This window comes from Leadbetterella sp. DM7, assembly GCF_040829825.2.
Taxonomy (GTDB): Bacteria; Bacteroidota; Bacteroidia; order Cytophagales; family Spirosomataceae; genus Leadbetterella.
The window spans coordinates 1-95369 of the sequence record NZ_JBFOLH020000017.1; the positions used below are offsets into that span (position 1 = coordinate 1).

Annotated in this window: 81 protein-coding genes, 1 tRNA gene and 1 pseudogene; 44 read left to right on the forward strand and 39 right to left on the reverse strand. The window is 48.6% G+C overall.

The window, feature by feature from the left end; translation table 11 throughout:
- The first annotated feature begins 313 nt into the window (after positions 1 to 313).
- The 7 genes from AB2U10_RS16175 to AB2U10_RS16205 all read left to right on the forward strand — a co-directional run bounded on the left by AB2U10_RS16175 (position 314) and on the right by AB2U10_RS16205 (position 7709).
- Positions 314 to 589: a co-chaperone GroES gene (locus AB2U10_RS16175; RefSeq protein ID WP_367915964.1), complete on the forward strand. Its 276-nt coding sequence runs from the start codon at positions 314 to 316 to the stop codon at positions 587 to 589.
- 41 nt (positions 590 to 630) lie between these two features.
- Positions 631 to 2259, forward strand: a complete 1629-nt coding sequence (gene groL, locus AB2U10_RS16180) for a chaperonin GroEL (protein ID WP_367915963.1) — start codon at positions 631 to 633, stop codon at positions 2257 to 2259.
- Positions 2260 to 2486: 227 nt separating this feature from the next.
- Positions 2487 to 2966, forward strand: coding sequence for a hypothetical protein (locus AB2U10_RS16185; RefSeq protein ID WP_367915962.1), 480 nt, complete (start codon positions 2487 to 2489; stop codon positions 2964 to 2966).
- 134 nt (positions 2967 to 3100) lie between these two features.
- The gene (locus AB2U10_RS16190; RefSeq protein ID WP_367915961.1) at positions 3101 to 3718 is read left to right on the forward strand and encodes a TetR/AcrR family transcriptional regulator; all 618 of its coding nucleotides are present in this window, start codon (positions 3101 to 3103) and stop codon (positions 3716 to 3718) included.
- Positions 3702 to 5006: a TolC family protein gene (locus AB2U10_RS16195; protein WP_367915960.1), complete on the forward strand. Its 1305-nt coding sequence runs from the start codon at positions 3702 to 3704 to the stop codon at positions 5004 to 5006. Before AB2U10_RS16190 ends, AB2U10_RS16195 begins: the two co-directional genes overlap by 17 nt.
- A gap of 15 nt (positions 5007 to 5021) precedes the next feature.
- Positions 5022 to 6107 carry an HlyD family secretion protein gene (locus tag AB2U10_RS16200; protein ID WP_367915959.1) on the forward strand — a complete coding sequence of 362 codons (1086 nt, stop codon included), beginning with the start codon at positions 5022 to 5024 and terminating at the stop codon, positions 6105 to 6107.
- 21 nt (positions 6108 to 6128) lie between these two features.
- Entirely contained in the window at positions 6129 to 7709 is a 1581-nt protein-coding gene (locus tag AB2U10_RS16205) for a DHA2 family efflux MFS transporter permease subunit (protein ID WP_367915958.1), read from the forward strand.
- Positions 7710 to 7799: 90 nt separating this feature from the next.
- Here the strand turns inward: AB2U10_RS16205 and AB2U10_RS16210 are convergent, their stop codons facing one another.
- Positions 7800 to 8372, reverse strand: coding sequence for a hypothetical protein (locus AB2U10_RS16210; protein WP_367915957.1), 573 nt, complete (start codon positions 8370 to 8372; stop codon positions 7800 to 7802).
- Between the two features lie 155 nt (positions 8373 to 8527).
- Between AB2U10_RS16210 and AB2U10_RS16215 the strand changes: the two genes are divergently transcribed.
- The 14 genes from AB2U10_RS16215 (at position 8528) to AB2U10_RS16280 (ending at position 24008) form a co-directional block, all read left to right on the forward strand.
- On the forward strand, positions 8528 to 10171 hold the full coding sequence (locus tag AB2U10_RS16215; protein ID WP_367915956.1) for a M1 family metallopeptidase: 1644 nt from the start codon (positions 8528 to 8530) through the stop codon (positions 10169 to 10171).
- A 46-nt stretch (positions 10172 to 10217) separates the two neighbouring features.
- Positions 10218 to 12122: a S9 family peptidase gene (locus AB2U10_RS16220; RefSeq protein WP_367915955.1), complete on the forward strand. Its 1905-nt coding sequence runs from the start codon at positions 10218 to 10220 to the stop codon at positions 12120 to 12122.
- A 26-nt stretch (positions 12123 to 12148) separates the two neighbouring features.
- The gene (locus AB2U10_RS16225) at positions 12149 to 12910 is read left to right on the forward strand and encodes a hypothetical protein (protein WP_367915954.1); all 762 of its coding nucleotides are present in this window, start codon (positions 12149 to 12151) and stop codon (positions 12908 to 12910) included.
- Positions 12911 to 12921: 11 nt separating this feature from the next.
- Positions 12922 to 13737, forward strand: a complete 816-nt coding sequence (locus AB2U10_RS16230; RefSeq protein ID WP_367915953.1) for a hypothetical protein — start codon at positions 12922 to 12924, stop codon at positions 13735 to 13737.
- A gap of 96 nt (positions 13738 to 13833) precedes the next feature.
- Positions 13834 to 16737, forward strand: a complete 2904-nt coding sequence (locus tag AB2U10_RS16235; protein ID WP_367915952.1) for an ATP-binding protein — start codon at positions 13834 to 13836, stop codon at positions 16735 to 16737.
- Between the two features lie 185 nt (positions 16738 to 16922).
- Entirely contained in the window at positions 16923 to 17306 is a 384-nt protein-coding gene (locus AB2U10_RS16240) for a hypothetical protein (RefSeq protein ID WP_367915951.1), read from the forward strand.
- A gap of 5 nt (positions 17307 to 17311) precedes the next feature.
- Positions 17312 to 17686: a hypothetical protein gene (locus tag AB2U10_RS16245; protein WP_367915950.1), complete on the forward strand. Its 375-nt coding sequence runs from the start codon at positions 17312 to 17314 to the stop codon at positions 17684 to 17686.
- Positions 17683 to 18633: a cytochrome-c peroxidase gene (locus tag AB2U10_RS16250; RefSeq protein ID WP_367915949.1), complete on the forward strand. Its 951-nt coding sequence runs from the start codon at positions 17683 to 17685 to the stop codon at positions 18631 to 18633. The genes AB2U10_RS16245 and AB2U10_RS16250 overlap by 4 nt, the downstream gene beginning before the upstream one ends.
- Before the next feature lie 195 nt (positions 18634 to 18828).
- A complete protein-coding gene (locus AB2U10_RS16255; protein ID WP_367915948.1) occupies positions 18829 to 19416 on the forward strand; it encodes a LemA family protein in 588 nt (195 codons plus the stop codon).
- 76 nt (positions 19417 to 19492) lie between these two features.
- Positions 19493 to 19921 (forward strand): TPM domain-containing protein, encoded by a 429-nt coding sequence (locus AB2U10_RS16260; protein ID WP_367915947.1) that lies wholly within the window; start codon positions 19493 to 19495, stop codon positions 19919 to 19921.
- The gene (locus AB2U10_RS16265; protein WP_367915946.1) at positions 19921 to 20697 is read left to right on the forward strand and encodes a TPM domain-containing protein; all 777 of its coding nucleotides are present in this window, start codon (positions 19921 to 19923) and stop codon (positions 20695 to 20697) included. Before AB2U10_RS16260 ends, AB2U10_RS16265 begins: the two co-directional genes overlap by 1 nt.
- 180 nt (positions 20698 to 20877) lie before the next feature.
- Positions 20878 to 21072, forward strand: a complete 195-nt coding sequence (rpsU, locus tag AB2U10_RS16270) for a 30S ribosomal protein S21 (RefSeq protein WP_367915945.1) — start codon at positions 20878 to 20880, stop codon at positions 21070 to 21072.
- Positions 21073 to 21131: 59 nt separating this feature from the next.
- Positions 21132 to 21983: a tyrosine-type recombinase/integrase gene (locus tag AB2U10_RS16275; protein ID WP_367915944.1), complete on the forward strand. Its 852-nt coding sequence runs from the start codon at positions 21132 to 21134 to the stop codon at positions 21981 to 21983.
- A gap of 63 nt (positions 21984 to 22046) precedes the next feature.
- Positions 22047 to 24008 carry a M1 family metallopeptidase gene (locus tag AB2U10_RS16280; RefSeq protein WP_367915943.1) on the forward strand — a complete coding sequence of 654 codons (1962 nt, stop codon included), beginning with the start codon at positions 22047 to 22049 and terminating at the stop codon, positions 24006 to 24008.
- Positions 24009 to 24028: 20 nt separating this feature from the next.
- Here AB2U10_RS16280 and AB2U10_RS16285 read toward each other — a convergent pair whose 3' ends face one another.
- Positions 24029 to 24868 carry a transglutaminase-like domain-containing protein gene (locus AB2U10_RS16285; RefSeq protein ID WP_367915942.1) on the reverse strand — a complete coding sequence of 280 codons (840 nt, stop codon included), beginning with the start codon at positions 24866 to 24868 and terminating at the stop codon, positions 24029 to 24031.
- 105 nt (positions 24869 to 24973) lie between these two features.
- Here AB2U10_RS16285 and galE point away from each other — a divergent pair, with 105 nt between their 5' ends.
- From galE to rfbA, 3 genes are all read left to right on the forward strand, one after another.
- Entirely contained in the window at positions 24974 to 25990 is a 1017-nt protein-coding gene (gene galE / locus AB2U10_RS16290) for a UDP-glucose 4-epimerase GalE (RefSeq protein WP_367915941.1), read from the forward strand.
- Complete coding sequence (gene rfbB / locus AB2U10_RS16295) at positions 25987 to 27042, forward strand: dTDP-glucose 4,6-dehydratase (RefSeq protein WP_367915940.1); 1056 nt, start codon at positions 25987 to 25989, stop codon at positions 27040 to 27042. Before galE ends, rfbB begins: the two co-directional genes overlap by 4 nt.
- A 76-nt stretch (positions 27043 to 27118) precedes the next feature.
- Positions 27119 to 27979: a glucose-1-phosphate thymidylyltransferase RfbA gene (gene rfbA / locus AB2U10_RS16300; protein WP_367915939.1), complete on the forward strand. Its 861-nt coding sequence runs from the start codon at positions 27119 to 27121 to the stop codon at positions 27977 to 27979.
- Between the two features lie 70 nt (positions 27980 to 28049).
- On the opposite strand, the gene AB2U10_RS16305 is transcribed toward rfbA, so the two are convergent.
- A complete protein-coding gene (locus AB2U10_RS16305; protein ID WP_367915938.1) occupies positions 28050 to 28571 on the reverse strand; it encodes a nuclear transport factor 2 family protein in 522 nt (173 codons plus the stop codon).
- A gap of 169 nt (positions 28572 to 28740) precedes the next feature.
- Here AB2U10_RS16305 and AB2U10_RS16310 point away from each other — a divergent pair, with 169 nt between their 5' ends.
- The 3 genes from AB2U10_RS16310 to hemN all read left to right on the forward strand — a co-directional run bounded on the left by AB2U10_RS16310 (position 28741) and on the right by hemN (position 32343).
- Complete coding sequence (locus AB2U10_RS16310; RefSeq protein ID WP_367915937.1) at positions 28741 to 30105, forward strand: aminopeptidase P family protein; 1365 nt, start codon at positions 28741 to 28743, stop codon at positions 30103 to 30105.
- Positions 30102 to 30938 (forward strand): O-fucosyltransferase family protein, encoded by an 837-nt coding sequence (locus tag AB2U10_RS16315; protein ID WP_367915936.1) that lies wholly within the window; start codon positions 30102 to 30104, stop codon positions 30936 to 30938. The genes AB2U10_RS16310 and AB2U10_RS16315 overlap by 4 nt, the downstream gene beginning before the upstream one ends.
- A 70-nt stretch (positions 30939 to 31008) precedes the next feature.
- Entirely contained in the window at positions 31009 to 32343 is a 1335-nt protein-coding gene (gene hemN / locus AB2U10_RS16320; RefSeq protein ID WP_367915935.1) for an oxygen-independent coproporphyrinogen III oxidase, read from the forward strand.
- Between the two features lie 446 nt (positions 32344 to 32789).
- Here hemN and AB2U10_RS16325 read toward each other — a convergent pair whose 3' ends face one another.
- From AB2U10_RS16325 to AB2U10_RS16355, 7 genes are all read right to left on the reverse strand, one after another.
- Entirely contained in the window at positions 32790 to 33107 is a 318-nt protein-coding gene (locus AB2U10_RS16325) for a GIY-YIG nuclease family protein (protein ID WP_367915934.1), read from the reverse strand.
- 321 nt (positions 33108 to 33428) lie between these two features.
- Positions 33429 to 33938 (reverse strand): NADH-quinone oxidoreductase subunit B, encoded by a 510-nt coding sequence (locus AB2U10_RS16330; protein WP_367915933.1) that lies wholly within the window; start codon positions 33936 to 33938, stop codon positions 33429 to 33431.
- A gap of 69 nt (positions 33939 to 34007) precedes the next feature.
- Complete coding sequence (locus AB2U10_RS16335) at positions 34008 to 34472, reverse strand: NADH-quinone oxidoreductase subunit A (RefSeq protein WP_367915932.1); 465 nt, start codon at positions 34470 to 34472, stop codon at positions 34008 to 34010.
- An 85-nt stretch (positions 34473 to 34557) separates the two neighbouring features.
- On the reverse strand, positions 34558 to 35613 hold the full coding sequence (locus tag AB2U10_RS16340; protein WP_367915931.1) for a GNAT family N-acetyltransferase: 1056 nt from the start codon (positions 35611 to 35613) through the stop codon (positions 34558 to 34560).
- Between the two features lie 34 nt (positions 35614 to 35647).
- Positions 35648 to 37909: a helix-turn-helix domain-containing protein gene (locus AB2U10_RS16345; protein WP_367915930.1), complete on the reverse strand. Its 2262-nt coding sequence runs from the start codon at positions 37907 to 37909 to the stop codon at positions 35648 to 35650.
- Between the two features lie 46 nt (positions 37910 to 37955).
- Positions 37956 to 39008 carry a magnesium/cobalt transporter CorA gene (gene corA / locus AB2U10_RS16350; protein ID WP_367915929.1) on the reverse strand — a complete coding sequence of 351 codons (1053 nt, stop codon included), beginning with the start codon at positions 39006 to 39008 and terminating at the stop codon, positions 37956 to 37958.
- A gap of 52 nt (positions 39009 to 39060) precedes the next feature.
- Positions 39061 to 39942: a 1-aminocyclopropane-1-carboxylate deaminase/D-cysteine desulfhydrase gene (locus tag AB2U10_RS16355; protein ID WP_367915928.1), complete on the reverse strand. Its 882-nt coding sequence runs from the start codon at positions 39940 to 39942 to the stop codon at positions 39061 to 39063.
- Between the two features lie 22 nt (positions 39943 to 39964).
- On the opposite strand from AB2U10_RS16355, the gene AB2U10_RS16360 reads away from it, so the two are divergent.
- Both AB2U10_RS16360 and AB2U10_RS16365 read left to right on the forward strand, forming a co-directional pair.
- Positions 39965 to 41008 (forward strand): RluA family pseudouridine synthase, encoded by a 1044-nt coding sequence (locus AB2U10_RS16360; protein WP_367915927.1) that lies wholly within the window; start codon positions 39965 to 39967, stop codon positions 41006 to 41008.
- A gap of 92 nt (positions 41009 to 41100) precedes the next feature.
- A complete protein-coding gene (locus AB2U10_RS16365) occupies positions 41101 to 41547 on the forward strand; it encodes a GNAT family N-acetyltransferase (RefSeq protein ID WP_367915926.1) in 447 nt (148 codons plus the stop codon).
- A gap of 141 nt (positions 41548 to 41688) precedes the next feature.
- On the opposite strand, the gene AB2U10_RS16370 is transcribed toward AB2U10_RS16365, so the two are convergent.
- Positions 41689 to 42252, reverse strand: a complete 564-nt coding sequence (locus tag AB2U10_RS16370; RefSeq protein WP_367915925.1) for a plastocyanin/azurin family copper-binding protein — start codon at positions 42250 to 42252, stop codon at positions 41689 to 41691.
- Positions 42253 to 42505: 253 nt separating this feature from the next.
- Between AB2U10_RS16370 and AB2U10_RS16375 the strand changes: the two genes are divergently transcribed.
- Both AB2U10_RS16375 and AB2U10_RS16380 read left to right on the forward strand, forming a co-directional pair.
- Positions 42506 to 43534, forward strand: coding sequence for an AMP-binding protein (locus AB2U10_RS16375; protein WP_367915924.1), 1029 nt, complete (start codon positions 42506 to 42508; stop codon positions 43532 to 43534).
- A complete protein-coding gene (locus tag AB2U10_RS16380; protein ID WP_367915923.1) occupies positions 43531 to 44229 on the forward strand; it encodes a hypothetical protein in 699 nt (232 codons plus the stop codon). The genes AB2U10_RS16375 and AB2U10_RS16380 overlap by 4 nt, the downstream gene beginning before the upstream one ends.
- 52 nt (positions 44230 to 44281) lie before the next feature.
- On the opposite strand, the gene AB2U10_RS16385 is transcribed toward AB2U10_RS16380, so the two are convergent.
- The 6 genes from AB2U10_RS16385 to AB2U10_RS16410 form a co-directional block, all read right to left on the reverse strand.
- Positions 44282 to 45070 (reverse strand): helix-turn-helix transcriptional regulator, encoded by a 789-nt coding sequence (locus tag AB2U10_RS16385; protein WP_367915922.1) that lies wholly within the window; start codon positions 45068 to 45070, stop codon positions 44282 to 44284.
- On the reverse strand, positions 45071 to 45613 hold the full coding sequence (gene hslV, locus AB2U10_RS16390; protein ID WP_367915921.1) for an ATP-dependent protease subunit HslV: 543 nt from the start codon (positions 45611 to 45613) through the stop codon (positions 45071 to 45073). It lies immediately after the preceding gene.
- Between the two features lie 105 nt (positions 45614 to 45718).
- Positions 45719 to 47323 (reverse strand): dihydrolipoyl dehydrogenase family protein, encoded by a 1605-nt coding sequence (locus AB2U10_RS16395; RefSeq protein ID WP_367915920.1) that lies wholly within the window; start codon positions 47321 to 47323, stop codon positions 45719 to 45721.
- A 307-nt stretch (positions 47324 to 47630) separates the two neighbouring features.
- Complete coding sequence (gene lepA / locus AB2U10_RS16400) at positions 47631 to 49418, reverse strand: translation elongation factor 4 (protein ID WP_367915919.1); 1788 nt, start codon at positions 49416 to 49418, stop codon at positions 47631 to 47633.
- 209 nt (positions 49419 to 49627) lie between these two features.
- Positions 49628 to 51097 (reverse strand): capsule assembly Wzi family protein, encoded by a 1470-nt coding sequence (locus tag AB2U10_RS16405; RefSeq protein ID WP_367915918.1) that lies wholly within the window; start codon positions 51095 to 51097, stop codon positions 49628 to 49630.
- A gap of 114 nt (positions 51098 to 51211) precedes the next feature.
- Positions 51212 to 52474, reverse strand: a complete 1263-nt coding sequence (locus AB2U10_RS16410; RefSeq protein WP_367915917.1) for an asparagine synthetase B — start codon at positions 52472 to 52474, stop codon at positions 51212 to 51214.
- A gap of 112 nt (positions 52475 to 52586) precedes the next feature.
- On the opposite strand from AB2U10_RS16410, the gene AB2U10_RS16415 reads away from it, so the two are divergent.
- Both AB2U10_RS16415 and AB2U10_RS16420 read left to right on the forward strand, forming a co-directional pair.
- The gene (locus tag AB2U10_RS16415; protein ID WP_367915916.1) at positions 52587 to 53831 is read left to right on the forward strand and encodes an ABC transporter permease; all 1245 of its coding nucleotides are present in this window, start codon (positions 52587 to 52589) and stop codon (positions 53829 to 53831) included.
- A 216-nt stretch (positions 53832 to 54047) separates the two neighbouring features.
- A tRNA-Leu gene (locus AB2U10_RS16420) sits at positions 54048 to 54131 on the forward strand.
- A 98-nt stretch (positions 54132 to 54229) separates the two neighbouring features.
- Here the strand turns inward: AB2U10_RS16420 and AB2U10_RS16425 are convergent.
- Positions 54230 to 54850 (reverse strand): response regulator, encoded by a 621-nt coding sequence (locus AB2U10_RS16425; RefSeq protein ID WP_367915915.1) that lies wholly within the window; start codon positions 54848 to 54850, stop codon positions 54230 to 54232.
- The gene (locus AB2U10_RS16430) at positions 54847 to 56727 is read right to left on the reverse strand and encodes a tetratricopeptide repeat-containing sensor histidine kinase (protein ID WP_367915914.1); all 1881 of its coding nucleotides are present in this window, start codon (positions 56725 to 56727) and stop codon (positions 54847 to 54849) included. Before AB2U10_RS16430 ends, AB2U10_RS16425 begins: the two co-directional genes overlap by 4 nt.
- A gap of 332 nt (positions 56728 to 57059) precedes the next feature.
- Between AB2U10_RS16430 and AB2U10_RS16435 the strand changes: the two genes are divergently transcribed.
- Positions 57060 to 58352 (forward strand): hypothetical protein, encoded by a 1293-nt coding sequence (locus AB2U10_RS16435; protein ID WP_367915913.1) that lies wholly within the window; start codon positions 57060 to 57062, stop codon positions 58350 to 58352.
- A gap of 375 nt (positions 58353 to 58727) precedes the next feature.
- Positions 58728 to 59168 (forward strand): Fic family protein, encoded by a 441-nt coding sequence (locus AB2U10_RS16440; protein ID WP_367915912.1) that lies wholly within the window; start codon positions 58728 to 58730, stop codon positions 59166 to 59168.
- A gap of 295 nt (positions 59169 to 59463) precedes the next feature.
- Here AB2U10_RS16440 and AB2U10_RS16445 read toward each other — a convergent pair whose 3' ends face one another.
- The 6 genes from AB2U10_RS16445 to AB2U10_RS16470 form a co-directional block, all read right to left on the reverse strand.
- Complete coding sequence (locus tag AB2U10_RS16445; RefSeq protein ID WP_367915911.1) at positions 59464 to 60450, reverse strand: HNH endonuclease signature motif containing protein; 987 nt, start codon at positions 60448 to 60450, stop codon at positions 59464 to 59466.
- A gap of 138 nt (positions 60451 to 60588) precedes the next feature.
- Positions 60589 to 62427 carry a reverse transcriptase domain-containing protein gene (locus AB2U10_RS16450; RefSeq protein ID WP_367915910.1) on the reverse strand — a complete coding sequence of 613 codons (1839 nt, stop codon included), beginning with the start codon at positions 62425 to 62427 and terminating at the stop codon, positions 60589 to 60591.
- Positions 62428 to 62574: 147 nt separating this feature from the next.
- Positions 62575 to 63627, reverse strand: coding sequence for a BT4734/BF3469 family protein (locus AB2U10_RS16455; RefSeq protein ID WP_367915909.1), 1053 nt, complete (start codon positions 63625 to 63627; stop codon positions 62575 to 62577).
- Positions 63628 to 63684: 57 nt separating this feature from the next.
- Entirely contained in the window at positions 63685 to 64254 is a 570-nt protein-coding gene (locus AB2U10_RS16460) for a 3'-5' exonuclease (protein WP_367915908.1), read from the reverse strand.
- Between the two features lie 104 nt (positions 64255 to 64358).
- Positions 64359 to 65351, reverse strand: coding sequence for a hypothetical protein (locus AB2U10_RS16465; RefSeq protein WP_367915907.1), 993 nt, complete (start codon positions 65349 to 65351; stop codon positions 64359 to 64361).
- Between the two features lie 109 nt (positions 65352 to 65460).
- Positions 65461 to 66135 carry a hypothetical protein gene (locus AB2U10_RS16470; protein ID WP_367915906.1) on the reverse strand — a complete coding sequence of 225 codons (675 nt, stop codon included), beginning with the start codon at positions 66133 to 66135 and terminating at the stop codon, positions 65461 to 65463.
- Positions 66136 to 66677: 542 nt separating this feature from the next.
- On the opposite strand from AB2U10_RS16470, the pseudogene AB2U10_RS16475 reads away from it, so the two are divergent.
- From AB2U10_RS16475 to AB2U10_RS16490, 4 genes and pseudogenes are all read left to right on the forward strand, one after another.
- Positions 66678 to 66761 (forward strand): annotated as a pseudogene (locus AB2U10_RS16475) (XRE family transcriptional regulator); the annotation flags it as partial.
- A 390-nt stretch (positions 66762 to 67151) separates the two neighbouring features.
- Positions 67152 to 67559: a VOC family protein gene (locus tag AB2U10_RS16480; RefSeq protein ID WP_367915905.1), complete on the forward strand. Its 408-nt coding sequence runs from the start codon at positions 67152 to 67154 to the stop codon at positions 67557 to 67559.
- A 48-nt stretch (positions 67560 to 67607) separates the two neighbouring features.
- Entirely contained in the window at positions 67608 to 68099 is a 492-nt protein-coding gene (locus tag AB2U10_RS16485; protein WP_367915904.1) for an SRPBCC family protein, read from the forward strand.
- Positions 68100 to 68148: 49 nt separating this feature from the next.
- Positions 68149 to 68604 (forward strand): SRPBCC family protein, encoded by a 456-nt coding sequence (locus AB2U10_RS16490; protein WP_367915903.1) that lies wholly within the window; start codon positions 68149 to 68151, stop codon positions 68602 to 68604.
- Between the two features lie 4 nt (positions 68605 to 68608).
- Here the strand turns inward: AB2U10_RS16490 and AB2U10_RS16495 are convergent, their stop codons facing one another.
- Together AB2U10_RS16495 and AB2U10_RS16500 are read right to left on the reverse strand one after the other, a co-directional pair.
- Positions 68609 to 69082 carry a ribonuclease E inhibitor RraB gene (locus AB2U10_RS16495; RefSeq protein ID WP_367915902.1) on the reverse strand — a complete coding sequence of 158 codons (474 nt, stop codon included), beginning with the start codon at positions 69080 to 69082 and terminating at the stop codon, positions 68609 to 68611.
- Between the two features lie 33 nt (positions 69083 to 69115).
- A complete protein-coding gene (locus tag AB2U10_RS16500) occupies positions 69116 to 70360 on the reverse strand; it encodes an MFS transporter (RefSeq protein ID WP_367915901.1) in 1245 nt (414 codons plus the stop codon).
- Positions 70361 to 70501: 141 nt separating this feature from the next.
- Here AB2U10_RS16500 and AB2U10_RS16505 point away from each other — a divergent pair, with 141 nt between their 5' ends.
- A complete protein-coding gene (locus AB2U10_RS16505) occupies positions 70502 to 72874 on the forward strand; it encodes a right-handed parallel beta-helix repeat-containing protein (protein ID WP_367915900.1) in 2373 nt (790 codons plus the stop codon).
- Between the two features lie 46 nt (positions 72875 to 72920).
- Here AB2U10_RS16505 and AB2U10_RS16510 read toward each other — a convergent pair whose 3' ends face one another.
- Complete coding sequence (locus tag AB2U10_RS16510) at positions 72921 to 73388, reverse strand: hypothetical protein (protein WP_367915899.1); 468 nt, start codon at positions 73386 to 73388, stop codon at positions 72921 to 72923.
- 110 nt (positions 73389 to 73498) lie between these two features.
- On the opposite strand from AB2U10_RS16510, the gene AB2U10_RS16515 reads away from it, so the two are divergent.
- Positions 73499 to 73735 (forward strand): hypothetical protein, encoded by a 237-nt coding sequence (locus tag AB2U10_RS16515; RefSeq protein WP_367915898.1) that lies wholly within the window; start codon positions 73499 to 73501, stop codon positions 73733 to 73735.
- A 67-nt stretch (positions 73736 to 73802) separates the two neighbouring features.
- Here AB2U10_RS16515 and AB2U10_RS16520 read toward each other — a convergent pair whose 3' ends face one another.
- Both AB2U10_RS16520 and AB2U10_RS16525 read right to left on the reverse strand, forming a co-directional pair.
- Entirely contained in the window at positions 73803 to 74669 is an 867-nt protein-coding gene (locus AB2U10_RS16520) for an RNA polymerase sigma factor (protein WP_367915897.1), read from the reverse strand.
- Positions 74662 to 75006, reverse strand: coding sequence for a YciI family protein (locus tag AB2U10_RS16525; protein ID WP_367915896.1), 345 nt, complete (start codon positions 75004 to 75006; stop codon positions 74662 to 74664). The genes AB2U10_RS16520 and AB2U10_RS16525 overlap by 8 nt, the downstream gene beginning before the upstream one ends.
- A gap of 114 nt (positions 75007 to 75120) precedes the next feature.
- Between AB2U10_RS16525 and AB2U10_RS16530 the strand changes: the two genes are divergently transcribed.
- Complete coding sequence (locus AB2U10_RS16530; protein ID WP_367915895.1) at positions 75121 to 75588, forward strand: hypothetical protein; 468 nt, start codon at positions 75121 to 75123, stop codon at positions 75586 to 75588.
- 68 nt (positions 75589 to 75656) lie between these two features.
- Here AB2U10_RS16530 and AB2U10_RS16535 read toward each other — a convergent pair whose 3' ends face one another.
- The 9 genes from AB2U10_RS16535 to susR all read right to left on the reverse strand — a co-directional run bounded on the left by AB2U10_RS16535 (position 75657) and on the right by susR (position 92506).
- Entirely contained in the window at positions 75657 to 76739 is a 1083-nt protein-coding gene (locus AB2U10_RS16535) for an NAD(P)-binding domain-containing protein (RefSeq protein ID WP_367915894.1), read from the reverse strand.
- Between the two features lie 145 nt (positions 76740 to 76884).
- Positions 76885 to 77907 (reverse strand): LLM class flavin-dependent oxidoreductase, encoded by a 1023-nt coding sequence (locus AB2U10_RS16540; RefSeq protein ID WP_367915893.1) that lies wholly within the window; start codon positions 77905 to 77907, stop codon positions 76885 to 76887.
- A gap of 50 nt (positions 77908 to 77957) precedes the next feature.
- Positions 77958 to 80084: a glycoside hydrolase family 97 protein gene (locus tag AB2U10_RS16545; RefSeq protein ID WP_367915966.1), complete on the reverse strand. Its 2127-nt coding sequence runs from the start codon at positions 80082 to 80084 to the stop codon at positions 77958 to 77960.
- A gap of 123 nt (positions 80085 to 80207) precedes the next feature.
- Entirely contained in the window at positions 80208 to 82661 is a 2454-nt protein-coding gene (locus AB2U10_RS16550) for a glycoside hydrolase family 31 protein (protein ID WP_367915892.1), read from the reverse strand.
- 12 nt (positions 82662 to 82673) lie between these two features.
- Positions 82674 to 84578: an endo-dextranase gene (locus AB2U10_RS16555; RefSeq protein WP_367915965.1), complete on the reverse strand. Its 1905-nt coding sequence runs from the start codon at positions 84576 to 84578 to the stop codon at positions 82674 to 82676.
- 10 nt (positions 84579 to 84588) lie between these two features.
- The gene (locus tag AB2U10_RS16560) at positions 84589 to 86046 is read right to left on the reverse strand and encodes a SusE domain-containing protein (protein WP_367915891.1); all 1458 of its coding nucleotides are present in this window, start codon (positions 86044 to 86046) and stop codon (positions 84589 to 84591) included.
- 13 nt (positions 86047 to 86059) lie between these two features.
- Positions 86060 to 87547 (reverse strand): RagB/SusD family nutrient uptake outer membrane protein, encoded by a 1488-nt coding sequence (locus tag AB2U10_RS16565; protein ID WP_367915890.1) that lies wholly within the window; start codon positions 87545 to 87547, stop codon positions 86060 to 86062.
- A gap of 11 nt (positions 87548 to 87558) precedes the next feature.
- Entirely contained in the window at positions 87559 to 90561 is a 3003-nt protein-coding gene (locus AB2U10_RS16570) for a SusC/RagA family TonB-linked outer membrane protein (protein WP_367915889.1), read from the reverse strand.
- Positions 90562 to 90826: 265 nt separating this feature from the next.
- Positions 90827 to 92506 (reverse strand): SusR family glycan utilization regulator, encoded by a 1680-nt coding sequence (gene susR, locus AB2U10_RS16575; protein WP_367915888.1) that lies wholly within the window; start codon positions 92504 to 92506, stop codon positions 90827 to 90829.
- 383 nt (positions 92507 to 92889) lie between these two features.
- Here susR and AB2U10_RS16580 point away from each other — a divergent pair, with 383 nt between their 5' ends.
- Both AB2U10_RS16580 and AB2U10_RS16585 read left to right on the forward strand, forming a co-directional pair.
- On the forward strand, positions 92890 to 93159 hold the full coding sequence (locus AB2U10_RS16580) for a hypothetical protein (protein ID WP_367915887.1): 270 nt from the start codon (positions 92890 to 92892) through the stop codon (positions 93157 to 93159).
- A 314-nt stretch (positions 93160 to 93473) separates the two neighbouring features.
- The gene (locus tag AB2U10_RS16585) at positions 93474 to 95183 is read left to right on the forward strand and encodes a tetratricopeptide repeat protein (protein WP_367915886.1); all 1710 of its coding nucleotides are present in this window, start codon (positions 93474 to 93476) and stop codon (positions 95181 to 95183) included.
- The last annotated feature ends 186 nt before the right edge of the window (positions 95184 to 95369 follow it).

Here is a 95369-nt window from a genome sequence, read left to right on the forward strand (position 1 = left end):
CCGGCATATAGGCCTGCCTTGATGCACGTTTTTGACGCGCTTTTGCCATATTATTCGCTTTTGCCTCCGAAAAATAAGAAATAATCCCCTTTTAATAAAGAATTTAGCCTGTTAACAGCAAACCCTAGCTAATCCACGCGAAACTACAAAGAAACCGGCAATCTGTAAAAGAAGAGCTGTGCAAAAACCAGGATTGGCAGAAAATGACAGCATATACTGAAAAAATGGCAGTAAAAAACCGGCATTGCACATTTGGCAGCAGATTTGAGAATACTGTTTCAGAAATTTTCAATTAAAAATTAATTCAACGATTATGTCAGTAAACGTAAAACCTTTAGCAGACAGAGTTTTGATAGAGGCAGCTCCGGCTGAGGAGAAAACTGCTTTCGGAATTATTATTCCGGATACAGCCAAAGAAAAACCTCAAAAAGGTACTGTGGTAGCTGTAGGCCCCGGAAAAAAAGATGAACCTCTTACCGTAAAAACAGGCGACACCGTACTGTACGGAAAATATTCAGGTACCGAGCTCACCGTAGACGGGAAAGAATACCTGATCATGAGAGAATCAGACATTTACGCTATCATCTGATAGTCCTTAACTATTCTTGTTAAAAACTTAAAATTAGTAAAATGGCAAAGCAAATTCTTTTTGATACAGAGGCTAGAGATAAATTAAAAAAAGGCGTTGACACCCTGGCCAATGCCGTAAAAGTGACCCTGGGACCTAAGGGACGTAATGTTATTATTGATAAAAAATTCGGTTCTCCTTCTATTACCAAAGACGGTGTATCCGTAGCGAAAGAGATCGAGCTGGCTGATTCTATTGAGAATATGGGTGCTCAGCTGGTTAAAGAAGTGGCTTCCAAAACCGCTGATGCAGCCGGTGACGGTACCACTACAGCTACTGTTCTGGCCCAGGCGGTTTATACGATCGGTGCCAAGAACGTAGCGGCAGGGGCCAACCCGATGGACCTGAAAAGAGGTATTGACAAAGCCGTTTCTGCTATCGTTGCAGATCTCCGGTCACAATCCAAATCCATCAATTCTTCTAAAGAAATTACCCAGGTGGCTACCATATCGGCCAATAACGACCAGGAGATCGGCCAGATGATCGCTGATGCCATGGAGAAAGTGGGTAAAGAAGGTGTAATTACCGTAGAAGAGGCCCGTGGTACAGAAACCGAGGTGAAAACCGTAGAAGGTATGCAGTTTGACAGAGGTTACCTGTCGCCTTACTTCGTAACCAATACCGAGAAAATGGAAGCCGAACTGGAGCGTCCGTTCATCCTGATCTCCGAGAAGAAAGTTTCTTCCATGAAAGAGCTTCTTCCCGTGCTGGAAGCCGTAGCACAAACCGGCCGCCCGCTGCTGATCATTGCTGAAGATGTAGACGGTGAAGCCCTGGCTACCCTGGTGGTGAACAAGATCCGCGGAGCGCTGAAAATCTGTGCCGTGAAAGCACCGGGCTTCGGCGACAGGAGAAAAGCCATGCTGGAAGACATCGCTATCCTGACCGGCGGTACCGTTATTTCAGAAGAAAGAGGTTTCAAACTGGAAGGCGTTACCATTGACATGCTGGGTCAGAGCGAGAAAGTGTCTATCGATAAAGACAACACTACCGTAATCAACGGTGCCGGTGATGCCGATGCCATCAAAGGACGTGTTAACCAGATCAAAGCACAAATTGAAAGCACTACTTCTGACTATGACCGCGAGAAGCTCCAGGAGCGTCTTGCCAAATTGTCAGGCGGTGTGGCCATCATCTATATCGGTGCGGCTACAGAAGTAGAAATGAAAGAGAAAAAAGACCGCGTTGATGATGCCCTGCACGCTACACGCGCAGCAGTAGAAGAAGGTATCATTGCCGGTGGTGGTGTGGCCTTCATCCGGGCCCAGGCAGCGCTTGACTCCATTACTCCTGAAAACGCCGATGAGAAAACCGGTATTGCCATTATCCGCAATGCAGTGGAAGCTCCGCTGAGAACTATCGTATCTAACGCCGGTGGCGAAGGCTCGGTAGTGGTTCAGGAAGTAAAAGGCGGTAAAGGCGCTTACGGCTACAACGCCCGTGAAGATAAATACGAAGACATGATTGCTGCGGGTATCATTGACCCTACAAAAGTGACTCGTCTGGCGCTGGAAAACGCGGCTTCAATTGCCGGCCTGCTGCTGACCACTGAAGCGGTGATATCCGATATTCCTGAAGAAAAGCCTGAAGCCCCGCACATGCACGGCGGTGGAATGGGCGGAATGATGTAATAGTTCCGAGTGGATAGTTCCGAGTGGATAGTTCCCCGGATAGGCTGCCACTTGTCAGTTCGAGCGTAGACGAGAACCGAGCACTTCTCGACCACGTGTGCCTCTCGACTACACTCGAGGTGACAGATGGCAAACCCGGCCGGAACTCTTACGGAAGCTAAAAAAAAATACCCGCAGATTTTTTCTGCGGGTATTTTTTGTATATTGAATCCTGTAAATTACACAAAATGGCGCAGGGCAAATGGTATTCTTCCCGCAGCGATCTTCGCGGACAGATCATGTTCTCCATATTCCTCTTATTGATGGGGTCACTCCTGATTCTGTGGCGCTGGGAAAGCTCAAAAGTAAAAAAAGCAGTCCTGGCTGATCCCCGCTATTCAAATGCCGTTCTTACGCATATATATACCGCTACTACCCGGGCAGGAGGCCATAAAACTTATTTTACCTATTCTTTTCAAACGCCCGAAGGCCGGAAAAGCAGCACGAACGGCTACAGCACTTCCGGGAGGAAAATCAGGCTGCACCCTTCCTGCTACCCTGAGCTGGTGGGAAGAACCTTTCCTGTTATCTATTCTGACAAATACCCCGAAAAACCCCGCTTACTATTGCTCCGCAAGGATTTCCTGCGCTACGGCCTGCCCTTCCCGGACTCCCTGCGGTGGACCGAGCCTTTGATCTACGGCTATACCTCTCCCGCTCCCCTTTAACAACACATCATTTCACTTTGGAATTATAATTTTTCATTTTTTCAGGAAATTTTAAGTTTTCCGAAAAAATCAATCAATCGATTGATTAATGCATTTTTTTTCTCCGCTAAATTTGCAGCGTCAAACAGGTCATCATGTCAGAAAAGGAAGAAAACATATTGCTTCATGCGGAAAGGCTTTTTGCACAAAACGGATTTAACGGAACTTCCACCCGTGAGATAGCTGCCGCAGCAGAGGTCAACATTTCGATGTTATCCTACTACTTCGGCTCCAAGGAAAAGCTGCTGGAGAAAATCTTCGAGTTCAGGATGAAGCAGGGGCTGGATTATGCATATAAGGTGCTGGAAACGCCCGAGTACAACACTTTTGAAAAACTGATGCGCATAGTGGACCAGTACATTGAAAAAGTACAGAAAAACCGGAATTTCCACCAGATCTTCCAGCGGGAATTACTGAACCAGAAAAATGAGCATACCCTGGACTACCTCAGGCAAAACAAGAGGATGTTTCTCCAGATCTATGAAAAACTGATTGAAGAAGGGCACCAAAGCTGCATTTTCACCAAAAGGCCTCACCCGGCTTTTCTGCAGAGCACCGTGGCGGGCACGCTCTTCAATTCGATCAACTCCCTGCCCATTTACAAAGAATTCTACCGGGGCGATGACACCTTTGACACCGAATACATCCAGCAGCTCAAAGATCACATTAAAAACATTTTAACCTACTTACTTGGATATGAACAAGTTATTTAGCCTGGTTTTTATTTTACTGGCGTTCCCTTTTCTTACTTACGCCCAGGAGACACGCAGCCTTACGCTTGAAGAGGCCGTTTCTCTCGGACTGCAGGCTTCCAAAACACTCCGGTCAGACCAGGCCCGGATAGAAGCCGCCACCGCCGATTACGTGGCTGCACGAAACCGGCTGTATCCTGATTTCAAGCTTTCAGGCACCGGCATGGCCCTCACCAATGCCACCGTACACATGAAAATGGGAGGAGATCAGGCAGAAGGGGGAAATACTCCCAAAGTTAACTCGGCCTTACTGGCCAACGCGTCTGTCTCTTACCCGCTCTATACCGGCGGCAAAACGGGGTATGCCGTAGAATCGGCCCGCTACCTGGAGCAGGCCAGCCGCCTCAGCATGGAAAACAACAAAACCGCTGTGGCTTATACCATTGCAGCGGCCTACAACAACCTGTTCAAAGCCGGACAGGCGCTGATTGTACTCACCGAGAACCTGAAAGCGGCGCAACAACGCGACCGCCAGTTCCTGGATTTTGAGAACAATGCCATCCTGGCGCGAAACGACCGGCTGAAAGCCAGCCTGCAGACCTCCAATATCGAGCTGCAGCTGCTGGATGCACAGAACAGCTTTGAAATTGCCACCATCCACATGAATTTGTTGCTGGGCCTGCCTGAAAACACCCGGCTTACGCTTGACTCGGCCTATATCACCGCCACCCGGGAGCAGCTGCCCGCCACAGACTACTTCCTGAACCAGGCACTGGAAAACAGGAAAGACCTTCAGGCACTGAATTTCAACCGGAAAGCGGTACAGACCAACATTCGTTCGGCCCGGGCTGAAGCACTGCCTACCGTGGTGCTGACCGGGGGCTATATAGCCGCTGAAATACCCAACCTGGTGTCAGTAATCAACGCGGCCAATATAGGCCTGGGCATTCAGTATAACCTGGATAACCTCTGGAAGAAAAATTCAAGGCTTATGCAGACACAGGCCAAAGAAAAACAGCTGGCCAATGAAAACGATCTGCTGAATGACCAGATCAGGCTGGATATCAACCGCGATTACCTGACCGCCCAAACGGCACGGAAGCGCACCGAAGTGTTACAGAATATGGTAGACCAGGCCGATGAGAATTACCGGATCACCCATAACAAGTACAATAACGGACTGGCCACTATGACCGAGCTCCTGGATGCCGACGCGGCCCGTATAGCTGCCCAGATCAGTGTGCTTAACGCCCGGGCTGATGCCGCCCTGGCCTATAAAAAATTACTTCAGACTACAGGAATATTTTAAAATCGATAAAAATCAATGGAAAACCAACCCAAAAAGAGACGTTCCGTACTCTTTCCCATAATCCTTGTTGCCCTAGTATTGGGGGGAGCCGCTTACGGCTACCATATTCTCAGCTACCGGTTAAAGCACGAAGCCACTGATGATGCCCAGATCGCATCCAATATGGCACCCGTAGTTTCGCGCATTTCCGGTTACGTGGAATCGGTGAAAGTGAAAGACAACCAGCCCGTTCATAAGGGAGACACCCTGGTTATTCTTGACAGCAGAGACCAGGAGATCCTGGTTCAGCAGGCCCAGGCGGCCCTGGAAACGGCCCTCAGCAATGTGGCCTCATCGCAGGCGGCCACCGCTGCTACTTCTAAAAATGTGAATACGCACAAAGCAGCAGTAACCACGGCCAACGCCCAGATAGAGGCAGCGCGTGTGAATGTCTGGAAAACCACGGAAGACCTGAAAAGGTATGCCAACCTGATCAAAGACCGCTCTATCACCCAGCAGCAGTATGAGCAGGCGCTGGCCGCAAAAGAATCAGCCGAAAAGCAGCTGCAGGTGCTGATTGAGCAAAAAGGCCAGGTGGTTCAGCAAACCGGTGCCGCCGAGTCGCAAACGGTAGCCAGCTCAGCCCAGATCAATGTGGCCCGGGCTATCGTAAAGCAGCGTGAAGCCGACCTGGCCAATGCGCTCCTGAACCGCTCTTATACGGTTATTGTAGCCCCTGAAGACGGTTTTGTATCGAAAGTTCCCGTACAGGCCGGGCAGTTTGTTCAGGCCGGAGCCCAGCTTTTCAGCCTGGTAAGGAGCAATGAAAAATGGGTAGTGGCCAACTTCAAGGAGACCCAGCTTTCTAAAATGCTGGAAGGACAAAAAGCGGAAATTGAGATCGATGCGTTCCCTGGCCGGAAATTTGAGGCCCGGATCACCTCTTTCTCACCGGCTACGGGTTCTTCCTTCTCGCTGCTGCCTCCCGATAACGCCACCGGTAACTTTGTAAAAGTGGTTCAGCGGGTTCCCGTACGGCTCGATTTCGTTCACCCCGACCAGGAGATCATTGCGAAACTCAGGGCGGGCATGAACGTTCATGCGGAAGTTTCTTTACAGTAAAATCCCCTGCCGGGACAAAGTATGCAACAGGATTCTTTAATAGAATACGGCTCACGAAGGGTCATTATCACCATCACCACCATTCTGTGCGCTTTACTGGAAATAGTAGACTCTACTATTGTCAATGTGGCACTGAATGAAATGAAAGGTAACCTGGGCGCCACCCTTTCAGAGGTAGCCTGGGTAATTACCGCCTACGCTATCGGGAACGTGATCATTGTACCCATGACCAGCTGGCTCTCGCAGCAGTTCGGACGAAGAAATTATTACGCAGCTTCAGTAGTACTCTTTACGCTCTGCTCTTTTCTCTGCGGAAATGCGACCAATATCTGGGAGCTGGTTTTCTTCCGTTTCCTGCAGGGAATTGGCGGCGGGGCGCTCCTGGTGACTTCCCAAACCATTATTACGGAATCTTACCCGATCGAAAAGAGAAGCATGGCACAGGCCATTTACGGTCTCGGGGTTATCATCGGCCCTACCCTCGGACCGCCGCTGGGCGGGTATATTGTGGATAATTACAGCTGGCCGTATATTTTTTACATCAATATTCCCATCGGCATTGCGGCTACTTTAATGACCCTTCAGTTTGTGCGCAGTCCGAAATATGCGGAGAAAAGAAAGCCCCGCGATGTAGACTGGCCGGGGATTTTCCTGCTGTCGGTTTTTGTGGGGTCGCTCCAGTACATCCTGGAAAAAGGACATGAGGAAGACTGGTTTGAAAGCAAAACCATCGTGGTTTTAAGCATTATTTCAGTGGTGGGCCTGATCCTGTTTCTCTGGCGGGAGCTCACCTTTAAATACCCCATTGTGGAATTACGGGTATTGAAAAACGGCAACCTGAGAATCGGTACGGTGATGTCGTTCATCCTGGGCTTCGGCCTGTACGGCTCTACGTTTATCGTGCCTCTGTACACGCAGAGTATCCTGGGCTGGACCGCCCTGCAATCGGGGGCGCTGATGATCCCTGCCGCCCTGACCACCGCCGTCATGATGCCGTTCATAGCACGGCTGCTGTCGAAAGGCGCCCGGCAGCAGGTGCTGGTGGCCATCGGGCTGAGCCTGTTTTTTGTCTACAGCTTCTGGGGGTACAAGGTACTTACTCCTGACACGGGCAGGGATGATTTCTTCTGGCTGCTTATTGTCAGAGGAGCCGGTCTGGGCTTACTTTTTATCCCGATCACCTCGCTTTCATTAAGTACCCTGAAAGGGAAAGAGATCGGGGAAGGCGCCGCCTTTACCGGTATGATGCGCCAGCTGGGTGGTTCATTCGGCATTGCGGTGATCAGTACGTTTATCTCCAACCAGACCGTTAAGCACTCGGCCTACCTGTCAGAGCATATCAGCACGTTTGACCCCGATGTACAGCAACGTATCGCTGCCATAAAAGCCAGCTTTATGATCAAGGGAATGACCCCTGACATCGCCCTGAGCTCGGCCTACCAGTCGTTGCAATACTCGGTGATGAAGCAGGCCACGGTGCTCTCGTACATGGATGTGTTTCTGTACCTGGGGCTGCTCTTCCTGGCCTGCGTGCCGTTTGTGCTCTTCGTTAAGGAGCGTAAAAGCAAACAAAAGGTAGACCTCAATGAAATGATGCACTAAACGCTGCTTCAAAAGCTACAGCTCACAGCTGCGGCGGGTAAGCAGTTTGTATACATTCTCACCGGAAGATCTGCAGAAGACATCGCTCTTCTACAGATCTTCCAGTATTTTTTCCGGTATAATTTTCTTCATGACCGGCTTCAGGTTTTCTTCCACCCCGAGCACTTTCCAGGCAGTAAGGCCGGGTGTTTTCAGCACCAGCATCTTTTTGGCAGCGGTGATCCTGAACTTTGTCTCCTCCGGGATATACCGTACGTTCTCTTCCCCGTACATCTGCTTGAAAATCCCTTGTGTCAGCTCTATCGCCTCTGCATCCGGCAGCGGGTTATCGTCTGACTCCAGGTACTTCAGGGTCATGACCACCGAATAATCCGCCACTGCATAGGTGACCGTATCAACGGTTTTCAAAGGAGAAATATCCAGGATACGGGAGTCCATCAGCAGGATTTCAAACGCCGGATCATTAAATGACCTGTTCATGACCTCCACCATCAGGTGACGGGGATAGAGCGTGAAAAATCCGGGGTACATATAATCCATTATTTTTTCCGAATCTTTGGCTTCTGCCAGCCGGAGGTACTCTCCCAGGGTCTTTTTCATGTCCTCCTGGGCAGCAACCATGAGCGGGAAAATAAAAAGCAGCGGAAAAAGCAGTTTTTTCATGATTGGCATGTGTTTAAAACGATATGGGTTCAAAGATAAGGACTTCTTCTTTAAACCGAAGACCTGTAAGCCGTTAAAATACACCATTTTGGGTATAGGCTTATGGTTTTGATTTTTTTACTTTTACAGAAAAAAGCCTCCCGGAACAAAATCTGATGAAAAATTATCGCCCGTTTTCTGCCCTGGCTGCAGGCGTCTGCTGCGTTTTCCTGTTTTATACCTCTTCCGGGCAGAATATGCCCCTGAGCTCAGGCGGACGGCTCGGAGCGGTACAGGCCAATATGGATATCCGTCATTACACGCTGAACCTGGATGTGGATATCGCCCGGAAGTCCATTGACGGCTTTACGGAGATCCGGCTGAACCTGCTTCAGCCGTCTGACTCGCTGCTGTTTCAGCTGGTGCAGGCCTACCGGGTCAAAGACGTACAGGTAGACCAGAAGAATACCGTTTTTCAGCACTCCGCAGACTCCCTGAGAATTACAACCGGCGCACCGCTGGGCACAGGCAGCCATATCGTTAAAATCAGCTACAGCGGCGTTCCCCCGGTAGCGGTCAGGCCGCCCTGGCGGGGTGGCTTTACCTGGACCACCGACAGCACGGGTAACCCCTGGGTGGCCATTAACTGCCAGATGGAAGGCGGGAAAATTTATTTCCCCTGCAAAGATCACCCTTCTGATGAGCCCGATGAAGGCGCAGAAATGTTCATTACGGTTCCGGAAGGCCTGGTGGTAGCCGGACCCGGTTTGCTGCAATCGGTAAAAAAGCAGGGAAAGGGTGCCGTCTGGCACTGGAAAACCGGCTACACCATCAGCAACTACTGCCTGGTTTTTAACATCGGCAAATATGCGGTAGAAAAAGAGACCTATACCACCGTTCACGGTAACCGCGTGCCTGTTGAATTTTATGTACTGGAAGAGCATAGGCACAAAGGCCGTGAAATCGTGGAAATGCGGGCCCGCGACGCGCATATTCTCGAAAAATACTTTGGCGAATATCCCTGGGTGAAAGAAAAGATGGGTATTGTGGAAGTACCCAATTACGGCATGGAGCATCAGACCATGATCTCCTACGGAGGTGAAAACTTCCGGTACCACCACTACCCCGGCTTTAGCTTCTCCGATAACCTTTTTCACGAATTTACCCACGAATGGTTTGCCAACAAGGTGACCAACAAAGACTGGGCCCATTTCTGGATCCAGGAGGGCATCACCACCTATGCCGATGCGCTCTTCTTTCGCGAGATGCTGGGCGAAAAAGGCTATGACTCGGTAATGGTAGCCAAGAAAGCCGATATTGAAGGCCAGGTGCCGGTGGTTCAGGGTGAAGCGCTCTCTACTTTACAGGCCTATAACGGCGATGTGTACAACAAAGGAGCCTTCTTAATGCATACCCTGCGCCATTTGATGGGCGATTCCCTCTTCTTCCCGGCGCTGAAAGCCCTCAGTGAAAATGTAAAATACCCCTATACCACTTTCCTGGTAAGCGATGACGTGGAAAAACACTTTTCTTCTTATGCCGGGAAAAGCCTGAAGCCCGTTTTCGACTTCTACCTGTATACAAAAGAAACCCTGGATATTCGTATCCGGAAACTCAGCCCGGATACCTATGCGGTTTATGCGGAAAATTTTCCGCAACCCCTGGCCATTGATATCCGGACCTCCGCGGGCATCCAAACCCAAGTCATGGACAACCTGGACCCGGCCAACCTGCGTAAAAATATATGGACGATAAAAAGTACCACCCTGCCCGAGGCCGACCCAGGGAACTGGTATTTCAAACGCGTAATTTATGAATAATGACAATGTGGAAAATTTAAAGCAGAATAACCAAATTCAGAAAACGATGAAATATATACTGTTATCAGCCTGCGTGGCTTTCGCAGCCCTGTTCAGCTCTTGCAAAAAGGTGGAAAAAGAAGTTCCTGCCCCCCTTCTTCCGATGGAAACGTTTTTCAAAAACGGGGAAAAAAGTTCACTCCGGATATCGCCTGACGGCCGTTATTTCAGTTACAGGGCGGATTACAAAGGAAAGATGAACATTTTTGTTCAGAAAGTAGAAGAGACCTCCGCTACCCGGGTGACCCATGATACCCTGAGAAGCATCGGCGGGTATTTTTGGAAAGGCGACCGGATTGTATACGCCCAGGACATTGGGGGCGATGAAAACTTCCAGCTTTTTTCTGTCAAAGCCGACGGAACAGACCTGAAAGCATTAACCCCTTTTGCCGGGGTGAGAAGCGACATCCTTGACGCTTTGAATGACATCAGCGGGAAAGAAAAAGACATGATTGTGCAAATCAACAAAAGGGTAAAAGAATACTTTGACCCTTACCTTTTGAATATAGAAACCGGGGAACTTACCCTGCTTTACGACAACAAAGAAAACTACGACAGCTGGATGACGGATAACCACGGGGTCATACGGCTTGCTTCCAAAACAGACGGTGTAAACATTACCTGGAACTACCGGAATTCAGAAAAAGACAGTTTCACGCCTTTGATGACTACTTCGTTTAAAGAGACCTTTGCGCCATCGTCTTTCAACAAAGACAATACCCTGATCTATGCCATCAGCAATATCGGCAGAGATAAAAGCGCACTGGTAGAATACGACCCCATCGCAAAAAAGGAAATAAAAGAACTATTTGCCGACAAAGACTACGATATAGCCGGTATTGACTACGACCGGAAAAAACAAGCATTAGCCTCTGTTTACTGGGAAGCAGAAAAATCGGAACAGCATTTTTTTGATAAGGAATGGGGCGATATCCAAAAGGCGTTGGATAAGAAATTTGACGGTTATTATACATTTGTGGCCAACCACGACGACGCCCGCACCAAAGCCATCGTGGGTGTAAACAGTGACCGGCTGCCCATTGAATATTACCTGTACGATTTTAAAACCAAAGAATCGAAACAAATAGCCAACCCCTACCCCTGGATCAACGAAAATCAGATGTGCCGTATGACGCCGGTTTCTTATAAATCCAGAGATGGCCTGGAAATTCACGGCTACCTTACGCTACCCCTGGGTGTGGAGCCCAAAAACCTGCCGGTAGTCATTAACCCGCACGGCGGCCCCTGGGCCAGAGACGGCTGGGGATACAATAACGAGGTGCAGTTTTTAGCCAATCGCGGTTATGCCGTATTACAGATGAACTTCCGGGGAAGTACCGGTTACGGCCGGAAATTCTGGGAATCGAGCTTCAAACAATGGGGCAAAACCATGCAGGATGACATTACCGACGGCGTAGAATGGCTGATCAAAGAGGGCATTGCCGACAAAGACCGGGTTGCCATTTACGGCGGAAGCTATGGTGGTTACGCCACCCTGGCAGGGATTACATTTACACCCGATTTATATGCGGCGGCCGTGGATTATGTGGGAGTAAGTAACTTATTTACTTTGCTGAAGACCATACCGCCGTATTGGAAACCTTACCTGGACCAGTTTCACGAAATGATGGGTGACCCGCAAAAAGACAGCCTGCTACTGGTCGAAGCTTCCCCTGTATTTCATGCCGATAAAATTAAAACACCGCTTTTCATAGCCCAGGGAGCAAATGACCCCCGGGTCAACAAAGCCGAAAGCGACCAAATGGTGGAAGCCCTGAAAAAGCGGGGCATTGAGGTAGAGTATATGGTAAAAAATGATGAAGGGCACGGTTTCCATAACCAGGACAACCAATACGATTTTTACGGTGCCATGGAGAAGTTTTTAGACAAACACCTCAAAGCTCAAAAGTAGACACTAACCCAAAAAACCTTTAAACTATGAAATTTCTTCGTATCCCGGCAGTAATCGTATTAATGGTTCTGCCCTACCTGGCCATTACAGAACAGTTTTTCCCGCCGGGAACACCGGTGGATAACTCGACTTTTGGGAAGTATATCCTGATTTGTATGGGATCAATTGCCCTTGGAGTGCTTTTGATGCGGTTTTTAAAGCCTGAAAGTCATAATGCCGGCTGGCTGCTGTTCGCCATAGGCCTTATCGTGATCATCCCGCTGCACCTCGGCCCGCCCAGGATGGGGCCGGAACTACAGGCTGCAACGGGTATCGAAAGATTAAGGTTTACCCTACTGATCGCGGCCACCCTCCTGCTGTTCATGGCCGGGCTGAAGGTCATTGCTCCGCTCCGAAGTACCCTCTCAAAAATAACTTTGGCCGTACTATGCATCATGCTCCTGCTGAGTGTGTGGAATTCCGGTTCCCTGTTTTTGCTGAGCTTCGCCGGGCAGAATCCGGACACCGCTGCTTATATTAGCCCGTTTCCGGGGGCATTGCGGAGCCCTACCCGGATTTTGGTTTATGCTACCGCTGCCTTACTGGCTTTTCTGCTGAGTCAAAAAGGAGAAATCAAAAAATGGCAGTGGATCGGGCTGACCGTTATTTGCCTCATAGGCATTGTGATGTGTATCCTGTATGGCCAGGATCCCCGCATTCCCTTTATGGTTCCAGCCATCGCATTAGCGCCGGCGTACTGGCTGGGGATAGCATTACTGGCTAATAAAAGGCGGATTTATAACCACTAAAAAGCTAAACTATGAAATTTCTCCGTACAGTAGCAATACTCATTTTGATTCTATTGCCTTACTATCCCCTTACCGAAAACTTCTTCCCGCCTGAAGCACAGGTAAACCAGGAAACTTTCGCGGCTTACATCGTTATTTGTACCGGGATTTTCATTGCGGGGTTTCTTTTACTCCGTTTCTGTAAACCCGGTAGTCATACGGCAGGGTGGTTGCTCTTTGCCATGGGCCTGATCACCCTGGTTCCTCTGCACCTCGGGCCGCCAAGAGAAGATGCCGGCCTGCTGACAGCCGCCGGTATTGAACAGTTCAGGTACGGAGCGCTGATGATGGCTGTCCTGCTGTTACTCAGGGCCGGGCTGAAAGTTATCTCATCGCCTGACACCACTTTATCAAAAATAATCCTGGGGATGTTATGCCTCATGGCCTTACTGAATTTATGGGATAATTATAGTTCGTTCAGGTTCAGTTCCGGGTTAAAAGACTGGGTAACGGCCGGGAAAAATGCGGATGATTTCTTTCCGCAATTTGACTTTCACATGCCCTGGAGGGCATTGGCCCGGGCATCGTTATACGTAGCCGCCATTGCCCTGTCTTTTGCCCTGTTCCGCCAATCCGCCATCCGGAAATGGCAGTTCGCCGTCATCAGTATCTTTTGCTTAACAGGCATCGTATTTTGTGTGCTCTGCCTGCTATCCGCATTTCAGGAATACTATTTCCCGTTTATGGTGCCGGCCATTGCATTGGCGCCGGCGTACTGGCTGGGGATAGCATTGCTCACTAACAAGCAAAAATCCGGGTCAGCGTTTACTAATTCTGATTATTTTTGAAATAGGTTAATACAGTTCATGCACGGGAAAGAATCATTTATTACCAGGTGTTTTTTCCGCCATAACCAGCGAAAAAACACCTTCCTTTACGGCTGTTTGCTTATAGCCGCTGTGGGTTTGCTTCCGGTAAAAGCGTATGCCCAGGCAAGAGACCAGCCGGTGATTCTTTCGGACAGCTGCATTACCCAACCTCTTTGGTTAGACAATGCCGGCTGGCGGTTTCATCCCGGCGATGACATGCAGTGGGCTCTTCCCGGTACTCCTGACAGCAACTGGCAGGTAGTGAAATCCACTGGTTTTGGCGCTGACAAATACAGCCGGGCGCCTATGCCGGAAGGATGGACAGGGTTCGGATGGTTCCGGCTCTGGGTAAAAAAACAGGACAACACACTGACAGACACATGGGGTATTTATTTTAATTTGGATGCCGCCGCGGAATTTTATTTTGACGGGCGGAAAATCATGTCGCTGGGCGAGCTGGGTACGTCTAAGGAAACCATGAAAGCCGTAAGAAACCCCTTTCTCACCATTCCCATAGCCGTTACAGATACCCTGCCGCACCTGATTGCCGTACGCTTTTCCAATGAGTGGGGTTATTATCCCAATTTCTACGGGTTCAATATGCAGATCCAGGACCTGCATCGCATGAACAGCACCCAAAAAGCCAACCAGCGCCTCATGGACCTGCTACTCATCAGTGCCGGCGCGGCAGGGATTCTCATCCTGCTGCATCTATTACTCTTCCTGTTTTATCCCCGGCAGAAGATCCACCTCTACTACGTACTTTTTGTGGCCATAGTGGCCATAGGCCTGTTTGCCCGGTACCAGACCATAGTCACTACTGACCCCGCCCGGCAGGTTTTATACACCCGGGTTTTCCTGGGCTTTGTTAACCTGCACGTCACATTCGCCATGCTGCTGCTCTACTACCTGGGTTACGGGAAACTGCCCCGCATCCGGACACTGCTGGTGTTAGCCCTCACCGTACCCTGGACCCTGGCGGTTATCTGGAACATGCAGGATTTCTGGTATAACCGCTGGCTGAGTAATTTCAGTAACAACTATCAGCTGGCATTTACCCTTGTTTTTTATACCGACGCGTTCATTGTTATTTACCGGTCTATTAAAAAAGGGAATAAAAAACTGTGGTTGATTGTATTGGCCATGGTCCTGTTTATCCTGCTGGGCGCTTTTGTCGGCTCCAATCGCTTCGGGTGGTTTACCCTGAACCAGGTCATGGTGGGATTTGCCTGGGGGAACCTCATTCTCCCGGTTCTGTTTTCCATCTACCTGGCCATCGATATCGCCGATACGAACCGGACGCTGGCGGTTCAGCTAAAAGAAAATGATAGGCTGGCCGCAGAAAACATCCTGAAAGAACAGGAAAAAAACCGCCTGGTATCCGAACAGGCCGTGCAGCTGGAGAAAACCGTCATGGAACGCACGGCACAGGTACGCGAACAGGCCGAAAAACTGCAGGAAATGGATGCGGCAAAATCCCGGTTCTTCATTAACCTTACCCATGAATTTAAGACGCCGCTCACACTGATCATGAACCCGGCCAAAGAGCTGTTAAATAATCCTGACCCGGAAATTACCCGCTCGTATGCCCGTTATATTTTACAAAACAGCCAGCGCCTCCTGGAGCTGATTAACCAGCTGCTGGATTTAAGCCGGCTGGAAAACGGGCAGATCGAAGTAAAGCCGGTGCCGGTGGATATCGTCAGGTGGTTACGCGTGATGGTGGCGCAGTTTCACTCCCTGGCCGAGCAAAAAAACATTTCCCTCGATTTCCGGTCGTCCGTAGATCGCTTAATAATAGAAGCCGATGCGGATAAACTCGAAAAAATAGTCCAGAACTTAATATCCAATGCCCTGAAATTCAATATCCCCGGCGGAACCATAAACGTTCTTTTTGACCGGGAAGAAGACGCACAGTTTTCCATAACCATAGAAGATACCGGCATAGGCATTCCTGAAAAAAAACTGCCCTACATCTTTGACCGCTTCTACCAGGCCGATGCCGGTGATACCCGCTCCCGCGAGGGCGCCGGCGTGGGGCTGGCCCTGGTAAAAGAACTGGTGACCCTCCTGGGCGGCACCATCGGTGTCAGCAGCGCACCGGCTAAAGGCAGCTGTTTTACAGTAAACCTGCCCTATATCTTATCCCCGGAGCAGGAAACAGAACCCCGCATCACTTTCTCTGCTGAAGCCCCCGTGACAGAAGAAGCGGAGATTCATGAAAACCTGCCGGTGGTGCTGGTCATAGAAGACCACGCCCAGCTGAGAGATTTTATCCAAACCACCCTGGCCGGGAAATTTACCGTACTCACGGCCGAAGATGGCCGCGAGGGCATTGAAAAAGCCTTAAAAGAAATACCGGGACTGATCATTACTGACCTCATGATGCCGTTTAAAAACGGTTATGAAGTTTGCTACACCTTAAAAACGGACGAACGCACCAACCATATTCCCGTGATCATGCTCACGGCTAAAACCGATACCGACAGCCGCATACAGGGCCTGGAAACCGGCGCTGACGCCTACCTGGCCAAGCCCTTTGATAACCGTGAACTGCAGGCCGTTATGGATAACCTGATCCGCGTAAGGAAATCACTCCAGGAAAAATACAGAAGCAACTACCGCTGGCTTACCCATCCCGAAGAAATGCCCTCGCTGGACAAAGCCTTCCTGGACCGGCTCAGAACCGTCATTGAAGAAAATATAGACGATGAGCAGATGAGCACCGAAGGCCTGGGCAGGAAAATCGGGCTCAGCCGCACCCAGCTCCACCGTAAGCTGAAAGGGATCATAGACCAAAGCCCCGGCGACCTGGTGCGCACCATCCGGATGCAGAAAGCCCATGAGCTTTTAGAAAATCGTGCCGGCACCGTAGCCGAAATCTCCTATCGCATAGGTTACGGTAACCCGGCCAACTTCTCCACCGCCTTCTCCCGGCACTTCGGGTATGCGCCCAGCGAAGTGCCTAAGAACGCCTAGCACGCTGCCTGCTTAGGCCAAAGCGGCTGCAACAGATTCAAAACATTCCGCAACATTTTCAAACATACTGACAATCAATAACTTAAAAGAAAAATAATCAAAGGTATTTGCAACAGCCGCAAATGCCTTTTTTTATGTGCACCTGTAGTTTTGAAATACGATTTTGTAACCCAAAAATACATATCATGAAAAAACTACTGTATGGTATTTTAATGCTGCTGGCCGCAGCCTGTAACACTCCCTCTAACCAGGCGGCGGAACCTACCATCCTGGGCGAGTGGGACATCCACGACACGTATGAAGGTAAACCCTGGACCTTACTGGCCCGGTTTAAACCCGATGGAACCGTAGACGCCATGGCTAACGGTAAATTAGTGATCTCCCAGAAATTCGCCGTGAGCGGAGACACCATCTACTTCAGTGGCGATCCTAACTGTGGCCCTAACTCCGTAGGGGCCTATAAACTCACCTACTTCAGTGACTCTTTGAAAATTAATTTAATTGACGACACCTGCTCCGTGCGGATCATGAATACCGATAAAGTACGTTTCGGCAGGGTAAAAAAATAACGATCATGAAATCAATACTCATCCCTTTAGTAACCCTCTGCCTTCTTTCCTGCGCGCAAAAAGAAGAGAAGCATGAATTCCATGGCAAATGGAAAGGTAAATTTAAAAGCGGCCCCCTGGCCGAAGCCCGTTTCCGGGAAGACGGCACCCATGATTATTTTATGGACGGGAAACTATTCTCCAGCGGAAAATCCTCCTTTAAAAACGATACCCTGAGGACCTTTGATCCTATCTGCGACTCCGGTGACGAAGAATACTATGCCACCTATAAAATAGACTTTATAAACCGGGACTCCATTGTATTCAGAGCTATTGAAGACACCTGTAAGCCAAGGATCTACGACATGGACGGCACAGGTTTTTCCCGCTTAAAGCCATGAGATACCTGATCATCCTGTTACTGGTCTTCAGCGCGGTAGTGTTCCACTTTTTCTACCGTACCTCAGGCGTTCAAATGCCGGAAGATGAAATTGCCCTGGGTAAAACATTATTTTCTGACCCGCTGCTTTCGTCTGACAAAAAGATAAGCTGCGCCAGCTGCCACAAGCCGTCCTTTGCGTTTGCCGATACCAGCGCCGTAAGCCTGGGTGTGCTGAACAGGAAAGGCGTGCGTAATACACCCAGCGCCATGAATGTAAATAATGCCGCCTTCTTTTTCTGGGACGGAAGAGCTTCTACGTTAGAAGAACAGGCATTGATACCGATTGCCAATCCTGACGAAATGAATCTGCCGGTAGACAGCGCCGTTCATCGCCTGCAGCAAAGCGGGTTTTACCGGGAAGCTTTTCAGAAAATATACCAACAGCAACCCTCTGCCAAAACCTTGTCCCGGGCGCTGGCGGCTTTCGAACAATCGCTGGAAACCGGCGATACGCCTTTTGACAACTGGAAAACGAACGATAATGAAAAAGCCGTAAGCGAATCTGTAAAACGTGGTTTTGCCCTGTTTAACGGCAGCGCCAACTGCGTGCGCTGCCATTTCGGGCCGGACTTCAGCAATACCGAATTCCGGAATATCGGCTTATTCAATGGCAAAGACCTGAACGACAGCGGGCGGGCTGTCATTACCCGAAAGGCAAACGATTTAGGTAAATTCAAAATAGGCCCGCTCCGGAATGTGGCGCTAACGGCACCCTACATGCACAACGGTATGTTTAAAACCCTGCGCGAAGTGATCGATTATTATAACGATCCGGATAAAATAGTACCCGATGCCATCAACAGGGATTCACTGCTTTCAAAGCCGTTAAATTTATCAGAACCGGATAAGCAGGACCTGGAAAACTTCTTAAAATCGCTCACCAGCAAATCACTGGCCAGAAAGTAAGCCCCGGAAAACGGGAAAGAATGCTTTCGTATTCCTGCCCGCAAAATAGTATGACCACCAGTCGTTACCTTCTCACCGGTATAATCAAATTTTACCGTTCACCTGCCTTTGCGCTATGTTTATAATATAAAATTTCTCAAACCCGGATCTTTATTTAACTTTATGCCGGATTTAAACTTAAACTGCGTAATCAAAATGAAAAAAGGAACGTTACTGTTGATTGGTCTGATCGCTCTGTTCGGCGTTTATGCCTGTAGTTCGTATAACGGATTGGTGGGCAAAGACAATCTCGTTCAAAAAGCATGGGGTGAAGTGCAAAACCAATACCAGCGGAGAGCCGACCTGATCGGTAACCTCGTTAAAACGGTTCAGGGCGCGGCCGACTTCGAAAAAAGCACCCTTACCGACGTGATCAATGCCCGGGCGGCAGCCACCCAGATCAAGCTGGACGCCAACGACCTGACCCCGGAAAACATGGCAAAATTTGAGGCGGCACAAAGCCAGCTGAGCGGCTCACTCAGCCGTTTGCTCGTAGCCGTAGAGCAATATCCGGAGCTAAAAGCCAACCAGAACTTCCTGGAGCTGCAGGCGCAGCTGGAAGGCACTGAAAACCGCATCACCGTAGCCCGTAAAGACTTTAACGAAGCTACAGCCGATTATAACCTTGCGGTAAGAACCTTCCCCGCTAATCTTATGGCCGGCATCTTCGGGTTCTCACAAAAAGAGCTGTTCAAAGCTACCGATGCGGCACAGACAGCTCCTGACGTGAACTTTAAATTCTGATATAACCACATAGGTACATAGATTTATAGGAAATAAACTTATATATCTATGTATCTGTGTGGTTAAAAATAAAATCATGTTTATCCTATCCGAAATACAACAGAAAAACATTGTTAATGCCATCCATGAGGCAGAGGAGCTCACTTCAGGCGAGATCAAAGTGCACGTGGAAGAACATTGCCCTTCAGCAAACCCCATAGACCGGGCCGCTGAAGTATTCCGGTATCTGTCGCTGGATAAAACAGCCCTGAGAAACGGCGTTCTGTTCTACCTGGCCTATGAAGATCAAAAATTTGCGGTGATCGGCGATGAAGGGATCAACCGGAAAGTAGGCCAGGACTTCTGGAACAGCACCCAGGAAATTCTGCGGGAAAACTTCCGGATCGGTGACTTTGAAAACGGGTTTATCCGGGCCATAGAAGAAACTGGTAAAAAGCTCCAGGTTTATTTTCCCATCCAGGGCGTAAATGAAAATGAGCTTCCGAACGACATAAGTTTTGGATAATGAAGATACGATATTTCATCCTGTTATTTTTTAGCCTCCACGTTTTTGGCCAGGAGATCCCGGAGAGGCCTGATCCGCCCCGGCTGGTCAATGATTTTGTAGGCGGGTTACTGAGCGCTGACCAGATCAGCGCCCTCGAAAACAAGCTGGTGGCGTACAACGACTCAACCTCCACCCAGATTGCGGTGGTCATCGTTAAAACCACCGAACCGTATGATATCAGTGACTATGCCCTGCAGCTGGGCAGGAAATGGGGAGTAGGCCAGCAGGGGAAAAACAACGGTATTGTGCTGCTTTGGGCTCCCGGCGACAGGAAAGTGACCATACAGACCGGGTATGGAATGGAAGGTGCACTGCCCGATATCTATGCCAAAAGAATCATCAGCAATATCATAGCTCCCAATTTTAAAGACCTTCGGTACTACGAAGGCCTGGACCAGGCTACCACAGCCATCATTGATTATGCCAAAGGCGAGTACAAGGCGGATCCCAAAGAAGACGATTTCCCGGTAGGAGGCATATTCCTGTTCTTCCTGGTTATCGTTATTTTTATCATTATCAGCTCCCGCAACAAAGGCGGCGGCAACCGGGGCGGCGGCAGGAACATCCTGAACGACAGTGGCTGGCCTTATACCACCTATACCGGTTGGGGACGCCAGTCGGGTAGCTGGGGCGGCGGTTTCGGCGGTGGCTTTGGAGGCGGTAGCCGCGGTGGCGGTTTTGGAGGCTTCGGCGGCGGAAGCTTCGGGGGTGGCGGCGCGAGCGGAAGCTATTAGGAAGCTAAAAGTGAAAAGCTAAAAGTTAAAAGTTAAGGTACATTCTTTCCTAATTGATACTAAATGTTCCGAAACTTTTAGTTTTTAGTTTTTAACTTCTGATTTTTGGCCTTTCACTTTTAACTTCAATAAAACTTTCTTACCTTTGCACTCCATTTAGAAATGAAGGAGGTGTAAAGTATGCTGCATGTACAGGTAAAAGAAAACGAATCAATTGATAAAGCGCTTAAGCGTTTCAAGAAAAAATTTGAAAAAACGAAAGTTTTGAAAGAGCTGAGACGTCGTCAGGCATTTGAAAAAGGGTCTGTGTCGCGTAGATTCGAGATTCTCAGAGCATCTTACAAGCAAAAGACCTATGGACACATTGACGATTAATCGTCTTTGATTCTGCTTATATTTCGACTAATTTTGCCAGGGAATCATTCAAGGCAAAATTGGTCGATTTTTTTTTATCTTACCTCCAAAACGAAAGGCGCCTCAGTCCGCATACCGTATCGGGTTACCGGACCGACCTGCTCCAGCTTGCAGATTTCCTTTCCGGGAAATCGCCTGAGTCGGCACATGCCGATGACCTCCGGGCGTGGATTGTCTCGCTATCGGAAAGCGGCCTTGAAAACACCAGCATTAACCGCAAAATAGCCAGCCTGCGGGCTTTTTACAAGTTCCTGGTCAGGAGAAAAAAGATCAGCAACGACCCTACCGGCCTGCTGAAATCGCTGAAAACACCCAAAAGACTTCCCGTTTTCCTGGAAGAAAAAAACACGGTTAATCTTTTTGAGGCCATTGAATATGAACCGGGATTTACCGGTGTACGCGACAAGCTGATCCTGGAGCTGCTCTACGGCACAGGTATCCGTTTGTCAGAGCTGATCGGCATCAAAGAAAACGATGTAGATCATAACCGCATAAAAGTGCTGGGAAAGCGGGCCAAATACCGCATTATCCCTCTCCATGAAAACCTGGTTCAGCTGATAGAGCAATACCGCGGGCTAAAAAAAGAGCATGCCTCTGACTACCTGCTGGTGACTGACAAAGGGCAAGCCCTCTATCCCGTATTTGTGCAGCGAAAGGTGAAGCATTATATCCGGCAGGTAAGTACCCTGCAGAAAAAATCGCCGCACGTATTGCGGCATACCTTTGCCACCCACCTGCTCAACCGCGGCGCTGACCTTAATGCCATCAAAGAGCTGCTGGGCCACGCCAACCTCTCCGCTACCCAAATCTATACCCATAATTCCATCAGCCAGCTGAAAGAGGTCTTTAAGAAGGCGCACCCAAAAGCATGAGCTTATTTGGCAAAACTGTTTTTAAAGCGCTAAATTTGTTGCCAATTCTAACAAACTCAATATATGAAGAAAATCCTTTTGGTTTTGATCCTGCTGGTGAACCAGCTTCAGGCGCAGGAAATAAAATACAACTCATCTGATGTATTCAGTCCGCTGAACGGCTACCTCCCCGGAAACAAATACCGCAGCGCCTCAGGGCAGCCGGGACCGGAATACTGGCAGAACCGGGCTGATTATCACATCAAAGCTACCTTAGACACGGTTAAAAACGGGGTATCCGGCGAAGTGAGCATCACGTACACCAACAACTCTCCCGATGAGCTTACGTTTATCTGGCTGCAGCTGGATCAGAATAAATTCAGCCGCGAGTCACGCGGAAACAGCGTTACCCCGCTGAACGTGGGCCGCTACGGCGTAAAAGACTTTGACGGCGGCTATACCCTTTCAGGCATCAAAGCCGAAAAAGCCACCACCGGCGCAGCTCCCAAGGGCAATATAACCCGGGGCCGAAAATCTGTACTCGCCGATTCTTTCACAGACGACACCCGCCTGCAGGTATTTCTTACCGAGCCCCTGAAAAAAGGCGAGCAGGTGGTTATCTCCATGAATTTCGACTTCCTCATTCCCCAGAACGGAGCCGACCGCATGGGACTTTACAAAGCCCAAAACGGCACCATTTACCAGCTGGCCCAGTGGTTTCCGAGAGTGGCGGTATATGACGACATCAAAGGCTGGAACACCCTGCCCTACCTGGGTGCCGGCGAGTTCTACCTTGAATACGGCGATTATACCTTTGAGATCACCGTTCCCCGGAATCATATCGTAGTGGCTTCAGGTGAGCTTACCAACCCCAAAGAAGTGCTCACCGCAACGCAGATCCGGCGCCTGGCCCAGGCCGGCAATTCTGACAAGACCGTCTATATCATTGATAAGGACGAGGCCGGTAAACCTTCGGTGCGCCCTTCAGGAAACGGCAATATGACCTGGAAATTCAGCTGTAAAAATACCCGTGACGTAGCCTGGGCCAGCTCAAAAGCCTTTGTCTGGGATGCCGCCCGTATCAACCTTCCTTCCGGCAAAAAAGCACTGGCCCAATCGGTTTACCCCATTGAAATCAGCAATAACGAGGCCTGGGGCCGCTCTACCGAATACACCAAATCCAGTATCGAGTTTTACTCCGGCTGGCTTATGGAATACCCCTATCCCGCCGCTACCAACGTAGCCGGTATTGTAGGAGGAATGGAATATCCGGGTATTGTTTTCTGCAGCGCCTCTTCCAAAAAATCAGGTCTTTTTGAAGTAACCGATCACGAATTCGGCCATATCTGGTTCCCGATGATCGTGGGTACCGATGAGCGCCGCTATGCCTGGATGGACGAAGGCCTTAATACCTACATCAATTCACTGGCGCTGAAAGCGTTCAACAACGGTGAATACTATGCCCGCAGCTCTACCGCCCACCTTACCCGCTTCATGTCGGTTTCAAAATCAATCATGAATACGCCGGATGCTATCCCCGAACGCGAGCTGGGCGTGCTGGCCTATTTCAAGCCTTCTATGGGGCTCACCATGCTGGCAGATGCCATGGTGGGCGAAGACCGTGTAAAAATGGCGCTTCATGAATACACCCGCCGCTGGGCATTTAAGCACCCTACCCCCTTTGACTTTTTCAATACCATGGAAAATGTGCTGGGTGAAGACCTGAGCTGGTTCTGGAAAGGCTGGTTTATGAACAGCTATAAAATTGACCAGGCTGTAAAAAGCGTGAAATATGTCAGAGACAATGCCGCCAACGGGGCCATCATCGAGGTAGAAAACCTCAACCAGATGCCTATGCCGGTAGAAGTGGAAATAAAAGAAAAAGGGAAAGACCCGGTGATCGTTAAGCTCCCTGTAGAAATCTGGCAGAAAGGCAGCACCTGGTCATTCGGGTACCCCTCCACAGCCCAGCTGGAGTCTGTGAGACTGAACCCGAGAGGGATCTTGCCCGATGTAAACGACAAAAATAACGTCTGGAAGCCCTGAAATTCCAGGAGGAAAAGACACTAAGAAGTCTGGATAATGCTTAAAATCCGGCTGACCTGGCTCTCCCGATCCCGGTCGCCGGATTTTTGGTATGCAAAAGCCAGGTTGGTCAGTACCCGCATCACGATTTCAATATGCGAGCAGGCCTGGTAATACTCTTTTCTCGGCTCAAGATTCATGTGACTCAGGTAATCGTCAATGTCTTTCCGGTGAAATATCTGGCCTTTATTGAAGGCATTGACATAAAATGTGTGTCCCGGGTAATCAAAGATCATCACAAACAGGTTGGGCAGGTTAACCCCGTACAGGGGTATATCCAGCTTCTGGGCCAGGAGAATATATAAGCAACTGAGGCTCACCGGGTTTCCCCGCTTCATTTCCAGCACCTGGTTAAACAGTGAATTCTGCGGAGAGTGAAAATTCTTCACATTGGGCTCAAAGCCCATCTGGTCAAATATAACGTTATTCATCACCTGCAGCAGGTCAACCGGGTGCATATCTTTCTGGGTCAGCAGCCAGATATCCATGTAGATCCGGTTGATCTCCGTACGCATATTCTCGATCCGGTTTTCGGGATAAACAATGCGGGAAATCAGCCACAAGCCCCGGAGCAGGTCTTCACCACCGTGCGCCGCCCATTCTTTCATATCCAGCAAAAGGGAGTCGGTCTGCAGGTCCTGCAGAAGAAATTCGATCTTGCCCTGGATCACCGGGTTTTCTTCGTAGTGGTCCCATTCGCTTTCCAGCAGCGGAATGGCCTCCTTTCCCAGATCTTTTATCTTATCCCGGATCATACCCACTACTTCTCCGTCAGAATCATCCAACAAAGAAACCATCGCCTTAAAATCCCGGATATTCATAAGATATTCGTTTTACAGGTCAATAATAACATACACCCATTTAAAACCAAACAAATTTTTAAAACATTTATTTAGATGTTAGCTTTGCAGAAAAAACAACGTCGAATGAATATACTGGTTACGGGTGGCGCAGGCTTTATCGGGTCACATACCGTAGTTGAACTGATAGAAGCAGGTTATTCTCCGGTAATAGTAGATAACTTAAGCAATTCTGACCCCTCCGTACTTCAGGGTTTAAAGAACATTCTGGGCAAAGACATCCCCTTCTACCAGGAAGACTGCAATGATTATGTCAAAATGAACAAAGTGGTTCAACGGCATAACATTGAGGGTATTATTCATTTTGCCGCTTTCAAGGCGGTCGGCGAATCGGTAGCCGAACCCCTGAAGTATTACCAGAACAACATCGGCTCCCTGCTGAACGTGCTGAACGTGATGCAGGCCAACGGGATCAGGAACCTGGTCTTCAGCTCCTCCTGCACCGTTTACGGACAGGCCGACGTGATCCCGGTAACCGAAAATACACCCAAAAAGAAAGCAGAATCTCCTTACGGCAATACCAAAGCCATAGCAGAAGATATTCTTGAAGATACCGTAAAGGCCGGTCTCGGGTTCGGCATCATCTCCCTGCGTTATTTTAACCCGGTAGGTGCTCACCCCACGGCGGAGATCGGGGAACTGCCCATCGGGGTTCCCAATAACCTGGTTCCCTATATCACGCAAACCGCTGCCGGGGTACGCGAAAAGCTGACGGTTTTCGGCAACGATTACGATACCCCTGACGGCTCCAACATCCGCGACTTCATTCATGTGGTAGACCTGGCCAAAGCGCACGTATCGGCCCTTAACCTCCTGCAGAAACATACGGATGCCCCGTACTACAACGTTTTTAATATCGGTACCGGCACCGGGAACACCGTGCTGGAAGTGATTGATACCTTTGAGAAGGTCAATCACCTTAAGCTGAACTATGAAATAGGACCGAGAAGGCCCGGCGACGTGGTAAAGATTTACGGCGACGTGGAAAAAGCCGCTATGGAAATGAACTGGAGAGCCGCAAAAACGCTGGAAGAAAGCATGAAAGATGCCTGGAGATGGCAGAAAAAAATCAGTAACTTATGAGTAAACACATTCTGATCACAGGAGGTGCCGGGTTCATCGGCTCCCATGTAGTACGGCTTTTTGTTACCCGGTACCCGGATTACAAAATCATTAACCTGGATAAGCTTACCTATGCGGGCAACCTGGAAAACCTGAAAGATATTGAAAGCCGGCCCAATTATATTTTCGAACACGGAGATATCGTAGATGAAGCCTTTGTGAACGGCCTTTTTGAAAAATATCCTCTTGACGGGGTCATTCACCTTGCGGCAGAGTCACACGTAGACCGGTCTATCACTGACCCGATGGCTTTTGTACGTACCAATGTAATGGGGACCTGTAACCTGCTGAACGCAGCCAAAAATGCGTGGAAAGGCAATTATGAGGGGAAACGCTTCTATCATGTCTCTACTGATGAAGTGTACGGCGAGCTCCACAACCCCCAAGAATTCTTCGTGGAAACCACCTCTTACGACCCGCGCTCGCCTTACTCGGCCTCCAAGGCCTCTTCCGATCATTTTGTGCGGGCGTATCATAACACCTACGGACTGCCGGTAGTTATTTCCAACTGTTCCAATAACTACGGCCCCAACCATTTTCCCGAAAAGCTGATCCCATTAATGATCAATAACATACGGAACAAAAAACCGCTGCCGGTATACGGTAAGGGAGAGAACGTGCGCGACTGGCTCTTTGTAAAAGACCATGCCCGCGCCATTGATATCATCTTCCATGACGGTAAAAACGGGGATACCTATAACATTGGCGGTAACAACGAATGGAAAAACATTGACCTGGTGCACCTGCTGATTCGCCTGATGGATAAAAAGCTGGGCAACCCGGAAGGAGAAAGCACCCGGCTCATCACCTACGTCACAGACCGTGCAGGCCATGATCTCCGGTACGCCATTGATGCCACCAAGCTCATGACCGAGCTGGGCTGGAGCCCCTCGGTAACCTTTGAAGAAGGCCTGGCTCAGACCGTAGACTGGTATTTTGATAACTGGGACTGGATTGAAAACATCACGAGCGGCGAGTATCAGAAGTATTATGAATCAATGTATAAGCTATGAGTTATAAGCTTTGAGCTTTGAGTTTTAAGAACTCCCGGCTCGTAGCTCACAGCTCATGGCTCAAAACTAATTTAATATGAAAGGAATTATTCTGGCGGGTGGAAGCGGCACACGACTTCACCCATTGACCCTGGCAGTTAGTAAGCAGCTCATGCCGGTTTATGACAAACCCATGATCTACTACCCGCTTTCTATTCTTATGCTTTCGGGCATCCATGAAATTCTGATCATATCTACCCCGCATGACCTGCCCCATTTCAGGAAGCTGCTCGGCGACGGTTCGCAGGTAGGCTGCCGGTTTGAATATGCCGAACAGCCCAGTCCCGACGGACTGGCTCAGGCTTTTATTATCGGGGAAGAGTTTATCGGGAAAGATAAAGTAGCCCTGGTGCTGGGCGATAATATTTTCTACGGCGCCGGGCTCAGCCGGCTGCTTCAGTCTTGTGCAGACCCCGAAGGCGGAACCGTCTTTGCCTACCCCGTGCATGACCCTGAAAGGTACGGAGTGGTAGAATTTGACAAAGACTTCAATGCGCTCAGCATAGAAGAAAAGCCCGAGCACCCCAAAAGCAATTACGCGGTACCCGGACTTTATTTCTACGACAACAGCGTAGTGGATATCGCCAAAAACATCAAGCCCTCTCCACGGGGTGAGCTCGAAATTACCGATGTCAATAAGGTATACCTGGCACAAGGCAGGCTGAAGGTAGGGGTCATGAACCGGGGAACGGCCTGGCTCGATACCGGCACCTTCGCATCGCTGATGCAGGCCGGGCAGTTTGTGCAGGTGATTGAAGAAAGACAGGGCCTTAAAATAGGCTGCATCGAGGAAATTGCCTACCGCATGAACTTCATTGATGCCGGTCAGCTCAGAAAAATAGCCCAACCTCTGGTGAAATCGGGCTACGGACAATATCTGCTGAACCTGCTGAAGTAAGTTAAAAACTAAAAGTGAAAAGTGAAAAGTTAATGTACCTTAACTTTTAGTTTTTAACTTTTAACTTTCCTCACCATCCGTCATCCGACACCTTCTTCGCCGGTTTCGGTGCTACTTTAGGTTTCGCTGCAGGGATATCCTTGTTTTTGGCCACTACATTCCCTATCGTGTTCAGCTCTTCGTTAAGATCCACACGCGAATATACCCGGCTGATGATCTTCCATTCGTTGCCTACCTTTAACAGGTTAAGAAAATCAATGATCTTGTTGGTTGTATAGGCTGTTTCCGTAATGGCGGTGGCGGCATTGTTGGCATAGCTGACCGACAGCACACGGGTGGTTCTTTCCATTTTCTGGTTCGGCTTGATTTTCGAAGCCAGGCTTTCCACCGTCATCCCGGTTACCCCGTTATTTCCTATCGCTTTCTGAACCGCATCTTTCAGAAAAGCCCCTTTAAAGCGCTCCACCTCACCGTTGGTACCTCCTTCCAGGAAATCACTCAGGGTTTTGGCGATCAGCTCATCATCGGTCTGGGCTTTCAGGCTACCTATAGAGACGATCAGCAGCAGCACCGGCAAAACGTAATTTTTCATATCTTCTGGCATTTAATTCTATCACAAAATAAACGGAAATTTTCTATTCTTATTGAGATTGCATTTTTATTTAATTTTCTCTTTACCGTAAGCCGGTGCGAAGGAATTAAATTTAAATGAAGCATCCGGATAATGGCCTTTCTTTGGTAAATTTGCTAAAAAAACTCCAATGAGACTTTTCAGCAAAGAAACCTACCGGTTAAGGCGGGAACAACTCAAAAAGCAGGTAAAAGGAGGGCAGATTCTCATTTTCGGGAACAACGAAGCCCCCATGAATTATAAAGCCAACACCTACCGTTTTCGACAGGACAGTAATTTTCTCTATTATTTCGGGATCAATATGCCCGGGCTGGTCGGACTGATCGACCCCAACGGCGACAACGATATGATCTTCGGCCACGAGCTCACCCTCGATGATATCATCTGGGAAGGACCTGTTGAGCCCCTGTCTTCACTTGCCGAAAAAGTAGGGATACAAACCATATCACCGCTGGAAAAACTCGCTTCCTTCATTCACCCGTCTGAAGTACATTATCTTCCACCCTACCGCGGTGAACGGGAGATCTTCATTAAAGAAACGCTGGGAATAAAGATTCCGTATTCAACAGCGCTGGTAAAAGCGGTGGTGGCCCAACGTTCGGTGAAATCGGCCGAAGAGCTGGCTGAAATGGCCCTGGCCATCAACATTACCCGTGAAATGCACCTGGCGGCCATGAAAGCCGTACGTCCCGGTATGCGGGAATACGAGGTGGTAGCAGAAATCCTGAAAACCGTTAAAAGCCATAATGCCGAGCTGTCTTACCCCGTTATCTTTTCGGTAAACGGACAAACCCTGCACAATCACTACCATGGAAACCTCATGCAGGCCGGGCAGCTGGTGCTGAACGACTCAGGCGCGGAAACCGACATGGCGTATGCCGGTGATATTACCCGTACATTCCCCGTTTCGGGCCGGTTTACCTCGAAGCAAAAGGAAATCTATGAAATTGTACTGAAAATGGAGACGGAGTCGATTGCCTCTCTCCGGCCCGGAGTAGCTTACCGTGACGTTCACCTGAACGCCAACCGGATCCTGCTGGAGGGCCTGAGCGCCCTCGGGCTGGTCAGCGGCGACCCGGATACCCTGGTGCAGGAAGGCGTAGGCGGCCTGTTTATGCCGCACGGCCTCGGCCACTCACTGGGCCTCGACGTGCACGATATGGAAGACCTCGGCGAAGAATACGTGGGCTACCGGGAAGGCATGGAACGAAGCACGCAGCTCGGCCTGAAGTCGCTGCGCCTGGCCAAAGAGCTGGAAACCGGCAACGTGCTCACCGTAGAGCCCGGATGTTACTTTATTCCTGAACTTATCCATAAATACCGCTCGGAAGGCCGGTTTGCTTCCTATATCAATTACGCACGTCTTGAAGAGTACCTCGACTTCGGTGGGGTCAGGATTGAAGATAACGTGGCCATTACCGCCAACGGGTTTGAAATACTCGGAGAGCCGATCCCTAAAACAATAGAAGACGTGGAAAAAATTACGGGTCAATGATAGTATTCACCGATAAAACAGGCCAGTTGGCCAACCAGCTTTTCGAATTCAGTACTTTCATTGCCAACGCACGCGAAAATAACACCGGACTTGTCCATTTGTTCTTTAACGGTTACCTGCAATACTTTACCGGCCCTGTAGCAGAGAATACCCTTCCCGGCATTAAAACTTCGCTGGGCAGCCCCTTAGCTGATAAAGTGGCCAGGAAGCTTCTCACTTTACGGGCCACCCATACGCTTGCCTCCGCACTGAAGCTCCTGCTTCACGGCTCAGACAATCAGCCATACGATATACATGCCGTGAATTCAGGCGGCAGGATACTCCTGAAAAAAGGGGCCTGGTTCACTGACTTCGAAAGCTTCTACAAGCACCAGGAAGCCATTAAAGCCTATTTCAGCCCTGTAGCAGAGCACGCCAACCGGGTAGATGCCTTTATAAAGCAATGCCGGCAGAAGCACGATCTTCTCATTGGCGTTCATATCCGGAAGGGCGATTACAAAGATTTCCTGGGCGGGCAATTTTACTTCAGCCAGGAGGTGTATGCCGACAAGGTGCTTCAGGCCGCCCGTCTTTTTCCGGGCAGGAATGTCGGTATCGTGGTTTGTTCAAACGAAAATACGGATCCCGCCTGGTTCAGTCCGCTGACAGCCTACCCGGGCCCGGGGCATTTTATTGAAGACCTGTATACGCTGGCCGAATGCGACTACATCCTGGGGCCACCCAGCACCTACAGCATGTGGGCTTCTTTTTACGGGAACAAGCCTTTGTTAAAGATACGTACCGCTGACCAGGTGATCACCCGGGAAGAGTTCAAAATAGATTACGGGTATTAGCCCGTGATCTGACGCTCATCATATTTCTGCCCGGTTTAACCGGCTATCTTTGTGTTCAAAATCGGGCAGAATGAATCATCTCATCGAAAAGTATAACGTATCGGTTCCCCGGTATACCTCTTATCCTACCATGCCATTCTGGCAAACAGAAGGGTTTACTACGGATAAATGGTTGTTAAATGTCCGGAAAACCTTCCGGCAGGAGAACAAGCTGAGCCTGTACATTCACCTGCCGTATTGCGAAAGCCTCTGTACATTTTGTGCCTGTCATAAAAGAATCACCAAAAACCACGCCTACGAGGAGCCCTACATTGATGCCGTGCTCCGCGAGTGGCAAATGTACCTCGACTGTTTTGAAACGGTACCGGAAATAGAGGAAATCCACCTTGGCGGGGGCACACCCACTTTTTTCTCGCCTGAAAACCTCCACCGGCTGATCTCTTCCATTCTTGAAACGGCGCGGGTTACGCCCCACCATGAATTCAGCTTTGAAGGACACCCCAACAATACCACTTTTGCACACTTGCAAACGCTGTATGGCCTGGGTTTCCGCCGGGTGAGCTTCGGGGTGCAGGATTATAACCCCGAAGTACAACAGGCCATTCACCGCATACAGCCTTTTGAGAATGTGGAAAACGTGACCCGGTGGGCCAAAGCGCTGGGGTATACCTCGGTGAGCCACGATCTGGTGTTCGGACTCCCCTTCCAGACCCTCGAAGGGTTCACCGATACCGTTCACAAGACACTCTCTCTTTCACCCGACCGGCTGTCGCTCTACTCTTATGCCCACGTGCCCTGGATCAAGGGAATCGGTCAGCGGGGCTATAGCGAAGAAAACCTGCCGGCGGCAGAAGACAAACGGAAGCTCTACGAAACAGCACGGGGTATTTTTGAGCAAAACGGGTATTTTGAGGTGGGAATGGACCATTTCGCCAAAGCAGATGACGCCATGTTTATTGCCTACCGCGAAGGACATCTCAACCGGAATTTTATGGGATACACCACCACCCGCTCCCGGCTCCTGGTAGGATTGGGCGCTTCGGCCATCAGCGATGCCTGGGGAGCCATGGCCCAGAATGAAAAAAATGTGGACCGGTACCTGCAGGTAACCGGTACCCTCCCTGTAGTAAAGGGGCATATCCAGTCGGTAAAAGACCTGGAGCAGCGCAAGCTCATCCACGATATCATGTGCCGTTTTACCGCCGATATTTCCGGGCAGGAACCCGACATTCATACCCGTGAGCGCCTGGAAGAGCTTCAGCAGGACGGGATCATCGAAATTTCAGGCACGGAGCTCCGGGTCACCCCGCCCGGCCGGGCATTTATCCGGAATGTCTGCGTGGTTTTTGACGAATACCTGAAGGAGAGAGAATCGCCGGAGCAGACGTTTTCGAAGGCGATATGAGGGAGTTCGGAGTGGAGAATTTCGGGTGAAGAGTTCCGAGTAAAGAGTTCAGGGTGGAGAGTTCCGAGTGGAGAGTTCTGAGTGGAAGTGGTTCCGGTATGGGTGCCACCTGTCAGTTCGAGCGTAGTCGAGAACCGAGCGTAGTCGAGAACCAAGCGTAGTCGAGAACCGAGCGCCCCTCGTCAAGCCGAACCGCGTAGCTTCGAGGTGACAAGTAGCGGTCGCCCTTGTGTCAGTTCAAGCGTAGTCGAGAACCGGGCGCCCCTCAACAGCTTCGCTGGCAAACTTCGCACTTTCATGCTGGTTTGTGCTCGAGGTGACAAGTAGCAGTCGCCTTGTGTCAGTTCGAGCGTAGACGAGAACCAAGCGTAGACGAGAACCAAGCGAAGTCAAGAACCAAGCGCTCCTCAACAGCTTCGCTGGCAAGAACCACCGAACACTACCAATTACCTATCGTATAAATAATGTGTCAGATTCCTGCAAGCAGCAAGCACTTTCAATTTATCGATATTACCATCAATCAATGCTTTTTTCTTTTGTCCTGACCATTTTTTTATTCTTTTCTCCAATTCAATAGCATCCCAGACATTCGTAAATTCTGCAATAAATTGTAGGATTAAAGGCCTTCTCGTATAAGTATATGAATTTTGAAAAGCACCGACCTGATGTTGTAGAATACGCTGCTCCAGATTGCTGGTCATACCAGTATAATAGGTATTGTCTGAACATTTCAGAATATAGACACAGTAAATTTCGTAGCTCATTGCGTGAACCCGGTTGTGTTGATAAGCTAAGATAGAGGAAAAAATGTAATAAATGCAACTTCTTTGTGCATTGATAATATGATTTGTTCTCGTCTACCCTTGGTTTTCGACTACACTCGGTTCTCGACTTCGCTCGAACTGACACAAGGGCGACCGCTACTTGTCACCTCGAAGCTATGCGGTTCGGCTTGACGAGGGGCGCTCGGTTCTCGACTACGCTCGAACTGACAGGTGGCACCCATACCGGAACCACTTCCACCCTGAACTCTCCACCCGGAACTCCCTACTCGGAACTCCCTACTCGGAACTCTCTACTCACAACTACCTACTTATTTCCTTAAACTGCTGCTTCTTTATCTTTTCCTGCAGCTTGATAAGTCCGCCGATGAGAGCTTCGGGGCGGGGCGGGCAACCGGGCACGTAAACGTCTACCGGGATCACCTTGTCAACCCCTTTGAGCACATGGTAACCGTGCTCCCAGTAAGGCCCGCCGCAGTTGGAGCAGCTGCCCATGGAGATCACATAGCGGGGCTCGGCCATCTGTTCGTACAGGCGGCGCACGCGGTCTGCCATCTTGAACGTTACCGTGCCGCTCACAATCATGAGGTCAGATTGGCGCGGAGAGTTCCGCGGAAATATACCGAAACGCTCCAGGTCGTGGCTGGAAGCAAAAGTAGCCATCATTTCAATGGCACAACAGGCCAGCCCGAAACCCATGGGCCAGAGCGAGTTAGCCCGGGCCCAGTTGGTGAGCTCATCGAGGTTGGTCAGAATAATCTCACTTTCCCCTGTTTTTTCCCGGTGATTGACTTCTAAGTTATCGAATGTCATTGTTTTAGCTTTGAACTATCAGCTTTCAGCTATCAGCTCCCGGCTCATAGCTCACTGCTCATAGCTGATTCAACTGTATTTCTTATTGATCCCGTCGTACAATTCAGGGGGTACCGGCGACCGGAATTCTTCTGTTTTACTTTCGGGCAGGATCCAGTCGAGGTGCCCCTTCCGCCATACATACACCAGCCCGAGAACCAGCACACCTATAAAAATCAGCATTTCTATGCCGGCAAACCATAACCAGGCGCTTCCCTGCTTCTCCAGCAGGGCGGCATCGCCGAAAACCACAGACCAGGGAAAAAGCAGCACCAGCTCCACATCAAAAAGGAGAAAAACAATGGCCACGATATAGAAACGGATATTGAAAGAAAGGCGGGCGTTGCCAATGGGCAGCTCTCCCGATTCATACACCTCGTTCTTCTCCCCTCCGGGCCTGTCGGGGCGCATCAGCCGGGAAATTCCCAGCATAATCACCACCAGGAGAACCGACCCCAGGATAAACAGCAATATGTACCCGAATTCTGAAATCATACTGCAAGATACACTACACACCGCACAAATGGTAGGTTTGAAAGATATAAAATAGAGGCCGGCCGGCGAAGTTTCAGCGGATGCCTTACTTCACCGCATTCGTGCTTCGTTTCAGGAGCTCGTTCAGGCCGAATACAAAGTTAAACGGGTTTGGCTCGGCAAAGATCATCCTGGCTTCCCGGAGCAGGAATTCAGAAAAGTAATGCTCGTCAGGTGGCATGGTGATCTGGAACATCTTGTGGCAGATCACCAGCTTATAGGTACCGGCAAAGGTATCGTATACAATCACCACCTCTTCTAACGAAGAATTGGAAAAGCAATGCACAAAGTACGGATAGGTCATCAGGTCGTAGTCGGTGTAGGCATGATCCAGCACAATATCGTAAAACCGGTAGCGCTTCATCCTGAAATCTTCAAAACCGAAAGCATGCAGGACTCCCTCCAGGTGCACCAGCGCGCTCACCATCCGGGCCAGCGGCTGTTTTTTCACTTCCAGCTCCCGGATGTTCCGCCATTCTCCGTCGGTAAGGTCGTAATACTCCGAATGCTCCCGGGCAATATCCAGCTTGTAATCAAACCGCGGGTAGCCCGGTACCACGTAGCCGGGATAGAACCATTCCAACCCCCTCTCCTTACATAACACTATTTTATGCAGCATAAGTGCCTTTCCCGGGCTGTACCGCTTAAATTCAGGGTCAAAAAAGCTGATAATGCCTTCTGCCGCCTTCTCTCCCATGTCGAAAACACCGCAGGCAATCAGCCGGTAGCCGTCATAAATACAGATTTCCCGTGAATCAAACAGGGTGCTGCCCTCGGGTAAGACGCCTTCCAGGTGTTTCGCCGGCTCAAAGTTCAGGCTGTCCCGGTATTTCTGGAACAGCACCTCTTTTTCATCGGTAAGGGTAAATTTGCCTTCCTGTATACGAAAAGCCTTTGTCTTTTTCAGGATTTCTTTCTGGGAACGCGACAGCGCAAAGCCCGGCAGGCCGATCCGCAGCCAGAAGGCATCGAACAGCGTATCCCGGAACGTCAGGAAACTGGTGGTAAAGAGGCTTCTTCCCAGGCGGAACCAGCCCTTTTCCAGGTAGAGATCCAGCTCATGGGGCGTTAAGGTATCAGGTCTGACCAGTGATGCGTACATAGGCACGCAATTTACAGCCTTACAGCTTTTTTTCCTAATCCAGCCCTGCCCGGGCTATCCGCAGCTCTTCAAAAGAATATTTCCCGCCGGTAATTTCCCGGATGTCCGTATTCGTTTTACCGGGATGATCCACCAATACGCCGCAGATCTCGTTATTCCGTTCTTCTCCCAGCACATCTTCGGCACTTACTTTTCCAAGGATCACCAGCTTCAGCAAATGCCCGTATACGGTAGATTCGGTGAGCTTGCGGGCCTCTGCCACTCCGCTGACCGAACCGTGGGCCTTCCAGGCTTCAAAGGTTTCGTCGGTGGTGCTCTTTTTGGCCAGGGTTTTCTTCTTTCTTGATAACGGCGTGTAATAGCCGTTATCTTCATCATCCGGCACCAGCTGTTCGGAATTATAATTTTCTTTCACCCGGCTGACCAGGTCGCGTTTGTATCTTTTCACCTCTTCCGGCTCCAGGAATTCCCGCGATATCTCCGTGCCACTCACGATTGCCTCAAGCCACTTTTTGCTTCGGAACAATCCCAGAACGGCCTCTGTGGTCACGTCATCGAGCACGGTCAGCTCCTCGTAAAAAGCTTTCATCCGTTTGATCCGGCTCACTTCCTGCATTTTCACCAGCAGCTCATAATGCACGGCAAAAAGCACCTCTGAAAAATAGGTAAATGCCGTACCGCACCGTTCTTCCAGCCGGGCCGTTTCGGTGGGTTCCGTACCCAGTATTTTCCGGAGCAGGTTACCGAATTTCCGCGAAGGCTCCTGCAGCTCGCGGATCTTCGCGTACTGCCCTTCTATCCACGGGTGAAATGCCCGCTTCGGCGAGTTCGGCAGCTCTGCATCGTACGAAAACTTATGGTTGCGCCATTCCTGGCACATGACTTCCAGGTTAAAGCAGGCAAGCAGCCGCTCTGCCAGGTATTTTACGGTTTCGGTATCCAGCTCGTTCTGCAGGGTTTCTTCGGGTGTGCGGGTTTTGGAATATTCCTTTACATGATTATCCGATGGAATGACCGAAGCCGGGAAGGGCTTCAGCAGCACCAGTCCTTCGAGGCTTCTCAAGCGGCTCAGAGCCACATAGGCCTGGCCGGGGGCAAAGGCCCTGGATACATCCAAAACTGCTTTATCAAAGGTAAGGCCCTGGCTTTTGTGCACCGTAATGGCCCAGGCCAGCTTCAGCGGAAACTGCAGGTAGGTACCAAGCACCTCTTCTTCAATGTCTTTGGTCATGGCATTTACGGTATACCGGATGTTGCGCCACTCGTATTTTTCCACCTGCAGGGTCCTCCTTTCTTCCCGGAACTCCACAATGACCTGTCCTTCTTCAAGGCTCTTAACATGCCCGATCTTCCCGTTATAGTAGCGTTTCTCGGGCGAAATATCGTTCTTGATAAACATGACCTGGGCGCCCGTTTTTAAGCGCAGGTCGCCTTCCATGGGGTAAATACGTTCCGGAAAATCCCCCACCACTTCCGGTGAAAACACCGCCTCGCTGCCATCGAGGTCGGCCAGGGCTTCGGAGTTCCGTCGGTCGGCATCGGCATTGTGGGTGGTCAGCGTGATATAGCCTTCGGCATTCCGGATATCAAAGTCCGGGCGGTGATGGCTGTTCAGCACCCGGATGTCATCGTCGTTGATCCGGTTATGCCGCAGGTTATTCAGGATACGGATAAAATCTTCGTTCTGCTGGCGGTGCACTTTCTCCAGCTCCACGTGCACCGGCGGACTGTTCCTGATCACCTGCGCATCAAAAAAGAAGGGAGAGCTGTAGTATTTTTTCAGGATCTGCCACTCGTCGGGCTTCACAATGGGCGGCAGCTGGAGCAGGTCTCCGATAAACAGCACCTGTACCCCGCCAAAAGGCTGCTGGCTGCGGCGGATGCGCTGCAGCATAAAATCTACGGCATCCAGGAGGTCGGCCCGGAGCATGCTCACCTCATCGATCACCAGCAGCTCCATATTCCGGATCACCGACTGCCGGGTGCCGTTCATCCGGAAATGCCTGCCCAGCGAGCTGCGGCTTTCTACCTTCAGCTGGTCGCCGAAAAGCGGGCTGCCGTTCACATCGGGAATAAACGCCCCGAATGGCAGCTGAAACATGGAATGAATGGTTACTCCGCCGGCATTCAGCGCAGCAATACCCGTGGGGGCTACTACTACGGCTTTCTTGTGCGTACCTGCCAGGATCTCCTTCAGAAGAGTGGTTTTGCCCGTACCGGCCTTCCCGGTAAGAAAAACAGAGCGCTGTGTCTGGTTAATGTACCGGGTAACGTACTCAGTAAGTGTGGTATTCATTGTTTTATAAGGATTTGATACATCAAAATTAAAAAATATAACGGTTTTACATGTACTTTTTCCATTTAAAATACGCCCATAATACGATAGTGATCAGCAACATGCCCCCCAGGGTATAAAAATAACCGTTCTGGGTTCTGAGCTCCGGCATGTTCTGGAAGTTCATCCCGTAAATGCCGGCAATGAACGTCAAAGGCATAAAAATAGCGGTAAAGACGGTAAGCGTTTTCATCACCGAATTCATCTTATGGCTCAGGTTGTTGAGGTAGATATTCTGGATGTTCTCAATCATCTCCCGGTATGAATCGATGATCTCAAGCACCTGCAGCACATGGTCATAAATATCCCGGAAATAAACGTAGGTCGATCCGTGGATGAGCGGTGAATCATCGCGGGTAAGCGTAGAGAAGATCTCGCGCAGGGGAGAAACGGCCTTCCGGATCGTCAGCAGCTCGCGCCGGAGGGCATACAGCGATTTCTGGTCTACCCCGCCCGGGTTCTCGATCACTTTCAGCTCGGTCTCTTCGAGCTTTTCGCTGAAATCTTCCAGGAGGAGATAGTAGCTGTCTACCACTACATCGCATAACGTGTAGAAAAGGTAATCCGACTTGCCCCGCCGGGTTTTGCCTACCGAGCTCTTCAGGCGTTCTTCTATGGGTTTGAATACATCGTAAGCGCCGGCCTCCCGGAAGCTCACCACGTAGTTTTGTCCCAGCACCAGGGCCACGTGCTCAGCCTCTATCTCCCGGCTTTCGTCGTTGCCGTGCAGCAGCTTCAGGATCACAAAAATGTGCTTGTCAAAATGCTCCAGCCGGGGCTTATTGTAGGTATTCAACACGTCTTCAAGCAGCAGGGGGTGAAACTGGAAAGCCCTGCCCAGCTCTTCCACCAGCTTTACATTGTGCACCCCGCTCACATTCAGCCAGTGAATAAAGGGCGAGTCAGGCGGAGGTACCTGGAAAGACTTCAGCTCTTCTACCGTAGCCTCATTGAACCGTATTTCCCGGATTCCGGCTTTCTCTTTATTTTCTTTCCCGGCATAAATGAGCGAGCCCGGCGAGGTAAATGCTTTATCGAGATGCTTCTTACGTTTGGACATGTCTGCACGAAAGGTTAGAATGCGAAGTTAGGAATAAAAACTTGGTTTCCCCTCACAATTCCCCGCTCCTTCCCTGCAGCCCGCCCGTATGCAGCAATACTACTTTCGTCCCCCGCCGGAAGAAATCCTTGCGGAGCAGATCATAAAAGGCATAAACCATTTTACCGGTATACACCTGTTCCAGTAAAATCGTATGCTTTGCCTCAAAATCCCGGATAAAATCCAGCAGCTCCGTTGTATAACGGGCATACCCCCCGAAAGCATAACCGGTCAGCAGGGTGGCTTGCCCCGGAAAAGGCCGCAAAAGCAGCTTCGAGACTTCCTCTCTCAGAAAATCACCGTTTTTCAATGCCGAAACCCCGATAATTTTTACGCTCTCCGGCGCCCCTTCTATCAGGCCCGCCAGCGTACCGCCCGTGCCGCAGGCCGTGAGCAGGTAATCAAAAGGCCCTAGCTCGGGAATGAGCTCGGCCACGCCCGGCAGCGCCAGGGCATTGGAGCCGCCCTCGGGGATCACCAGGTAATTTCCGGCATATGCTGCCGAAAGGTTTTCCTTATCTCGGTAAGCCTCCCGGCTCACAAACTCCAGCGCTATCCCCTGTGCATGCGCAAATGCCAGCGTGGGGCTGCTGCTTTCGTTCAGCTCCTGCCCTCTTACCAGGGCTTTTCCTTCAAAACCAAACTCCCGGCAGGCAAAGGCAAAGGCCGACAGGTGGTTGGACCAGGCCCCGCCAAAGGTCAGGAGCCTGTTTTTCCCCTGCTTTTCCGCTTCCACCAGGTTGTATTTCAGCTTCCGGAACTTGTTGCCTGAAATAAACGGATGGGTCAGGTCGTCTCTTTTAACAAAGACTTCCACCCCTTTTTCCGCAAATAATTCCTCCTCTATTTTCTGTAGCGGAGTAGGAATTTGAATTATACTTTCAAAATCAAGCATCTTTACCGAAATTTGCACAAATATGAGTACATTCGACGAAACCAAGGCAGATTTTGAAGAGGAAGATGATGAATTCATCGAAAACCTTCAGATCAAAGTGGATCCCGGCCAGTCATTTATGCGGCTGGACAAGTATCTTTCGCATCACCTGAAGAACATCTCCAGGAACCGGATTCAGAACGCCATTGATTCGGAGTCGGTGAAGGTAAACGGCGCTTCGGTCAAATCGAGCTACAAAGTGAAACCGCTCGACGACATCCTGCTCTCCCTCGTGAAATCGGGCAAGATTCCCAAAGAGGTGATCCCGCAGGATCTCCCCCTGAATATCGTGTACGAGGACGACGACGTTCTGCTGGTCAACAAAGCCCAGGAAATGGTGGTGCACCCCGGGCACGGGAATCCTTCAGGCACCCTGGTGAACGCCCTGGTCTATCATTTCGGCCACCTGCCTTCTGCCCGCGACGGGGAGATCAGGCCGGGCCTGGTGCACCGCATTGACAAAGGCACGTCGGGCCTGCTGGTGATTGCCAAAAACGAGTTTGCCCTGCAGTTCCTGGCACGGCAATTTGCCGACCATACCACGGAAAGAACCTATTACGCCCTGATCTGGGGCGAACCCAAAGAGCCGAAAGGCACCATCAATGCCCATATAGGCCGCGGGTTCAAAGACCGGCGCGTATCGGACGTCTTTCCTGACGGAGAGCACGGAAAAGAAGCCATCACCCACTATGAGGTGCTCAAAACCATGCGGTATGTTTCCCTGATCAAATGCAACCTGGAAACGGGCCGCACGCACCAGATCAGGGCACACATGAAGTACCTGGGGCACCCGCTCTTTAACGATGCCGCCTACGGGGGCGACCGTATCCTGCGGGGAGAGATTTTTTCGAAATACAAGCAATTTGTGGAAAACTGCTTCAGTCTCATGCCCCGCCAGGCCCTTCATGCCAAATCGCTGGGTTTTATACATCCTACCACCCGCCAATGGATGCAGTTCGACTCCGAGCTGCCGGCCGATTTCCAGGCGGTGCTGGATAAATGGGAGCATTATTTACAATATAAGTGAGCTAGTTCCGAGTTGAGAGTTCCGAGTAGAGAGTTCCGAGTAGAGAGTCTCAACTCGGAACTCTCAATTCGGAACTAAGTACTATAATAAATATGGTTTTACGAAAAGCAGAAAAAGAAGACATTCCCGCTATCCTGCGGCTGGTGAAAGAGCTGGCCGAGTACGAGAAAGCGCCGGATGAGGTATCCAATACCGAAGAACGTATGCTGAAAGAAGGCTTCGGTGAGCACCCGGCTTTTGGCTGTATCCTGGCTGAAAAAGAAGGCGAAGTGATCGGCATGTCGCTGTATTACTACCGCTATTCCACCTGGAAAGGCCGCAGGTTATACCTCGAAGACATTATTGTAACCGAAAAAGCCCGTGGCCTGGGGGCCGGTAAGCTGCTCTTTGACCGTACCGTGGAAATAGCCAGGGAAGAAGACTGCACGGGCATGATGTGGCAGGTGCTCGACTGGAATACGCCTGCCATTGCGTTTTATAAGAAATACAATGCCCGCCTGGACGGGGAGTGGATCAATTGCCATCTGGATTTTGAGTGAATTGCTTTTGAGTAATTTCCGCAAATACGTTTTTCATAAAAATGCGTTTGAGCGCATCAGAAAAACAAAAACATGAATTCACCAGATACAAAAGCGGGCAGCACCCAAAGGTACTGCCCGCTTTTCTTTTCAGGATCCGCCTTACTGCACCAGCAGTTTTCCTTTCATCATAGCCGAGTGGCCGGGGAAAGTACAGATGTAGGTATAAGCACCTCTGGCCGGAGCGGTAAATTCAATTGTAGAGCTTTCGCCGCCGCCTACCAGGTCAGTATGCGCAATGATATCGCCCGCTGCAGATGCAGGAATATAATCGGTATCTTTTGCCGCCAGCGCTTTGGTAGCAAAGTCTGTTTCGTTTACACCGTTTTTCAGCAGGACAAAGTTATGGCCCATAGAAGCTTTAGGCAGCTTTCCTGAATGCACCAGGGTTAATTTTATGGTCTGACCGGCTGTAGCTTTCAGGGTGGTCTGGTCGTACTTCATATCGTCACCGCCTTTCAGGGTGATCTCCAATACGGTGTTGTCGGCAGAAGCCACGTTATCGGTTTCTTCGGTGGCAGTTGCGTCTTCTGAGGCAGCCGCGTCATCAGCAGACTCTTCAGTAGCGTTTGCTGTGGTAGTGGTATCGCTTGAATCGGATGATTTGCTGCAGGCGGTAAAAATCAACATGGAAGTGACTGCCGCAAGTGCTATGGTCTTTTTCATTTGTACAATATAAATTAAGTTAGTTTTTAATAAAATTTTATTTACAAAAATACAGGAATACTTCTAAATAAGACAGAAGAATTTAAATATATTCACAACACTTTATCTCTCTCTGAGAGACAAATACAATATTCTGAACTATTCATGACCTGCGTCATATTTTTTACTGATCTTCCTTAGGATATGCGGTCTGTTGCCCTGCAGGAATGGAACTGTCGGGGAAATCCCTTACCTTTGTCCTTTTTACCGGACTATGGTTTATATTTCCAGGGAGGGGGAAGTGATCCGTACCGATCAGACCCTCGACTCCGTCATTACCTTATACGATGCGTGGAGAAACGGCTTGCCTGAGATCACCCTGAGCACCTCGGGTTCTACCGGTGCACCCAAGGTGATTTCAATAAGCCGCCAGGCCCTGCTGGCCTCTGTCAGGCTCACCGCCGGGGCATTTGACCTGGTCAGCAGCGACTTTTTCCTGTGCAACCTGAACACCGACTACATCGGGGGAAAGATGATGGTGATCCGGGCCGCTGAAACGGGCTGCGACCTGATGGCCGTGCACCCTTCGGCCAACCCGTTTGACGAGCTGAAAAACCAGTCTGCCCTGTTTGCGCGCAACCGGGGATCCAATTTCTTTTCCTTTGTACCGCTGCAGCTGCAGAATATCCTGCAGAATGAGTCGCATGTGAGCCTGCTCCGGACCGCCAAAGCCATACTGGTGGGCGGTGCTCCCGTATCAGAAGAGATCAGGGCGGAAATACAATACCGCAACCTGCCCGTATTTGAAACCTACGGTATGACCGAAACCGTCAGCCACATTGCCCTGAAAGATCTGCGCACCAACGATGCCTTTTTTACGGCATTGCCGGGAGTTACGCTTGCTACCGATGAGCACGGCTGCCTGAAGATACAGTCGCCCTCCACGCTGGATCAATGGATAACCACCCATGATGTGGTAGAAATGGTTTCGCCGGAGAAGTTTATCCTGAAGGGCCGGCGCGACAATATCATTAACTCGGGCGGTGTGAAGATCCAGGCGGAAGAAGTGGAACGCGCCATAGCCGGGGCTTTCCCCGGCCTGGCAGGTTTCTTCTGCTACGGCCTGCCTGATGACACCCTGGGCCAACGGCTGGTGCTGGTACTGGAAGGTGACGCCCCCGAACCTGACCTCTCGCGTCTTGATCTTCCCCGCTACCACGTGCCCAAAGAGATCATCCGGGTAAAAGAGTTTGCCAGAACCCCATCCGGGAAAACCGATAAGATCAAAACCATTGCATCATGATCAATATAAAATTTCAGACTTCGGCCCTGCAGCCGGCTCCCTATGCCTATGCCCTTCAGCTTGACCTGAAAGAAGACAAGGGAAAAACGCTGGCCTACGACCTGGAAATTGAGTTCCTGGACCGCGACAGCCTCACCGAAGAGGAGATTCTGGAAGAAGGGTTTACGCTCTCTGACGACCTCAGGCTGAAGGGATCTCTCCCGCAAACCTGGCTGGAAGAGCTGAAAACGCTTATTTCACGCACCGAACAAACGGAGAAGGACGAACTGGAAGAAAACGAGGACCTCTGGCTCCTCGACACCGGTAAAGAGCCCTTTTACCCGAAAAACCCACGGCAATGGGCTGATTTTACCGAGCAGATCCGCCAGGCTATCCTGGAAGACAGCGGGCTCGAGAAGCCCCTGGAGATCACCCTGGCCGAAGTAAGCCCTGCCGGCAAAAAAACAACGGTGATCCGGGGGAGCTTTGCCCGGCAAACGCTGATCGTGGAAAAAGACGGAACCCGGAAAAGCCTGAGATGGAACCAGCTGAACGCCTTGTTGCGCGACCTGTATTCGGGCGACCTGAATTACGACCTCGCTGCCACCCGGCTCAAGAACGCCGAAGGTATTTACCTGAATTTCGGGGATGAATATTGGTTTGAGCTCGGGAAATCGTATATCAACAAACCGCAGAAAGTACGCGCCTGGCTGTAAGGCCCGGTTTCAAACGCTTTTCAGCGTGTCTGCAAAATGTACCCGGTTTGGATCACAAAAGCGCATCAAACTGCGTTTTCAGGGCATTGAACCTGGCCGCCAGGGCCGCCAGGTCAGGCCGGGCCCTGGGCAGGGTACGGGAGAAGAAGCCCACGGGCTTCCACACTTCGCGGATATCTTCCGGCCGAAGGGTAAAATCGCTTCCGTTACCCTCGTTTTTAACGGTAAACTCCCCGTTGGAGGCATTTTCCAGCTTTCCCAGGAAAATACCTTTTTTCAGGCTGACCACCAGCAGGCGGTCCGTTGCGGCCCGGTAATCGGTCAGCCGCTCACCGATAACGATACCTTCTTCCAGGGAGCTGTAGGCCGGCACGTCAAACGCCCGGTATTGCCGGCCCTCTTCCCCGAACGGAAAACTGAGAACGGGCAGCTCTGCCAGGCGGCTTTCAAAGTCGGCATCCAGGATATAGCGGTCAAAATATTTATGGCTGATATAGCGCACGGCATTCTCCTGCAACGCCTCAAATACCGGTGCCTGATGGCCGGTGCGTGAAAAAGGGCGCTTCTTTTCCGGCTGGATTACCGGCTCTTCGGGTGCCGGAATTTCCTCTGATGCTTCAAAAAGCGGGGTATCAACTGCAAAACGGTATTGCGTCAGCTGATCCAGGCTTATCCCGAACAGCGAGGCCATGCGGTTCAGCTTATCCAGCGGCGGGGTAGCCCTGTTTTCTTCGTAGGCGCCTATAGCCTTACGGTTAATGCCCATCAGTTCAGCGAACTTTTCCTGGGTCAGTCCCATCCGGTTCCGGAGGACCCTGATATTTTCATTAACGTAAGACATTTATTCTTCCGGCGAAGCAATGATAAAATTATGGTTTGTATAAATGCAGATGTCGGCTGCTATGGTGAGCCCTTCCCGTACCATCTCTTCAGCGCTCAGGTGAGGCGCATGCTTTTTTAATGCCAGCGCTGCAGCCTGGGCATACATGCTGCCCGAGCCGATAGCCGCCACCTCGTTATCGGGCTCCAGCACATCGCCACTGCCCGAAATAACCAGCATTTCTTCTTTATTGGCTACGATCATCATGGCCTCCAGCTTGCTCAGGTAGCGATCGGTACGCCACTCTTTCACCAGCTCTATGGCGGCCCTGCGCAGGTTGCCGTTAAAGGTGTTCAGCTTCTCTTCAAATTTCTCGATAAGGGTAAAAGCATCGGCGGTAGAGCCTGCAAAACCGGCCACTACTTTCCCGCCGGCCAGCTTCCTGATCTTTTTAACGTTCGACTTGGCAACGGTGTTCCCCATGGTGGCCTGTCCGTCAGCGCCGAGGGCCAGCTCACCGTTATGAAATACGCCGAGTACGGTTGTAGATTTTATTTTTTCCATTGATAGTCTGAAATATTATTTGTGTTGATTAAGTATTGAACGATATGGGTTCCGGTGGTATATTGTAGCTGGTTCCCGGCAAGCCGGGAACCAGCTATAATTATTTTACACCAGTAACTTATACGGTTCTTCCAGCAGCTCTTTCAGGGTCACCAGGAACGCCGCACCCAAAGCTCCGTCTACCACGCGGTGGTCACAGGTAAGGGTAACTTTCATGATATTGGTGGCATAAAACTGCCCGTTTTTAACGGCTACCGTCTCTTTAATGCCGCCTACGGAAAGGATACACGATTCGTTTTTCGGGTTATTGATGATAGAGTTGAACGAGTCTACCCCAAACATGCCCAGGTTACTTACAGTAAAGGTGTTGCCTTCCCAGTCGGCCGGCTGAAGCTTGCCGCTCTTGGCTTTCCCGCCCAGCTCTTTGGTTGTGGCTGCCAGCGCAGACAGCGGCAGGGCATCGGCAAAACGAATCACAGGTACCACCAGGCCGGCTTCTACAGCCACAGCCATACCGATGTGAATATGGTTGTTTTTCCGGATGTGATCTCCTCTCCACGACGAATTAACCGCCGGGTGCTTTTTCAGCGCTACTCCGCAGGCTTTCAATACCATGTCGTTAAACGATATTTTCACCGGCGACGCCTCGTTCATCACGGCACGGGCCTTGATGGCGTTATCCATGTTGATCTCCATGTTCACGCTGAATGCCACGGCGGTGCTTTGCGATTCTGCCAGGCTGCGGGCAATGGCCTTGCGCATCTGGGTCAGCGGAATTTCCTCAAAGCTTTCCTGCCCTACAATAGAAGGTGCAATAACGGTTCCGCCCTGGGCTGCCGGCCCGGCTGAAGGAACATAGTTGTCTACATCCGATTTGATGATCCTGCCACCCTCACCGGTTCCTTTTACCTTCGCTATATCGATTCCTTTTTCTTTGGCTATGCTTTTCGCCAGCGGTGAAGCCAGGATTCTGCCTCCCGTAGAAGCAGCTGCAGGCTCTTCTGCTTTGGCAGGAGCGGCTTCGGCTTTCGGAGCGGCTTCAGGAGCAGCGGCTGCTTCTTTTTTCTCCGCGGCCGGCTGACCACCCGCATAGGCTTTCAGCAGGGTTTCGTAATCGGCACCTTTTTCACCGATCACTGCTATTACCGAGTTCACCGGGGCGGCTTCTCCTTCTTTTACACCTACATACAGCAGGGTGCCGTCTTCGTATGCCTCGATCTCCATGGTGGCCTTGTCGGTCTCCACTTCCGCCAGCAGATCACCTGATTTTACGGTGTCACCTACCTGCTTTAACCATTTGTGGATCACCCCTTCGGTCATGGTATCGCTCAGAAGCGGCATCTGGATCACCGCCGCTTTGATATTAGAAGTATCTACCGCCGGAGCGCTGGCCGGAGCTTCCTCCGCAGGCGCTGCAGCTTCAGTTTTGGCAGGGGCAGCACTGCCGCCCAGGAGCGACTGGTAATCTTCACCGGGCTTGCCGATAACAGCAATTACGGCGTCAATAGGTACGGCCTGACCTTTTTCCACCCCGATGTACAACACGGTACCATCGTAGTACGATTCCATATCCATGGTGGCCTTGTCCGTCTCTACTTCAGCCAGAATATCACCTGATTTCACTACATCCCCAACTTTCACGTTCCATGCGGCGATCACTCCTTCCGTCATGGTATCGCTCATTTTGGGCATTCTGATTACTTCTGCCATATCTGTTCGTTCTATATTTATTCTGTATGTTACTACTAAGGTTCAAAAATACAAATCAATTCAGGGAACGCCCTATTTTTGATATTTAATTTTTCAAAAAACACCGGATCCGGTTTATTACCGGATCGTATCGGGGGTATGGATTGCCGGTTACGTACATTGCTGGTCCATTTATTCCCGAATGCCCCGGACTTCGTCCAGGGGCTGAAAGTGTTGAGTCCCTACGGGACTGGCGGGATTAATTTATTTTTTAATACAGGCTTCGTCCAGGCGCTGGAGATGTTGAGTCCCTACGGGACTGACGGAATTAATTTATTTTTAATACCGCCATAAACGCCTCCTGCGGCACTTCTACCGACCCGATCTGGCGCATACGTTTCTTCCCTTTCTTCTGTTTTTCGAGCAGCTTACGCTTCCGGCTGATATCTCCGCCGTAACATTTGGCCGTTACGTCTTTCCGGATGGCCTTAACGGTCTCACGGGCAATTATCTTGGCCCCTATGGCCGCCTGTATGGCAATTTCAAACTGCTGGCGCGGCAACAGCTCTTTCAGCTTTTCACACAGCTTTTTGCCCCAGTCGTAGGCTTTATCGCGGTGAACAATGGCCGAAAGCGCATCCACCGGATCACCGTTCAGCAGCACGTCCAGCTTGACCAGGTTAGAGGCCCGGTAGCCGATCAGCGTGTAATCAAGCGACGCATAGCCGCGTGAAATGGACTTCAGCTTATCAAAGAAGTCAAAAACCACTTCTGAAAGCGGCATATCGAAGGTCAGCTCCACCCGGGTGGCCGTCAGGTACACCTGGTTTTTCACCACGCCCCGCTTATCCATGCAGAGCTTCATAATGGCCCCCACATATTCTGATGCCGTAATGATCTGCGCATTGATGAAGGGTTCTTCAATGGACTCGATCACGTTGGGATCGGGCATTTCACTGGGCGCCGATACATGAATCACCTCCTTCCGCTTGGTATTTACAATGAATTTTACCGAAGGCACGGTGGTGATCACCGTCATGTCGAATTCGCGCTCAAGACGCTCCTGGATGATCTCCATGTGGAGCATTCCGAGGAAACCGCAACGAAAACCGAAGCCCAGGGCCGCCGAAGTTTCCGGCTCCCATACCAGCGAGGCATCGTTCAGCTGCAGCTTGTCCATCGAGTCGCGCAGCTCTTCAAAGTCAGTGGTCTCTACCGGGTAAATACCGGCAAAAACCATGGGTTTTACCTCTTCAAAGCCTTTGATCGGCTCAAGCGAGGGCCGCTCGGTGTGGGTGATGGTATCGCCCACCTTCACTTCTTTGGCCACTTTTATCCCGGAAATCAGGTAGCCTACATCCCCACATTCAATTACGTCTTTCGGCTGCTTCTTCAGCTTCAGGCTACCGATCTCATCAGCAATATATTCTTTGCCCGTAGCAATAAATTTCACCTTGTCTCCCTTCCGGATACTGCCGTTCTTCACCCGGAAAATAACCTCTATGCCCCGGTAGGAATTGAACACCGAGTCAAAGATCAGTCCCTGCAGCGGAGCTGCGGGATCACCTTTCGGCGCCGGCACCCGGTTAACCACCGCCTCCAGGATGTCGGTGATACCGATACCCTCTTTGGCGCTGGCCAGCACAATTTTATCGGAATCAATGCCGATCAGGTCCACGATCTGGTCTTTTACCTCTTCGATCATAGCGCCGGGCAGGTCGATTTTATTGATCACCGGGATGATCTCCAGGTCATATTCCAGGGCCAGGAAAAGGTTGCTGATGGTCTGGGCTTCAATACCCTGCGCGGCATCCACAATCAGGAGCGCCCCTTCACAGGCGGCAATGGAGCGCGATACTTCGTAGCTGAAATCCACGTGCCCCGGGGTATCGATCAGGTTCAGGGTGTACTGCTCTCCCCCGAAGGTATAATTCATCTGGATAGCGTGGCTTTTAATGGTGATGCCGCGCTCTCTTTCCAGGTCCATATTGTCGAGCAGCTGTGCCTGCATGTCGCGGGCAGATACCGTTCCCGTAAATTCCAGGAGGCGGTCAGCCAGCGTGCTTTTGCCGTGATCAATGTGGGCTATAATACAAAAGTTCCGTATGTTCTTCACAAAATGCGGTGATAAAGAGTAATCAATCCGCAAAAATAGCATATAAACGTGGATTATGCACGGCTCGTTTTTAAAATAGATTTCTCTAACAGATCACGCAGATTGACACAGATTGGCTGTTTGCCGGGAAGCAGGGACTTAAAAGAGAGGGCACGGGGTCTTCCTGGCTAAAAAAAAACTGTACCTATCGGTGGTAGTTTGTGAAAAATTCACTCCCATACCTTCTTCCAGGAAATCATCACTCCGTAATTATCGCGGATCAGGTCGCCGTGATCAATGCCCACATTCAGCTGGATAAAACCGCCCTGCTGCGGCAGAGGGAGGGTCATCTTATGGACAAAGGAAAGCTGATCGGCCGTTTCGGGCAGCACATTGGCGCTGGAGCCGAAATTTTTGCTGAACGAAACCCGGGTTTCCATCTGTACTCCTGAAAGCTGCGTCATCAGACCCAGGTAACCGGCTTTAATATTGTTGTTATTGGCGAAGAAATTGCTGGCCTCGATAGACTTTTCATCGCGGATCTCCGGGTTCGGGATCAGGAAGGGAGACCCGATGGTCTTGCCCTCGTACGACCACCCGTCTACATACTGCGAATGGCTGAAGTAAAAGTTCTGGTTACGGCCGTAATGCCGGCCGGTATAGCCCAGCAGCTTCAGCAGGCCCGAACGGTACATGCCCTGGTTGGTGGTATGAATAAACTCTACCACCATGCGCCGGAACCAGCCCTCCGGCTTCCGGTTGGCCAGCGAAACGCCGTACACGCCGTCGTCGAGGTTGCCCAGGCTGCTGAAAGTCTGCCCGGTTTCAAAGGGCAGTTGCTTATAAAAAAGCCAGCGGTAGCTTCCCGTATTCAGCTCGCCGCCGATATCGATCTGTCCGAGGTGGTTGCCGTACCGGTTTTCAAAATCAAAAGAAGCTATTTTAGCGGAATCGCGCGGCGGGTTATGAAAGGGAAAGACCACGTCGCGGTACACGTTCCAGCCTGAGGCAAAACGTTCATTGATGGTCAGCCAGCGGTCATCCGGCACCGGGTATTTCGGCTCGCCGCCCCATTGCACGTGGTGCAGAATTCCCCCGTATAATTTAACCCGCCCCCCGGGGCGTCCCAGGCGGGCATAGAGCGACTTCTGATGAAGGTAGTAATTCCTGACATAGGTCTGGTTGCCGAACCAGGCGTGGGCAAAATGGCCTTTTATGCCCAGGAATCCGTTCATGAAATTCACGTAATCGGGCAGGGAGATCTCTATGCCCGGCAGCGGGAGCGCGTTTCCCGACCAGGTCATGGAGCCGCTGCTGAGGGTGGTGTCGGTAAAACCGTGCACCTGCTTTTTCCGGCCGGCCAGCAGCTGAACTTTACCCCTGCGGGCCGTAATAAAAGCTTCGGGCAGCAGAAGCCGGGTCTCCTCCCCCACCATGGTCACCATTTCTATTCCGGCCTGCAGCTTCCACCGGCGGGCTGAGGTATCTTCTTTTGTATACAGGCTGTGCCTGAAAAAAAACGTATTGCCCGAATCGGGCACCATACCGAACTGGTTGCTCCGAACCCAGAAGGGGGCCCGGTTATTGAGCGAATAAAGGCCTCCGAACTCAGCCGTATAGGTCACCGTACGACCAGACTGAGCCCTGGCTGCCCCGGATGATAAAAGCAGAGCGAGGATAAGTACAATTCGGATATTCACACAAGAGGCAGCTCAAATTTCAAGCCAATGCCTCCGCCCTTCCTGAATTATTTCAAAACAAAGCAAGCGGAAGCGTGCAGGTGCTGCTTACCGGTTTTCAGCATAGCCGGAGCCTTATGTCTTCATTTTTTTCTTTTTCGCTGCCGGGAACAGCACATTGTTCAGAATGAGCCGGTAGCCTGCCGAGTTGGGGTGCAGGTTCAGATCGGTGGGCTCTTCGTCTACAAAATGCTGGTAATCTTCCGGGTCGTGGCCGCCGTAGTACGTCCAGAAGCCTTTGCCGGCCGTACCGTGGATGTACCGGGCCTCGCCCAGCTCGCGGTTCTCTGCCAGGATCACCACTTCTGATTTGATAAACGGCTTGCGGAAGGCCGTGGTTTGGCCCATAAACCCTTTAATCACGCTCTGGTGGTTCTGGGTGAGCATGGTGGGCACCGGGTCATATTTGGCAGAAAACTCGAAAAGGTTGAAGAAGTCGTTTCCTTCCACCACGCCGCGCTGTTCCTGGCGGTGGTCAATGCTGGAAAACTCCACTTCATACGGATCTTTGACCAGCTTGAAGTCTTTAAACGCAAAGGTTACGTCATAATTCAGCTTTTCATCGGCTTTGGGGTCCATGCCGTCGCCGTCGTATACCCGGTCTACAATATCAACGCCCTGGGCGGCCATAGCAATCTCAAACGTATCGGTGGCATTGCACATGGCAAACATATAGCCGCCGCCGTACACAAAATCCCATATTTTTTTGGCTACCGCAGCCCTCAGCTGCGACACCTTCTGAAAGCCGTGCTTTCGGGCTATTCCTTCCAGCTCCTGTTTCTGATCCTGGAACCATTTCCGCTGGGCATGCACAATAAACTTCCCGAATTGTCCTGTAAAATCTTCGTGGTGCAGGTGCAGCCAGTCGTATTCGGGCAGCTTGCCTTCCAGCACCTCGTCGTCGTAAACCTTATCAAAGGAAATCTCGGCGTACGTCAGGGCCAGCGTCACGGCGTCGTCCCAGGGCATAGCGCTTTTAGGCGTATATACGGCTATTTTGGGAGCTTTCTGCAGCTTCACGGCGTCCATATTGGCATTCGGATCGCGCACTGTGGCCAGCACATTGCTGGCGTCGGCATCGGAAATGATCTCGTAGCTTACGCCCCGGATCACGCATTCGTTGACAAAATTCTGCGAAAACGGCATCAGGAAACTGCCGCCGCGGTAATTCAGCAGCCAGTCGATTTCCGTCTCATACTTCTTCAGCACCCAGAAAGCCACTCCATAGGCTTTCAGGTGGTTGGTCTGGGTATCGTCCATCGGGATCATCAGCTGGTTGGCCGACGCCCTCCCGAAAAGGCCTAAAAATATGATAAGCGGTAAAATGGCTCGTTTCAAGTGCTTGTTATTTACCATCGGGCTTCTGAACTTTGCATTAATAACTGAGATCACCACCGGATATTGCGGTGATGCACCTCCAAAGTTAATTCCATTAAAGGGAATTTCATTTATGAACATCAAAGAAAACATACTCGAAGGCCTCCGATCCATCAATTCCAACCTCCTGAGAAGCATTCTGACCAGTGCCATCATCACCTTCGGCATCATGGCCCTGGTGGGCATTCTGACCGCTATTGAAAGCATGCAGGGCGCCATAGACAAGAGCTTTGAAGGCATGGGCATCAACTCGTTTGACATGAACTCCCGCAGCAACTCTTCCCGCCGCATGGGAGGCCGGGCAGAGAAGCCCGTCAAGCCCATTTCTTTCCGGGAAGCCGTGGAATACCGCGATCGTTTCTCCCGTTCGGAGTCAGCCATTATTACCATCTACACCACGGTTTCGGGGGCAGAGGTCATCAAATACCAGAACGAAAAGTCGAACCCTAACAACTCGGTCATGGGGGCCGATGAAAACTACCTCAGCCTGAAAGGGTACAAGATTCTTGAAGGACGGAACATCACCGAAACCGACCGCAACTACGGCAGCAAGGTAGTGGTGATCGGCTTTGACATTGCTGAAAAATTTTTCCCAGGCGGCAAGCCGGTAGGCCAGGATATCCTCTTCCTGAACGACCGCTACACTATAGTGGGCGTACTGGATAAAAAGGGCAGCATGACGGGCGGTAACGACGACCGCCTGGCGCTCATCCCGCTGGAAGTAGCCCGAAACTACGATACGGAAGGCACCTTCGGCTACACGGTCACCACCTCGGTGCCCGATGCCACTGACCTCGACGAAGTGATGGCAGAAGGTACGTCTATCATGCGGCTGGTGCGGGGCGACAGGCCCTACGAAAAAGATTCTTTTGAAGTAGAGCGGGCAGATGCCCTGCTGGGCGAATTCAATACCGTTACAGGCTACATGCGCATCGGCGGCTTCGGCATCTCGTTTATCACGCTGCTGGGCGCGTCTATCGCGCTGATGAACATCATGATGGTATCGGTCACGGAGCGTACGCGCGAGATTGGCATCCGGAAGGCGCTGGGCGCCACACCCGGCAAGATCCGCTTCCAGTTCCTGATGGAGGCGGTGGTGATCTGTGCCATCGGCGGTATTGCCGGGGTGATCCTGGGCATATCGGCCGGCAACGTGGTGTCTTATATGATGTCGCAGGGCGAGGGCTCGTTCACCGTGCCGTGGAACTGGATCTTCATGGGGCTGATCGTATGTATCATTGTGGGCCTGATCTCCGGCTACTACCCGGCGTACAAGGCGTCGAAGATGGACCCGATTGAGTCGTTGCGGTATGAATAAATGGACAGTTGACAATGGACAATTGACAATGGACAATTGACAATGGACAATTAACAATGGATAATTGATAATGGTTAGGTGTGGATGGAATCGTTATGGATTCGATGGCGGTGGCATTGTCACCCTGAGCGAAGACGAGGGGTAACCCAACAAAAAAACGTCCGAAAATTTGTTATCTAAAGGTTCCCGCTCTACTTTTGCATTCCCAAACGCGACGCCCGGGTGGCGGAATTGGTAGACGCGTTGGTCTCAAACACCAATGAGGTTAAACTCGTGCCGGTTCGATCCCGGCCCCGGGTACGAAAACGGAACTCCAGCAATGAAGTTCCGTTTTTTTATGGTACATGTCTGATATATGACCCTTTCCGGGTTGTGTTGTATGACTCCGGCACTTACCTCTATGTTTGTATCAACCCCATCTTTATGGCTTTACCAATAAGCGTGGCGGTGTTCTTCACCTCAAATTTTTCCAGCAGACTTTTGCGATGCGTATTTACCGTGGAGACACTGATAAAAAGTTTTTCCGATACTTCCGCATTGGTCAAGCCTTCGGCAATCAATTGCAACACTTCTTTCTCTCTCCGGGTAATCAGCGGCTGCTGTTCATGCGGTTTTTTCAATGACTGGGCAGCTTCTGCACTGAAGTATGATCTGCCTTTTTGTACCAGGGAGATGGCTTCCATTATTTCTTTTTTGGTGGCGTTTTTCAGCAGGTACCCTGATGCCCCGTTCTGTATCATATTTTCGATAATGGCCTGCTGGTTAAATGTGCTGAGCCCCAGCACCAAAACAGAAGGATATAGCTGCTTTATTTCTTTGCACAGCTCTGTGCCACTTTTATCCGGCAGGTTCACATCCATGAGTATAACATCCGGCTGCTGAAGCTTCAGAAAACCCAGGCAGGATGCCGCATTGGTGGCATGGCCAAGCCATTCGATGCCTGTTTCATTTTGCAATAATGAACGGATACCTTCAATGACCATATAATGATCGTCTACGATGAAAATTCCTGTCTTCATACCCTATTAATTTCTATCATTACCGAAGAACCCCTGCCCGGTCCGGATTGCACATCCAACCTGCCTTTCAGAAACTCTACCCGGTTCTGAATGCTCTCCCAGCCCATGCCCCCCGAGCTTTTTAACGTGCTTGCATCAAAACCAATTCCGTCGTCTTCCACTGTAACAGCCAATACTTTTTCCGATTCCGACTGATGCAATTGTACCAGCACATTTTTGGCCTGTGCATGTTTAACCGCATTATTCACCAGCTCCTGGATAATGCGGTAAACCGTAACGCTGATGGTTGGGTCAACGGGCATGTCTTTCATGCCTACCGACTGATAACTTGCATGTATGGCACCGCTGCGGTCAATTTCATTGCAAAATTCTTTCAAAGCAGCGTCTAATCCATATTTCACCAGCATTTCGGGCATCATGTTATGCGCAACACGGCGCATTTCCCGGATAGAACTGTCCAGCATATCCATGCTGCGTTCAAAGGCCTGAGCGTTATCGGGCGTCATGATTAAATTTTCCTTCATATTGTTCAGGGAAAATTTTATGCCGCTGAGCATACCCCCAAGACCGTCGTGGAGATCTTTGGCAAGCCTCGTACGTTCCTGTTCTTCCCCTTTCAAAACGGCTTCGGTGGCAGTAAGCTTTTTTTCCGTTTCCAGCTCATCAATCTTGGCCTGCTGCAGCTTTTGGCGATGACGGTAATTCCTGTAAATCAGCAAAGAAATCACCACCAAAGAAACCACACCTGCCGCCAGAAAATAAATAAAGTTACTTTTCTGCCTTAATTCTGTCTGCTGCAGCCTGATCTGGTCTTCTTTTTTTTCCGTTTCATATTTAGCCTCTAAATCCTCTATGTAAAAATTCAACTCTTTTATGTTGGCAATGCTTTGCAGCGAGTCGTACTTATAGGCGTAGTCCTCCGCTTCCCTTATCCTGTTTTGTATAAAGTATAATTTTGAATACGTTTGGTACAGATTTCCCAAAGCATCGGCATTTTCCTTTTTGGCAAGAGCAATACCGCTGTCTAATTCCGCCTTTGCGAGTGAATATTCTTTTCTTAGTATATAGCGCAAGGCATTTACATTTCCTATTTCCACCCGGGTGGTTTTATCGGGTAAACCTACAGCTGCTTTATTCAGCATCACAGCATATTTTTCAACGGCCGCCGGGTTATTCACCGAAAAATAATTTTGACACAGGTTAATCAGTGCATAGCAGGTGACCACAAGATCTTCTTCTTTTTGGGCAAGGGCCAGTTGTTCCCCGTATATTTGAATGGCTGTATCCATTTTGTGCTGATCTGAATAGGAAGCGGCCATATTATTGAGCCCCATCATTACAGCAAATGGATTACGGAACTGCTTCCCGAATTCAATAGCTCTTTTGGCGTAAAATATGGCTTTATCGTACTGCTTCAGGTTGTAGTACGTGTTAGACGCCGTAAGATTACGAATAGGGAAACTTGTACTGTCTTTCGTTTTTTCCGACAGGGCCAGGCATTTTAAAGAATAGTCAATAGCCGATTTATAGTTTCCAAAATGATTGTAAACGGCGGCCAGGTTATTATAGGTTTTGGCCAGAAGCTTGTCATCACCGGATTTTCCGGCAATCGCCAGGTTCTTTAATGCATAGTCTATCGAGCTTTTGTAATCGTTATTATAATAATAGTATTGCATAAAGGCGGTATTGATATACTGATCGCAAGCGGTTATGCCTTTCTCCTGCGCCAGCTTTGCAGCTTTATTCATATAGAGAAAAGAGCTGTCAAAATTTCCCGTAGAATAAAGATCGCTCACCTTCAACAGCAGCGAAATGCGGGTGGAATCATCCTTCGCTCCTGCCAGCAGGCTCAACAGGCTGTCTCTTTTAATTTCCACCTGTGCCCGGCAAAAGATGGAAATTAATACTGAAAATAAAATCAATATCCCTTTTCGCATACTGTAAATTATTTCTTTGCTGCTATCGCAAATAACGACTGCTGAAAGGATATTTCCTATCGTCTTTTTTAATGATTTCTTATCCGCTTTTCAAAAATCACCTTTTTACGGGATTGACTCGCATAAGTGGCCCCGGCTACATTTGCAGTATCAAATGATAAGGGTGCAGGTGCCGGCAGGAAAGGAAGCATCAGCCTGAATACCGGTGCAGGTCCGGTACAGGGCCCAGGAGTATCTGGAAAATAAATTCATCCCCATTTATTAGTATCAAAATGAAGACATCTATCGCGGGTTTAGCTATGCTGCTGTGCTTTCAAAATGGAACGGCCCAAAACAAAGGAAAAATAGTTGCGCCGCAGGTACCCTGCAATGAAACGGCGGATGCGGCAGACGGAATTTATACCGACCATACCAATCCAAAATACGGACCTGTCAATTTAAAGGGCACTGCCCGGGAAAGAGATGCCATGATGAAAAGGCTCATTGCCATTGAACAACTGGAGGAAGCGAGCCGGAAAGATTTTAAGCTTACGGGATGTGCCGCCCGGGTAAGCTTTGCAAGATGGGGTAACAGTAATTACGGGAAACATGTTTACGCAAGGTACGGTTATCAGCTGGGTGTTTACCAGTATGTCTGCCATGTTACCGAACATGTGCCTAAAATAGTAGATGAATACAGAACGGTTTTCCGGGTAGATATCAACCCCTTCATTGCTACGGGAACCCAAGCCGGGGGTACAGGCGAATTTACCATCAACGGGCAGATCCGTTACGAGATACCGGTAGAAGCAAAAGAAGGGCCCGGTTTTGAAAAAGACAGGAAAAATAATCCCAGCAACGTTTCGCAGTACATTTCAGAATCGGATATGCTCGCCAACCGCTCCACTGACTATAAAAACAAGCACGCCGATTTCCTGAAAATCATTAATGGCGAGGGGTATGTGGAAAACTGGATGAGCGGAAGCCAATATGACAAGCGTGGTTCCGATTCATATACCTGGGTAGACCGGCATTACCTCATCACCAAACCGGGCGTTCCGTTATTGATTCCCGTTAGCAGGAAACAATACCTGGAAGACATGCTGGAATACCTCGAAATAGAAAAAGCCAACTTCCTGTATAACCACGCCAAAATGGTGAAGGAGTGTGCGAATGAAACGGCGGATTGGGCCAAAAAGAAAATGGCCTTGCTGGAGCAGGATAAAAATGCCTACCCCAAAATTTATGAAGCCAAAAAAGCAAAACTGAAAGACCTGCTGGCCACCCAAAAGCCGGAGTGGCTGCAGAAGCCGGCCGTGGTGGAGAATAACAACCGAACCTACGACGCCTATAAGCGACTGGAAAACCTGGGAAAGTTTTATGATGCTGAAGAAGAATACCTGTCTGCCCTGTATGTTTTAAACCCTGCCTATTTTACCGCCCCTAACGGCCAGCCCACCCAACCCCTCTTTATGGAAATACAATTCCGTTATGAAACCGGCAAAGACAGCAGAGCTACCGAAAGGCTCTTCAACAATTTCGTAAAAAATTTTGATATAGACGGGTTGAAGAAAATGATTCCGTGATTTAAAGTTTCGTCAATGCCGGTAGGGCAGCACCTGCAGATGGGAAATCAGTCAGGGAGATTCCCGGAAGGGCCAACTACACCGATGGAGCCGATAAAGGCTATCCCGTTACCGGCAAATATGATCAATAATAATGCACTATATTTCAGTAAGTGAGTTTGCCAGAAAATGGAATATTCCGGAAAGAACCGCCCGGAATTATTGTGCCGGTTAACCCATGATCAAACCCGGTATATTTTCGAAACCAATATCGTTGGAGCTTCCAAAGAAAGTATAAATGTGGATGATATTATAGAAACTACCAATCACTTCCGATGTATTGATTTAATCATTGACAAAGCAACATCCAAACTGACGGAATGATTTATTAAAGAATTGCATTTTCTCCTGAAGTCAGGAACATCCGATAGCCAAAAAGACTGGTTTAATGTGGGAGAATACAAAAAGCTGCCTAACGAAGTGGGCGGTAATGAAACTTGTCCGCCTGCCGCCGTGGCCGCAAAAATGAAAGAATTACTTTCCCATTATCGCACCATTGAAAAAAAGACTTTTGAAGATATTATAGACTTTCATTATCAATTTGAAATAATTCACCCTTTTCAGGACGGAAACGGTCGCGTCGGCAGATTGATTATGTTCAAAGAATGTCTTGCAAACCATACGGTGCCTTTTATTATAGATGCCGATCTAAAACTTTTTTATTACCGGGGTTTACAAGAGTGGACGCATATAAAAGAATATCTTTTAGATACGTGTCTTACTGCTCAGGATAACTATAAGGCTGTTCTGAAATATTTTGAGATAGGGTTTGAGTAGGCTTGGCAGTTCGTTAACCGCACTTAATTCGGGATCAGGCTCACCGGAATTTCAGAAGGATTCCAGAAATTTAATACGGAGCGGTATCAGCCATGAGGGCCTTCCTGATCATTTTGATACTGGACATTCAAAATCTGAGCACTAACATAAACAGCAATTTTCAAGTGAAAAAATATTTTTTTCTAAATCCTTTGGAAAACAGTTCGATATAGGTTCGGGGGGTATAGAGACCTGCCGATTGCAGCTCTTTTTTGTAGTTATGAAAGGGACATAGTAGTACTATTCATATGTATTCTTAACTGATTAAATCGTCAAAAGTATCTCCACCAGCCCATTCTAACCCCTGCACAAGGGTAAATTGTTTTTCTGCACCGTCTTTTTTAAAAAAGCTTCCAAGATTTGTGTGAACAAACAGGTGCTTTTCATAGGTTACTTGAGCCAAAGTGTAAGGTTTTGTTGCATTATCATTACTATTTCTACACATAACCCACAAAATATCCTTATCCTTCGAAAATGCAAAATCTACAATAATTGAACTTGAATATTGATTTTTTGAAAATACTTCTCCTACTTTAAGACTTTCCAAATATGTTACAATTGGTATATCTGAATTTTCTTGTGGACAACAAGGAAATTCAGCTGGGGTTTTCCAATCTTTTTGAAGGGCATTTGAGGTAAGAGAAGATGTCAACTCTGAAACTACATCAACGTACCTGTTTGAAAAACTGCGTTTGTATATCCATTCACCTAAAGAACCTCCAAAAGGAAGTTTATCACTTTTTGCCCAAGCCAATAATCTTACTTTGCTCTCTTGTGCTTCTTGAATGCTGACTGTACACATCCACTTGTAATTTGGCTCTTGAAACTTACTGTAAAATTTTGAGGGATCAGCAAGAAATTCTTCAACGTTACATCCACAAACTAATTCAATTCGTTTTACAGTGATAGGATTAAGCAAAACGTTTTCCAATCTTGTAACCCACCTAAGATTCTCGGGTCTGTTATTACGTTTATTTGTATCTATATGATCAATAACATATTCTCTCGTTGGTGGTTCTCCATGGAATGCAGTTGCAACTATTCTGTGAATACTAACCGAAGCAATTTCCATATATCCTGTTTTAGTGTTCGGTTTGCCAAAAGTCCATTGATTATCAGTTGGTCTTGGTCGTTTCCCCTTACGAGGATATCGTAGTATTGCTCCATTATCCCGAACGGAGTAATGTTCATCCTTATAAATGCATTCAGCTTCTAATTCATAATCGCTTATATCAACCACCATTATACTCCTTCAATTCAGATTTAGCCTTATTCGTTACTCTTTCAATTGTCTTCTACATTATTACCCTCTGACTTTATCTTTTGAGGCGTTTTGATAGTGCTTTTTAACCGTTACTTTCATTCCGTTTATCTAACAGTTTCAACCTTCTTCTTCCTTATTTTTCCTTTCTAAAATTTGATAATAATAGCTAAAAGGCTTGTTAAAATGAACTATTTGCCTTGAATTGGGTTTCATTTTATTTCCTTTAGCTTCCTCAATACTCTTTAATTCTTTTACAAGTTGATAATATAGTTTATTCCTGCTTCTATCTAAATGCTTGATCTGCTCTACTGAATACTTATTTAATTTTAATTCTTTAAATCCATTTTTCCAGCATAAGTCATTGGTAACAGTATTATAATTCTTTAGACTTACACGGCCAACAGACATCCCTACTAACCTATGAATAGCAGATTCCCCAATAGAACCACTACTTTTCCTTACCCCATAGCGTACCGCCTGTCTAATTTCTTCAATCACTTCTCTTTGTTTATTACATTCTTTCAAAAAGGATTTCTTTCTAACTCGAATATGTCCATCATAGTGCAATTCATAACCTACAAATCCAATCCAGGGAAAACCACCTTCCTTTATTGAATCCCATTTGTAAGGACCTTTTGATTTCTTTTCCCAAAAGGGTGCATAAGTTAACTCTCCTAATTTCTTACTTTCCCTTTTATTCTTTTCTCTTGCTTTTATTAGTAGGAGGTTTTCGACAAAATCATGAGGAACCAGCTTTAACCCCTTCAAAATACCAACATATATCTCTTTGGCCGCTTCACAAGTTGCTTTATCCGGATGCAGTATTATCATATCGTCACAGAATCTCATATAAAAGGCTCCAGATTGCAATACCCCTTTATCTGCAACATTTAAAATAATATTCGCAATTAACCCTGATAAAGCACCTCCTTGTGGGATTCCAATTCTTTCATCCTCTATATTCTCATAATACCCAAGTTCTTTGAATTGCTCCGATACCCATTTAAAATTACCTTTTGGAATATTATATTTTTCCCAATACTCAATATCTTCGGATAGTGGCACATTTTTATTAAATGCATAACATTCAAGAAATTGATAGAAAATATGAGATGGTTTACTAAAGTCAAGCATGGGATATGTATTTGCAGACTTTTGTATTAATTCATTGTAAAGAACCTTTGCAGTTTTATGATTAACTGTATCGTAAAACTTCTCCATATCACATTCGACAACCCATAAAGGAGTATTTAAATATTTTTCTTTATATTCAAGGATATCTTTAATACAGTCATGGTGTGTTAGTGTTGCAATTCCTGTTTTGTTTTTCTTTGAGCGAAAAGCATAGGAACAGTCTTCAAAATATCGATCAAAAAGTCTTGTAAGATACTTATTTGTTATACTAAGAATAATTCTATCTTTAAGATTAAACAAACATATTGGACGGCATTCATTCACACAATTTTGTCGTTTTTTATTCTTCAGCTTTGGATAAATGGTTGGAACATCAATTTTATAAGTTCCCGATGAAATAGATAACTGAATATCTTTTACAAATTCATCTAAAGATATAAGCCATGGCTCATTTGGCGACTTTTTTCTATAAGATTTTACTGTTTTAATTAATGAATGGTAGTTCCTGTCTGTTGCTGAAATTGGCTGATTAAGCTTATTTACCCTTGATTCACTACCAAGCACTATCCATTTTTTTCTAGGGGGAAAAAGTTTGTTTAATTGACTTAAAAACTGATTTTCATATTTAATAAATCCATTTGCCTTATCATCTTCTATTTCCAAATATTTCTCTGCATCTTTTAAGTGATAATTGAATTTTGGAGAATCTGTTAATAAATGTATAAGATGTCTCTTATTACGACTACTCGCAACCTTTGCCCTTAGTTTACATAAATATGAAACTATTGCATCACTTGAGAAATATGTTTCAAAAGCTTCCATTCCTATTAAAAGAACAGAGGGGCGGGGTTCCTAGTGTGTCAGCCTATTGGCTGCATTCTGGCAAAGATACTGACATGAGTATTTCACTACATTTAAGCCCTCTGGCAAGTGAAAATCCGTTTTTGAGGGTGAAACTTACGATAGATTTTAATCCACCGCCTCGGTACCCCTGTCCCTCTGTTTTTTTGTTAGATAGCCCTTACTGTTTGCAAGATAAACTATAGAACTAAAATTTATAGTTCCATTTCTTGATGCATAACAGTTTTCTAAAAAGTTTTTACAATTTACTTCATTATACTTTATTCCATCTAATGAACTCAGTTTTAGAAAATAACTTTCTCCGACTTCATATGTAAATGAGTTGGCAATTCCCATCGCAACTTTATACCATTCTTCGTAAGAATTTGTAATCGAAAACTTCCTTTTACTTAAATATTTAATAATTGAGTTCATTGTTTTTCTATCCATCGAACTATTTCTGTTAGATGGGTTGTAAAGTGCGTCCCTATTATTAGCAAATTTTACTACCTTAATTCTTTTTTGCTCTTTTGAATCAGTGGATACTACTAAATCTAATTCTGTTATTTCAAATTGAATTGCTTCTGATTTGATAACAATTGATGGATCATATGAAAAAAAACAAAGTCTGGTTGTATCACTTCCACTATTGTCCAATTCAATACTATGTTTCTCTTTAAAATAGATTGCTAGTTTTTGAAAGGCTCCTCTATGAACTTTATCTAAATCATAATTCCCTAATTCAAAATTGTAGAGAATTGGCACTAATCCCTTTACGCCTTCCTTAGATGGTGACTCCCAAAAAGAAAACACAATCGGTTCACTTAGTAGACACTCTTTCGTTCTCTCTAATTCCAACTTATCCAATTTGTCGACATCTAAAACAATTATCGAATTGTAGCTTTTTATTTTATTTCTTTTTCTTTCGCCTTCAAATGTTCCACAAAAGGTTACTGCTGCAAGATTTCTTTTATGACTGGAATATTCATCTCTTTTATCGTCTTGTAATAAGTTCCGCAGGTTTAAAACTTGATCTTTATATTTATTTGACTGTATTTCCAACAATACCTCATTAATAGTCATTTCCTTCGAAAAAGGAGCCCATGTGTTAATCTGAAAAGAAGTTCTTTTATTAAGAATATCCTCCTTAATTGATGTTACTGAAGTATTGTCTTTTTCCATTAAATAATGTTAAGCCATTTTAACCCTTTCCTAACCACTTTTTGAATCAACTAAGGATTACATTAAATTTCTCCGCTTAAGCTCCCAAAAACATTTTGCAGTTATAGTAATATCTACTGCAGCATTGTGCGCCTCTTTAAAATCTTTCCCAAAAAGTTTGTAATGTAGTTCAGATAATTTTGGCCATTTATAACCATAAGGTCCATTTAATGCGCAAAAATCAGTTGTATTTTCCATTGTGCATATTCTACTTTTTGACTGGATAATATTTGGCATTTCATTTCTTAAAAACTCTGCTCCGATTATTTTTTCATCAAAAGACATGTTATGAGCGACAAGGTAGCTAGCTTGCCCCACTATAAGTTGAAATTGATGTAAAATATCCACTAATGGTTTCCCTTCTCTAAGTGCCATTTCAGTTGATATTCCGTGTATTCGAGAAGCCTCTACAGGTATTGTAAATCCATCTGGTCTAATAATATAATCGCCACTTGAAATCTTATTCCCATTAATATCGTAATACAAGTAAGCAAGTTGAATAAGTCTAGGCCAATTGTTAAGATCACTAACAGGAGCTTTCCAGTTTCTTGGTAAACCTGTCGTTTCCGTGTCAAAAAATAGATACATATTTGATTCTTATCTGTTCCTTCATTATAATTTAATAATATGCAACTTTCCCCGAGTTCGTTGGAATTTAGACTTAATTCATCAAAGTAAAATACTCTTACCACTTACATCAATTCTGGAATATGTTTAATAAAATCCGCAAATGAAACACATCTATTAGGTGGAATCATAGCGGCAATCCAATCTTTACCTCGCCCCTTTTCCCTGCCACCATCCTTTTTTAAAGGTGTTTTGAAGGTTAATGGCTCGTCTAAAAAGTAATAGCTGTAAATAGATTCTTTATTATCATTGCCTAACCCAATTCCTTCCATCCATCTATCGACAGTTTCTTTATTTGGAGCAAAACTTTCTAAATCTGAACGAAAATTTTCAATATCTTCTGGTTTAAACGTTAAAGTTCCAAGTATTTTTGAGAGCTTAGTGATTCCCTCAATCTCGCCTGAGCCACGATTGAAATATGGCGCAAAGTAAATCGGGGTTCCAAACGTTTGGCCTCTCCTATATATTCCAAATTCTTTAAATCTGCGAATCTCATTCTGATCCTTCAAATCTTGTATTAGTATTTCTTTTAACTCCTTCATTTTATAGTTTTTTGTTGCAAACTTCAAAAAGTCCGAAACGATTTCTTTTTGAACTAATTCTTTCTTATTAAATAATTCAATTATTTCCAGCCAGCTAGTATTTTTAACAATTATATCCTTTTCAATTTGTTTATTAGTATCTCTTTCCTGAGTTAAAATACACAGAATCTTTGTTTGAACTGGTTTATCAAATGCTGAGAGATACTGTGTTCTTTGCTTTATGGCTTTTCCATTGCTAATCTTACACTCTGTAATAACATGATACTTGCTATTGTGAAAAAACTCTATATCAGTTCTGCCTTCCTTTCTCTTTTTTTCAATTTCTATTGAAGCGGATTGATAATTTTTTAATGTGCTTTTCACAGAAATACCTAAGAAACGCAAAAAGTGAAAATAACAATCCCTATCACTAGCAAGTAAAAACGCAAACGCCTTAGATAAAGCGACTTCGTTAGCGCCCAAAAGATCGAGAACATTGTATGTTGTTTTTTGATTTTCAGTTCTTTTAAGAATCATATCAGTTGCTCATATTTACTACTACAAAAGGACATTACACAAATAATTAAACTCGTATAATCAATATTTACAATTCTCCTCATATGTTAAACCCTGCTCGACTTGTTTTCTACATTAGTTTTTTCAACTCGTCAACGGTCCTAAGAAAAATATTATCGATTTCACCAATTTCTAATTGTTGGTACGTTATACTAAACTTATTGACGACATCCACTGCAATACAATACTTTGGGCTTATTGTATAGTCTTTCGAGTAATGAATTTTTAAATATCTATAAAGAATATCTGCAAACATTCCAAGTTCTTCTTCCCTAAAACCATCTAATTTAGCGACAAACCAGATTGCACCAATTTCGTCTATTTCCTCACTTGAATAAGTAAAAAGATGACTTGGAGTTACTTTAAAATCTAGGCCCTTAATGAGTAAAATGGAGTCCTTTTTGTTCTTTTTCAAGAAGTTAAATTTTTCAGGTTTTAACTTAGCAAAGTCGAAATCCTCAAAGATGTATAAAATATCAATATTCCTTTTATACATTGTTTTCGTCCTTTGGAAGTCTGTTTTATCATACTTCTGTTCTAACTCCTCACGTCTCTCATCGATAAACTTTTTATCATTTAACTTAAAACTTTTACTTATTGCACTAATTGAACTTATCCAATAATCTCCACCACCATCCGATGAAGTCTTTTCCTTTTCCATCTGCATATTTGCAGCAAAAGTTTTTTTACTTTTGTCAGACTTTCTTCTAAATTCAATAATATCTTTGATAGATAATTTTTTCATCTGTAGTAAGCTTATTTTTGAGGTATTTAGTTATTTGCCGACTTGAATTGGGCTAATTTATAAGAGTGTACAATGCACTCGTGAAACGAACGTTAAGTGATAAAACACAAAAGTTAGATTAAGCTCAAACATGCAGATTATAATGGTTTATTCATTTTTCATTACAATAATATGAAAATACAATTATAAAATTGCAATATTTATACAAAAATTTACTGTCTGGTAATTCCCTTTATATTGAGAGCAATTACGGCAAACCATATTACTTATACCTACCTATAAAAGTCCAAATCCTTCCCCTTCTGAATCCCAGATAAAAAATCACCTATTTCACTCCACATCCCTTCCCCATTTCTTCAAAATCTCTCTACTTTCGTTTACCATTAAAAGTAATTTTCAGGACCGGGTATTGGGGGTAAAGCTGAAGCACTCTTTAGAAATATCACCTTAAAGCCCTCCGGTGAACAAACCTATTGAAAAATGATATAACAAACACTACTAAAAACATCCAATAAGACCGGAATATAAAATGATTCCGGAAAATGCTCGGCATTAAGCAGGACAGCCTGGCATTTGAGTCGGGCCAAGACTGGAATCAACAAAAGATCTCTTTATTAGAGATGAAATGATGGCGCGGATGGAGCAGTCGATTAAGGAGAAATATGCGTATTCATAGCAGGTACCGGGATTCAAAAACCTGATTCAGAATTACTTATACACCAAATTTAACACCCTAAATCAGGTAATCAAAAACCTCTGAATGAGGAATACTCAGATCAGGAAATTGAAATTTTCGTATTATCCCTCTCCATACACCCAACGGAAAAGACTTACCGGACTCATTCCAGGTTAACAATCTGTCTTAAATCCCCCTTAAAGCTGACTACTTTCCCCTGCCGAAAAGCCCATTTAATGAAATATCTTTGCAAAATACATTTCCTGCCTCCGGACTACTCTTGCCTTTTACAGGAATATTTCAAAGCCGGAGTCGGAACAAAAATCAAATAACCAGCATCATGACCAAACAAATTTTTATCAATCTCGCCGTAACCAATTTGCAAAAATCGATGGACTTTTATACGGCGTTGGGTTTCACTAACAATCCGCAATTTTCGGACGATGCCGGAAAATGTATGGTTTGGAGCGACAGCATATTTGTGATGCTGCTGACGCACAAAAAATTTTCAGACTTTACCGCCAAGCCCATTGCTGACACAAAAACGAATATTGCAGGACTTTTCTCGTTATCGGTAAACAGCGTGGATGAAATGAATAATATCATGGCTGGCGGACTGAATGCCGGAGGCATAGAACCCAATGAGATGCGGGATTACGGGTTTATGCAGCAAAGAACCATTGAAGATTTTGACGGGCATACCTGGGAGATTTTTTACATGGATATGACGAAACTTCCGGCGGAGTAATTACGACAAAACATATCGTGTAACGAAAACCAAAAAGAAACGAAAAATATGAATCAGGACGAAACTTTTGAAATTAGTTACACCTTCAGAACGGATAAGAAAACCGCATTTGAGATGTGGGCAAATCCTGGCCGTTTTTCAAGTTGGTTAGGACCTGACGGAGCAGAAATGACGTTTATTACCGCAACCGTTGTGGAAGGCGAAACTTCACTCTGGACAATGACCACACCCGACGGACTGACAAAATTCGGGCAAATCAATTTCAAAACTATCCGACCGGACGACCTTCTAATTTATACGCAGAACTTTTGTGATAAAGACGGGAATTTTATCAAAGCACCGTTCTCTGCTACTTATCCCGACTATTTATTGACAACCGTCCGTTTTTCGGAAGAAGAAAATGCAACGAAAGTAAAAGTAAAATGGGAAATCTTTGGAAATGCCAATCAACAGGAAAGGCAAACTTTTACGGAAATGAAAGAGATAATGAAAACCGGCTGGACAGCCTCATTTCAAAAACTTGAAACGCTGTTAAAATAAAACGCGACCAGGGACAGAATTTCCAGAAACTCTAAACTCATCAGGTACAATGAAAAAATTACAATACACCATCAGCATCAAGGCCGGCGCCGAAAAAGTTTATAATGCCATGCTGGGCATTAATGACATTAAAGATTACGAATATTGGACAGCAGCATTTAACCCCACTTCTACCTACGAAGGTACCTGGAAAAAAGGCAGTAAAATACTTTTCGTGGGCATAGACGAAGACGGCAAACGGGGTGGTATGGTTTCGGAAATTGAAGAAAATATCCCAAATAAATTCGTTTCCATTCGTCATTACGGCCTGCTTCTGGGAGACGAGGAAATTACCACAGGCCCGGAAGTTGAAAAATGGGCCGGCGGACACGAGAATTATACGTACGACGAAAACAACGGCATGACCACCGTAACCATAGAAGTGGATGTAACCGAAGATTTTATTGATTACTACAACACCACCTGCCCTATGGCATTGGAAAAACTGAAAGAAATTTGCGAATAACTAATTAATCCTCACTCCCCGCATCCGTTCCCCAACCGTCAAATTCGCAGTCAAAGGTATATCCCAACTCAGACATTTGGCGGGTCCATTGTTGGATGACCTCTTCTTTCATTTCGATTTTAGTGGTCCAGCCGGTCACAACAAACAGGTTTTGATCACGGGCAGAGACATCGTGCCGAACCGAGTAGTTCAGCTTTGCGATTTCGGCAGCCAGCCGTTCTGCTTTTTCTGCAGTGTTTGTGTAGAAAAAGTATTCCAGCTTCAGTGCTTTGTCCGGAGTTACATCTGCCTTTCTTAGCTGATCAAGTATCCCGGGGATCATCTGTATTTGCTTGTCCAGGTTGCTGTTGAACGTCGCCTCGGTAACAAACCGGCCATCAGTAGATCCGGACCTTATAAGGTCAGGAAATACGATAACTACGAGGGTAGCCACCAGGAATACCAGCCCCGCTATTTGTATTTTTCTCTTTGCTAACATATTCAAACCTTCCGATAATCCTTACTAAACAAATTATACCCCGGTACGCTTAGCCATTTTGGCTTTCACCATCCTGCTTACCCGCCACATCAGGAAAATACAGAGCAACATAATGCCTACCATTACGTAGCCGAGCGTATTAAAATGCTGTAACGGGCTGGTGGCATCGGCCTTAACCACGATAAAGCCTGCCGAGATCGCCCCTAAGCCACCGGCCAGCTGTTGCAGGGAGGAGTTAATGCTCATATAAGCACCCCTGTCTGCGGCATCCGGAATAGCCGAGTTCAGGGCTTGCGAAGGAACCATACGGCTCATAATGCCCACAAACATAAGGACATTGATCACAATCACTTCCCACAGGGGTGTTGGACCCAGGTTGGTGGAAATAACCACCATAATACAGGCAATGACGGTACCGAAGATAAACATGCCCAGCTTGTCGAACCTGTCGCTCAGCTTCCCGATAACCGGCATAATGAAAACCGATGCGATACCGCTGCACATGAAGATAACAGGCACGTCTTCCATGCGGATCTTCACATTGTTGACATAAAAATCACTGCTGAACGGAGCAATCATGAATCCGCCCATGGAAAGCAGCATAATGGCTACAAACCCGGTGCGGTAATCTTTTTTCCGTACCGTATGCCATAAATGCAAAAGCGGGCTTTTGCTGTTTTGTATTTTCAGGTGCTCATTCACAGGCTTCAGGCGGAGCACCACGGCAATTCCGGTAAAAACCGCCACAATCACAATGGCAAAAAAAGTAGAATGCCAGCCCCAACGGGTAGCCATCCACAGCCCCAGGGGAATACCCAGGATCTGGCTGCCCGCAAAGGCCATCTGGATAAGCCCCATCACTTTCCCGCGTTGTTCCAGCGCAAACAGATCAGTGACAATAGCCATGGAAATTGAGCCGATCACACCGCCGAAAACCCCGGTAAAAATACGGGCTGCCAGCAAAGTGCTATAGCTGTTAGCGAGAGCACAGAACAATGTACCGATGATAAAGCCTGTATAGAAGAAAAGCAATAGCTTTTTCCGGTCGTATTTATCTGCAAAACCGGCCGTCAGGAAGCCCGATACACAGGCACTGATGGCGTACGCCGAAACCACCGACCCGAACTGCTGCGGGCTAAGCTTCATGCTGGTCATAAGGATGTTGCCCAGGGGCGACAAAACCATGAAATCGAGCATCACCGTGAAAAGGATAAATGCAAGAATAACGATAACAAATGTCTGATAGCCTGTAAAGGTCTGAGAGGAAGGTGTTTCCAAAGTATTAAAAATTAAGCGGGCAAAGGTATCTTATTTTTCTTTTACTTCATATTATATACGACGTTATAGTATAGTCTGTACAGCTGTTTTCTTGTAAATCAGATCACCAGTTGCTTTATTTGTCATTTCAACCCATCAACGATGAAATATTTCCCGCACCTGCTTATCCTTTTGTTTGTTCATCTGACACCTGCTGCGCAATCCGCCAACAGGCTGGATACGCCGTCGGTTAAAACACTGTTCGTGGCCCCTAACGGTGCCGATACCCAGAGCGGTACACAGGAACGTCCCTTAAAAACCCTGGCCGCCGCCCTTGAAAAAGCACAGGAGTCCGCCTCTTCCTCCATAACGGTTTACTTGCGGCATGGCACCTATTACCTGGATAAACCGCTACAGGTTACTTCCGGAAGCTTACGGGGGAAGAAACTGCTGATTTCAGCCTATGCCGGAGAGAAAGTTACGCTGAGCGGCGGAAAAAAACTAAACCTGAAATGGAAGAGATCGGCCGGCAATCTGTGGGAAAGCGCAGTGGATTTTACCGGTTTTGATCAGCTCTTTATCAACGGCACTGCACGTGTCCCGGCGCGGTACCCGAACCAGACGGCAGGCACTGTTTTTAACGGTACCGCAGCAGATGCCCTTTCGCCAGAACGGGTAAAAAGGTGGGCAAACCCGGCGGGTGGTTTTATACACGTCATGCACAGCGGCCAATGGGGCGATATGCATTACTGGATCACCGGCAAAAAAGGCGATGAAGTGGTTTACGAAGGCGGCTTTCAGAATAACCGCCCCTCACCCATGCATACCCGCTACCGCTTTGTGGAAAATATACGCGAAGAGCTGGATGCCCCCGGCGAATGGTTTCTTGACCGGGAGAAACGGGTACTGTATTATTACCCGCAGGAGGGCGAAAAACCGGGCACCGCCAGTGTGGAAGTGTCGGTATTGCCCCTCCTGATCGAACTCCGCGGAACGCCGGGAAACCCGTTGAATCAGGTGACCCTACAGAACCTTACGTTCAAGCATACCCGGCGCACCTTTATGGAGGCCTATGAGCCGCTGATGCGCAGCGACTGGCGGATTTACCGGGGCGCGGCCCTGCTGCTTGAAAATACCACAGACTGCACGGTTACCGGATGTGAATTTACCGACCTTGGTGGCAACGCCCTCTTTATCAGCCGGTACGGCCTGAACAATAAAGTAAAGCAAAACCATTTCCACCGCATTGGTGCCAGTGCCGTATGTGTGGTGGGCGATACCTCGGCAGTACGTTCCGGATCGCTGGAATACCGCTTATTTGTGCCTTATGATCAACTGGACAAGACGCCCGGACCGGCCAACCCGCTTTACCCGCGGCAGTGTGTCATAGAAGATAACCTGATTCACGATATCGGGCAGGTGGAAAAGCAGGTGGCCGGTGTGCAGATTCAGCTGGCCGCGCAGATCACCGTACGCCATAACAGCATCTACCAGGTGCCCCGGGCGGGCATCAATGTGGGCGATGGCGCCTTCGGCGGGCACCTCATTGAATATAACGATGTGTTTGACACTGTACTGGAAACCAGCGATCACGGCGCTTTCAACTCCTGGGGCCGCGACCGCTTCTGGCATCCCGACCGGGCTGTAATGGACCGTTTAACCTCAGAACATCCGGAACTTATCCTGCTGGATGCGCTGTATACCACCACCCTCCGCAATAACCGCTTCCGCTGCGATCACGGGTGGGATATCGACCTCGACGACGGCAGCTCCAATTACCACATTTACAATAACCTCTGCCTGCAGGGCGGTATTAAGTTGCGCGAAGGGTTTTACCGAACGGTAGAGAATAATATCATGGTCAATAATTCCTTTCACCCGCATGTCTGGTTTGCCAACAGTCACGATGTCTTCCAACGGAATATCGTTATGCGCCCCTACTATCCTATCGCTCTCAAGGGTTGGGGAAAAACGGTGGATCATAATTTTTTTGCCTCTGAAGAAGACCTGGAAAAAGCACAGAAAAATCATACGGATGTCCACAGTGCCAGTGGTCCGCTCCTCTTTGCCGATGCCCTGCACGGTAATTATACCCTGCCGGCAGGAAGTCTGGCCTTTAACACCGGCTTTGAGAATATCCCCATGGACCAATTTGGTGTCTACAGTCCTCACCTGAAAAAACTGGCCCGCCAACCGGCTTTTCCCGAACTGGTGATCACCGGCAAATACCAGACACAGAAAGAAATAGGGTGGCTGGACGGCCGCGTAAGGGCGGTAGAAGGCTTGGGCGATCGCTCAGCCTACGGCCTTCCCGATGAAAGGGGCGTGATCATTACCGCGCTGAAAGAAGACGGCCTGCTGGCCCGCGCCGGGCTGCGCCCGGGCGACGTGCTCCGCAGCTTTTGCGGCGAGCCCCTGTCGTCTCTCGGACAGCTCCTAACGCTCACAGAAGAAAATAAATGGAAGGGATCGCTGAAAGCCGCTATCTTCAGAAACCAGGAAGAAAAAGAGATAATGATTGTACTGCAGCGGTAAGGTTATTCCGGGGAAATCTGCAGTGCGCCGGCAGCCGCCCGGTATTTTAATGATGGCATTCTACCTTATTGAGCTTCACCGGATTATCAAATGAAATTCTCCTAAGGTCTTTGAATACCATTTTCCCGTCTTTTTCTTCCTTTTCGCCATACCCTTCCATGGCCGTATCGCCTTGCAGGAGGAAAACCACCTGGGCTACCGATTCTGTTCCTTCCGAAGTAAATGTATAGTCGGCTACGAGGGTATCACCGTTCATTATCCCGTCAATCGTACCGGTGCTCCGGTCTTTCTCATAATTTTTATATTCCAGCGTGCCCGTAACCACGTTAGGAAACCGTTCCGTCTTCAAAAAGATGCTGTCCCTGCCGATGGTGCCCATGTAGCAGGTTTGAGCGGGTATCATTACCTTTATTTCGTCTGCGCCGTTGTTATCCGTATCCTTTGACTGTTTATTGCACGCAAATGCCAGGAGGGATAGAAAAAGGAATAGTGCCCGGGGATGATGTAATTTCATGGTATTGATTTAAATATTGCTTTACAAATATAACCCGCAGAAAGCGATGCTGCAACAAATGTCGCCGGTTCGTTATTCCCCGGTTTTGTTCAGTAGGTCAATCCTCCGGAATGGTCTTCAGGTTTCTGAACCAGCCTTCCGAGCCGTTACCTACCCAGATCCGGGTAGAAAACAGGAAAGCGGAAATTACCCTGAACGGGCAGCGGCTGTTCTCGGAAACATTCCGGGAGGATTTCGGGAATATCATGGCCCTTACCTATATTTTCAGCGGCACCGGCTCTATTGATCATGTAAAGCTGACCGGTATAAACGGGGCGGTTGCTTTTGAAGATAATTTTGATCAGTGAGCTATCGGCCCGTATTTCCGGGTAGCTGACCGGAGGAAGACTAGGTTCACCCTGCTTAGCAAAGATCTCAGGCGCGGAGCTGTTTCAACGCAGTTTTCAATGTCTGCTTTTCCGGATCAGACCTGGTCAGCCAGATAGCCTTTACGTAATGTTCTATAGATTGGGTCCGGTTAGTATCTGCGTATAAATATCCTAACAGTTGATGATAATACGTATTGCCGGTCAGGTTCAGTTTCTCCACTTCCCTGATCGCCTTTTCATTTCCGTAAACCTGGGCAAGCGCAAAACCCCTGTTCAGTGCGGTAACCGGTGAATACTCCATTAAAACGAGCTGGTTATAAAGCTGCAGAATATGCGGCCATTTGTGCTCACCTGCGGTGGTATGCCAATAGGCCACTCCCGCTTCGAGGTGGTATTTTGATATTTCATTTCCGTCGGTGGCATTAACCAGGTAGTAATTTCCCCTTTGGATAAGCGAAGCATCCCATAAGGTCTTATCCTGCTCTCCGAATAAGACGGATTCCCCACTGGCATTCGTTCTTGCGCCCAATCGCGAGCTTTGAAAACACATTAAGGCGAGCAAAGCATGGGTTTTTGGCGGGTTAGTCAGTGGGTCTTCCGTGAGCAGCAAGGTCAGCCTCATAGCTTCGGAACAAAGCTCCGTCCTGATTTTGGTTTCAAGAACTGACAGGCGTCTGAAGTAGTCTTTGGTTTTGTTTTTGGCTACGGTATAAAGCCATGCTTCGGGGTTTTCAGGCACTCCGTTCACCGCCCAGTGTTCGGATGCTTTCAGGAAAGTGTCGCTGGCTATGTCTTCGGCAATCGCTATATGCTTTAAACCGAAATGACGGCATAAGACAGCCGTCATTTTCGCATATTCCTGCCGGAATAAGTGGGGTAAAAGCTCGTTATATGACCGTTCGGTATTACCCACGTTTTAAAACTTCGCGAACCTCGATATTCCCGCCCACCTGGTTAAACACAGGGTTGGCTTTTGCCATTTCCACCGCTTCATCAATATTTTCAGCACGAACCACGATATAACCGCTGATAAATTCTTTGATTTCGGTATAGGGGCCGTCGGTCACCACCATACCGGGCTTTACGGTTTTGGCACTTCCGGCAGCAGGCAGAAGCGTGTTGCCCTTATCTGCCAGCTTGTTCTGAGCGGCAATGCCTGCCAGCCAGTTCATCCGTTCCTGCATCTGCTCCGGCGAAGGCTGGAAATCCTGGATGTCTTTCAGTCTGAAAATTAATGCAAATTCTTTCATTGTTAATTTTTTTATTGAATGACGATCGGAATCTCAGAACAGGGACAAAGTTCGTGATTTTTTGGAATCATCCTGGTATCTTTATGCGATTCCAAAAGATATTTAAACAAAAGTATGGCTTATTCTACGCTCCTCCCCTTGCACTCGCTGGTCCGGTGGCTGGTTCTGATCAGCCTGATCATTGCCATTTTTTTGGCATTCAGAGGCTGGTTTTCTAAAAGGGAGTTTTCCCGTTTGGACAACTCGGTCAGGCACTGGACCGCTACCATAGCCCATATTCAACTTCTCATTGGTATCTGGCTTTACCTGGTCAGTCCTGTCACCGATTATTTCCTTCACAATTTTAAGGAAGCCGTGCGCCTCCGTGAAATCCGTTTTTTCGGAATGGAGCACAGCCTGATGATGCTGATGGCCATTGTTATTATCACTATAGGTTCTGCAAAAGCCAAACGTAAACCCACAGACAACGGAAAATTCAGGACCATGGCCATCTGGTATTCAGTGGGACTTCTGATCATACTCAGCTCCATTCCCTGGGCTTTTTCTCCCTTTACCAGCCGTCCGCATATCCGGGCTTTTTAGACATATAGTTTATGCTCTGATGCGGTGTAAATTTATGCCCATACACTATTGATCACGGCCTCTGAAAATCAAATCCCGAGCGTCTTCATCAATTCCCTTACGGCTGCACCGCCCGCACGGTTCGCGCCGATGGTAGAAGCCGAAGGGCCGTAACCCACCAGGTGGATCCGGGGTTCTTTTGCTACCCGGGTAGCCAGCGATCCGTCCATGAGGATCCCGCCCCCTTCTTCGCGAGGCAAAACGGGGTCTAAATGGGCCAGCGAGCTTTTGAAGCCGGTGTTCCAGAGAATGACGTCGGCTTTTTCCTCTCTTCCGTCGGGCCACCTGATGCCGGTGAGTGTAATCTCGCTGAACATCGGGAAGCGCTTCAGCACGCCCCGTTTTTTCATGTCTATTACGGCGGGCGAAAGCGGCAGCCCGGTAACCGAAACCACCGATAAAGGCGGCAGCCCTTTCCGCACACGCTCTTCTACCATAGCCACCGCGTTATGGCCGGCTACATCGTCAAACGGCCCTTCTCTGAATTCGGGCACACGGCGGGTCACCCAGGTGGTGGTGGTGACCCTGGAGATCTGGTCGAGCAGCTGGATAGCAGATATCCCCGCACCTACCACAATGACGTGTTTCCCTTTGAAATATTCAGCGGTCTTAAAATCACGGGTGTGCAATTGCTCCCCCCGGAAAAGGCCGGCGCCGGGATACTCCGGTATGTAGGGATTTTCCCAGGTGCCGGTAGCGTTGATGATGCCCAGGGCCGAAAAGCGGTTTTCCGGGGTATCGATATAAAACCTTTCCCTGTGCAGATACACTTTTTCTACCTTTACCGGGCGGTATACCCGGAGGCCGAATTTCTTTTCATAGGTCTCATAGTAATGCGGTACGGCCACGCTGGCCCGCACTTCGGTCTCATGAGTATCTGTGGTTTCATCAAAGGCCATTCCCGGCAGGTCATGAATGCGGTTCACCGTGCTCAGGGTGAGGGAGGGCCACCGGAACTGCCAGGCACCGCCCGGCCGGGGCGCTTCATCGAAAATGATGAAATCAGAGCCGGGCTCCAGTCCGCGCTTCTTTAAATGGTAGGCGGCGGAAAGGCCGGCCTGACCCGCGCCAATGACTGCAATTCCGGTTTTGTAACGAAGCCTATCTTCCATTAGGAATAGAACGGTTTAACTATCAGCCTTCAGCCGGCGATGAATCGCCGGGCAGCGAACCGCCGGGCGATGATTCGCTGTCAGCTTTTTTGGATTGGGGTACAGCAAAGCTTCGCCGGGCACAAGAGTTTTCCCTAGTCTCATCTTATCTCCACCCCAGCCCCGGTGCCACATGTTCCAAAATAGCCGAAAGCACATGCACATTATACTCTACACCCAGGGTATTGGGAATGGTTAAAAGAAGGGTATCGGCTTCCTGAATGGCTTCATCCTGTGCCAGCTCTTTAATGAGCTGATCGGGTTCGGCGGCATAGCTCCGGCCAAAGATGGCACGGGTATTCTGGTCCAGCATACCCACTTTATCGGTCCGGTCGGCTTCATGCCCGAAATAGTACCTGTCCTGGTCGTTTACCAATGCAAAAATAGAGCGGCTTACGGAAACGCGGGGTTCACGCGCATGCCCGGCTTCTTTCCACGCTTTGCGGTACAGCCTGATCTGTTCGGCCTGCTGGATATGAAAAGGCTTGCCGCTTTCATCGAATTTCAGGGTGGAGCTTTGCAGGTTCATGCCCACCTGGCCAGCCCAGATGGCCGTGGCATCGGCTCCAGATCCCCACCAGATGCGGTCGCGCAGGCCGGGAGAATGCGGTTCCAGGCCCAGCAGACCGGGCGGGTTCGGAAACATCGGGTTAGGATTCGGCTCAGCAAAACCTTCTCCTTTCAATGCTTCAAAAAACTCCAGCCCCTTCCGGCGGCCCATTTCGGCGTCGGTTTCCCCTTCTGCCGGTTCGTAGCCGAAATGCCGCCAGCCGTCTATGACCTGCTCCGGCGAACCCCTGCTGATGCCGAGCTGTAATCGCCCGCCCGAAATCAGGTCAGCCGCGCCGGCATCTTCCACCATATACAGCGGATTTTCATAACGCATGTCAATCACCCCGGTACCGATCTCTATTTTTTTTGTCTTAGCACCAATGGCGGCCAGTAACGGAAAAGGCGAGGCCAGCTGCTGGGCAAAATGGTGTACCCGGAAATAAGCGCCGTCCAGCCCGATCTCTTCGGCCGCTACGGCCAGGTCAATGGACTGCAGCAGGGTGTCGGCAGCCGTTTTGGTGCTGTAGGCCGGGTGATTAGACCAATGTCCGAAGGATAAAAATCCTATTTTCTTCATAAATCCGCTATGGGTTTAAGCCATAACAAAAGTTAAGACAGAATAGATCATTATTTCACCGGCTTTAAGCTTATGGCATAGCCGCCCCCCGGCACTGAAACCTGCTTTAACCGCGACCCGGAGGTGACGATCTCTTTCCGTATTTCATAAGCCTGGGGGTTGTCTTTATAATGGGCGTCTTTTGCATCGGAATAGATGATGGCTTCATAACGCTTTCCGGCATCCAGGAAATCAAAAGAGATATCGGAGGTGAAAGGCGTGTTTCCGCCGGTATTACCCACAAACCACTGGTCGGAGTTTTTGGCTTTCCGGGCTACCGTAATGTACTCGCCGGGCTCGGCTTCCAGGTAAATGCTTTTTTCCCAGTCGAGCGCTACATCTTTGATGAACTGAAAAGCATCCGGAAAGCGGCCATAGTTTTCTATCAGGTCAGCGGCCATTTGTAAAGGACTGCTCAGGGTGACATACAGGGCCAGCTGGTTGGCCAGGGTGGCATTCACGTGCGATTTATTGTTGGGATTCATTTTTGAAATATCCATTTCAAAGATTCCCGGGGTATAATCCATGGGGCCGCCGATGAGCCGGGTAAAGGGCAATACGCTGACGTGATTGGGCTTGCTGCCGCCAAAGGCCTGGTATTCGGTTCCCCGGGCCGACTCGTTCCCGATCAGGTTCGGGTAGGTCCTGGAAAGGCCGGTGGGCCTTACAGCTTCATGCGCGTTGACCATGATTTTGTATTCAGCCGCTTTTTCAAGGGCATACTGGTAATGGTTGTTGATCCATTGGCTGTAATGGTTTTCTCCTCTCGGGATAATATCCCCTACATACCCGCTTTTTACGGCCGGGTATTCGTATTTGTTCATCAGCTGATAGGCCTTGTCCAGGTGTCTTTCGTAGTTGCGTATGGAGGAAGAGGTCTCATGGTGCATGATCATTTTTACCCCCTTGCTTTTTGCATAACGGTAAATTCCTTCCAGGTCAAAATCAGGATAAGGCGTGACAAAATCAAATACGAAGTCTTTGGAGTTGCCGAACCAGTCTTCCCAGCCAATGTTCCAGCCTTCGACCAGCACGCCGTCAAACCCGTGCCGGGCCGCGAAGTCAATGTACCTCTTCACGTTTTCAGTGGTGGCGCCGTGGCGGCCGTGCGGTTTTACCCGGGTGTAATCGGTTTTGCCGATTTGCACGGCAGGAAGGTCATAGGTGTATGACCACTCGCTTTTACCCGTGATCATCTCCCACCATACCCCCACATACTTCATGGGCTTAATCCAGGAAGGGTCTTTTATTTTTGACGGCTCATTCAGGTTAAGGGTGATATGCGATGCCGGGATGTCTCTGGCGTCATCGCTGACAATGACTGTTCGCCATGGGGTGGCCGAAGGCGCCTGAAGATGGCCCCGGGTGCCGTTGGCATCCGGCGTGATCCACGAGCGGAAAACGAAGTTTTTGTCGTCCAGCTCCAGGTGCATGCACCCGTAGTTCAGCAGGGCGGCTTCGTGGATGTTGATGTAGAGGCCATCCTGCGTTTTTAGCTGCAGGGCGGTTTGTACCCCTGTGGGAGAAAAAGAGGTTTGCGACAGGTTATCTGTTTTAGCCGCTTCGGTGAGCTTCCGTATTTCCGACAGCCGGGAAATGGTGTAATCGTACTCCTGGGTATCGTAGTCGCCGGGAATCCAATAGGCGGTGTGGTCTCCGGTTAAGGCAAATTCGGTCAGCTCTTCTCTGAGCACAAAGTAAGACAGGTTCTTCTGCGCAGGAAATTCATACCGGAAGCCCAGTCCGTCATCAAATAAGCGAAACCGCAGGGTGAGGCTCCTTTCCGTACTGTTTTGCCGGAGGCTCACTTCCATCTCGTTATAATGATTCCGGATGGTTTTGGTTTCGCCCCAGACGGGCTCCCAGGTTTCATCAAACGCGGAGTGCTTCACCGAAGCCAGGCTAAAGCCGTCGTAAAGCGAGGTTTTGGGGTCTGCCTGCTTTCTAATTTCCGCATTGAATTCCGTTTTACTGCCGCCGGCCAGCTCCAGGCCCAGCCTGCTGGGTTGAATCACCGGCTTCCCTTTATACGAAAGGGCGTATAAGGGGCTTCCCTTTTCATTTATACTGAATTCCAGCACAAAATTGCCGTTGGGTGATTTAAGCGTCTGCCCGTGCATCCCCAGGGATACCAGCATAAAAACCAGGATAAAACAGCTTTGAGCCTTGAGCTTTGAGCCTTGAGCAATGAGCCCTGAGCTTTGAGACCCCTTACCTGCCCATGCATAAAAGCGGATAGCTTTAAAATACTTCATTTTGGTTTAATTGTTTACGGTGATTACTTTTTGAGTCCGCGTATCCGGGAGCCGGACGGTACATTTTTTCGATTTTTCGTCCCAGCTCCATTGAAGCTGCGCAGCAGTACCTTCTGTGAATGCGGCCTCTTTCCCTTCAATACTCACTTTTGAGGGTTTTTCTTCCAGCAGGATGCTCAATATAAAATCGCGGTTTTCCGACTGCACAAATCCTTTGTCTTCCGGGGTGATCACGATATCAAGGCCTGAAGCCACGGTAGAGCAAACCAGGCGGGTAACGGAGTAAATGTCTTCCAGGTAATCCTGGTTTTCGCCGTCATCTTCATACAAGGTAAAAGAGGCTTTTTCGTCTTCGTAGTTGGGGAAGATGTGAAAGGTTACCGGGTAATCTTTTTGCTCATGAATGTATTGCATGACCGGCATCATGGGAATGACCGAGCCTTTCCTGACAAAAACGGGAATTGTATTCAGCGGAGCTTTGTAGGGAACCAGCTGCCCGCCCAGGTATTCGGTTTTTTTATCGTTAAAGTCTATCCATTCGCCTTCAGGCAGGTACACACGCTTTACCCTTTCTCCTTTTTTCAATACGGGCGCCACCAGGAGCTCTTCACCGAACATAAACTGGTTATCAATTTTAAGAGCCTCCGGGTCATTGGGGTACTCCATAAAAAGCCCGCGGGTAATCGGGAGGCCGGTATCGTGGGCTTTGCGCGAGTAGGTATAGAGATACGGAAACAGCTGGTATTTCAGCTCAATGGCGGCTTTCGCATTTTTTTCCACAATGTCTCCGAACATCCAGGGTTCCACCGCATTGTCTCCTTCATGGTGTGCCCGGCTCAGGGGGCAGAATACGCCGAATTGCATCCAGCGGGTGTAAAGTTCGGCCATGGCCGGGTAGTCGGTGATATCGCCGCAATACCCCGAGATGTCGGTAGTCCAGAAAGGAATGCCTCCCAGGCCGGCAGAAATACCTACGGCCACCTGGTTTTCCAGCTGGCCCCAGCCGTCAAGCACGTCATTGCCGTTTCCGCTGTCGTTGGTCCACCCGAAAGCGTAGCGTTGCAGCCCGGCATAGGCCGAGCGGGTCATCTGGAACACCCGTTTCCCCGGGTTTCTTTTTTCAAACTGTTCTTTGACCACCTTATCCCAGGTAAGCCCGTAAACGTTGTGTATTTCATCGTGCATGCCGATATGATGCTTCATATTCAGGCGGTCAATGTCTTCTTCATTGCTCCAGGCGGGCTCTCCCATGTCTGTCCAGAAGCCGCTAACCCCGTCGTCAAGGGGTTTCTGCTGGTATTTTCCCCACCAGTCGGCCACCCGGGGCAGAGTGAAGTCTACCACACCACAATTGCCGCCCCAGGGCCAGGGCATATCGTACGATTTACCGGTTCTTACATCTTTCACAAAATACCCCAGCCGGTCGGCCTCCGTCCATTGGGGGTTATCCCGCTGCGATATGACCGGATCCTGGGAAACAATCATTTTAAAGCCTTGGCTCCCGAGGGTTTTCAGCATGCCTTTCGGGTCGGAGTAGTTGCCTTTCCGCCAGTTGAAATCCTGCAAATGCTGGGTCCAGCCGATGTCCTGGTAGATGATGTCACACGGAATCCGGCGTTTCCTGAATTCCGAGGCGATTTCCAGGGCCTGCTTTTCTTTGGTGTACAGCCCCCGGCTCTGGGCAAAACCCAATGCCCACTTAGGCGGCATGATAGGCTTGCCGGTCAGCGAAATGTATTGCTGCTGGATATCCCTGTAGTCTTTCCCATAAATAAAATAGTACACAAACGCCCCGTCAGGAGCCTCAAAAGAGTAATATTCTTCCGATTCCGACCCAAACCGGAATTCTGATTTGTAGGTATTGTCTAAAAAAATACCGTACCGGTAGCTGCTCATAAAAAAGGGGATGCTTTTGGCCAGCGGGTCCTCGTTCACGCTGTAGCAGGGTCTGTCGCTGTTCCACATCTTATAATTGCGTCCCCGGCGGTTGAGCGGGCCGGTTTTCTCGCCCAGGCCGAAAAACTGCTCGTCGGGCCTCAGCACCTTATGCGCCTTAACGGCTTTCCCGGCTGAAAGATGCCCCTTTTCTTTAAAGTCGCTGTAGACCAGCTTTTGCCATTTGTCAAAAATCTGCACCTGCATTGGGCTCTTATTTACCCTGATCCGGAGCTTAGAAGTGAAAATTTCATAGCAGGAGGGTTCATCGTTGACGTTGACCTCGCCTACATCTTCGAGGGTTGTATTAATAACGGCAAACGATTCGTTTTTCCGGGTAAAACTGCCGTTCTGGTCGTACCAGATTTTAACCACCGAGCTGCTCACTATGTCGAGCCGGAGCCTGGAAGCCGTATTCGTATTAAAGGTCACCTGCTTCCCGCTTTTCACATACGATATGCAGTCTTCGGCGCTAGTGGCTCCCGGCAGCAGAAGCAGGATACCTATGATCAGAAATTTTGTCATGTTTTTATTGATTTAATATTCAAATACTAGCATATCCCAATATTTAAGGGAGGGTATGGTAATCTCAATGCTCCCGTTTTTATTCGTGAAGGACAAAGCCCGGGGCTGCCCTTTCAGCAGGTCGGGAGAAGCCAGCCAGGCCTTTTTTACGGGCTGCGTTACGCCTACCGTAAGGGTCAGGCCGGTCACCGTTTCCGGTTCGGGCTGAGTACCGTTTGTATCTCGCCACTCCATAGACCCCGCCCGGGTAAAGTTAATGAGGTGAACCACCTGCCTGTCGGCCAGCTTTTTGGTTACGGCGGCCACCTGCCCCTGCCCTGCCGGCCAGCTGCTGATGGCCGGCTGATTACTCCCGGAGCTTACGGTCACGGCAGAAAATGAGCCGCCGTCGCGCAGCAGGTTCTGATAGCTGACCATAAAGTCATAGTAAGCCAGCAATTCTTCTTTGAGGTCTGCCTTCATCTGGAGATTAGAATTCGGGAAGTACTCGTTACTCAGATAATGCTCTCCCAGTTCCAGGTGGGCTCCGCCAAACGCAAAAATCACCGAGTTGGCCAGGAGTATCCCGGGCTTGTTCAGGTAACCTTTACCGGCTGATTTTGCATAATTCATATACGCCGCCAGAACGGTTTTCCGGGTACCGCCCGAATACGCGTCGTTATCAAGAATTACCCTTGCCAGGTCTTCATAGGTACGGGTCTCGTTCCACACTTCGGTGTAGAGGAAATCCACATCTGCCTTTGAGATACTGTTTTCCTGCCCAAACTGGCTTACGGCGTTCATGACCAGCCGTTTGCCCGGGTGCCGGCGTTTCATGGCTTCCAGGAAGGATTTATAGGTCTGGTCAAGCTGCACCTTTTGCCCCGGGTAGTCGTACACGTCTCCCCTGTTTCCCAGCTGGTCTACATGAAACCCGTCAAAGTCAAGGGCGGTATAAACGTCATTGTTTTTCAGGCCCAGGTAATTCTGCCACTCTTCATTGGCCGGGTTGGTGAGGTAAATATTGCTCTTGAAAGGCGGGCCCAGAGGGTGGTAATCTTTCTGGTTATGATGCTGATCCTTAAAGAGGTACCAGTTTTCTTTTACTCCGGCCTGTGCGGCATTGTCAAGCGCCCCCATGGCCAGGTTGTAAAACATCGTAGTCATGTTTTTCGACCGGGCCGTTTTAATATAATTCCTGACGGTAGCCAGTGAATTATCGCGGCCGATGATATCGCGCCAAACCTCCTGTGGCGCCTCCCCCGTTCCGGCCAGCGGCTGGTGATGCTCATAGTGCCAGTCATAAAACTGGATTCCGTTAATGTGGTAACGGTTTAAGGTGTTAATGGTGTTTCCCACCGAACTTTCAGACATGTTCCCAAAGGAGGAAAGAAAGCCGTAGCGCGGAAATTTCTTCCAGTCCGCCGAAACATCCACCGCTATGCTGTGCACCAGCTTTTCTCCGGATAAAAGCTGCACCAGGTAGCCCCGGTAATCCTTGTCGGGCGGAGTCCAGGTCCAGGTAGAAGAGGTGACCTCCCCGCTGGAAATCAGCTCGCCGAGATGATAGTAATTTACGGTCAGCCTTTCTTTCGGCGATTCTTTGAGGTAAAAAGTAACGGGCTGGCCGGGCGCATAACGCGCTTTATCGGTATGGATTCCGTCATTAAAATAGGTTTCGCCATACGTGATTATTTCGCGGTCAGGGCCATCTTTGTCCTTACATGCCCCAAGGAGGAACAGGAATAAAGATAATAGGAATAAAATCCGTTTATTCATTTTAAAAAAGTTCCGGGTAAGGTGGCTACCTGTCACCTCGAGCGAAGTCGAGAGGCGCTCGGTTCTCGACTTCGCTCGGTTCTCGTCAGCTGCGCTGGCAAACTTCGCACTCTCGTGCTCGTTTGTGCTCGAACTGACAATGGTAACCCATCCCACCACAATCAATCCATTACTGCTTTACTATTTTGACGGTTTCGTTCAGCTGATCCAGCTCTACCAGGTATCTTCCTTCTTCCGGTATCTTCCATTTATTATCCGGAACGGAGCCTTTGGCACTAAAGATCATCTGTTCCACTTCTCCGGTAGGTGCCGCCCCGTTCATACCGGCAAGGAACCACGAACCGTTCCAGTCGGTTTGCTTATCACAGGTGAATTTCAATTCGCCCGGCTTCAGCGTACCTGTCCAGGTAAATTTGTACGGGCTGGCTGTAGCGTTCATCGGAGTAGCATTACCTACATCCCAACCCTTCGCTGACGCATCTCCTACCAGGTAGATCATGGTAAAGGGCGTAAACTTCACGATATCGATCCGCATGTCGCGGGTATCCAGCTTTATTTTGTACACCCCGCCCGGAATATTCCATTTATAATCGTTAGTTCCCCCCGGTTTTTCACTTTCCGACCATTTCACCACCTTCAGGCTGGTTCCCGGCCCCTGGTTATTGGTTTCCGGCCGCAGGAAAACCACGTTGGAATCAAACGAGGGAGAGGTAGCTACCTTAAACTCCCCGCCTTCAGTGATCTCGGCATTGTAATGAAATACAAAAGGATCGGCCGCATTGAGGGTCATGGGTTTAAACGACCAGGCCGTAGAATGCCCCACAAACCACAGGTTACCATATTCCGGAGCGTCCATGGCTTCTATGATGACCGACAGGTTGATAATGTTAGCCACAATTTTATAAATCCCTGCCGTGGGGATGATAAATTTCTCGTCCGGCTGGCTGTCTGACTCCCGGAAGAGCAGCCTGGTGTTATCGGCCCCTTTGTTATACGAAGGTAAAAACGCGCCTTTTGTGGTGATGAATTTCAGCTCCCCCGGGCTGAGTTTTCCCTGCCAGGTAAATGAGCCGGCAGCACCGGCTACCACATTCATAGGGGTGGCGTTATCGGCACTCCAGCCGTTAGGTGCCGCACTTCCTATTAAAAACAGGGTAGATGAAACCGGCTTATAGGTAGTTACCTTAAGCTTAACGGTTTCTGAAACCTGCTGCGGCACCTGGTCATGATGAACATCGGCCAATACCCGGGCTTCGAGGTTGACGGCCGTATTGGGGCTGATCTTAAACTTCTCCAGGAGCAGGCTGTTCAGGTCACCGGTTTTGTAACTCATCGAATTCCTTCCCTGGGTTAAAGTAGTTTTCACTGCCTCTGCAAAGCCTGTCCCTTCCACGCCCAGCTCAAAGGTGTAGGTGATGGCCGAGTGGGTATTGTGATTCGATCCGGGTGTCCAGTTAAACGTTACCGCATTACTCTGATCGGCGGTGATATCCAGCATTACTTCACCGGCACTGGCGGTCAGCGACAACGGCTGATCGCCGAGGTTGGTTTCTATATAATTCTCCTTACATGACATCCCGCAAAAGGTCAGCACGAGAAGTCCGATAAATGCATGTATTTTTCTCATAATTGACATCAGTTTAGTAACCGGAATTCTGTTTTAAATTCGGATTGGCATCTATCTCCCTTTGCGGAATAGGCAGCAGCAAATGTTTGGGCTGGGCATTGACTTTCCCGATGGAATGCAGGAAATTCAAAGCGTACTGACCGCCGTCCCAGCGAATAAGATCAAACCAGCGGTGCCCTTCAAAAGCCAGCTCTATTCTTCTCTCTTTTCTTATCTTTTCACGCATGGCCGCCTGGGTGAGATTCTGCACATCGGCCAGGTTAGTAAGGCCCGCTCTTTTTCTCACCTCGTATAAAGGCTCGGCTGCCTGCCCGGTGTTACCGAGCTCATTCAGCGCTTCGGCTTTCATTAAAAGTACATCGGCATACCGCAAAGCGATAATGCTGGCCGGGTTGGTGTTGTAATCGGGAGAAACAGAAAGGGGCACCAGGAACTTCCTTACGTTATAGCCGGTGCCCGACATGCTGCTTTTGTACTGCTTGTTATCAAACGCAGGGCCGCCTTCATAAAGAATGGTCTTGTCTTTCCGTAAGTCACCCGCTTCATAGAGTTTTACAAACTCCTCTGTGGGCTGATTCCAGCCGTAGCCTCCGCCTACCCAGCCGGTGTTCCGGGGCCCCATGTAGGTGCTTAACCAGTTGGCCTGGTTTTCGTCGTCCCAGAAACCGGCCTTGGTCAGGCCCAGGTACTGGATTTCAAACAAAGACTCCGCCGTATTTTTGTTACGCTCCTCTCCGCCGAAGCAATCGCTGTAGTCCGGGTTCAGGGTATAGCCCAGGCTCTCTACCCGGTTACACATCTCTATGCATTTATCGTATTGACCCAGGGTGAGATATACTTTGGCCAGAAGCCCGGCAGCAGCCCCTTTACTGGCTCTTCCTTTGTCCTGGTTACTGTATTCCTCTCTTCGTGGCAAAAGGTGGATGGCCTCCAGGAGGTCAGGAATAATAATGCTGTTGTAAATCTCTTCGCGGGAGGTACGTGCCGGGAAAAGATCGTCACCGGGTTTGGCGGGCGTAAGGCTCACCGGTACATCGCCGAAAAGCTGAACCAGGATAAAGTAGTAATTAGCCCTGAGAAACCGGGCTTCCCCGATGCAGCGGTCTTTCACGGCGGGGTTGATGTCTATGCCCGGCAGGGTTTCTATGACGTTATTGCAATAGAGAATACCGGGATTAGGCCCCCTCCACAGGTCAATCACTCCGAAATTGTCGGGCCCGGCCACAAAGTTAGCCAGCTGGATGGTCTCTATACCGTCATCCCCGCCACCGGCTCCCACCACGCTGTTTCCGGCCATGATGTCCAGTGTCCACATTCTCATATTGTACAGCTTGGGGCGCTGCATCGGCTGATAAGCCGCATTGGTCATGGCAATAGCCGAGGCTTCATCTTTGATGGTTCCGGAGCTCGGTTCTTCGAATGGCTCGCGGTCAAGGTAATCGCTACAGGAGATAAATAGACCCGGTAGCACAATCAGCAGTAAGTAGGTTATTTTTTTCATGCTTGCAGAGATTAAAACTTAATGTCCAGTCCGAAACTGATGGTTTTGGTTAAAGGATAATTGCTGTTATCCACGCCCCCCTGTACTTCAGGGTCAAAGCCCGAGTAGCGGGTCCATGTCAGCAGGTTCTGCGCCGACATATAAATTCTCGGGCGGGTACTTTTCAGGAAACCCCGGTCAAACGTATAGCCTACGGTCAGGTTTTTAAGGCGCAGGTAGGAGCCGTCTTCCACAAAGCGATCCGATACCCGGGTATTTTTATTCGGATCACTGTAAATGGCCCGTGGTACGGTAGTGCCCGAGCCTTCGGCAGTCCACCGCTCCAAAACTTTGGTAGTCTGGTTTCTTACCGTGTACATCCCCTCCAGGGTGATCCGGTTGGCATTGTAGATTTCATTCCCGGCCACTCCCTGGAAGAACACCTGGAAGTCAAAATTTTTGTATTTCAGGTTATTGGTCAGCGCAAAGCTCCAGGCCGGAGTGGGATTCCCGATGTACGTGCGGTCATAGTCATTCACCACGCCGTCATTGTTAATATCCAGGAACCGGATATCGCCGGGCGCCGTGCTGTTAGCCGGGTCAGCGCCCTGGTACTGGTAGGCGTAATTGTTGACTTCCTCCCAGTTCTGGAAGAGGCCGTTGGTGACATACCCGTAAAAAGAACCGATAGGCAGGCCTTCCCGGTGGTGCTGGTACCCGTAATAGATCGGAACGCTGTTATTGAGCTTGACCACCTTGTTCTTATTGTAGGAAACATTAAAATCGGTGGTCCACTCCAGCGCACCGCGCAGGTTATCCGATGACAGGCTAAGTTCCCATCCCACATTCCGGACTTCTCCGGCGTTAATCATGGGAGTATTGATATCCGAATACCCGGTAGTGATCGGCACCACCATCCTGACCAGCATGTCGGTGGTATTTTTGATGTAAGCATCTAAGGTGGCGTTCAGCCTTCCGGAGAACAATGAGGCATCTACGCCCACGTTGCTTTGTTTCACGGTTTCCCAGCGGATGCCCGGGTTGGGCATCACCAGCGGGTACAGCGTAGAAACGGGCTGGCCGTTAAACACGTATTGCGACGTTCTCAAACGGGTAAAGGCCGCATAGTTATCCAGCACGCCCTGGTTACCGGTTACCCCGTAGCCGGCCCGCAGCTTGAGGTCAGATATAAGGCTGTTTTCCCCGAAGAAATCTTCTTCCGAAATCCTCCATGCCGCAGAAAAAGACGGGAAGGTACCCCAACGGTTGGCCTCTGTAATCCTTGAGGTTCCGTCTCTCCGCACTGTAGCGGTCAGGAAATATTTATTGGCAAAGGAGTAGTTAACCCGGCCAAAGAAGGACAGCAGCGCCCACTCGCTTTTACTCCCTCCCACGGTGGGATCCAGCAGCCCGTTATTGAGCTGGTTAAAATCATCCGACAGGAATTCCTTAATGCTGCCGTTCATGTAGGAGAATACATTGTTCTGGGCACTGGAGCCCACCATTACATTGACGTTATGGTTGCTTTTGAAAACATCCATGTAGGTCAGGGTATTGTCCCACAAATAAGTGATGCTTTTATTGGCTGACTGGCCCCGGTAAGAGTTGGGTACCGGAATGGGCTTCCAGTCGTATTTGGGAGAGAAGTTTACATTATCCCAGTATTTAAAGTCTATTCCGCCCGTACTTTTAAAGACAAACCGGTCAGCAAGGCTGATTTCGGCATACAGGTTTCCCAGGGCATTGTACCCCTTTGTTTCCGAGCTTTCGAGGTTGGCCGTTCCAATGGGGTTCCGTAAATCGCCGTAGAATCTGGCCTCGGCTCCGGGACCCGAATAGGTCAGGTCATCGTTAAAAACAGGCTGGGTAGGAAGAGACGCCAGGGAGTTAATCACACTGTAATTTCCCTGGCTTTTGTCATCATGGCTCAAAGTAAGATGGTTACCGAATTTCAACCAGGGCTTGTTTCTTGCCTCGTTGTTGAATTGCAGGGTATAGCGCTTGTAGGAGGTATTAATGACCGTACCTTCCTGCTCAAAGTAGCCTCCGGAAACATAATAGCTGCTTTTATCAGACCCTCCGGAATACGATAAGGTGTAGTTCTTCATGGTACCGGGTCGTAGCAGCTCGCCCACCCAGTCGGTACTTTGGGTCCACGATGCCGGATCGGCAAAATCGGGCCTCTGGGATTCGTTATTAGCTGCCATCATCTCATTGTGCAGAGAGGCAAACTGCCGGGCATTGAGCATTTCGGGCACGCTGGTGGTATTCTGAAAGCCCCAGTTGGTGCTGAAAGAAATCACGCCATCGCCGGCCTTCCCTTTTTTGGTAGTGATGAGCACCACGCCATTGGCCCCGCGCGATCCGTAAATGGCGGTGGCCGAGGCATCTTTTAGCACATCTATTGACTCCACATCGTTATGATTCAGCGCATTCAGCGGCATGTCGGTAGGCACCCCGTCAATCACCAGCAGGGGGTCAGAATTATTAATAGAGCCCAGTCCGCGGATCCGGATAGAAACATTGCTTCCGGGCGCACCGGCGTTGACAATCTGCACTCCGGCGGCCCGCCCCTGCAGGGCTTCACCGATACTGGCTACCGGGTTATCCTTGATTTTGGCGGAGTTCACTGAAACCAGCGACCCGGTCAGGTCTTTTTTACGCATCACCCCGTAGCCTACTACCACTATTTCATCCAGCAGCTTTGTGTCTTCTGCCAGGGTAATTCTCAGCTCACTTTTCCCCTCCAGGGCTACTTCCTGCGTTTGGTAACCCATGAACGAAATGAGAAGATGGGTATCATCCGGCATCTTTTCCAGGGAAAACCGGCCGTCAGCATCAGTCATGGCGCTCCGCTGTGTCCCTCTTACGGTGACCGTGGCCCCGGCCACACTCTCGCCTTTTTCATCGGTAACCACTCCGGTAATCCGGCGTACCTCCTGCGCCTGCAAATGAAGGCTGAACAGTAAAAACAGGAACAGGAGCAGGGGTTTTAAAGAGGGCGGTTCTTTAAACGGTAGTTGATTTTTTCTCATAGTATACATCTTTTAATGATTACAGATGGCTGGCTTGGTTGAATAACCGGGCAGACCCGGGGTTTTCCATCTGATACAAAAGTAGAGGAGTGTGTTCAGCCTGAAAAATTGATATGGAAAATATATAGATTATATAATAACATAATACACTAATTAATAGTATATTAGTACATTAAAATAATACAAAAAATATAGATCAAATATTCTATTTTTTAGAACTATGATTGTATTTTTTTGTACTTTTAACCGACAAAACAGAGACCCCTTACTCGGTTTCAGAGAATCTTTTTACCGACCCTATGCTCATCACCCGGGCTTCAAATTCTTCACGGGGCACCGCTGCCTTATTCCTCACCCGGGTGCGGTAGGTATAGATGGTATTGGCTGAATAATGAAGAAAATTAGCAATGCGGGCGCTGTCGGTAATACCGAGCCGGATCAGGGCAAAAATCCGTAGTTCCACATTCAGCAGCTCGTAGGTTTTTAAAACAAAACGCTCTTCTCTGAGCAGAAGGGAGTTAAATTCTTCGACAAAGTTGGGGTACAAATGAAGAAAGGTATTATCAAAGTTTTCGTATAGCTCTTTGAGCTCATTGTCAATCATATCTCTCGACTTGAGTGTGCGGTACAGGTCTTCCAGCTTGCGGTCCATCACTTTCTTGTTAAGTGTTTTCTGAAAACGCTCCAGCTTATTGATGTAGGTAGAACACAGGTTGAAGAAATTACCAATGTACGTCTCCTTCACCTTATTGGCTTCCGAAAGCCGGGTGTTCACCACCGAGATCTCGTGGTTTACCGTTTGAAGCTCCAGGTTTTTATTTTTTAATTCGCTGTTCAGCTCATTCAGCTTCTGGTTTATTTCAGACAGCTCCTGCCTGATTCGGGCCACTTTTTTCATCTGGCGGTAAACATAAATTACGGCCGATATCAGGAACACCGACAGGATGCTCACCAGCACAAGGTAGAATTGAAGGTTTCGCTTCTGGCTGTTCAGAAGCTCTTTATACGCCGTATCAATGATGGGAAATATCTGGGAGGCCTCGTAGGTCCGGATCCGGGCATTGCAGAATATGGCATCTTCCATAGAGAGGCGGATGCACTGGTAGGCCCTTTCCACCTGGCCCGTCTGGTATAAGGTAGAGGCCAGGGCCCGCAACGAGGCGTTTTCCTTAATGGAGTTTTTGATATCACAAATCGCCGAAATGGTGTAATACTTTTCCTGCAGCTCCGGGTTTCCTTCCTTCTTATAAATATTGGCCAGGGTGTAGGCAAATATGGCTTTCTCGTGGTTGTCGGCCTGCATCCGGCTGAGACATTCCAGCAGGATCTGTTTGGATTCCGCCAGCTTTCCCTCATCATGAAGCTTATCGGCCAGAACAATCTTGTAGCGGTTAGACTCCGGCGATAAAACGGTCAGCAGGGAGTCGCGGTAAAGTGCGCTGGTATGAATATATTGATGCGTGTACGGGTTGTTTTGAGAGTAATAATTGTACAGCTGTTTGTAGCTGTCGTAATACTTGACGCTCAGCTCCTGCGATAACTGGCTTTTCTTTATGGATTTTAACAGCTCCAGCGATTCAATATACATTCCTGCAATTACATACAGGGAACTGAGATCCAGCCGCGATTCCGTGATCCGCCGGGCATCGCCCAGGGCGTTGGCAATGTCCAGGTTGGCTTTTGAATAGTGAATGGCCGAATCAGAAATGAATGTCTTATACTCTTCAATCAGCTGATGATGGATTCCGTAACGCTGCGACAGGCTAAGGTCCGGCGTTTTGAGCATATTCTTGGTTTTGGCAATCCGCCCCTCCTTCTCCCTGTCGTACTCTGCTTTTTTCTTAATGGCAGACGATAGCTCTGTCAGCAGGGAGTCGGCAGCGCTTGCAGCGAATGACGCTTTACAGCAGAAAACGGCCAGGATAAGAAATACGCTTCTGATCATATTCAGGTGGGTTGTCTGCGTAAAATTACAGAATATATTTTTGATTAGGATTGAGGGCGGATTCACAGCACCCGGATAAATCCATTTATAATAAAAACTCGCACGTTCTTTATAAATGAAAGCAATCAGCCGGCAAAATGAAAATATATACTTAAAGGGGTGAGTAAAAACATTAAGTATTTTGTGAATAACTAAAACTTTTATGTATTTGAATGATACTATTTGCCTTCTAACTGATCCACCAAATAAACCCCGGCCGGTGAATTAAACCTCCCTGGCGTTTTGCCCCAGTTAATAGCATGTAATCATTCTCTAAAATAGACTTACATCAACACCGGTATTCTCCCAAGTTTTGCAAAGCTGTAAACGATTTAACTATGACGATGAACAAAGTACTCCTGCAGGGCTTCCTGCTTTTTACGGTTTTGGCTGCCGGGCCCGGCACTGCTCAGGCGCAAGACCAGATTCTCGACGGGATCGGTGAAACGGGAATGATAGCACGCTATGTATTTAACGGAGATACCAAAGACCTCGGTAAATCGATCAAAGGAGATCCGACGAAGCTGGAATTTATGATTGACGACGTGGTGTTCAAGCCCTTCTGCGACACCTATGGCCGGCATTCGGTTTACCTGGATGTCCGGTTGAAATAAGCCTGCCAAAAAGTCAAAAAGTTTCAAATGCTACGGATTGACCATGCATTTGAAACATTTTGGCTTATAGCTCTCCTGCTTTTCCGGCTAATTTTGCCTGTTCTGACAAATTTATTCTACCTGATATATTTCGATCCGCCCTCTTCGCCCTACTGCTCATCCGGACTATACCACCCATCTGCCCCAAAGAAATTATTTACTTTGTCCAAAAAATTACAACACCCTAAATTTCAGCACAATATATTTCATCCTAAGATTAATTTATCTATATTTATGCTTTTGATATCCTTATGGCCGGAAGACACTACTTAACATTGCTCGCCGTTTTACTTCTTCCCGGCTGTAGTACCAAGAAGGAGGCAAAAGAAGAAACTTCGCGGATTACCGGTTGTTACAGCCCGGAAACCACGGATCACAACTGGTATCTTTCCGGTAAAAAAGCGCCGTTATTCAAAGGTTTGGAGGGTATAGACTTTAAAATTTCAACGGTCAGTGAGGAGGCGCAACAATACTTCAACCAGGGGCTGATGCTGGCTTACGGCTTCAATCATGCAGAAGCAGCGCGGTCATTCTACGAAGCTGCACGGCTGGATTCCGCCTGTGCCATGGCCTTATGGGGCTTCGCCTATGTGCTGGGGCCTAACTATAACGGCGGCATGGAGGAAGATAGCTATCCAAGGGCCTATAATGCCATCCTTAAAGCACAATCGCTGTCGGGCAAATGTACGCCCAAAGAGATTTCACTGATCCGGGCCCTGGGTACACGTTACGAAGCTCAGCCACCTGCTGACAGGTCTTACCTGGATGTAGCTTATGCCGGTGCCATGAAAAAGGTATATGCACAATACCCTTCTGATCCGGATATCGGGACACTCTATGCTGAAGCCCTGATGAACCTGCATCCCTGGGACCTGTATGAAAAAGATTCGCAAAAGCCCAAATCGTGGACACCGGAGCTGGTGACCGTATTAGAGCGCCTCATAAAAACCCACCCCCGGCACCCGGGTGCCCATCATTTCTATATTCATACCCTCGAAGCCTCCGCCACGCCTGAAAAAGCGCTGGCCAGCGCCCGGCTGCTGGATACACTGGTGCCGGGAGCAGGGCACCTGGTACACATGCCTTCGCATATCTACATCAGGACCGGCGACTACCACCTGGGCACACTCTCCAATCTACGGGCTGTGGAAACAGACAGCCTGTATACTACCGCCTGCCACGCTCAGGGAGTTTATCCGCTTGCTTACTACCCGCATAATTACCACTTCCTGGCGGCTACCGCCACCCTGGAAGGTAACTCAAAGCTGGCCTGGAGGGCAGCAAAGGAATTACAGGAACATACTGCCACCGGCCTCATGGATCAGCCGGGATGGGGCACTCTCCAGCATTATTATACCATACCCTATTATGTGGCCGTGAAACTTGGCCTGTGGGATACCCTCCTGGCCCTGCCCCACCCCGAAAAAGACCTGGTATATCCCCGGGCTATCCGGCATTATGCCCGCGGTATGGCCTATATGGGGAAAAACGACAGGAAAAATGCACAAAAAGAATATGATCTGCTGAAAGGGCTGGTCGCCGATACCACTTTACAGCACCTCACCATCTGGAATATCAACACCACGGCAGACCTCGTACAGATTGCGGACAAGGTTTTAGCCGCCGAAATCGCCGCAGGGGAAAACCGGTGGGATACTTCCGTTTCCCTGCTCAAAGAAGCCGTTGAAATTGAAGATAATCTCAACTATAACGAACCGCCCGACTGGTTTTTTCCCGTACGTCATCACCTGGGCGCCATACTGCTCAAAGCCGGAAAGTACGAAGAAGCCGAAAAAACTTATCGCCGAGATCTCCGGACCTGGAGAAAGAACGGCTGGGCGCTGAACGGACTATATCGTGCGCTGGTACAGCAAAAAAAAGACAAAGAAGCAAGGGAGATAAAATCCGCCTTTGAGAAAGCCTGGCAGCATGCCGATGTATCGCTGGCTTCTTCCGGTGCCGTCATATCTTCCGTCCGTAATTAATGAGTGAGCAGACCCGGCGGTTCTTCAATAATTGATGACTCCGGGCATCTGCGCCACTGAGGGATATTCAGTAAATAGAATTGAAATCGGTTGTTGAATAATTTTTTGACAGCCGATTTTGTTTTTTTAAAGAAATGCTAGCCAGAGATTTTGCTGATGGGATACTATGTTGTTGTCAAGGGCCTT

Excerpts from the sequence above, each read along its gene's own strand:
- AB2U10_RS16175 (WP_367915964.1), top strand. The coding sequence starts at position 314 with ATGTCAGTAAACGTAAAACCTTTAGCAGACAGAGTTTTGATAGAGGCA.
- AB2U10_RS16345 (WP_367915930.1), bottom strand. The coding sequence starts at position 37,909 with ATGAATACCACACTTACTGAGTACGTTACCCGGTACATTAACCAGACA.
- AB2U10_RS16255 (WP_367915948.1), top strand. The coding sequence starts at position 18,829 with ATGAAAAAAGGAACGTTACTGTTGATTGGTCTGATCGCTCTGTTCGGC.
- AB2U10_RS16545 (WP_367915966.1), bottom strand. The coding sequence starts at position 80,084 with ATGCTGGTATCCCTGGGGATGCACGGGCAGACGCTTAAATCACCCAAC.
- AB2U10_RS16210 (WP_367915957.1), bottom strand. The coding sequence starts at position 8,372 with ATGAAAAAACTGCTTTTTCCGCTGCTTTTTATTTTCCCGCTCATGGTT.
- AB2U10_RS16330 (WP_367915933.1), bottom strand. The coding sequence starts at position 33,938 with ATGACATTCGATAACTTAGAAGTCAATCACCGGGAAAAAACAGGGGAA.
- AB2U10_RS16375 (WP_367915924.1), top strand. The coding sequence starts at position 42,506 with ATGGTTTATATTTCCAGGGAGGGGGAAGTGATCCGTACCGATCAGACC.
- AB2U10_RS16415 (WP_367915916.1), top strand. The coding sequence starts at position 52,587 with ATGAACATCAAAGAAAACATACTCGAAGGCCTCCGATCCATCAATTCC.
- AB2U10_RS16340 (WP_367915931.1), bottom strand. The coding sequence starts at position 35,613 with ATGTACGCATCACTGGTCAGACCTGATACCTTAACGCCCCATGAGCTG.
- AB2U10_RS16560 (WP_367915891.1), bottom strand. The coding sequence starts at position 86,046 with ATGAGAAAAATACATGCATTTATCGGACTTCTCGTGCTGACCTTTTGC.
- AB2U10_RS16425 (WP_367915915.1), bottom strand. The coding sequence starts at position 54,850 with ATGAAGACAGGAATTTTCATCGTAGACGATCATTATATGGTCATTGAA.
- AB2U10_RS16455 (WP_367915909.1), bottom strand. The coding sequence starts at position 63,627 with ATGGAAAAAGACAATACTTCAGTAACATCAATTAAGGAGGATATTCTT.
- AB2U10_RS16465 (WP_367915907.1), bottom strand. The coding sequence starts at position 65,351 with ATGATTCTTAAAAGAACTGAAAATCAAAAAACAACATACAATGTTCTC.
- AB2U10_RS16310 (WP_367915937.1), top strand. The coding sequence starts at position 28,741 with ATGAGACTTTTCAGCAAAGAAACCTACCGGTTAAGGCGGGAACAACTC.
- AB2U10_RS16185 (WP_367915962.1), top strand. The coding sequence starts at position 2,487 with ATGGCGCAGGGCAAATGGTATTCTTCCCGCAGCGATCTTCGCGGACAG.
- rfbA (WP_367915939.1), top strand. The coding sequence starts at position 27,119 with ATGAAAGGAATTATTCTGGCGGGTGGAAGCGGCACACGACTTCACCCA.
- AB2U10_RS16280 (WP_367915943.1), top strand. The coding sequence starts at position 22,047 with ATGAAGAAAATCCTTTTGGTTTTGATCCTGCTGGTGAACCAGCTTCAG.
- AB2U10_RS16530 (WP_367915895.1), top strand. The coding sequence starts at position 75,121 with ATGGCTTATTCTACGCTCCTCCCCTTGCACTCGCTGGTCCGGTGGCTG.
- AB2U10_RS16315 (WP_367915936.1), top strand. The coding sequence starts at position 30,102 with ATGATAGTATTCACCGATAAAACAGGCCAGTTGGCCAACCAGCTTTTC.
- AB2U10_RS16510 (WP_367915899.1), bottom strand. The coding sequence starts at position 73,388 with ATGAAATTACATCATCCCCGGGCACTATTCCTTTTTCTATCCCTCCTG.
- AB2U10_RS16490 (WP_367915903.1), top strand. The coding sequence starts at position 68,149 with ATGAAAAAATTACAATACACCATCAGCATCAAGGCCGGCGCCGAAAAA.
- AB2U10_RS16245 (WP_367915950.1), top strand. The coding sequence starts at position 17,312 with ATGAAATCAATACTCATCCCTTTAGTAACCCTCTGCCTTCTTTCCTGC.
- AB2U10_RS16230 (WP_367915953.1), top strand. The coding sequence starts at position 12,922 with ATGAAATTTCTCCGTACAGTAGCAATACTCATTTTGATTCTATTGCCT.
- AB2U10_RS16395 (WP_367915920.1), bottom strand. The coding sequence starts at position 47,323 with ATGGCAGAAGTAATCAGAATGCCCAAAATGAGCGATACCATGACGGAA.
- AB2U10_RS16570 (WP_367915889.1), bottom strand. The coding sequence starts at position 90,561 with ATGAGAAAAAATCAACTACCGTTTAAAGAACCGCCCTCTTTAAAACCC.
- rpsU (WP_367915945.1), top strand. The coding sequence starts at position 20,878 with ATGCTGCATGTACAGGTAAAAGAAAACGAATCAATTGATAAAGCGCTT.
- AB2U10_RS16285 (WP_367915942.1), bottom strand. The coding sequence starts at position 24,868 with ATGAATATCCGGGATTTTAAGGCGATGGTTTCTTTGTTGGATGATTCT.
- AB2U10_RS16365 (WP_367915926.1), top strand. The coding sequence starts at position 41,101 with ATGGTTTTACGAAAAGCAGAAAAAGAAGACATTCCCGCTATCCTGCGG.
- AB2U10_RS16305 (WP_367915938.1), bottom strand. The coding sequence starts at position 28,571 with ATGAAAAATTACGTTTTGCCGGTGCTGCTGCTGATCGTCTCTATAGGT.
- AB2U10_RS16360 (WP_367915927.1), top strand. The coding sequence starts at position 39,965 with ATGAGTACATTCGACGAAACCAAGGCAGATTTTGAAGAGGAAGATGAT.
- AB2U10_RS16535 (WP_367915894.1), bottom strand. The coding sequence starts at position 76,739 with ATGGAAGATAGGCTTCGTTACAAAACCGGAATTGCAGTCATTGGCGCG.
- AB2U10_RS16370 (WP_367915925.1), bottom strand. The coding sequence starts at position 42,252 with ATGAAAAAGACCATAGCACTTGCGGCAGTCACTTCCATGTTGATTTTT.
- susR (WP_367915888.1), bottom strand. The coding sequence starts at position 92,506 with ATGATCAGAAGCGTATTTCTTATCCTGGCCGTTTTCTGCTGTAAAGCG.
- AB2U10_RS16495 (WP_367915902.1), bottom strand. The coding sequence starts at position 69,082 with ATGTTAGCAAAGAGAAAAATACAAATAGCGGGGCTGGTATTCCTGGTG.
- AB2U10_RS16450 (WP_367915910.1), bottom strand. The coding sequence starts at position 62,427 with ATGGAAGCTTTTGAAACATATTTCTCAAGTGATGCAATAGTTTCATAT.
- AB2U10_RS16460 (WP_367915908.1), bottom strand. The coding sequence starts at position 64,254 with ATGTATCTATTTTTTGACACGGAAACGACAGGTTTACCAAGAAACTGG.
- AB2U10_RS16205 (WP_367915958.1), top strand. The coding sequence starts at position 6,129 with ATGCAACAGGATTCTTTAATAGAATACGGCTCACGAAGGGTCATTATC.
- hslV (WP_367915921.1), bottom strand. The coding sequence starts at position 45,613 with ATGGAAAAAATAAAATCTACAACCGTACTCGGCGTATTTCATAACGGT.
- groL (WP_367915963.1), top strand. The coding sequence starts at position 631 with ATGGCAAAGCAAATTCTTTTTGATACAGAGGCTAGAGATAAATTAAAA.
- AB2U10_RS16525 (WP_367915896.1), bottom strand. The coding sequence starts at position 75,006 with ATGAAAGAATTTGCATTAATTTTCAGACTGAAAGACATCCAGGATTTC.
- AB2U10_RS16190 (WP_367915961.1), top strand. The coding sequence starts at position 3,101 with ATGTCAGAAAAGGAAGAAAACATATTGCTTCATGCGGAAAGGCTTTTT.
- AB2U10_RS16265 (WP_367915946.1), top strand. The coding sequence starts at position 19,921 with ATGAAGATACGATATTTCATCCTGTTATTTTTTAGCCTCCACGTTTTT.
- AB2U10_RS16480 (WP_367915905.1), top strand. The coding sequence starts at position 67,152 with ATGACCAAACAAATTTTTATCAATCTCGCCGTAACCAATTTGCAAAAA.
- corA (WP_367915929.1), bottom strand. The coding sequence starts at position 39,008 with ATGTCCAAACGTAAGAAGCATCTCGATAAAGCATTTACCTCGCCGGGC.
- AB2U10_RS16385 (WP_367915922.1), bottom strand. The coding sequence starts at position 45,070 with ATGTCTTACGTTAATGAAAATATCAGGGTCCTCCGGAACCGGATGGGA.
- hemN (WP_367915935.1), top strand. The coding sequence starts at position 31,009 with ATGAATCATCTCATCGAAAAGTATAACGTATCGGTTCCCCGGTATACC.
- AB2U10_RS16445 (WP_367915911.1), bottom strand. The coding sequence starts at position 60,450 with ATGGTGGTTGATATAAGCGATTATGAATTAGAAGCTGAATGCATTTAT.
- AB2U10_RS16240 (WP_367915951.1), top strand. The coding sequence starts at position 16,923 with ATGAAAAAACTACTGTATGGTATTTTAATGCTGCTGGCCGCAGCCTGT.
- AB2U10_RS16225 (WP_367915954.1), top strand. The coding sequence starts at position 12,149 with ATGAAATTTCTTCGTATCCCGGCAGTAATCGTATTAATGGTTCTGCCC.
- AB2U10_RS16250 (WP_367915949.1), top strand. The coding sequence starts at position 17,683 with ATGAGATACCTGATCATCCTGTTACTGGTCTTCAGCGCGGTAGTGTTC.
- AB2U10_RS16470 (WP_367915906.1), bottom strand. The coding sequence starts at position 66,135 with ATGAAAAAATTATCTATCAAAGATATTATTGAATTTAGAAGAAAGTCT.
- AB2U10_RS16515 (WP_367915898.1), top strand. The coding sequence starts at position 73,499 with ATGGTCTTCAGGTTTCTGAACCAGCCTTCCGAGCCGTTACCTACCCAG.
- rfbB (WP_367915940.1), top strand. The coding sequence starts at position 25,987 with ATGAGTAAACACATTCTGATCACAGGAGGTGCCGGGTTCATCGGCTCC.
- AB2U10_RS16485 (WP_367915904.1), top strand. The coding sequence starts at position 67,608 with ATGAATCAGGACGAAACTTTTGAAATTAGTTACACCTTCAGAACGGAT.
- AB2U10_RS16505 (WP_367915900.1), top strand. The coding sequence starts at position 70,502 with ATGAAATATTTCCCGCACCTGCTTATCCTTTTGTTTGTTCATCTGACA.
- AB2U10_RS16335 (WP_367915932.1), bottom strand. The coding sequence starts at position 34,472 with ATGATTTCAGAATTCGGGTACATATTGCTGTTTATCCTGGGGTCGGTT.
- AB2U10_RS16550 (WP_367915892.1), bottom strand. The coding sequence starts at position 82,661 with ATGACAAAATTTCTGATCATAGGTATCCTGCTTCTGCTGCCGGGAGCC.
- AB2U10_RS16195 (WP_367915960.1), top strand. The coding sequence starts at position 3,702 with ATGAACAAGTTATTTAGCCTGGTTTTTATTTTACTGGCGTTCCCTTTT.
- AB2U10_RS16220 (WP_367915955.1), top strand. The coding sequence starts at position 10,218 with ATGAAATATATACTGTTATCAGCCTGCGTGGCTTTCGCAGCCCTGTTC.
- AB2U10_RS16435 (WP_367915913.1), top strand. The coding sequence starts at position 57,060 with ATGAAGACATCTATCGCGGGTTTAGCTATGCTGCTGTGCTTTCAAAAT.
- AB2U10_RS16580 (WP_367915887.1), top strand. The coding sequence starts at position 92,890 with ATGAACAAAGTACTCCTGCAGGGCTTCCTGCTTTTTACGGTTTTGGCT.
- AB2U10_RS16200 (WP_367915959.1), top strand. The coding sequence starts at position 5,022 with ATGGAAAACCAACCCAAAAAGAGACGTTCCGTACTCTTTCCCATAATC.
- AB2U10_RS16565 (WP_367915890.1), bottom strand. The coding sequence starts at position 87,547 with ATGAAAAAAATAACCTACTTACTGCTGATTGTGCTACCGGGTCTATTT.
- AB2U10_RS16540 (WP_367915893.1), bottom strand. The coding sequence starts at position 77,907 with ATGAAGAAAATAGGATTTTTATCCTTCGGACATTGGTCTAATCACCCG.
- AB2U10_RS16325 (WP_367915934.1), bottom strand. The coding sequence starts at position 33,107 with ATGAGCTACGAAATTTACTGTGTCTATATTCTGAAATGTTCAGACAAT.
- galE (WP_367915941.1), top strand. The coding sequence starts at position 24,974 with ATGAATATACTGGTTACGGGTGGCGCAGGCTTTATCGGGTCACATACC.
- AB2U10_RS16355 (WP_367915928.1), bottom strand. The coding sequence starts at position 39,942 with ATGCTTGATTTTGAAAGTATAATTCAAATTCCTACTCCGCTACAGAAA.
- AB2U10_RS16260 (WP_367915947.1), top strand. The coding sequence starts at position 19,493 with ATGTTTATCCTATCCGAAATACAACAGAAAAACATTGTTAATGCCATC.
- AB2U10_RS16215 (WP_367915956.1), top strand. The coding sequence starts at position 8,528 with ATGAAAAATTATCGCCCGTTTTCTGCCCTGGCTGCAGGCGTCTGCTGC.
- AB2U10_RS16380 (WP_367915923.1), top strand. The coding sequence starts at position 43,531 with ATGATCAATATAAAATTTCAGACTTCGGCCCTGCAGCCGGCTCCCTAT.